A 115,343-nucleotide genomic window follows, 5' to 3' on the forward strand; every position below is an offset into this window, starting at 1 on the left:
CAGATTGCCCATTTGATTTGCCGGCAATTCATTTCCTTCATTATCAACAATTGAAGCTTCAACTCCTGGAATCGGTTTACCCATTGAACCCGGACGAATTTCCTGTGACGGCAGATTGACAATAAGCTGTGCACCTGTTTCTGTCATCCACCATGTGTCATGAATTCTCAGGTCGAATGCCTGCAAGCCCCAGGTGATGACTTCCGGATTGAGGGGTTCACCGACACTCATGATATGACGCAATGATGACATATCGTGTTTTTTAACGACATCTTCGCCCGCACTGACTAGCTTACGAAGTGCAGTAGGTGCTGTATACCATACACTGACATTATATTTATCAATCGTGCCATACCAAGCATCGGGGCTGAACCGGCCACCGCGCACTACATTTGTGACACCATGCAGCCACGGGGCAAAAATACCATAGCTTGTTCCGGTTACCCAGCCGGGGTCGGCGGTGCACCAATAAACATCATCTTCACGCAGGTCCAGTACCCACTCGGCAGTGGCATAATGTTGAATCATCGCATTATGCACATGGTAGACCCCTTTAGGCTTACCTGTGGACCCAGATGTATAGTGAATGAGCATGCCATCTTCAAGGTCAACCCACTCAATATCAAAATCTGTTGATGCTTCTTTCATTTCCTGCTGATAATCAATGTATTTGTCAGACGTTTCATTGTTTTCACCGACAAGAACGATTTTCTTAAGATCAGGCAAATCATCTTGCGGTACACGTTCAAGCAGATCCGGTGTGGTAATCAGCGTGCTCGCTTCACTGTCCTCCAGCCGGTCACGGACTGCCTGCTCCATAAATGCCTCAAACAACGGCCCAGCAATTGCCCCTGTTTTCAAAATACCGAAAAACGTTGCATAAAATTCCGGACTTCTCGGCAGAAACATAAAGATGCGATCGCCTTTTTCAACACCATTTTTTTTCAATACATTGGCAAACTGATTGCTCTGCTTTCTTAATTCATCAAATGTTACCTTTTCTTCACGATCGGGTGATGAAAACAACAACGCAGCCTTGACTTTTTTACTCGGGTCTTCCGCATGGCGATCAACAGCTTCATAAGCCATGTTGACTTTACCCGTATCATTCCAGCTGAAATGTTTTTTTACATTATCCCATGAAAACGTCTTGCGCATGTTTTCATAGTTTTGCAGATTGTACGTTCCGTCTTGTGCAGGTATACGCTGCATATCCATTCCTATCACCTCATCCAGTAAAATTTGTAATCGGTTGCAAAAACCGCCTACTTCAAAATACGTTATAATTGCATTAATTATACAATTATATAAAGAGTTTTATAAACATTTTGGGAACTATCTTTTATTTTAGAACATTTTATGACAATTTTAAAGTGTTTTAATTGGAATCCATTAAAATACACCTCCGCATCATCGTGCAAAGGTGTGGTAAGACTCATCACAAAACAGCTGACCGACGGGATTCAGTGCATATTGATCAGCAGCGGAGAAAACGTCAGATCCCTTCCTGTTGTAATTACTACCTGGTTCATGTTGAGATGGAAAGTATGCTGTATGATTAGTTGAGGTACGCCCCCGGCAGGAATCGAACCTGCGACACACGGCTTAGGAGGCCGTTGCTCTATCCCCTGAGCTACGGGGGCAATTATTGGTGCGTTTCGTCCAGTTAATCTAAGACATCATAAAGTGGGAAAAAGACACAATAAACATTATACAAAATTTCGAGCCAAATGAAAAGGCATACCTCAATTTTAAAATGGAAGTGGACTTTTTTCTGTGCTACAATAACAAAAGTGATATAGACTGATTGATTGGGGGGGAAGTTATGCCACAGGTCCCGTTCATTGCAATTGAAGGGCCGATCGGAATCGGAAAAACATCACTTGCAAAAAAACTTTCTGTCCATTTTGATTTCCATCTGTTAAAAGAAATCGTTGAGGAAAATCCGTTTCTCGGAAAATTTTATGATGATATTGAAGAATGGAGCTTTCAAACGGAAATGTTTTTCCTTTGCAATCGTTTCAAACAACTGGAAGATATTGAGCGGAAATATCTGAACCGAAACAAAGCGGTGATAGCCGATTACCATATATCCAAAAACATGATTTTTGCCAAACGAACATTGCAGCAGGACAAATTTACCAAATACGAACAAATTTACCATATATTAACAAAGGATATGCCTGTACCGAACATCATGATTTACTTGCATGCCGGTCTTGATACGATTTTAGAAAGAATTCGGCTTCGCGGCAGAGATATCGAACAAAACATCAAAGCATCCTACTTGTCACAGCTTGCACAGGATTATGAAAGCTACATGAATGAATTCGAGGTGCTTCATCCTGACATTCCGGTCATCCGCATAAACGGGGATGAAATGGATTTTGTTAAACACCAGGAAGATCTTAATAAAATTATTGATCTTGTGAAACGGCAAATGTGTCACCACAATACAGCATCCAAACAATAAAGGGGAACAAACATGAACTTACGTGATAAATACCAGATTCCGCATGATAGCATCATCACTGTTGCCGGTACTGTCGGTGTCGGCAAATCAACAATGACAAAAGCACTGGCCCATGCCCTGAACTTTAAAACCTCCTTTGAAAAGGTTGATAAAAACCCTTATCTCGAGAAATTCTATGATGATTTTGAACGCTGGAGCTTTCATCTGCAAATCTACTTTCTAGCTGAGCGTTTTAAGGAGCAAAAGAAAATTTTCGAATATGGCGGTGGCTTTATTCAGGACCGTTCCATCTATGAAGATACAGGCATTTTCGCTAAGATGCATTATGAAAACGGAACGATGTCCAAAACAGACTATGAAACCTACAAAAACCTCTTTGAGGCAATGGTAATGACGCCATATTTTCCTCATCCAGATTTACTGATTTATTTAGAAGGTTCTTTTGACCACGTAGTGCAGCGGATACATAACCGCGGACGGGAAATGGAAAAGAATACGCCAAACGCTTATTGGGAGGAACTGCATAACCGCTATGAAGAGTGGATCAACAATTTTAACGCATGCCCGATATTACGCGTCGACATTTCCGATTATGATCTGCTTAAACAGGAGAAATCCATGGAACCGATCCTGGAGAAAATCAGCCACTTCATTCAGCAGTCCCGCAAATGGAAAACACGAGAAATCATTAAATAAAAAGGACTCCTGAAAAATGGAGTACTTTTTTTATACTTCCTCAAGCGGGAAAACATTTTCAATTGTCTGCAACTCGTCTGTTGTCAATTTTATTTCCGCTGCTTTCAGATTGTTGATCACCTGTTTCGTATTGTGTCAATGAAGTTCAGGCCGTGATCGATTGCCGCTAAAACGATGTCACCGCCATATTCCGTACCAGCTTCTTTAATCTCATATCCAATTTTATTAGCAAAATATGTCAGGTTATCAAGAATCTTGGATTTCTGTCCCGGAGGAATTCTTCTATGGGATGATCGCAACCCTTCATGCTCAAGCATCTGCAACTGAATGCAAGGAACCCCGGCGCATAACCGGTTCCTTGCTTACTGCTTTTTCCCTAGTTCAATCGACCGTTCGCGTGCGCTTTCCACACATGACATCACCGTTTCCTGAAAGTTATGTTCAGCCAGTGATTCAAGTCCGGCCTGTGTTGTACCGCCGGGGCTTGTAATATTCTCACGGAGCCTGGACGGGTCCAGACCTGATGTTGTCAGCATTTCCCCCGCGCCAACAATCGTTTGTGTAATCAGATCATGTGCTGTATCATGATCCAATCCAGCTCTGACTGCCGCTAATTCCATAGCCTCGACCAGGTAATAAATATATGCCGGCCCACTTCCAGATATAGCGGTAACTGTATGCATATCCGTCTCGGCTACCTCAGTCGCGGTACCAATCGTATTAAACAGATCCAGTGCCGTTTGCAAATGTTCTGCCATAGCAAATTTCCCCCGGGTTACGGCTGTGGCAGACTGCCCTGCTGCCGATGAGGTATTCGGCATTGCCCGGACTACTGGAACTTCTTTGTTAATCAATTGTGAAATCGTATCGGTTGAGATACCCGCCACAACCGAAATAAGCAACTGACCCTTGTCCAGGTAATTCCGGATTGAAGTAAGGGCAGCCTCCACGTCATAAGGTTTAACGGCTATAATCACAATGTCAGCGCCATCAACTGTTTGTTGCGTATTATCCGTATTTTGGACCTCATATTGTTTTTCCAAAAATTCCAAGCGGTTTTTATCAGATTTATTCGTCACAAAAATTTTCTCTTTCGGGAAAAATTCACTGTTTAATATTCCTGTCAGGATTGATTCAGCCATTGACCCGGCGCCGATAAACGCCAATTTTTCGCTCATCTTCATCTCTCCTTTAACGTTAATCATCAACAATAAAAACACCCCAATCGATTCCTTTGAAAAGGACGGATTGGGGTGTCTTCCGTGGTACCACCTTCATTGGCATGCCATACATGCCCACTTTTGTTTAATAACGCAGCAAGACTGCGGCCAGGTTTTAATCTGACAACTCCAAGGCAGGTTTCACAAAGGCTTTGCCCCGCGGAATCTCTCAGCCGGTGAATTCCACTCTCTTACGGGAAGCGTTTTGCTACAGACCTCTTCTTCGTTTCAAGGTTATTTGTCTGTAAAATCACAGATTGTTTATATTATTATAGACGAATATGGCTGTATTTTTATGTACTATACCTGCTAATATGATGAATGTCAAGCATTTAAGAAAACTTAATCCCGACTCTTCTTCATTAAAACTTTTAAATATGACAGTAGTGAGAAAAAATTGGCTTTTGAGTCCTATAGGCTGGCGCATTTTAATTGCCTGACAATAAAAAACCGCTACATAATGTAACGGTTCGGCGGTTTTTAAATATCTCCAATTTTTGCGGTTAATATTCAATGGAGGAGGTAGAGGGATTCGAACCCCCGCGCGGTTTGACCCGCCTGTCGGTTTTCAAGACCGATCCCTTCAGCCAGACTTGGGTATACCTCCATATTGACGACAAGATTAAATTTAACATGTGTCGTACAAGTTGTCAATTATTTTTTTAGATTTTTTGTGCTAAAGGGAGACTTTTCTTGTGTTGTCATTTAAACTGCAGCACATTTATACGTGCTCACTTGTTCCCTTAAATGTCTGATTGGTTCAACTAACATTCAGTGGGGGAAAGCGCCCCACTGAATGAAGTTTAAGTTCACCCCTTTATAACATCCTTTCCGCCCATATATGGACGAAGTGCTTCAGGTATCACAACCGATCCGTCTTCCTGCTGGTAATTTTCTAGTATGGCGGCTACTGTACGTCCGACAGCAAGACCGGATCCGTTTAATGTATGAACATATTCCGGCTTTCCATCCGCCTCTCTGCGAAAACGGATGCCGGCACGTCTCGCCTGGAAGCCCTCAAAATTCGAACACGAGGATATTTCACGGTATGTTTCCTGGCTTGGGATCCATACTTCGATATCGTATTTTTTAGCGGCTGTAAAGCCCAAATCCCCCGTGCACATACTCATGACACGATATGGCAGATTTAAACGCTTTAATACCTTTTCTGCATCACCCGTCAGTGTTTCCAAAGTATCATAAGAATCTTCAGGTTTGGTGAAATGTACCAGTTCCACCTTATTGAATTGGTGCTGACGGATCAATCCGCGTGTATCACGACCGGCAGACCCTGCCTCAGATCGGAAGTTTGCACTGTATGCTGCATATTTTTTGGGCAGATCTTCTGCATTTAGAATCTCATCGCGGTGAAAATTCGTGACTGGTACCTCAGCTGTTGGAATCAGGAAATAATCCCATTCTTCAAGTTTAAACACATCTTCAGCAAATTTAGGCAGCTGTCCGGTTCCCGTCAGGCTTCTGCGGTTAACGATTTGCGGCGGCATCATTTCCGTGTAGCCATGTTCATCCGCATGCAAATCCATCATGAAGCTGATCAGCACCCGCTCCAAACGTGTTCCAATGCCTTTATAGAACACAAAGCGGCTACCGGTAACTTTAGCAGCGCGTTCAAAATCGAGTATATCCAAATCGACTGCCACATCCCAATGTGCTTTTTCATCAAAATTAAATGCCGGCAGATCTCCCCATTTACGGACCAGCACATTATCATCTTCATCCTCGCCGATCGGCACACTCTCATGAGGGATGTTCGGGATTGAAAGCATGATCTGCTGTAACGATTCTTCAATTTCCTTCAGCTCTGCATCAAATTCCTTTATTTTTGCACCGACCTCACGCATTTCTTTAATGGCCGGTTCCGCATCTTTCTTTTTCTTTTTCAGGGCAGAAATCTGCTTCGATGCCTCATTACGCTTCGCCTTCAGCGATTCGGTTTCGGAAATTAAAGTTCTGCGTCGTTCATCAAGCTCACCAAACCGCTCGAGCTCTGATAAATCTTCCCCGCGGTGAGCGAGCTTTTCCTGTACCTCCTGAAAATTATTCCGTAAAAATTTCATATCCAGCATCGTCATTTCCTCCTTTAAATAGCAACCGAACTTTTAGTGGGCTGCCCGCAAAAATTATCTGAACCTAAAATCAGATAAAGTAACATCCAAAAAAACTCCCGCCCCTGTTAAAACAGGGACGAGAGCATCTTTCCCGCGTTGCCACCCTTATTGAAGCGCGTCCGCTTCCGGCTCAAATGTGATAACGGCGTTTAGCCGGGTTTGCCTACTAAAAACTTCAGCAAACCAGTTCAAGGATGGATTCACAGGTGCTTTCATCGGTTTTCACCGGCCACCGACTCTCTGAAGAAAGTCAATCCTGTTACTGCTTCCTGTCACGACTGTTCCATATGTTAAGCTTTATCATATCGGATTCTAAATCAAGATGCAAGTGTCTGTTTTGATTGTTCCACCATTTGGGCAAAATATTCAATCAAACGGTTGTCATCAGTCAGTTCGGGATGAAAAGCCGTACACAGATAAAGCCCCTGTCTTGCTGCAACAGTTCTGTTCTGATAAGAAGCCAGCACTTCCACATCAGATCCCGCTTCCAATATATATGGTGCACGGATAAACACGGCATTAAATGCATCCCCAGCGTATTTCACATCCAAATTCGCTTCAAAGCTTGCCACTTGACGGCCGAATGCATTCCGGGCAACCTTCATGTCCATTAATCCTAAATGTGCCTGTTCTTGACCCTCAATAGCACTCGCCAATAAAATCATACCGGCACACGTCCCGAAAATTGGCTTGCCTTGTTTTCCAAACTCTTGGATGGCATCAAAAAAGCCGTAGCTATCAATCAGTCTGCGCATTGTCGTACTTTCCCCGCCAGGCAGAATTAAACCGTCAATTTCCTCCAGCTGGTCTTTCCGTTTTATTTCTATGGCTGCCGCACCTGTTTCCTCGATTGAGCGGACATGCTCACGCACAGCACCCTGTAATGCCAGTACACCGATAGTGTTCATAACGATTCCTTCTTTCTACTCGCTGCGGTCCTGCATACGATCATGGGCTTCCAAAGTGCCCATTTCAACACCCTTCATGGCAGTGCCAAGATCTTTGGAAAGCTCGCCGATCAATTGGTAATCCGTATAATGTGTAGTAGCTTCAACAATAGCTTTTGCAAATTTTTCAGGGTGGTTCGATTTAAAGATACCAGAGCCGACGAATACACCATCTGCTCCAAGTTGCATCATCAGTGCTGCATCAGCTGGTGTTGCCACGCCGCCTGCTGCAAAATTGACGACTGGAAGACGGCCTTCCTCTTTGACTTCCATCAGCAGTTCATACGGGGCACCGATTTCTTTTGCATAGGTCATCACTTCATCTGCCGACATGGAGGTCAGTTTTCTGATTTCCGACTGAACCTGGCGCATATGACGAACAGCCTCAACGATATTTCCTGTTCCCGGCTCACCTTTTGTACGCAACATGGATGCTCCCTCACCGATACGGCGTGCTGCTTCACCAAGGTTACGGCAACCGCACACAAATGGAACGGTATAATCGGATTTTTTCAGGTGATATTCTTCATCTGCAGGTGTCAGCACTTCACTTTCATCGATATAATCAACACCCATCGCTTCCAGCACACGGGCTTCCACAATGTGGCCAATGCGTGCCTTTGCCATGACCGGAATGGATACAGCATTCATAACCTCTTCTGTAATTTCCGGACTCGCCATCCGGGCAACACCACCGGCTGCGCGGATATCAGATGGTACCCGCTCCAATGCCATAACGGCAACTGCACCTGCCTGTTCTGCTATTTTAGCCTGTTCGGCATTGACAACATCCATAATGACGCCGCCTTTTTGCATCTCTGCCATGCCGCGTTTAACGCGTTCTGTCCCTGTGTTTGCCATGTTGTTCCCCTCCTATGTGATATGCTACCTAGAACCAGCCTGTCACGGTATCGACGACTGTGTTAAAAATATTTCCAAAGAAGCCGCCAACGGCACCCAATGTCAGCATGAACCAATTGTCTTTTTCAATACCTTTTTGCGCTACCACGTCAATTGTCTGCTGATCGGCATTCGGAAAAATGTAACCATAATCATTCTCGCCATTGTAGACAACTTTAGCTGTACCGACTTTTTCTCCTTTTTCAATTGGCGCGGCAAGTTTTCCTTCTTTATTCAGCTTATCTTCATCCAATTGATAGTCGATGCTATAGTTTTCAGCCTGTTCGCCTTTAACGGGAGCACTGAATGCTTGGTCAGTTGCGACTTGTACACTATCTTCCTTCCCTTTTGAGACAGGGATATCAGATTTACCTTCCAGCTGGTATCCGGCCGGGAAGAGTTCCTGCTTCTCAAATTGGTTAAAGCCATAATCCAACAATTTTGCCGTTTCCTCAAAACGCGCTCCCTTGCTGTCTGTTTTCATGACAACGGAGATATACCGTTTACCATATTTTTTGGCAGTGCCTGTAAAGCAATAGCCTGCCATATCGGTGAAACCGGTTTTCAGTCCGTCTACTCCTTCGTAATAAAATTGCTCGAAGTTAACAGAATCATGCGGAAGCATCCAGTTCAAATTTTCCACTGTATAGCCTTCAAACTCAGTTTTCTTCTGGCTGGATATTTCCAATGCTTTCGGGTGGTCATTCACCAAGTTATAGGCCAGTAATGCCGCTGACCTGGCCGACAACCGATTGGTACCGTTCGGATCAGTTCCTTCAGGTGCGTATTCGCCAAGTGAACTATTTGCCAACCCGGTTGAGTTAACAAAGTTATATTCAGGCAGTCCCATTTCTTCTGCCTTTTCATTCATCATCTTAACAAATTCCCCCTCAGAACCTGCAACAAGTTCTGCGAGCGCAATGGTCGCACCGTTATCTGAAAAAACAGCCATTGCATTATACAACTCTTCTACCGTATAATCCTTACCCTTAGTCAAACCGATACCTGAGAAAGTCGTATTATCTGATATATCAAATGCATAGTCACTAACCTGAGTTGTCGTATCCCAGCTGATATTTTCTTCGTTGATTGCTTCCTGGACCAGGTATTCGGTCATCATTTTGGTCATACTGGCTGGAGGCAGTGCCATATCAGGTTCTTTCGCATAAATAACCTTACCTGTTTCGGCATCAACCAGTATAGCTGACTCCGCATTTATATCAAGTGTTTCCGCCGCCTGTACGGAAAACGGCTGTACAGTAAAGGTTGTCAGCAAAACCAATGCTGCAAACAATAATGACAAACTTTTCTTAATGTTGTTTTTCACTTTCTCTACCCCCGCCATATTATGAAATGGTTCATTTTTTTTATATTAATTTTCATACTTTGATATTTTACCATAAAAGAAAGAGAAAAAATAGACAGGGAAAAGCCCTATCTATTAAAAATTTAATAGGTCATGTTAAGAATGAAGTTGCACTTTATTACGAATAATTCGGTGCTTCCTTTGTAATTTGCACATCATGCGGATGGCTCTCTCTTAGTCCGGCATTCGAAATCCGGATAAACCGGGCATCGCGACGTAATGCTTCAATCGATTCCGTTCCGCAATAGCCCATACCTGCACGCAAACCGCCCATCAACTGATGGACCGTGTCAGCAAGTGGCCCTTTATAAGCTGTTCTTCCTTCAATGCCTTCCGGAACCAGTTTTTTAGAGTCTTCAGCTTCCTGAAAATAGCGATCCTTGGAGCCGGCCTTCATGGCGCCTACCGATCCCATGCCGCGATAGACTTTATACTGTCTCCCCTGGAATATTTCGGTCTCCCCGGGACTTTCCGATACACCGGCAAACATACTGCCTAGCATAACAGCATGGGCGCCGGCTGCGAGTGCCTTGACGACATCACCGGAATACTTGATACCGCCATCAGCAATGACTGGAACACCATATTCGGAAGCTGCAACGGCACAATCATAAACGGCTGTTATTTGCGGAACACCGACCCCGGCCACAACTCTGGTCGTACAAATTGAACCTGGACCGATCCCAACTTTTACTGCCGATACGCCTGACTTAATTAACTGTACTGTCGCTTCAGCAGTCGCCACATTCCCCGCTATGATATGGAGGTCCGGATATGCCTCCCGAACAGCTCGCACCTTATCGAGTACCCCTGATGAATGGCCATGTGCCGTATCGATGATAATCACATCAACGCCTGCTTCAACCAGTTTTTCAATACGTGTCATGGCATCACCGGTTACACCGACAGCCGCTCCGGCTAAAAGTCTTCCCATGGAATCTTTCGCTGCATTCGGGAATTCAATCACTTTTTCAATATCTTTTATCGTGATTAAGCCTTTGAGTATGCCATTATCATCAGTTAAAGGCAGTTTCTCAATCCGATGCTGCTGAAGCAGATATTCGGCTTCTTCAAGCGTCGTCCCAACAGGAGCAGTCACTAGGTCTTCGTTTGTCATCACTTCTTTTATTGCTGTGGAATAATCCTGGATGAATCGCAGGTCACGATTCGTCAAAATGCCAGTTAATTTCTGATCGTCAATATTATTAACAATCGGAACCCCGGAAATCCGAAATTTTCCCATTAAATGTTCAGCATCATAAACCTGATGCTCCGGGGTGAGGAAAAATGGATTTGTGATTACACCGCTTTCTGACCGTTTGACACGATCTACCTGTTCTGCCTGATCTTCAATCGACATATTTTTGTGAATAACGCCCAATCCACCTTGCCGGGCCATGGCAATTGCCATATCTGCTTCGGTGACCGTATCCATGCCCGCGCTGATCAGCGGTGCGTATAGTCTGATTTTATCGGATAGTGCTGTACTCACATCGACATCTTTTGGCAGTACCTCGGATCTGTCCGGCATCAATAAAACATCATCAAAAGTCAGTCCTTCTTTAGCGAACTTGTCGTTACGCATCTTTCATCCTCCTATCCTTAGTGGTGTATGTGAATGATTATTATGTTGTCAATTGGTGAAACTAATGCATGTACATTAGTTAAATGCAATTCTATTGTTTTATAGAATACGCCAACCGGCACGCTTTTTCAATACAATAAGCAATATGTGATAAAAGAAATTTGATTCCGAAAATTTACATAGTCAAAGGTGGACAATATATGTCGAATCATGATTTGACAGAATTCTTAACATATCTTCAGTCACAGCAAACAGCCCGTGAGTATTTATACAACTGTTATAGCCGGTTGGGTGTTGTTGATGCATCTGTAAAAAGTTTTGAGAACTGCAATAAATTCATCCATTATCTTGATCATGGCCTCCGGTTTTATGAAAATGGCAGACAAATGGAAACCCTCATGCAACCGATACTGTTTTTTTATGGCATGGTCCATTTACTAAAAGCAGCTCTCTTAACAACAAGACCGGATTATCCCGAATCAACAGCAATACTGGCACATGGCGTATCAAGCCGAAAGCGCAAGAAGCGACATTATACATTTCTGGATGATGAAGTCAAAATCCAGCAAAACGGATTATTTCCCTATTTCTCTGAACACTTTTTTTCGATCAGAAGATCTCCATTTGAAAAAATAAAAATGGAGCAGCTGTTTTCGTTGATTCCTGAAATGTCGCCACTATTTAAATTGCATCAAACAGACAAGATGATAAAAATCGGGAATGTCGAAACAGCCTGCTTACAATTTCCGACCTTGTTATTGGATAACTTTCATTTAACAGCCAACACGTTTATCAAGCGTATCAAACCCTATTTGCCGCCAATCAAACACACGGAAACAAAAACTGACTTTCTTCGGGTTAATTTAGCAGCACCGTTCAGCCCGGCAAGCGCAAGTCCCTTTTTCACGGATATGCAAAACAGGATCATTTATTTTCCGCTGCATCGCGATCAGTTTTTGCCGACTGCAGAAATCATGATTCATTATTTGCTTCTTTATAATTTAAGCATGCTGTGCCGATATGAACCCGAATGGTGGGGAGAACTCCTGACCTCAAGGCCCGATGCGGACTATCCATTTATTAAACATTTCCTCTCAATAACGGCCGAAAAAATGCCGAAAGCACTGGGAGAACGTTTGCCCAGCATATAATGGGCAGTAAGCTACTGCCTCCCGGATATACAGAGAGGTTTAAGTGGCGGCTCAACTATCAAAAAAGTGACCCATAACGGATTGAGAAATAATCCATTGTGGGTCACTTGTTGAATCAGCTTGTCAGGATCACAATTCCTCATTCTTCTGATCGTCTGCTGACTCTGAATCCGTTACAGTATTATCTTCTTCTCCGGCATCTACTTCCGGTTCTTCTTCCTCTTTTTCCACCTTTGCAACAGTTGCGACCTCTTCATCTTCGTTCAGGCGAATCAATTTGACGCCTTGTGCATTTCGTCCGGTCTGGGAAATCCCTTCAACCGGAATACGAATCAGCACACCGGCAGCGGTAATGAGCATGATATCTTCTTCACCTGTAACGGCTTTAACCGCTACAACATGGTTGTCATCCGACAATTTACAAGTGAAAATACCTTTACCACCGCGATTTGTCCTGCGGTACTGATCTTCAGGAGTGCGTTTTCCGATACCTTTGTTGGTCACATGGAGTACTTGCAGGCCTTTATCTAGAATCTCCATGGAGACCACTTCATCATCATCCCGCAGTGATATACCGCGTACACCTGCTGCATTTCTGCCCATTGACCGAACCTGGTCTTCCGGAAAGCGGATCAGGTACCCATTTTTGGTTCCCATCATAATGTCTTTCGCTCCGTCTGTCAGCCTGACCGAAATCAGCTCATCTTCTTCACGCAGTCCAACGGCAATCAGCCCGCCTTTGCGTATATTGGCAAATTGCGATAATTTCGTTCGTTTGGATAATCCGTGTCTTGTTGTAAAGAAAAGGTAGTAGTCCTCACTATATTCGGAAACCGAGATGACCGCATTAATCCATTCACCTTTTTCAATCTGCAGCAGATTAATAATCGGTATGCCTTTTGCAGTCCGGCTGAATTCGGGAACTTCATAACCTTTGGCACGGTAGACCTTCCCTTTATTCGTAAAGAAAAGAATGGTGTCATGGGTGGAAGTGGAAACCAAATGTTCAACAAAATCATCATCATTAGTTCCCATGCCTTGGATTCCGCGGCCGCCGCGTTTTTGTGACCGGTACGTGGATGCTGGCAGACGCTTGACATATCCCTGATGGGTAAGCGTAATGACCACATTTTCCTCAGGGATCAGATCTTCATCCTCAATAAAATCTGCTCCACCGGCCACGATTTCCGTCCGGCGGGGATCGTTATATTTCTCTTTTATCTCCGCCAGTTCTTCCCGGATTATTTCCAGAACTTTTTCTTCATCGGCCAAAATGGCTTTCAGTTCATCAATCTGCTTAAGAAGCTCGTTGTATTCATTAACGATTTTTTCACGTTCTAGGCCTGTCAGGCGTTGCAAACGCATATCCAGAATTGCCTGGGCTTGCTTCTCACTCAGACCGTAATTCTCCATCAGGCCGTCACGGGCGATATCCGTTGTCTTTGAGTTGCGGATTAGCGAAATGACCTCGTCCAGGTGATCCAGTGCCACGCGCAAACCTTCCAGAATATGAGCGCGTGCTTCAGCCTTCCGCAATTCAAATGCAGTTCGGCGTTTAACAATTTCTTTCTGATGTTCCAGATAGTACTCAAGGCACTGCTTAATGGTTAATACTCTCGGCCGTCCATCAACTAGTGCCAGCGTGTTAATGCCAAACGTCGTCTGTAAAGCCGTGTATTTATATAAATTATTCAACACAATGTTAGGATTGGCATCACGGCGGAGTTCAATGACAACACGTAAGCCATTCCGGTCTGATTCATCACGCAAGTCTGTAATGCCATCAATCCGTTTATCACGCACAAGCTCGGCAATTTTTTCAATTAACCTCGCTTTATTGACCTGATAAGGCAATTCGGTTGCAATAATCGTTGATTTGCCATTTGGCTGTTCATCAATATGTACCTTTGCCCGTATGGTCACAGAACCTTTCCCTGTTTCAAACGCTTTGCGGATGCCGCTTCGGCCAAGTATTTCACCTGCTGTCGGAAAGTCAGGGCCATAGATATAGTTTTCCATCAACTCATTAATCGTGATTTCAGGATCCTTACTGACTGCCAATACCGCATCAATCGTTTCACCAAGGTTGTGAGGCGGAATGTTGGTCGCCATGCCTACAGCAATCCCAGCTGCACCATTAACAAGCAGATTCGGAAAACGTGCCGGAAAAACAACCGGCTCCCGTTCCGTTCCGTCATAGTTATCCGTATAATCAATGGTATCCTTGTTGATGTCACGCAATAATTCCATCGAAATTTTAGACATGCGTGCTTCTGTATAACGCATAGCTGCTGCCGAGTCTCCGTCAACTGAACCGAAATTGCCGTGACCGTCCACAAGCATATAGCGGTAGCTGAAATCCTGTGCCATGCGCACCATTGATTCATAGACAGCAGAATCCCCGTGCGGATGGTATTTACCGATCACTTCACCGACAATACGGGCAGATTTTTTATACGCTTTGTCTGCATGCATCCCAAGATCATTCATGGCATATAAAATTCTGCGATGGACAGGTTTCATGCCATCACGCACATCGGGAAGTGCCCGTGATACGATGACACTCATGGCATAATCAAGAAAAGATGTGCGCATTTCCTGATTGAGATTAATTTCCTGAACGTTCGGACGTTGTTCATCCGCCATTTACAAATACCTCCAAATCTTCCTTCGTGAGACTCCAGTCTATTTTCCTTTAGAATGATTCTCTAAATATCCAGGTTTTGGACATATTGAGCATTTTCTTCGATGAAATTCCGGCGTGGTTCCACTTTGTCACCCATCAGCATATCAAAGATATTATCAGCATCCATGGCATCGGAAAGGCCGACCTGAAGCAATGTGCGCGTTTCCGGATCCATGGTTGTTTCCCAAAGCTGTTCCGCATTCATTTCTCCAAGACCTTTATAGCGCTGCAGTCCTGGCTTCGGTGATTTCGGAAGTTCGTTCAGAATACGTTCCATCTCTTTGTCATCGTAGGCGTAATGGGCAGCCTTTCCCTGTTGGATTTTATACAATGGCGGCTGGGCAATATAAACATAGCCGTGTTCGATTAATGGACGCATATAGCGATAGAAAAAGGTTAACAATAATGTCCGGATATGCGCACCATCAACATCGGCGTCTGTCATGATAACAATTTTATGATAACGAGCCTTGGTAATATCAAAGTCTTCGCCGATCCCCGTTCCCAATGCCGTAATCATGGCTCGGACTTCCTTATTGGATAAGATTTTATCGAGACGTGCCTTTTCAACATTCAATATTTTACCGCGTAATGGCAGGATCGCCTGGAAGTGCCGGTCCCGGCCTTGCTTGGCTGAACCGCCGGCAGAGTCACCCTCAACAATATACAGTTCACCAATGCTTGCATCCCTCGATGAGCAATCGGCAAGTTTGCCAGGCAGGTTAGATACTTCAAGAGCGCTTTTTCGCCTCGTCAATTCACGGGCCTTTTTCGCTGCAAGGCGTGCACGTGATGCCATTAACCCTTTTTCAACAACAAGTTTTGCCACATCGGGATTTTCAAACAGGAATTTCGAAAAAGCTTCACTGAATGCCGAATCCGTTACCTTTTTCACTTCACTGTTGCCAAGCTTGGTCTTTGTCTGACCTTCAAACTGCGGATCGGGATGTTTAATGGAAACGATGGCTGTCAGACCTTCGCGGACATCATCACCGCTTAAATTCGGATCATTTTCTTTAAACATGCTATTTTTGCGTGCGTAATCATTAATTGCCCGTGTCAGGCCGGACTTGAAACCTGATTCGTGGGATCCGCCTTCATACGTGTGAATGTTGTTGGCAAACGAGTAAATATTGCTTGCAAAGCCATCGTTATATTGAATCGCCACTTCAACCATAATCTGGTCATCTTCAGTTTCTGAATAAAACGGCTCATGAAGCACTTCGCGGTTGCGGTTAATATATTTGACGTATGAACTGATGCCGCCTTCGTAATGATACTCAACCGGCTCTTGGTCAGTCCGCTTGTCCTCAAGCGAGATGGTAATCCCTTTATTCAGAAAAGCGAGCTCACGTACACGCTGTTCAAGCAACTCAAAGTTAAATTCCGTTGATTCGACAAAGATTTCCGGATCTGGTTTAAATTGCGTTTTGGTCCCTGTAATATCTGTTTCACCGATTGTTTCGATCTTTCCCTGGGGCACGCCTTTTTGGAAGCCAAGATAGTAAATGTTTCCATCACGGTGGACATAAACGTCAAGACTGCTTGACAGGGCGTTTACGACAGATGCCCCGACACCATGCAGCCCGCCGGACACTTTATAACTGTCATTACTGAACTTACCGCCGGCATGCAAGACTGTCATAATGACTTCAAGTGCGGGTTTGCCGGTCTTCTTCTGAATGTCAACCGGAATACCGCGCCCGTTATCAATCACCGTAATACTATTATCTTTTTCAATAACGAGCTGTATTTTGTCACAGAAACCGGCAAGTGCCTCGTCAATACTATTATCGACGATTTCCCATACGAGATGATGCAACCCTCTTTCACTGGTCGTGCCAATATACATTCCGGGTCTTTTCCGTACTGCTTCCAATCCTTCCAGCACTTGAATCTGATCAGCACCATAAGCTTGTTCATTTGAAATTTTTCTTTCTGCTGACATCTTTTCACCTACGTTTCCTGGAAAAACTTCTTTCTCGGCTCACTCAGACAGCGAGTACCAAAGTTTTCGCATACTTTAAATCCATGAAGTGATCTTCATGACTTACTCAATCTCATCTGAATAGTCATCCAGTTTGCTGATTGTTGACATCATACTGGCCCGTTTTTTCAGCGTTGAGACAGATAACGAGCTGTAATAAATATTCTCTCTCGTAACAACAACTGACTTTATCTCGTCAGTTGGACCAAAAAGTGTATGCTGTTTTGTGGCATTTTCCACCATCTTCTCCATTATCCCCGAAGATGTGACAACACTGTGATCAATAATGGAGATAACATCTTTCGACTGGATTACATTATCATTGCCAATATGAATAAACATCGAATTCCTCCACAATCATGTCTCAACAGTACCATCCTCAACACGAAACAATTGTGCTTCCTGCAATGTTTCATGATTGATCCCGTTAACATTTGTTGTCGATACAAAGGTTTGAACTTTGCCTTTGATTGTATTTAACAAGTGAGATTGCCTGTGGTCATCCAATTCACTTAATACATCATCAAGCAGTAAAACCGGGTATTCGCCGACTTCATTGCAGATAAGCTCGATTTCGGCCAGTTTCACCGATAATGCTGCTGTCCGCTGCTGCCCCTGTGATCCATACGTCTGGACATCTTTGTCATTGACATAAAAAACGATATCGTCCCGGTGCGGCCCGATCAACGTCGTACCGCGTTCTATTTCTTTTCTCTTTAGTTCATGGAATTTATTGGTATAGATACTTTCTATCTTTTCCTTATTTGCTGATTCTGATACTACTATCGTTGGCATATAGCTGATTTCAAGCTTTTCAGTGCCATGGCTGATCGAATGATGAACAGGGCTGGTCCATTTCCGAAGCAAATCAAGGAAAATAAATCGGCGTTCCAATAATAAGGCTGCATGCTGAATGAATTGATCCGTCAATACATCCAGCATTGTTTCATCCTGTATTTCCCGGCGCTGCAGCTGCTTTAATAAGTGATTCCGTTGTTTTAATATTTTCTGATACTGTCCAAGATGATAAATATATGTTGGCTGAATTTGCCCAAGCTCCATATCGATAAACCGTCTTCTTGTCTGCGGTGGCCCCTTAACGAGTGATAAATGCTCAGGTGCAAACATGACGACGTTAAATGCACCAATATAGTCGCTTAATTTCCGTTGCTCGATGTGGTTTAATTTTGCCTTTTTCCCTTTTGTCGACAGAACGATTTCAAGGGGGATTGTCTGGTTCCGCTTGGTGACCCTGCTTTCTATTTTAGCATACTCCTGCTCCCATTTGATAAGTTCCTTTTCTCTTGGTGTGCGGTGTGATTTTGAAAAGGCAAGCACATATATTGCCTCCATCAGGTTGGTTTTACCCTGGGCATTTTCACCAATAATCACATTTATCTTATTGTTAAAGGAAATATCCAGTTTTTCATAATTCCGATAGTTTTTTAGTTGCAATTGCTCAATGTTCATGCAAATTCCCCGTGATTAATCCCGTGTGACAACGTAAGATCCAATACCTTCCATTTCAATCACGTCACCCGGATAAACTTTTCTTCCTCTGCGGTGTTCGGGTTCGCTGTTAACAAGGACCCCCTCGTCTTGCAAAAAGGCTTTTACCATACCACCGGAATCCAGTACATTCAGTAACTTAATAAATTGTCCGAGCTGGATATAATCCGTCTCAATTTGTATTTTTTCAGGTTCATGCATGCTGATCACCAGACTTTTCACTTATTGATTGACGTTTATTGTACTTCTTATCTATTTTACTAAAGATTCGGTGCTATGGAAAGGAAAGATGCTCTAATTATTATAAAATCGGCGGAAGGCAGCAGATTTCCGGAGAATGAAAGGAGAAGAGGTCGGGACAAAAGTATCTTTTTCAAACAAAAATCCGAACAACTAGAATAAATGGTTAGTGCAAATAATCCGCTCCGGAAATATACTCCGCTTTCCGCGGTCGGCTGGTGAGCCTCCTCGTGCTTCGCACTGCGGGGTCTCACCTATGCCTCTGCTCCCGCAGGAGTCTACGTATATTTCCTTCGCTAAATCGTAGTATTGTTCGTCTTTAGAGTTGATAAAATTAGTTATGTCCCAACCTCATTTTCATTGGCAACTAGGCTTTCGCCATATAAAAGCTTGGCGATAAGCCAAATTTTCTAACTTAATAAGTCCTCACTGGTAGTATCAGTTGTAAAATCGAATCATCATCGACAGGTCGAATAATGAACGGACGCATGGCGCCGGTAAATTTAATGAGAACCTCATCACTCTCAATGGCTTTCAGGGCATCCAGCATATATTTTGAACTAAATGAGATTTTTAGATCTTCGCCTTCAAGTGATTCCACGGTGATCTCCTCGGCAACTTGACCGACTTCGGGTGAATTGCTGGTAATCTGTAAAATCTGACTATCCTGGGTAGTCAATTTGACGACATTATTCCGCTCTTCTCTGGCAAGTAAGGACGCCCGGTCAATGGTATTAATTAATTCTTTTGTTTTAATATGAAGCGTTGTCTGGCTCTGATCCGGAATTAGCCGGGATGTTTCCGGATAATTGCCGTCGAGTAATCTCGACAGAAAATTTAAATGTTTAGTGCGAAACATGATTTGATTATTTGTGACACTGATTTCGACTTTTTCGCCTTTATCATCCAGAATTTTATTCAGTTCATTCAAACTTTTTCCCGGCACGACAATATTTGGCATATTTAATGTGACGCCCTCCAGCGGGATGCTGCGCAATGCGAGCCGGTGACTGTCTGTAGCAGTAAAATACAACGTGTCATTATCAACTTTGATATTGACACCGGTTAGAATAGGTCTGGTTTCCATTGCTGACACAGCAAAAACGGTTTGTCTAATTAAGTTTCTCAGCAGGTCTGACTGGATTTCAAAACTGTTTTCCGTCTGCAGAACAGGGAGCTGTGGATATTCGCTGGCATCTTGTCCATTCAGGTTAAACTTAGCCTTGCCTGATTGAATAGTCACATTAAAACTTTCATCAGCTTCGATTTCAACAGTATTTTCTGGAAGTTTCCGGACAATATCCGGAAAATAACGTGCCTGCAGTACGACACTGCCAGCTTCAATCTGTTCAGCATTAACCATGCCGTCTTCTTCTGCAGGAATGAATGATTCGATTGAAATATCCGAATCACTTCCGGTTAACGTAATGCCATTTGCTGTTGCGTCTATTTTCATCCCAGTCAAAATAGGAATTGCCGTTCTGGATGAGATTGCTTTCATGACATTCTGGACACTTGAAATTAACTGTTGACGCTGAACGATAAATTTCATGAACTTTATTCTCCTTTTGGATGCATATATTAATTATTTTTTTATAAAAATATAGTAATAATAGTAATAATGTCTGTGATTATGTGGATATCTATAGAAACCCTGCCTATTAAGAGTTATTCACATGTGGATAGAATGTTTATAAGTGTGCAATTATTATTCACATAATTAACAGGTTTATAACTTAAAGAGGTTGTTATCCTCCTTTTTGAACACACACTTAGAATGATTTCATTTGTTCTTTTAATTCTTCGATGTCGCGGCTCAACAGTGTATCGTTTTCCATCATTTTCACGATTTTTTCATGGGCATGAATGACGGTTGTATGGTCCCTTCCGCCAAATTCCTCACCAATTTTAGGCAATGAAAAATCAGTCAGTTCACGCGATAGATACATCGCAATTTGTCGAGGGAACGCGATTGACTTTGTCCGTTTTTTCGCCGCAAAATCTTCCAATTTGACATTATATTTTTCACCGACGGCTTGCTGAATACCTTGAATGGTAATCGTGCGCGGTTTATTGCTTGGAATAATATCTTTCAGCGCATCTGCTGCAAGTGATGCATCAATATCCTGATTAACAAGGGAAGAATAGGCGACTACCCGGATCAATGCACCTTCCAGTTCACGAATGTTCGTATCGATCTGATTGGCGATATAAAGCATCACTTCATTTGGAATATCGAGACCGTCTGCTTTTGCTTTTTTTGACAAAATTGCAATCCGTGTTTCCAGATCTGGTGGGGTAATATCTGTAATCAGTCCCCACTCAAATCTCGAACGCAGCCGGTCTTCAAGCGTCGGAATTTCCTTAGGCGGCCGATCACTCGAAATGATGATTTGTTTATTTTCCTCATGAAGTGCGTTAAATGTATGGAAAAATTCTTCCTGTGTTGATTCTTTTCCAGCGATAAATTGAATATCATCGATTAATAGAATGTCAATATTGCGATACTTGTTCCGGAATTGAGTTGCCTTATTATCCATAATGGCATTGATGAATTCATTCGTAAATTTTTCAGATGTTATATAAACAACGTTTGCTTCCGGATTGTGATCCCGGACATAATGCCCGATGGCGTGCATCAAGTGTGTTTTGCCGAGACCGACACCACCATAAATGAATAACGGATTGTAGGCTTTGGCAGGGGCCTCAGCCACGGCAAGGGATGCAGCGTGCGCAAAGCGATTACCGGATCCGATTACGAAGGTGTCAAATGTATATTTGGAATTCAGCATCGTTTTTGTATGATTTGGTCCGCCATTATTATTGTCAATTGGAACTTTTTTGGGAGCAGGATCCACGTCATCAACTGAATCATTTGAATCCGGAACAATAAAGCGTGTTGCTAAACGTGCACCTGTTATTTCCAGCAGTATTTCATCTATTAATTTAGTATAGCGGCCTTCAAGCCAGTCGCGTGCAAATTCGTTAGGTGCCAGAACAATTAATGTATCCTCTTTTAATGATTGGGCTTTTGTATTTTTTAGCCAAGTATCAAAACTTGGTTTGCTAATCTTATCCTCAATCTTCTCAAGCGTCGCATTCCATAATTCATCGATGTTTTCCAACTCACCTCACCCCTTTCAATCTTGATAGATGATAGAAAAACCCTTTCGCGGTTCATATCCTGACAGGAAAGACGGAAAGGTTTTCTGTTAAAAATGTGTGCGTATTTTGTTGTGGATGTTTAAGTATGGTCACTGCAACATAATTTAAGAGTTATGTACGTTATCCACACTTTTGTTGATAGTTTGATAAACAGAGGTGTGTATATATATCCACACAATATCCACAAACTGTGGAAAAGTGAAATATGAAATGATTTTTTACACATGTTAAAACACAATTATAATACCAAAAAAAAGTGCATCATGCAACGCTTTTTCGACACTTATCCACAAAGTCCATCGGTTGTAGACAATATTTATCCACACTACTATATTTTGTTGGTAAATTGTCGATACGTGTTGTGAATAAAAATTCACGGCTAAAATAAATATCACAAAGATCTGTGGATAAAATTTAAACAATGAAACGTTGACAGGTAGAATTGTTTTTCATTATAATGTGTAAGACTGCCTTTAAAATTGTAGTGTTATGTTTGAATTCCTCAGGGAGGTGTATGATAAATGAAGAGAACATTTCAACCAAATAACCGTAAGCGGAAGAAAGTACACGGTTTCCGTAAGCGGATGAGTACAAAAGACGGACGTCAGGTATTGAAGCGCCGTCGTCGTAAAGGAAGAAAAGTATTGTCTGCATAGACCACTGACATTATCAGTGGTCTTTTTTCCACTATAGTGGGAAAGATGAATGATGAAGGTGATCGGATGAAAAAAATATACCGGATTAAAGATAATAAAGAATTCCAGCATGTGTTTAAACATGGAAAGTCATTTGCAAATCGGCAGCTTGTTGTATATTATTTAGAAAAACCAGGACAGAACCATTTCCGCATTGGGTTGTCTGTCGGTAAAAAAATAGGCAATGCTGTTATGAGGAATCGTATCAAACGATATCTGCGTCAGGCATTTCTTGAGCTGGAAGACTATGTCAGTCCGACAAAAGATGTCATTATCATTGCACGACACCCTACAAGGCAGATGAATTTTCATCAGGTGAAAAAAAGTTTGATTCATTTACTGACGAAAGAAAAATTGATGTTAAAAAAATAATCGCCTTTTTTGATTATATATGGAATCTCCTATTGTTTTAATGGTAAAATAGCAAATAGGTCTTATACATAGTGTTTTTTTGTTTGTTAGGAGGAAATAATTTGCGTAAAAAGGTTTGGCTGCTTATAACCTTAGTCGGGTTATTGGTGCTTCTCTCTGGATGTATGGATATAAATCAACCGATCAGTTCTGAGAGTGAAGGAATTTGGAATTCCTATTTTGTATGGCCGCTATCACAAGTGATTACTTATTTTGCAAATTTATTTAATGGAAGTTATGGATTATCGATTATCATCGTAACGGTCATTGTCCGTTTGATTCTTCTGCCATTAAACGTTAAACAGCTGAAAAGTTCAAAAGCAATGCAGGAGATCCAGCCGGAACTGAAAGAATTACAGCAAAAATATTCATCAAAAGATGCAAACACGCAGCAAAAACTGCAGCAGGAAACAATGCAGTTATTCCAGAAACACGGGGTAAACCCGCTTGCAGGCTGTTTGCCTATATTTGTGCAAATGCCGATTCTGATTGCGATGTATCATGCGATTATGCGGACGCCTGAATTGCAGGAGCATCCTTTTCTGTGGTTCCAGTTAGGGCAGCCGGATTACATTTTACCGCTGATTGCCGGTGCAGCGACATTTTACCAGCAAAAATTAATGATGGCGGGAAGTCCGGCAGCACAAAATCCGCAAATGATGGTCATGCTGTATGTTATGCCGATCATGATTACGGTCTTTGCGTTTTTCTTCCCGGCAGCGCTGGCTCTTTACTGGGTTGTAGGTAATGTGTTCATGGTTGCTCAGACGGTTTTCATTCGCAAACCAATGATGAATGATAATAATACTGGGGGAGACAAAAAGTGAGAGAAATAACTGCTAGTGGACAAACGGTTGAAGAAGCGGTCCAATCAGCATTAGAGCAGTTAGACACCATAAGGGACCATGTTGAGGTTGAAGTGATTGATGAAGGGAAAAAAGGGCTTCTGGGCGTTTTTGGTTCTAAGCGTGCCTTTGTAAAGGTGACGTTGGAAACAAGTCAGATCGAAGAAGCCGAAACTTTCCTGAAAGAGGTAACTGAAAAGATGAGTGTCGGTGCTGACGTGACAACAACGGTTTCAGAGAATCATGTCACGTTCGATCTGTCAGGTGATAAAATCGCTGTACTGATCGGAAAGCACGGACAGACACTGAACGCAATCCAATATTTAGTTCATCTTGTCCTGAATAAGGACGGGGATCAGTATTACACTGTTAGCGTTGATGCGGAAGGCTATCGCGGCAGAAGGAAAGAGACACTTGAATCCCTGGCGCATAAGATGGCAGATAAAGCGTTAAGAATGAATAAAACGGTAACACTCGAGGCAATGCCCGCATTTGAGCGGAAAATTATCCATGGTGCGTTGCAGACGAATGAGCAGGTCAAAACCAGCTCAGAAGGCGCTGAACCACACCGTCATATTGTGATAAAACCATAGTTAAATGAGAACCTCCGGAAATCGGGGGTTTTTTAATGATCCAAAAGTCCTCAATAAAAAAGATTTAAAGAGAATTCCTTATTCACATGTGGATAAAGGATTTTTTAGTTGGTTATAAATATTAACACTGTGGATAAGTTTATTTTTGATGGATTTTGTGATATTCTATTACATTAGTGACAGAAATAATAAATGCTTTAAATATATAAAGTGAAACTTCATTCAGTGGGGTGCTTTTCTCCATCTGAATGTTAGTTGAACGTATCGGGCCTTTATGGGCAGTAGAACCCTCAATTGTCTTTCTTGGTTTTCCCAAAGTTAAGAAGTGAGGTTCTTACTGTCCCGTTAAGACGGGATATAATTCAATGTATGGTGGAGGTGAGATGAATGGAGACAGATACGATTACAGCAATATCAACCCCCGTTGGTGAAGGGGCGATTTCGATTGTCCGTCTGAGCGGTTCGGCAGCAATCCCGGTTACGGCGAAATTGTTTGAGGGAAAAAATCTGCACGATGCTGATTCGCATACCATCCATTACGGCAAAATCATTGATCCCGAAACAAATGAGGTTGCTGAAGAAGTGATGGTCACGATCATGCGGGCACCAAAGACTTTTACACGCGAAGACGTGGTTGAAATTAATTGTCACGGCGGTATGGTAGCCGTGAACCGTGTGCTTGAAACTATTCTTGAACAAGGTGTGCGGATTGCAGAACCGGGCGAGTTTACCAAGCGTGCTTTTTTGCATGGTCGAATCGATTTGTCACAGGCAGAAGCGGTAATGGATTTGATCCGGTCAAAAACGGATAAAGCCATGTCAGTTGCGTTGAAGCAGATGGATGGACGGCTTTCACAACTGATCGGTCGGCTCAGACAGCAACTAATTGAAACAGTGGCACATGTTGAAGTGAATATCGATTATCCGGAATATGACGATGTTGAGGAAATGTCGCATGAGATGATGCGTACGAAATCAAAAGAAGTGCATGCCGAAATTGAACATTTGCTTGAAGTTGCCAAACAGGGGAAAATATTGCGTGAAGGACTGTCCACTGCGATCATCGGACGACCGAATGTGGGCAAATCTTCCTTAATGAACACACTGGTTCAGGAAAGTAAAGCGATTGTGACCGAAGTTCCCGGGACGACCCGTGATATCATTGAAGAGTATGTCAATGTCCGTGGTGTGCCGCTGAGGCTGGTAGATACCGCCGGAATTCGGGAGACAGAAGATATCGTTGAAAAAATTGGCGTTGATCGTTCACGGAAAGTGCTGGAAGAATCAGATCTTATTTTATTTGTTTTAAATTATAATGAAGAACTGACTGAAGAGGATAAGAAGCTTTTTGAAGCGGTCCAGGGATTGGACTATATTGTAATGATCAATAAAACGGATTTGGATCAGAAACTTGATTTGGAAAAAGTAAACGAGTTCGCCGAAAATAAGCCGGTCATAAACGCTTCCTTAATTAAGGAGGAAGGAATTGATGAATTGGAATCAGCCATTTCCGAAACATTCTTTGCCGGTGATATTGATACAGGTGACATGACGTATGTCTCCAATATCCGCCATATTCAATTGTTGAAACAGGCCAAGCAGGCATTGGAAGATGCTATGAGCAGCCTTGATATGGAAATGCCGCTTGATATTGTCCAGATTGATGTTACCCGCACATGGGAGTTTTTGGGTGAAATCATAGGCGATACGGCCAGTGACAGCTTAATTGATCAGTTATTTTCACAATTTTGCTTAGGAAAGTAAGAATGGTTTAGCGTCTTTTGCAGTTTTTAATAATAAAAGACTATTGTTTTCAAGGGAAGCGCAATTAACAGGTTTAGGCAAAACTGCAGTCTATCTTAAATTATTTGAAGACAATTTTAATGATATATCACAAAAACAGAAAGGGTGAAAACGATGGTATATGATGCCGGACGATATGATGTAATTGTTATTGGTGCGGGTCATGCTGGTGTGGAAGCAGGTATTGCGGCAGCAAAAATGGGCGCGAAAACATTAATGCTGACACTTAACTTGGATATGGTTGCTTTTATGCCGTGCAACCCGTCACTTGGTGGCCCTGCTAAGGGTATTGTTGTTCGTGAAGTCGACGCATTGGGTGGTGTGATGGCGAAGGTTATTGATAAAACGTACATCCAGATGCGTATGCTCAATACCCGGAAAGGTCCCGCTGTGCAGGCGCTGCGGGCACAGGCGGATAAACCGCTTTATATCAAAGAAATGAAACATGTTCTTGAAAATCAGGAAAATCTAACACTTAGGCAAGGCATGGTCAATGAATTGATCATGGAAGATGGAGAATGTAAAGGGGTCATTACTGAGACAAAAGCAGCTTACTATGCTGATAATGTCATTGTGACGACTGGTACATTCATGCGCGGTAAAGTGCTGATGGGAGATCTCGAATATGAAAGCGGCCCAAACAATCAGCGCGCATCCATCAAACTTTCGGAAAATCTTGAGGGGCTTGGCCTGGAGATCACGCGATTTAAAACAGGTACACCACCGCGCGTTAACAGTCATTCAATCGATTATTCCAAGACAGAAATCCAGCCGGGCGATGAAAAACCACAAAGTTTTTCATATGAAACGACAGAATATATTATGAATCAGATTCCATGCTGGCTCACGTATACGAATGAATTTACGCACCAGTTGATTAACGATAATTTGTCATCATCCGCGATGTATTCCGGTATGAAACGCGGAACGGGCCCGCGGTACTGCCCATCGATTGAAGATAAGATTGTACGATTTAATGATAAGCCGCGCCACCAGGTCTTTCTTGAGCCTGAGGGCAGAGATACTGAAGAGGTATATGTTCAGGGACTGTCAACATCACTCCCTGAAGATATTCAGCATGATATGGTCAAAACGGTGCCAGGATTGGAAAACGCTGAAATTATGCGTGGCGGATATGCTATCGAATATGATGCGATTGTTCCGACCCAACTATGGCCGACAATGGAAGTAAAAGATATTCCAGGGCTGTTTACGGCCGGGCAAATTAACGGCACATCAGGTTATGAAGAAGCAGCAGCACAAGGAATTATGGCCGGTATTAATGCCGGTGCAAAAGTTGTCGGCAAAGAGCCATTAATTCTTGACCGGTCCCGTGCGTATATTGGTGTTTTGATTGATGACCTTGTTACGAAAGGAACCAAAGAGCCATACCGCCTTCTGACATCGAGAGCCGAATATCGTCTGTTATTGCGCCATGACAATGCTGATCTGCGTTTAACTGAAATCGGCCATGACTATGGCTTGATTAACGAAGAACGTTATAATCAATTTGTTGAAAAGCAGCGACTTGTCGAACAGGAGAAAAAGCGTCTCAGCAAAATAACCGTAAAACCGGAAGAACCTGTTCAGGAGATGCTGAAAAATGCAAACGGCTCGCCACTAAAAGAAGCCGTTAAAGCTTATGATATGCTGAAACGGCCGGAAGTAACGTATGAAATGTTAGAAGGTGTCATCGAAAAAGATGATAATTTGCCGGCTATTGTCAAAGAACAGGTTGGAATACAGATCAAATACGAGGGCTATATTAAAAAGGCAAATGAACAAGTAGACCGTATGCTTAAAATGGAAAACAAGAAGATTCCGGATAACATTGATTACGATGATATTGACGGAATTGCCTTTGAAGCAAAAGAGAAACTCAAAAAAGTGCGTCCGCTGTCTGTTGGTCAGGCATCACGCATATCAGGGGTTAACCCGTCAGATGTGTCGATTCTGCTTGTTTATATCGAACAAGGCAAAGTTGCCCGTACAGCCAATTAGCCATTTAAGGAGCAAACGTTCATGAAACCAGAACAATTTGTGCATGCATTGTATGAACAGGGGATCGAATTGAATGAGAAACAAAAAGAGCAATTTGCTGATTATTTTCAGATTCTGGTGGAGTGGAATGAAAAAATAAATCTGACCGCTTTAACTGAGGAAGAAGATGTATATTTGAAACACTTTTATGATTCTATTTCTGCTGCGTTTTATCATGACTTCACGGGAAATTTGGTTATTTGTGATGTGGGTGCTGGGGCAGGGTTCCCCAGTATCCCACTTAAAATATGCTTTCCCGACATAAATGTAACGATTGTCGATTCATTACAAAAACGGATAAATTTCTTAAATCAATTGGCAGCATATCTGGGTCTTGAAAAAGTGGCGTTTTATCATGACCGGGCCGAAAATTTTGGAAAAGACAAGCAATTCAGGGAATCGTTTGATATTGTCATTTCCCGGGCTGTTGCCCGTATGTCTGTATTAAGCGAATTATGTTTGCCGCTTACAAAGAAAAATGGAATGTTTATTGCGATGAAGGGGTCGCAGGCTAACGATGAATTAAATGATGGTCAAAATGCTGTGGACGTATTAGGTGGTGAACTGGATGAAATCCATATATTTCAATTACCTGAGGAAGACAGTGAACGCTCTATTGTTTCTATACATAAAAAACGGAAGACACCAAAAAAGTATCCGAGAAAACCGGGCTTGCCAAACAAAAGTCCAATCACTTAACCTCTCCTGTATGTTAACCCAAAAGTTTATATGGTGATTTCATACTCATTCCGAAATATATATGATAAAATGAGGATAAGATTTGACGAATTAATAGATATTTTAAGAGATAAAGTGAAACTGCATTCAGTGTGCGCTTTATCCCCACTGAATGTTAGTTGAACCGAATCGGGCATTTACAGGCAGTTGAATCCCCCAGCTTATCCACTTTGGTTTCACCTCATCATTTTAAAGTGGGGATATTAAAGCTAGTTACATACAGGGTAAATTTTCCCTTATGAAATAATAGATTTTACTAATTGTTTCACGTGGAACAATTTTTAGTTACGTGGACATATTTCTTTCTGTGGATAGTTTATAGATTGCTATTTTAAAAGAAATTAAGCGAGTAGTGAGTAAAAGAACATGATTGCAAAGGTGGTGTTAGGTGGTGGTAAGGCCGTTAAACCGAATTTTTGGCATGGGCAATAAAAATGAATCCGAAGAGTCAGAGGAAGAAAACTACCATCCGGATGAGGTAACCGAGATTTCGATTGAAAAAATAGAGGCAAATAGGTACCAGCCGAGAGCTGTATTCAATGAAGAGAAAATAAGCGAGTTGGCGCAAACGATTCTGACCCACGGTATGATTCAGCCGATAGTGGTCCGAAAGCTGGAGGATGAAGATAAATATGAGCTAATTGCTGGTGAGCGCAGATGGCGCGCGGCACAGACATTAGAGTGGGGAAAAATCCCCGCAATCATTCGCACCATGACAGACACTGAAATTGCTTCTGTTGCTTTAATTGAGAATCTACAGCGCGAAGAATTAACAGTGATTGAAGAAGCGAGTGCCTATGCAAAACTGCTGGAACTGCACGATTTGACACAAGAAGCATTAGCACAGCGATTGGGGAAAAACCAGTCAACCATTGCCAACAAATTAAGGCTATTAAAGCTTCCTGAACAAGTACAAACCGCAGTATTGGATAAACAAATAACCGAAAGGCATGCGCGGGCATTAATCAAAATAAGCGATCCGGAAAAACAGGTAGAAATGCTTGAGAAAATCCTGGATAAAGATCTCAACGTAAAACAGACTGAAGAACAGATTGAGAAAATGAATCAACCTAATGAAAAACCGGCGAAAAAACGTCCTAAACGTAAAGGTGTCAATAAAGATATACGGATTGCTATGAATACAATCCGGCAATCGCTGGATATGGTTTCTGACACGGGGATCGACGTTGAGTCGGATGAAGAGGAACTTGATGATTTCTATCAAATAACGATTAAAATACCTAAAAAGCATTAATATCTTCCATTATATACACTAAAACACCATTCATCTTAGCAGAAATATAAGATGAGTGGTTTTTAAATCTATAATGTTGACTAAAGATAAACTCCTCTAAAACAGCTAATGTTTTAAATTAAATATCATTTTAATAGGCGCTTATCTGAAAAAAGTGATAGAATAATAACTATAGATGTTAGGTAGGTGACAGCATGGGAAAAATAATGGCCATTGCAAATCAAAAGGGTGGCGTTGGAAAAACTACATCAGCAGTAAACTTGAGTGCAGGTCTTGCACAGTTGAAACATAAAGTGCTCGTTGTCGATACCGATCCACAAGGGAATGCGACAAGTGGTTTAGGCATCAGTAAAGCTGATATGGATCAGTGTATTTATAATGTTCTGGTGGAAGATCTGCCTGCCGAAGAGGTTTGTGTACCGACACAAGTTGAAAATTTAGATATTATACCTGCCACTATTCAACTTTCAGGCGCTGAAATTGAACTTGTTTCTACTATTTCTCGTGAAATTCGACTGAAAAAGGCATTGGAAGACCTTAAAGAGCAATATGATTATATTATTATTGATTGCCCACCGTCTTTAGGGCTGCTTACTATTAATGCCCTCACATCATCGGATACCGTACTGATTCCTGTCCAATGTGAGTACTATGCATTGGAAGGGTTGAGCCAGTTATTAAATACGATCCGATTAGTGCAAAAACATTTGAATAAAACGTTGATGATTGAGGGCGTTTTGCTGACAATGCTTGATGCACGGACAAACCTAGGTATTCAGGTAATTGAAGAAGTGAAAAAATACTTTCAGGATAAAGTTTATCAGTCAGTCATCCCAAGAAATGTCCGCTTAGGAGAAGCACCAAGTCATGGGGAGCCGATTCTCAAATACGACCCTAAATCCAAAGGTGCTGAAGTATATCTTGAATTAGCAAAGGAAGTGGTCAGTAATGGCGAAAGGGTTGGGTAAAGGAATTAATGCGTTTTTCCCGCCTGAGCTTGAAGAGGAGACTGATGATGTCATTCAGGAAATTCCAGTAGATGAATGTCGTCCAAATCCTTATCAGCCTAGAAAGACCTTTCATGCAGATGCTATCGAGGAATTAAAGGATTCAATTCTGGAATATGGCATTATACAGCCGTTAATTGTGCGTAAAAGCATCAAAGGGTACGAAATCATTGTTGGTGAACGGCGTTTTCGCGCTGCTAAAGAAGCTGAATTAAGAACATTGCCTGCAGTTGTCAAAGATTTATCAGATGACAAAATGATGGAAGTTGCTCTGCTGGAAAACCTGCAGCGTGAGGACTTAACTGCGATCGAAGAAGCACACGCTTATCAAAACTTAATGGATGAACTTGGCATCACACAGGATGAATTGTCGAAGCGATTAGGCAAAAGTCGGTCACATATTGCCAATATTGTGCGCTTGCTGTCGCTGCCGGATCAAGTGGTAGCCTATATTAACAATGGTGAGCTGTCAATGGGGCATGGACGAGCACTGCTTGGCGTAAAAGATAAAGATAAAATCATTCCGCTGGTTAATAAAATAAGACATGAAAAACTAAATGTACGCCAGGTTGAACAGTTAATTGTGCACATGAATGAGAAACCGAAAAAGAAAAAGGAAAAACCGAAAAAAGATATTTTTCTGCAGGAACGTGAATCTGTATTACGTGATCGGTTAGGTACAGCGGTTTCCATTAATAAGGGAAAACGTAAAGGAAAAATCGAGATAGAATTTTATTCAAATGAAGACCTTGAACGGATATTGGAAACCTTTGACAAGTAATGGAAGGAAAGACTGACTCAGTAATAAGAAAGTCAGTCTTTTTCTTTACATATCGATACTCTGTTTTATAGAAGGAGGTTAAACATGATCTATTTAGATCAGGCGGCATCCTCCCACCCGAAACCGCCGGAAGTGGGGGAAGCGATGCTCTATGCATTGAATGAGATAGGTGCCAATCCTGGGAGAGGGAGTCATAAACTGGCTAATGAAGCATCAAGTATTATATCAAAGACAAGGGAAACAGCCTCCCGGATCTTCGGTTGTAGTGATCCTAAAAAGGTATTGTTCTATCAAAATGCAACAGCTGCCTTAAACCAGGCAATTAAAGGACTGTCATGGTACAAGGGAGACCATGTTATTGCAACAACCTTTGAGCATAATTCGATACGCAGGCCACTGGAAAGTATTAAAAAGCAATATGGTGTGAGTGTTACATATATATCTTGGAGCGGAGAGGAATCAGATTTTGTACATCGGCTTTGGCAATCGATTAGACCCGAGACGAAGTTAATTGCGATAACACATGCATCCAACGTAACCGGAGCTGTTATCCCTGTTGAAAAAATTGCATCAATTGGCAAACAACACGACACACCATTACTTGTCGATGCCTCACAGACAGCCGGGCATAAAACACTGCATATGAAGGAAATGGGGTTCGACATGATGGCTATGCCTGGACACAAAGGCTTATTGGGTCCTCAAGGGACAGGCTTACTAATAGTTGAGGGTGATATTGATTTGCATCCAATCAATCACGGTGGGACCGGGAGCTATTCCGAAAGTCCTGATCAGCCATCGCAGTGGCCGGAAAAATTGGAAAGCGGAACATTAAATACGCCGGGTATTGCAGGACTACTCGCCGCAATGCAATCATACGAAACGCGTTATATGGGGGATGTTCCACGTGAAACAATTTTGAGTCAGAAAGTATTAAAAGGGCTGAAGCAGATTGAAGGTGTTACATGCTATGGTCCTGAAGTACAGGCTGATCGCATGCCAATTGTGGCATTTAATGTTTTAGATGTTCCTTCACAGGAGATAGCGATGGTTCTTGATTCACATTATGATATAGCTGTCCGTTCAGGGCTTCATTGCAGCCCGCTGACACACGAAATGTTAAACACAGCTGATCAGGGCGTCGTCAGGGCAAGTCTTGGTCTCTATAATACGGAAGAGGAGACTGAACATTTCTTGCAGGCGGTACAAGAAATAGTAGATTCTTATCGTTCTCTGTAAGATAAGAAATTGGAGTTGGGTTAATGGTTTTATTCGGAACAATAGTTAATGGGATATGTATTATCGCAGGAAGTCTGCTTGGATTATTTTTTACGAATATACCGGAGCGATATAAAGAAACCGTCATGCATGGCATCGGGCTGGCGGTTATCTTAATCGGCCTACAAATGGCCCTGCAGACAGAAGCGATTATTGTTGTATTATTAAGTTTGTTGACGGGTGCTATTATAGGTGAACTTATACAACTTGAAGAGATGCTTAACCGGGTAGGAGATTGGATAGGAAGTAAATTTACAACAACAAATGATAATTTTAGTGTTGCCCAGGGGTTTATAACAGCATCACTCGTGTTCGTGATCGGTGCTCTGTCAGTTATCGGTGCATTGGATGGAGGCCTGCGCGGGGACCATGAAGTACTGATAACAAAAGGTGTGATCGATGGTTTTGTTGCACTTGTGTTGACAACAACTCTCGGCTTTGGTGTTATTTTGTCCGTTATTCCGGTTGTCCTATATCAGGGATCGATAGCCTTGCTTGCGACACAAATCAACCAATGGATACCTGAATCCGTTTTAAATGGGCTCATTGGTGAATTGACAGCAGTCGGCGGTTTATTAATTATGGCAATCGGCCTTAACTTGTTGAAAATTACTCAAATAAAAGTCGGTAATTTATTGCCAGCGATCATTACGGTCGGAATTGTCTATTTCGTCTATTTGTTGTTTTAATATTGAAGACTGTTTTCATAGAGATTATAGTTTTTGAATTAGCTTCGGCCAGCCAACAGGAGAAGCAGGTACGCCTCACGGTAACGTAAAACGGGACGATCCCTGTTGTTTTAGCAGCGGACTACAAGGCAACAGAAATATCCAACACGAATGGTTGAAAACCTCTGCCGTAACGGGCAGGGGTTTTTACATTTCTTCTCCCAAGGGCTGTTGTCTTTCGAGTAAAACGACTGCTGGAAATGATGTCGTGTAGGTTAATTGCTGATCGATAGTTTCCAGTAGAGCAGCAATACGCTTTGCCATATCGACGACAAGGGAAAGGCGTGTGTTCTGCAAAGTAGTGAATTCCATGAATCCGCTGATATTAACGACACCGGTCATATGAATATCTCCAATGGCAGGGAGATTTTTGTTTAGAGCTGCTCCTGGGTTTAATGAGCCGACATCAGCAATAATACTGCCAACTGATGTTGCTTTCCCCAGTGAAGCATCTACCGCAATTATAAAGCCATTTTGGTGCTGTTTATGAATATGCTGTATGTAATCCGGCATATTTGTGGCATGGACGGGTTCAGGTAAAGTGCCGTAAACATGTAAGTGCTTTGGTTTTAGCTCTGACAGATAAGACCCTGTTAAAGGTCCAAGGGCGTCCCCTGTCGACCGGTCTGTACCGACACATACCACAACATATTCTTTGGGCATTTCCGGAAGCCAGGAAATAATACGTTCATTCATTTTATCGAGCAGATCCGGGTTCATATAATTCAGCTGCAGTTTTTCTTTTTTTGTGATGAAACGGTTCATTAGATTCATAGCTTTTCCTCCACAAACATATTGGTATTAGTATACGGAAAAAATTATCAAACTATACATGATAAACCTAATGGAGGAGAAGCGATGTTGCGAGCAGGTCTGAAATGGATGTTTTTAATCATCGGGACAACAATTGGTGCCGGTTACGCCTCCGGAAGAGAACTATGGCAATTTTTCGGCTATGAAAGTGGACTGGCTATCCTGTTATTTGCCATATTTTTTTCAATATGCTGCTATGTCATTATGCATGTAAGCTATCAAAAAAATTCAAGTGACTACTTACCGGTACTTCGCGATATTGTGGGAGACAAGCTGACAAAAGTATATGATGTCATGATATTTTTGTATTTAACAACGACAACGGTTGTTATGATTGCAGGGAGCGGTGCCACTGGACAAGCATTTGATTTGTCCTACTGGTGGGGAGTATTTGTTATGACAGCCGGTTTAATAGCCTTATTTTTAAGGGACATTAATGGTTTTCTGGCTATGAATCAAATTGTACTGCCATTATTAATTGGCGGGCTGCTCTATATTTTATTGTTATTTATTAATGACCAGGGGCTGAATGTCTGGTCCCATCTGTATGAACAACGGAATTGGACGGCTGCTTTTCCGTTCACAGCGTTGAATATACTGCCGCTGATTGCTGTTCTGGGGGCGATTGGCAATAAAGTTAAATCGAAACAGGAAATATATGTCGCGGCAATTGGCAGTGGAGTAATATTAGGTACCATTTCATTTATTTATAACAACAGTCTCATTCAAATCGCTGATGAACTGTTATTATATGAAATTCCATTATTTGCCATTTTAAAGTACTATCCGGTTGAAATCCTTATTTTTATGTCCATCCTATTATGGTTTGCTATTTTCACAACAGCTGCATCGGGGGTACTGGGGATTGTTTCAAGAATCCAAAGCCGCTGGAATGCCCCTGTATGGGTGTTAGCTGTAGTAGTCATCATTCCGATGGTTCCCTTGACGACAGTTGGGTTTTCGGCACTGATCAACTATATCTATCCGATATACGGTATTTTAAATTTATATGTATTAACACGATTACTGCTTTATCCACTGTGGAATAGAAGAGAAAACAGGCATGTATGATATCACTTCTCTTTTCATAATGGGATGGATATTGTAAAATCTACTTATATATTGAGTTGTCGGAGGTATTATCGTGGACTTTGTAAGTGATTGGCTCGTTGATCTTTGGGCTGTTGTAACTGGCACGAGCCTTTGGATGGACATTGGTAAAGCATTATTAAAAGCAATTGCCATCCTGGTAATTGCCCTGGTTATCGTCCGGGTCGGAAACAAGGTCATTGGCCGGGTTTTTGAAAGCAGATCCCGGGGGCCATTACGTATTACGGAAAGACGTGAAGTTACGATCAAGAAGCTGATCCAAAATTCAATGAAATATACCGTCTATTTTATTGCATTTATCATGATTTTGGATGACGCATTCGGCTTTGATATTGGTGCTTTGCTGGCAGGTGCCGGTGTCGCAGGTCTCGCCATTGGTTTTGGTGCACAGAATCTGGTTCGGGATGTTATTTCAGGTTTCTTTATTATATTTGAGGACCAATTTTCGGTCGGTGATTACATTTTCACGGCAGGTGTGGAAGGGTTTGTTGAGGAGATTGGCATGCGTACCACCAAGATTGAAAGCTGGACAGGTGAGCAGCATGTCCTTCCGAATGGAAACGTGACCCAGGTGACCAATTATTCGATTCATAATGGACTTGCCATAGTTGATGTCAATGTTCCATATGAGAATGATGTTGCGGCTGCAGAAGAAATTATTGGGGACGTTATAAAGACACTTCCTGATCAATATGAAGAAATCGTTAAGGTGCCAGAGATTTTCGGTGTCGAAGTATTGGACACGTCCCACTTTGTTCTTCGGGTGATTGCGGAAACATTGCCTTCCTATCAATGGAAGGGTGCCAGAAATATCCGGAAAGAGATTAAAGAAGTCCTTTATAAAGAAGGTATTCAGATTCCTGCGCCACGTCTTATCATGTATTCACGAAATCAGGAGCCGGAATCACTGCAGATTGACCCAGAGCGGGAAATGTAAGGAAGGAGAAAGGATATGGCAGACAAGGCATTCGGTTTAAATGATATTGTTCAAATGAAAAAACCGCATCCATGCGGCGAAAACCGGTGGAAAATTATCCGCATGGGTATGGATATCCGGATCAAATGTATGGGATGCAATCATAGTGTGATGATTCCACGCAAAGAATTCGCAAAAAAAATGAAAAAGGTGCTTGAACGGTCGGAAGAAGTGTAAAGTTGAACAGAATTGGACATTTGCGGGCTGTTATCCTTCATTTTGAGGATGATTGCCCGTTATATGTGTTGTTAAAAATTGTCCGAAATTCTGTTTATCCTCCATAATTGTTTATTTTATTGGACGCGATGGATATAAATATAAATTTTAACGAAGTACCCGGTAAAAATAAGCATCTTTGAATGCTTATTTTTGCATTTCCATGACTTGTCATTTTAACGGCTTGTATCTATAATTGTTATGACTGACACGTTCATATGAATGGAATCCTTAAGGAGTGAAAGTTAAATGTCTTTGACAGCAGGAATTGTCGGACTTCCTAATGTTGGCAAATCAACACTGTTTAATGCTATCACACAAGCTGGTGCAGAGGCGGCGAACTATCCGTTTGCCACAATTGATCCGAATGTGGGGATAGTGGAAGTTCCTGATAACCGCTTAAATAAACTAAGTGAATTAGTTAAACCGAAAAAAACAGTTCCAACAACATTTGAATTTACAGATATAGCAGGGATTGTAAAAGGAGCGAGTAAAGGCGAGGGGCTGGGCAACCAGTTTTTATCCCATATTCGCCAGGTGGATGCCATTGTTCAGGTAGTCCGCTGTTTTCAGAATGATAACATCACGCATGTTTCGGGCAAAATTGACCCGGTCGATGATATCGAAACGATTAATCTTGAACTTATTCTGGCAGACCTCGAAACGGTTAATAAGCGTTTGCAGCGGGTCGAAAAAATGGCCAGACAGAAGGAAAAAGAAGCTGTAGCGGAATATAACCTGCTCGAAAAACTGAAAGAAGGGCTGGAAGCAGAACTGCCTGTCCGTGCTCTAGAATTTTCCGAAGATCAGTGGAAACTGGTGAAGGGTCTCCATCTGCTGACGAGCAAGCCGGCGTTATATGCTGCGAACGTAAGCGAAGATGATGTGGCAGATCCGGAGGCCAACGAAGCTGTGCAGCGGGTAAGAGAATATGCTGCTAATGAAAATGCTGAAGTGATTGTTGTCTGCGCTAAAATTGAAGAGGAAGTTGCTGAATTGGATGCGGAAGAGAAGGAAATGTTCCTCGATGATTTAGGAATAGCAGAAGCCGGTCTTGACCAGCTGATTAAAGCTTCGTACAACTTATTGGGGCTGGGAACTTATTTTACGGCGGGTGAACCCGAAGTACGCGCATGGACATTCCCTAAAGGCATTAAAGCACCTCAGGCAGCCGGTATCATCCACACGGACTTTGAACGCGGTTTTATTCGGGCGGAGACGGTTTCCTATGAAGATCTGATGGAAGCCGGAACCATGTCTAAAGCACGTGATAACGGCAGGGTTCGTCTGGAAGGTAAAGAATACATCGTACAAGATGGAGATGTCATCCATTTCCGGTTTAATGTTTAAACGATGGCTATGTTTCCTCAAAGAATTTAATGAACGAAGCAGCAGAAGTGTATGTCAACTGTGGCGACGTAAACGCATCAATGTATATATCTGAATCAGGATCTCTCGAATGCTTGTTTTTTTAGGTGTTTTTTGATATAATACACCATTGTGAGTAATGAAGTCTATATTACTCCTTGCTCTTTTCGGAGGGAAAAGGGCCGCTAAGACCAAAAGGAGGTGTAACGGATGAGAAAATACGAAATCATGTACATCATCCGCCCGGACATGGAGGAAGAAGCGCAGACAAGCTTAATTGAGCGTTTCACCAACGTGTTAAAAGATAACGGTGCGGAAATCGAAAAAGTTGATGAAATGGGCAAGCGACGCCTTGCATATGAAATCAACGACTATCGTGATGGCTATTATGTTGTCATTCACTTCAGCGGTGACGAAACTGCAATCAATGAGTTCGACCGTCAGGCAAAGTTCACTGATGATATAATCCGCAGTATGGCAGTTCGAGAAGATGATCAATAAAACAGGGAGTGGTTCTGATGTTAAATCGTGTCGTATTAGTTGGCAGATTAACGAAGGATCCTGATTTACGATATACACCGAATGGCGTTGCTGTAGCTAATTTTACATTGGCAGTCAACCGCCCTTTTTCAAACCAGCAAGGAAATCGGGATGCCGATTTCATTAACTGTGTTGTATGGCGGAGAGCCGCTGAAAACCTGGCAAGCTACATGAAAAAAGGCAGCATGGTTGGTGTCGACGGCCGGTTGCAGTCACGTACATTTGAAGGACGGGACGGAAACACCGTCTTTGTAACCGAAGTAGTAGCGGATAGCGTTCAGTTCTTGGAATCAAAAGGAGCTTCACAGAACAGAGATCAGCAGCCATCAGGATTCCCGCCAAACCAGAACCAAAATCAGAACCAGCCAAATCAAAATAGCGATAATCCATTTAAAGACAATGGAGAACCTATTGATATATCAGACGATGATTTACCATTCTAAAAGCTGTGTTATAAATTAACAGCGTTTAACATAAAAGGAGGGTTACGAAATGGCTCGTCGTGGTCGCTCAAGACGTCGTAAAGTGTGTTATTTCAAAGCGAACGGTATTACACACATCGATTACAAAGATGTTGATCTTTTGAGAAAGTTCATCTCCGAGCGTGGGAAAATCCTTCCTCGCCGTGTAACTGGAACATCTGCAAAATATCAGCGTAAACTGACAAAAGCAATCAAACGTGCCCGTCAAATGGCACTGTTGCCATACGTGGCTGAATAATTTAAAAACCCGATTCACGTCATCATTTGTGAATCGGGTTTTTAATAGCTTGATAAAGGGGTTTGTCTTAAAATTCCTTGTATACTCGACTTTTTAACGTGGGGGTCTTACTGCCCATTACAGGATAATTTTGCCTGGAGCGATTTTAAATAACACGTTTCCCGTTGTCTATCTTCAGTAGCTGATCACCAAGTTTTTCTGCCTCTTCTTTATCATGTGTAACAAGAATGATCGGTATATTCCATGATTCGTGGAGCTGTTGTAATTCATGCTGACATGCCAGCTTTGTATCATAATCCAGTGAGGAAAATGGCTCGTCCAGAAGCAGCGCCTCAGGCTTTGTCATTAAGGCACGTATTAGCGCGACACGCTGTTTTTCACCGCCGGATATTTGGTGGGGGTAGTTGTCAAGCAAATGGTCAATACCGATCATATTGACAAGGCGACTGAGTAATCGCTCATCTCTGCCGCCGTATCGTATATTTTTCTTCACTGTCATGTGCGGAAATAAAGCATAATCCTGAAACAAGTATCCGATTCGGCGTTTAGGTGTGGGCACATGTTTCGCTTTGCCATGATAAAGCTGTCGTCCATTCAGTGTGATTTGGCCGGCATCAGGCTGATTGAGGCCGGCAATGCAATTAAGAATGGTTGTTTTCCCGGCTCCTGATGGACCGAATAGAACAGCGATTTCACCGTCTATTTGCAATTGGACATCAAGCATGTATGATTTTAATTTTTTCTGTATATCAATTGAAAGCATGAAGAATCCCTGCCAGTCATTTATCACTTGTAAACCGCAAAATATTGCGTTCGCTCCACCAATTCAGCCATAAAATGGCACTAAGGCCGATAATCAGAATACTGATTACCCAAAATAATGCTGCCTCATTATTGCCGGATTCAGCTGCAAAATAGATGGCCAGGGGTATGGTTTCCGTCCTGTTCGGAATATAGCCGGCAATCATGAGTGTTGCCCCGAATTCCCCTAGCGCTCTGGCAAACGTTAAAACCAAACCCGCCAATAACCCCGGCCATGCAAGCGGAAACGAAATTGTCCAGAACACCCGCCATTTGGAGGCCCCCATTGTCAGTGCGGCATTTTCAATATTCCGGTTGTATCTTTGAAAAGAAGCGGCGGCGCTCTGGTACATAAGTGGAAAGGCTACGACTATGGCCGCTATAACAGCACCTGTCCACGTAAAAACAATTTGAACGCCAAACCATTCCGAAAGCCATTTTCCAATGATGCCGTTGTTTCCGAATAAATAAAGGAGTCCAAATCCGACAACAGTGGGCGGCAGTACTAACGGCAGCATCAATATTGATTCAAGCAGACGTTTACCCGGAAAGCGGCTCCGTGTAATGATCCTGGCGAGAAAGACACCTGTTACAAATACTATGAGCGTTGCAGTTCCGGCGGTTTTTAGTGATAATATTAACGGAGTCATGTTCATATGCCTACCCCTTTAGCCTTCAAATCCGTTCTCCTGTAAAATAGATTGGGCCTTATCTGACTTCAGAAACTGAATAAATTCCTGAGCATCTTCCTTTGCTGTGCTTGTTGCAGGAACTGCTGCCGGGTAATGAATTGGCTCATGAAGTGAACCATCAATCGCGAATACTTTCTTAACCAAATCAGACCGCTTGAAGTCACTGTTATAAACAATACCGAAATCTGTATTTCCTGATTCTACATATGTAAGTGTCTGCTGAGCATTGTTGGTATAAATTAACTTATTTTCAAATTCATCCCAAATGCCACTTTCGGTCAATGCCTGTTTAGCATAATTACCTGCCGGCACACTGTCGGGGTTGCCAATTGCTATTTGGCCCACTTCCAAGTCCGGTAAATCACTCAATTGACTGGCAGAGATGGATTTATTCCGGCTTGACACCAGGACAAGGGTATTTTGGGCAAAATTAGTTCGTGTATCAGCAGTAATCGCTTCCTTCTGAGCAAGTCTGTCCATCCATTGTTGACTGGCCGAAAGGAATACATCGACCGGGGCGCCTGACTGAATTTGCTGGGAAAGCTTGCCTGACGCGCCGTAATTTAGTGTTAATGTGATATTCTGATGCTCTGATTCAAAGGCATTTTTTAGTTCGGAAAGTGTTTCGGATAAGCTGGATGCGGCTGCTACCAGTAATTTAGTATCGTCGTCGGATTGTTCCCCACCTGAACAGCCTGCAAAAAATGTGATGCTGATAATGACAAAAGCAAACATGAATTTCCGCATAATAAGACTCCTATTTTTGTTTTCTCCGCTTTGGAAAAACAGTGATGATTTTGATCATGAATAGAAATGTATACAGGATAAATAAACCTGTCAGCACTTCATTAATCGGGATGAAGAATGCTAATATTGTATACAGCAACAATGGAATTGTCGTTGTATAAACAACGAGTTTCCATAAAGTTGGAAATTTAAGTTTCCGTTTTAGCAGTTTGGCAATACCCGCCCCAATATAGGCGATCAGCGAGACGAGCAAAAATATAACAATATTCAATGGCAGGTAATAAAATATAAAAAAGTAAATGGACAATAAAAGCCAATTAACCCCTGTACCGGCGCCTGTTGTCAGTTGCTCCATCAATGATGGAACGGAGGCAAGCAGCAGAAGGCCAAACAAGTACAGGACTGCTATGTCCATGCCGATCCGGTTTAGCGCAAATATTGCCTGCCTGTTGGGCAATTTAAGACTATTTATGAACGTACGCCAAAATTTCACACTTTTCATCTCCGGTTATGTTATCATAAAATGTCTGGTGATAGAGGAAGATTAACACCAAATCTACCTCAAATGTCATTACGTACCTATAATAAAAATACCATTAATAACATAAATTGACTATGAATATTCTCTGAATTCTAATCTTCGACATATTTCCCGAAATTATTTCCCGGGAAATATTGAGCTTGTCCCGTATGTAATGGGCAGTAACCGGCTAAGGAACGTCGGCTAACTGTCCATAAATGCCCGATTCTGTTTAACTAACAATCAGTGGAAAAAAGCGTTCCACTGATCGAAGTTTCACTTTATGTTATTTCTGATACCAAATGCTGCAGAAATCATGTTATCATATAACAATGAGGTGATAACCCTGCATGGGTAAGATTAAAATTAACGCAATCAATTTAGATGAATTAAGAGGGTGCAATCGATGAACCAATCAAGACAGCTGACAGACGGCGCACTACTAACAGCGATATTTATGATATTAATGCTGATTGCGACATTTGTTCCTATTATCACATTAATCGCTACGTTTTTGCTGCCCGTCCCTTTTATTTTATTTGCTTCCAGATATGACTGGAAACCATCGATTGTTATGCTGATAGCTACTTCTATTCTATCGGCATTGCTTACTTCCATTTTTTCCTTGCCTCTCCCGATATTAATGGGACTCGGCGGAATTATGATTGGGAGTGCTATTTATCATAGGCTTTCTGCATATGAAACATTGGCGCGCGGAACAATTGGATTTGTTATTGGCTTAGTGTTTATATTTATTTTTAGCCAATATGTATTTCAGGTCAATTTGGTAAATGAAATGAATAACATGATTGAACAATCGATTACAATGAGCCAGGACGTCATGAATCAAATAGGCATTGAAGAGCTATCTGAAGAGCAGATGGACATGTTAACCGAACAATTTGGTATGCTTACGGATCTTTTGCCTGTGCTCATAGCGATTGCGGGGTTGCTACTTGCATTTATCAGTCAATGGATAAGTTACAAGGTGATCAGCCGAATCGATAATAAACAGTTGCAATTTCCGCCGTTTCGAATGCTGCGTATGCCAGTTTCATTGATTTGGATTTACTTCTTTTCACTGATCATGACATTTTTTGGTCTTAACGAGGACGGCATGGTTTACCTCGCCGTTAATAATGTTTTGATGCTTGTTGGGATCTTAATGACATTACAAGGGTTTTCGTTTATCTTCTATTATGCCTATGTCAAACAGATGTCGAAAGCATTGCCGATTGCAAGTGTTGCACTGACGGTATTTTTGCCATTTTTCCTCCTTTACCTTGTGCGTCTATTGGGTATAATTGATATAGGCTTTTCCTTGAGAGATCGCATTTCCAATGATAAAAAGTGAGCGGGAGTTCAGGTAGGAGCTGATGATATGCAGGATTTTCAAAGAAAGCGACTATTAAGCAGTCACCTGTGGGTGGTTTATTCACTATCTGTCATACTGCTTGGCTTTATTTGGTTTTTTCACTGGACAATCGGTCTGGTTTTAACCCTTTTGCTTGGTGCATCATTGTACTTTAGCATTTATGCAGAAAAAAAAAGACGAAAGGATACAGAAAAGTATATTGCAACGCTCTCCCATCGCGTAAAACGTGTCGGTGAAGAAGCGCTGCTGGAAATGCCGATCGGGATTATATTATTTGATGAAGACTATAATATTGAATGGGCTAATCCTTATATGAACCATTTGACAGAAAATGAGACGCTCGTTGGGAAATCGCTCAATATGCTCTCGGATGATCTTGTATCCAAAGTTAAAGAGAACGATAATGAAATATGGCTTGATCTGGAAGGCTATCACTTTCAGATTTCCATCAAAAAAAACGAGCGCCTTTTGTATTTGTCAGACCGTACCGTACAATCCGACATTCAGTCACGTTACGTTAACGAGAAAGCCGTCATTGCCATCATATTTCTCGATAACTATGAAGAAATCACACAAAACATGGATGACACACTGAAGAGTCAATTAAACTCCAAAGTAACCTCTGTCCTGAATAGTTGGTCGAATGATTATGGCATTTATCTGAAACGTACGTCCCAAGATCGGTTTCTGGCAGTCTTAACAAAGGAAACGCTTGACCAGCTGGAAAAATCGAAATTCGACATTCTGGATGAAGTACGCGAGCTAAATGCCGAACAGAATATACCAATTACATTGAGTATTGGAATAGGGGTGGGGGACAGCACGCTGCCTGATCTTGGTGAAATGGCCCAGTCAAGCTTAGATTTAGGGCTTGGACGCGGTGGTGATCAGGTTGTCATTAAAGATGATGCTGGTAAAGTCCGATTCTACGGCGGGCGCACCAATCCGATGGAAAAACGCACACGGGTCAGGGCACGTGTTATTTCCCATGCCCTGAAGGATCTGGTTCAGGGAAGCGATAATGTCATTGTCATGGGACATAAGTCACCCGACATGGATTCAATTGGTGCGGCAATCGGTATCTTAAATATCGTTAAAGCCAATAATGTGGAAGGCTACATTGTCCTTGACCCGGATGATGTTGATACGGGTGTCTACAGGCTGGTTGAAGAACTGAAGGAAGAAGAAGAGCTGTGGCAGCACTTCATTGAACCGGAAGAATCGGAAGCCCTGGTCACCAGCAGAAGTCTCATTGTGGTTGTGGACACACATAAGCCAAGCATGGTTGCCAATGAGAGATTGTTAAACAGGGCAGAATATAAAGTCGTGATTGACCATCACCGCCGTGCAGAGGAATTCGTTGATGACCCAACCCTTGTTTATATGGAACCATATGCATCGTCGACGGCAGAATTGGTGACAGAACTGCTTGAATACCAGCCGAATAATTTAAAGCTGAAAATGCTGGAAGCAACAGCATTGCTGGCAGGGATCATTGTCGATACAAAAAGCTTTACACTGAGAACAGGATCGCGAACATTCGATGCTGCTTCTTATCTTCGCTCAAAAGGTGCAGATACAGTGCTGGTGCAGCGATTCATGAAGGAAGACCTGGATATTTATATTAAACGAAGCAAATTGATTGAACGAGCAGAAATATATCATGATACAGTTGCCATATCTAAAGGGCAGCCCGGTGAATCCTATGGTGGTGTACTGATCGCTCAGGCAGCGGACACCTTGCTGACGATGAGCGGTATTAATGCATCATTTGTCATTTCTGAGCGAAAAGATGGGCGAATCGGAATAAGTGCCCGATCACTTGGTGATGTGAATGTGCAGGTTATCATGGAAAAAATGAACGGAGGTGGCCACTTAACAAATGCCGCCACGCAAATTGAAGATACAACAATTGAAGATTCGGAAGCATTGCTGAAAGATATATTAGAGGAATATTTTACTGGAGGGGAAACCGAATGAAAGTCATATTCAAGCAAGATGTCAAAGGAAAAGGTAAAAAAGGTGATGTGAGAAATGTTTCAGATGGTTACGCCCGAAACTACCTGCTGAAAAATAACCTGGCTGTAGAAGCGACACAAGGTAATATGAAAGCTTTAGAAGCAAAGAAGAAAAAAGAGCAGCAGCAAGCGGATGAAGAGAAGAAAGAAGCGGAACTTCTGAAAAACGAACTCGCTGATGCGACAGTTGAGATTTCAGCAAAGTCAGGCGATAGCGGCCGGTTGTTCGGGTCCATCACATCAAAGCATATAGCAGATGTGCTGAAACAGGATTATGACTACAAAATCGACAAACGAAAAATCGAATTGGATAACCCGATCCGTACACTTGGCTACACGAATGTGCCTGTGAAGCTGCATCCGGAAGTTACTGGGACCATTAAAGTTCATGTTGTGGAGAAATAAAGGGCATGGCTTTTCCAATACCTTTGAAGAATCTCTCCATGAGGGGGGACGACAATGAGTGAACTTTGGAATGATCGCACACCACCGCATAATATCGAGGCCGAACAGGCTGTAATTGGTGCTATCTTTTTGGAGCCCGACTCACTTTCTTCTGCCGCAGAACGGTTAATGCCCGATGATTTTTACCGGGCCAGTCATCAGCGCATATTTGATACGATGCTGAAACTGGTGGATAAAGGCGAACCGATTGATCTGGTGACGGTGACAACATCACTGTCCAACGAGAAAAAACTGGACGAGGTCGGCGGGGTTGCATATTTATCGGATTTAGCCGGCAGCGTCCCAACAGCAGCAAATATTGCCTACTACAGTAAAATTGTTGAAGAAAAGGCAGTACTCCGACGGCTGATTAGGACAGCAACAGACATTGTGACGTCAGGCTTTTCCAATGAAGATAATGTGGAAGAAGTTTTAAATGAAGCGGAGAAGAATATTCTCGAAGTCTCAGGTCAAAAAAATACCGGAGCATTTAAGGCGATTAAAGACGTTTTGATTGATGTTTACGATAATATTGAACAGCTTCACCATCATGATGGCGATGTGACCGGAATACCAACTGGTTATCGTGATCTGGACCAAATTACGTCGGGGTTCCAGCGCAACGATTTAATTATTATTGCAGCACGCCCGTCGGTTGGTAAAACAGCTTTTGCCTTGAATATTGCTCAAAATGTTTCCATAAATACTGACGAAAACGTGGCGATTTTCAGTCTGGAAATGGGAGCTGATCAGCTGGTTTCGCGTATGCTCTGTGCGGAAGGCAATATTGATGCCCAGCGGTTGAGGACAGGAGAGCTTGAACCTGATGACTGGAGCAAATTGACAATGGCGATGGGCAGTCTGTCTAATGCGGGGATTTATATCGATGACTCCCCCGGTGTTCGTGTCAGTGAGATCCGGTCAAAGTGCCGGCGATTAAAACAGGAGCACGGTCTTGGCATGATTCTGATCGACTATTTGCAGCTTATCCAGGGAAGCGGCAATTCCCGGGAAAACAGACAGCAGGAAGTTTCAGAAATATCCCGGGCCCTTAAAGCTCTCGCACGTGAACTGAATGTGCCGCTGATCGCTTTGTCACAGCTGTCCCGTGGTGTTGAGGCAAGGCAGGATAAACGCCCGATGATGTCGGACTTGCGTGAGTCCGGAAGTATTGAGCAGGATGCTGATATTGTCGGATTCTTATATCGTGATGATTACTATGACCAGGAATCAGAAAAGCAAAATATTATTGAAATCATCATTTCCAAACAGCGTAATGGACCGGTAGGCAATGTCGAGCTGGCATTTGTAAAAGAATACAATAAATTTGTCGATCTGGATCATCGTTATTCGGACAGTGATGTACCGCCAGTGCCTGTTCAGGCTTAAGCAGCTTCAAAAGAGGAAGCTGCTTTTTTCTTTTTGGCTCTGTTGATGCTGGTTTTCAGATTTTAAAAGAATTTTATTATACCTCCGACACAGATTTAACTGCCAATAATACGAACATTATCGTGTGAATTTGGTCTATTATTCGCTTTTATTTTTGACACCAGCTGTATTTATTGATAAACTAACGCTGTTAATAAGGAAAAAGCAAATGTTAATATACATGGAGGTGCACTATCTATGTCCTCAGTGGTAGTGGTAGGAACGCAATGGGGCGATGAAGGCAAAGGGAAAATTACAGATTTTTTATCACAGAATGCTGAAGTTGTGGCACGTTATCAGGGCGGGAACAACGCAGGTCACACGATTAAATTTGATAATGCGACATATAAATTGCACTTAATCCCATCTGGTATTTTTTTCGGCGATAAAACGTGTGTACTTGGAAATGGTATGGTAATTGATCCAAAAGCATTTGCAGAGGAAATCAAATATTTGCATGACCGCAATATTTCAACTGACAATCTGCGTATCAGTAACCGGGCACATGTTATTTTGCCGTATCACTTAAAGCTGGATAAACTCCAGGAAGAAGATAAAGGCGACAACAAGCTCGGAACAACGAAAAAAGGAATCGGCCCTGCTTACATGGATAAAGCGGCCAGAAGCGGTATCCGGGTTGCGGATTTACTTGATAAAGAAACATTCCGCACGAAACTTGAACAAAATTTGCGGGAAAAGAACCGTTTATTTGAGAAAGTTTATGAAGTGGACCCGATTGAAATTGAGGATATTCTGGACGAGTATTATGAATACGGACAGCAAATGGCTGAATACGTGTGTGATACATCGGTTGTTTTAAATGAGGCGCTTGACGGCGGACGCCGGGTATTGTTTGAAGGCGCACAGGGCGTTATGCTCGATATTGACCAGGGGACATATCCATTCGTCACCTCCTCCAATCCAATCGCTGGCGGTGTCACCATCGGTTCGGGTGTCGGCCCGTCGAAAATCAATCACGTTGTGGGTGTATCAAAGGCTTATACAACACGTGTTGGAGACGGACCGTTCCCAACTGAGCTACATGATGAGGTCGGAGAACAGATCCGTGAAACCGGCAATGAGTATGGGACGACAACAGGTCGCCCGCGCCGTGTCGGCTGGTTTGACAGTGTCGTTGTCCGTCATGCCCAGCGGGTGAGCGGTATTACCGATTTGTCGATCAATTCACTGGACGTTTTAACCGGCATTGAAAGACTGAAAATTTGTGTGGCCTACAAGTATAAAGGTGAAATCATCCATGAATTCCCGGCAAACTTAAACAAGCTGGCAGAGTGCGAGCCCGTTTATGAGGAAATGCCCGGTTGGAATGACGATATAACGAACGTGACAAGCATCCATGAACTCCCGGAAAATGCCCGTCATTACCTTGAGCGGATTTCACAGCTAACTGAAATTGGTCTATCAATCTTTTCGGTTGGACCGGATCGCACACAGACAAATATTGTCAGAAGTGTATACAGCTAGACAACAAAGAGGCCCCTGCCAGGCTATAGGCGGGGGCTTTTACTTTGGCAGCTATTCATAAGCCAGTAGCCGTTAAAAGGCTTGTAACATAGATGTAAAAACAAAGGAAATTTGATAAATAAAATGTCAAAATAATGCAATCAATAGCCTGTTCCCCCCCATGAAAGGATAAAATTTCATGCGATTATACAATTGCATTACATCTGGTCGATCCCCGTTTTTTACCGAAAAAAACTATGGTAGATTGTTACGTGCAATCGAGAAAGATTAAATAGAGACATATGAGGTCATGAGGGGGGACAGTCTTGCATCAGGAACATATAAAAACGCCAGAAGGCCCTAAGAGACTGTCGGGTATACTGAGGAAAATCGGCCTGGCAGTATGCATTGGACTTTTGCTGACAGTAACCACAGCCTATGCAGATGATAATTTGAAAGAGGTTTATCATGTTTATGTCGATAACGAACATATCGGTAAAATAGATGATAAAGCTGTTGTTAAGAATGTGATAGATGCCAAAGTCACTGAAAAAGAAAAAGACCATGACGGGGTGTCCATGACAATTGGTGAAGAAGTCTCATTTATTTCGGAACGTGTCTTCAACCCGGGTTACAATAACCGCAACGTCAAAAAGCAGCTGAACGATACTCTGTCGGTAAAAGTGGAAGCGGTCGAACTGAAAATAGCCGGCAAATCCATTGGGTATTTTAAAGATAGGAAAGCTGCTGAAAATGTCTTGAAGAAGTATAAAGCAAAATACATAGATGAAGACGTGCTTAACGAGCTCTCAGCTAAAGAAATCAGCAATACATCGCTCGAAGTGGGTGACTCCCTTGTAACAGATGTCACGTTGTCGGAAGATGTGACGTTTTCCAGACAAGCAGTGGCTCCGTCGGATGTTATGACTAAAAAGCAGGGGTTAAAGAAGCTTGAAAAAGGAAAACTGGAAGATAAAGTGCACAAAGTCAGTGAAGGCGAAGTACTTATTGATATAGCTGATAAACACGATTTATCCGTTAACGACATACTTGATTTAAATGATAACCTGAAAAAAGATTCAGTCCTGCAAATCGGTCAGGAAGTCCATGTGAAGGACTACAAGCCATTTGTCGATGTTATTGTAAAGAAGAAAGAATTAAAAGAAGAAACAATTAACTATAAAACAAAAGTGACGACATCAGATGACCTGTACAAAGGTGACAAAGAAGTGAAGCAAGAAGGAGAGAAAGGTCAGAAAGAAGTCCGTTATAACCTTGAACTAAAAAATGGTACGATCACAAATAAAGAAACCGTGAATGAAAAAACCACCAAAAAACCAAGAAAGAAAATCGTCGTCAAAGGCACTAAAGTCATCCCGTCACGCGGCACAGGTGAACTGCACCGGCCAACCCTTGGCGGCCATGTAACCAGCGAAGCCGGTGAGCGTTGGGGATCGACACACAAGGGAATTGATATAGCAGGACCGAGCGACCGCTCTATATTGGCTGCGGATAATGGAACTGTCGTCTCAGCTGGCTATAATAACGGCGGTTATGGAAATAAAATAGTTATCAATCATAACAATGGGATGAGAACCGTTTATGCGCACCTGTCATCTATCAATGTCAGCTCCGGAGAAACGGTAGAGAAAGGCAGCAAAATCGGTGTGATGGGTTCTACTGGTAATTCAACCGGTGTTCACCTGCACTTTGAAGTTTATAAAAACGGAGCACTAAAAAACCCGCAGGACTATCTGAATTAAATATTACCGTAAGAGGTCGAAGCAAAAGTATTAAGGTAAAGAATAATCCGAACGATGATTCAAATTTCTTCTGATAGATTTCGAATCAGTTCGGATTTTTTATTGTAAAACGGTGTTCCATGTAAACCAGCGAATGCGAAAAGAGCTTTCAGTAAAGATTCGATCCTCTAATTTCCGTCTATAACAAAAGACATTTTAGTAAAAGTACGATAAAATGGACAAAGGAGTATGAAAAAGTGCGTGTTCGATTGAAACAATGCTAAAAAGGAAGTGATAGTAATGGCTCAAAAAATACTGGTAGTCGATGATGAACAACCGATAGCAGATATTTTAAAATTCAATCTTGAAAAAGAAGGCTATGACGTTATCTTGGCATATGATGGCGATGAGGCAATCAGACAAGCTAATGAAGAAATGCCGGACCTCATTTTACTTGATATCATGCTTCCAGGCAGAGACGGCAATGAAGTCTGCCGGGAAATCCGCAAGACCCAGTCCATGCCAATTATTATGCTGACAGCAAAAGATGCGGAAATTGATAAAGTACTGGGGCTTGAGCTTGGCGCAGATGATTATGTGACAAAACCGTTTAGTAACCGGGAAGTGATTGCCCGTGTGAAAGCAAATATCCGCAGACAGCAGCAAATTCCTGATGATGCTGTCCAGACAACAAAGAATATTGAAATTGGGCGCCTAGTGATTCATCCGGATGCGTATGCCGTAACACGTGACGGGGTGCAGTTGGAGCTGACCCACCGTGAGTTTGAACTGCTTCATTATCTTGCACGTCACATCGGTCAGGTGATGACCCGTGAGCATTTGCTTGAAACTGTGTGGGGCTATGATTACTTTGGTGATGTCCGGACCGTTGACGTCACAATCAGACGTCTCCGTGAAAAGATTGAGGAGAATCCAAGCAACCCGATGTGGATTGTAACGCGGAGGGGCGTTGGTTATTATTTGCGTAATCCTGAACAGGAGTAGGTCCATCTGATGCATAACGTTGGTTTTTTCCGCTCGATACAACTGAAATTTATCATTATGTTCATATTGCTGCTGCTCATAACGATTCAGGTAATCAGTGCTTATTTCGTTCGCGGACTGGAAGAGGAACTTGTGCAAAATTTTGAGGAGTCGATTGAAGCCAGTGTCGACATTTTGGAAGTGAACCTGCAGCAGGCCTTCAGTAAGGAACGATCAGAAAACAATGATGATCAGCTGTCGCTTCAGGAGGAAGTTCAGAATATCGTAAGGGTAAATGATACGGCGGATATCAATAATATACAGGTTGTGAATATGCAAAGCCGGATTATAGCCTCAAGTGACACATCGCGTGACAGTAATATCGACAAAAAGACGACAGACGATTTTATAAATGATGTTCTGCGGTTCGGAAATGAAAACAAAGGCAAGATGTACAACAGAGAAAGAAATCGGATCTACAGACGGACAGTCCCGATTTATAATAATGAACAGACACAAGAAGGCGCTCTTTACATTGAGGCATCGCTTGAAGGAGTCTATAATCAGCTGGATGACATTAACCGTGTTTTCCTGCAAGGCTCACTATTAGCAATCACCGTATCGGCGTTTCTGGGCATTCTGGTTGCCAGAACAATAACGAAGCCGATTAAGGAAATGCGCAGACAGGCACAGACAATGGCACGCGAGGACTTTTCTCAAAAGGTTAACGTTTATGGAAGAGATGAAATTGGTCAGCTTGCTGAATCGTTTAACGACTTAAATGCCAAATTGAAACACTCCAGGGCATTGACGGAAGAAGAAAGGCGAAAACTGAGTTCGGTCTTATCCAACATGTCGGACGGTGTTATAGCTACCGACCGCAACGGATTCATTACGCTGTTAAACGATGCCGCCGGACTTCTGATCAGCTATGACCCGGATGAAGCACAGGGGAAATTCCTGCTTGATGTATTACAATTGGATGAGAACTCGGTAGATCTCTCGGAATTGCCTGAGAGTGGTTCGATGATTATTGATTTCAGTGATGATTATGATATTTATCTGATCCGCGCGAACTTCTCAACCATTAAAGATGAAGATAACGATATTACCGGATTTATAACGGTTCTCAGTGATGTAACCGAACAGGAAAAAATTGAGCGTGAGCGCCGTGAGTTCGTCTCAAATGTATCACATGAGCTAAGAACGCCGCTGACAACGATGCGCAGTTATATTGAAGCGCTGACGGAAGGTGCATGGGCGGACAAGGATATTGCGCCAAAATTCCTCGATGTCACCCAGAATGAAACAGACCGCATGATTAGAATGGTCAATGATCTGCTGCAGCTTTCCAGGATGGATAACCAAAGTGAGTCATTGCAGCAGGAACGGGCAGATTTTATTGACTTCTTCCATCAGGTGATTGATCGTTTTGAGATGAATGTATCAGAAAAAATCGAGCTCCAGCGCGACTTGCCAAACGAAAAGATGTATGTCTGGCTCGACAAAGATAAGATGATTCAAGTGCTTGATAATATTATTTCCAATGCGATCAAGTATTCACCGGAAGGCGGTACAATCCGCTTTAAAGCGGCCAAACAGAAAGGCCAATTGCTGGTGACTTTTTCAGACCAGGGTCCGGGCATACCGTATGATAAGGTCGATAAAGTGTTTGATCGGTTCTACAGAGCTGATAAAGCCAGGTCACGTAAACTTGGCGGAACAGGTCTTGGACTTGCGATTGCCAAAGAAATCGTTGAATCTCATCATGGGAGCATTTGGGCAAAGAGTAAAGAAGGTAAAGGGACAACGATTCTCTTTACACTTCCGCTGGTGAATAAGAAGCGGAGGGGTAAATAATGCATCTTGAAACCTTAAAGTCATTTATATTATGGGTGCTGGTAGGCATCAGCCTCGTGCTTTCGTTTGCCCTGTGGAGCTTCACACCGGATACCAAACAGCTCCCGCAAAATGCCGTGGAAGAAGGTGTCAACCTTGGCGGGTCCGAGCAAACAATAAAAGACCTTATTGAGCCGTCATCAATTATTTTTGAAAATAACAATACTTACTATGGGTTTACTGATCCGAATGACCGCAAATCACTGTATCAGGACATCATAACGTCGTGGAGTTTGTATGAGTTCAGGACAAGCAGCGCAAGTGGTGCGCCGTCTGAGGAAAATCAGGTGGAAATTATCTTTCCGGACACCATCCCAATGGAATTGGCAAGCAGATTGTTTACGTTCAACGACGACGTTAACATGCCCGAGTGGGGATTTGAACGGCTGTTTATCACATTTAACCAGGACTCAAACACGATGGACGTTATTTTCTTGTCCGAAGACGGTGAACAGCAGGCAATGGCAACTGTCAATAGCTCTGAAAAGTATGCACAATTATGGGAATACCTCACGACATTCGAGGGTCTGCGTCAATTTATACGGGTTGAAGGCGCTGAGCGACCTATATATATACCAAATAATCTGGAGAACACCTCCACCAAGTCGATAACAATTGACGAAATCAGTGAGGACCTTATGGTCGACACCGTGTTCACTGACCCGCATACGGTCCAGGAGAATCAGGTCGATGAAAATGAAATTTACTTTACCGATAGTGCGAGCGGTATTATGCGTGTGTACACGAACAGAAGGACAGCTGAATTCCAAAACCCGCTCCAATCATCATATGAACAGATGGAACCGGCAGCGTTGATAAAACAGAGCAGAATGAATATCAATGATCACCGGGGCTGGACAAATGAATATAATCTGATGTCTGTTAATACTAACGCATCGACTAACAAAGTACGCTATCAGATGTATTATGAGGGGTACCCTATTTTTGGCAGCAATTATTCCTCGGTCATTGAACAGCGATACCGCCAAGCTGGACTGCATCAATACAACCGGCCATTATTCAGACTTGTCAACTATTTGGGCGAGGATGAGTCAGTAGAGCTGATGTCCGGCTCACGCGTGATCGACAAACTTTCAAACAGCAACACTTACAATATGGATAATGTGTATGATATCAAAGTCGGCTATGATTTGACCTATCAAAGCAACGTTGATGCGGTAACACTGGAACCGGCCTGGTTTATGGACTACAATGGGAGCTGGCAGAAAATCAGGTTTAATAATCTCAATCCGCAGCAGCAGGAAGGAGGAAACTGAGGATGCAATGGAAACAAATTAAAACCTTATTTATCCTCTGTTTTCTCATTTTGGATATTTATTTGCTGCTGATGCTTCTCGATAAACAAAACGATGCAGAATTTGCCATGCCGGATACATCCAGTTCGACGTTTGAGGAGCAATTGGAAGCTGAGGATATCACTATCAATGCTGATTTGCCCAGTGGTAATGTCAGTGCATCCTATTTGAGATTAAATCAGAAAACTTTTACGGACGAAGAACTGGCATTCTTTGAAAATAAGGATAACCAGCAGGCAGAAGTTATTAATGAAAACTTTATCTTATCCCGTTTTGAAAATCCTGTTTCGATACCTGAAAGTGCAGATAGCGATTTAATAAATGAGCTTGTAAAGAGCAATATTCCATTGTCTGATAATTATAGATTTGGCAGCTGGAATGAGGAAATGAATGTTCTTATGTTTTTTCAGCAAAAAAATGGGCTCCCCATCTATTACAATCAAAATGGAATTGTACTTGTTTATTTAAATGATGACAATGAAATGTTGTTTTATACACAGACAATGCTTGGTGATGATGAATCGCCTGATGAAGAGCAGTCGTTAATCGAACCAAGAACGGCTATTCGGGCGTTATTTGACGGCAACAGGCTGGAAAATGGTGATGAGATCACGGGTATAAACATGGGGCTGCATACAAGAAAAAATCCGCTTCAGAGCGGCAAACAGCCTTTATCACCGACGTGGACGGTTACGGTGAATGATGAGGAAAATTTTCATGTGAATGCGCTTGAAAATGAGATTGTATCCAGTAATGAACAAACGTTTTTACTGGGTGCCGTCACATTTACGATTGAAAAAATTCAAACCCTTAATGACGATAACGAGATAAAGGGTAATGTGTTATCGCATCTGAATGAAATATTGACAGCTAATCAGCAATCGGAGAGTGAGATTGAATGACACTACGTTTTAGTGTACTGGCATCGGGAAGTACCGGAAACGCTTTTTATATTGAGTCGGATAAACAAAAATTGTTAGTTGATGCCGGATTGAGCGGGAAGCAGATGGACAGGCTGTTCAGGGAAGTGGCAGTCGATCCGTCGAGCCTGAACGGTATCCTTGTAACCCATGAGCATAGCGACCATATTAAGGGGCTTGGAATAATCGCCCGTAAATATAATCTCCCAATCTATGCGAATGAAAAGACATGGAAGGCCATGGAGAATTCCATCGGTACGATTTCCCCTGATCAGAAGTTTGACTTTGGCATGGAAGCGGTCAAAACATTCGGGGATATTGATGTGGAATCGTTCGGCGTCTCCCATGATGCTGCTGAACCGATGTTTTTCACGTTTCGGAATGGTGGGAGAAAAGTGGCCCTTGTGACGGATTTGGGATATGTGTCAGAGCGGATTAAACGGACAGTGGAAGATGCAGATGCTTACATATTTGAAGCCAATCATGATGTAGGCATGCTACGGATGGGACGCTATCCCTGGAACGTTAAGCGCCGTATTTTAAGCGACTCCGGGCATGTGTCAAATGAGGACTCTGGACTTGCTTTGAGTGAATTGATTACGAATCGGACAAACCGGATTTACTTAGCGCATTTAAGCCAGGATAACAATATGAAGGACCTAGCGCGCATGTCGATTGAAAATATTTTAAAAGAACGTGGTATCACGCTTGATATTCGGGACACAGATCCAAAAAACCCAACAGAATTATATGAAGTCGGATAATATTTTTTCGATTGGTGTAATACTATAATGTGATGTAAGCTAAAATCCTTTATGGTAAAGGAGTTATTTAAATGGGCTACTTTGATGATGATGACCGGCAGGAGCGTCCTAAAAAGCGTCGCCGGATATGGCCTGTTCTTGCCGGCATTATAATTGGCATTGCTATTGCACTGATCGCATTACCCGGTGTGTTACAATCTGATATTCTACCCGAAGCATGGACAAATGATAAAGAGACTACAAAGGAGACGACAGACAGCGACAATGCACGTCCTGAATCAAGCGATTTTGTTTCGGTCAATGTATCCTCTCAAATAACAGAAGTGGTGGATGCGGTTACACCTGCTGTCGTCGGTGTCATCAATATTCAGCGGCAGGGTGACTTCTGGCAGCAGCAGGAAGGCCAGAAGCAGACCGAGGCCGGTTCAGGCTCCGGTGTCATTTATAAAAAAACAGACGGTCAAGCTTATGTAATTACCAACCATCATGTGATTGAGGGAGCGGATACCGTTGAGGTTGTGCTCTCGGATGATAAACGGGTTGAAGCTGAAATTCTCGGCAGCGATTTGTTTTCTGATTTGGCTGTACTGAGAATGAATGGTGATAAAGTTAAACAAACCATTGACATGGGAACATCGGAAAATATAAAGGTTGGTGAACCAGCCATCGCGATTGGCAATCCCCTTGGCATGTTTTTGGGTTCGGTGACACAGGGCGTTATCAGCGGGACACAGCGCACGATTCCACAGGATTTTAACCAGGATGGCCGAAGTGACTGGCAGGCTGAAGTCATTCAAACCGATGCGGCTATCAATCCCGGAAATAGCGGTGGCGCTCTGATTAACATTGACGGGAAGCTGATCGGGATTAATTCAATGAAGATTAATCAGGAAGCAGTTGAAGGAATTGGCTTTGCCATCCCGATAGATACAGCACGGCCAATCGTGAATGAGCTCGAAAAGACCGGGGAAGTGACACGGCCTTATATGGGTGTTGAAATATACTCGCTTGAAGAAGTGCCGCAAACGGAATGGGAAAATACATTGAATCTTCCAGGTGAGGTTGAAGGCGGTGTCTATGTCTGGACTGTTGAGTCTGGTTCGCCGGCAGATCAGGCAGGCATAAAAAGGCTTGATGTCATCACAGAGGTTGACGGCACACAAGTCATGAACATGATTGATCTGCGAAAGATTTTATATCAGGAAAAAGAAGTCGGTGATTCGATAACGGTAACCTACTACCGTGACGGCGAAAAGCAAGAAGCCACATTTGAATTGGTCGAGCAGCGGTAAACGAGATTGGGACAAAAGAAATTCCATAAATGAGAAATCCGAACAATGATTCAAACTTTTTCTGTTAGTTTTCGAATCACTGTTCGGATTTTTTAGTATCTAAACCAGCTAAGTATTTTTCTGCAGCGGTGATTAAGACTTATCCAACGTTATACGAATTCAATGTTGAACGTTTTAGTTTTACCCAAGCTCTTTTAATTTATTGAAAACGGTTGTAAAAGTTTAAGAAATATGGCAAATTAGTAGTAAGGTCATCTGATGACCTTACTACTAATTTGTAATCGCTTTATGCTTATGAGATCAACGTACACTAGGAGGATTGAGATGTATTTACTTATTGCCTTAAGTGCTATTATTTTTCCATTTCTTTTTTTGGTTATATTCAGAATGCCTGCGGCTAAAGGAATGTCTATTAGCGCAGTTATTGTGATTGTATTAGGTTTTACGGTTTGGGGGATGGGCGGAAATGTTATAACTTCCTCAACATTGCAAGGAGCCCATAAAGCATTAACCATACTTTGGATATTGTTTGGTGCATTGGTTCTATTAAATACCCTACGAAACACTGGCGCAGTTGATCGCATTAATCAGGGATTCCAAAATATTTCCGGAGATATGCGTGTTCAGGCAATTATTGTTGCATTTTTATTTGGATCTTTAATCGAGGGTGCAGCGGGTTTTGGGGCCCCTGCTATGGTTACCGGCCCATTACTGTTTGCATTAGGGTTCAGCCCTTTGGCAGCTGCAACTATTGCTCTAATAGCCGATAGCACAGCAGTTGCCTTTGGAGCTGTTGGTACACCCATTGCGATTGGTTTGAGTAATAACCCAAATGCGGGGGAAGAATTTTTTCAGGAAATTGCAGTTTCGGTTACAATGATGGATTTATTAGCAGGGACCTTCATTCCATTTATCGTAATTGCTGTATTAACCAGTTTCTTTGGTAGGGGGATAAAGGATGCAGTTGCCATGCTGCCATGGACTTTAGTGATTGGAATTGTCTATACAGGGTCTGCTCTATTGTACGCATCTTTATTCGGTTACGAATTTGTATCAATTCTTGCTGCGCTGACAGGTTTGATTGTTGCTACATATACCGCCAATAAAGGTTGGCTATTACCAACAGAAGAATGGAAGTTAGCTTTAAGAGAGGACTTTCAAGTTGCTAGTGAAAAATCAAACATAGGAATTATCACGGCATGGTCACCTTACATTATTGTCGTTATCCTGCTACTGCTTACACGTATTGTACCATGGCTTCAGGACTTCGCCACGTCAGCGATTGACCTCTCATGGTCGAATATTTTGGGAGTAGAAGGTGTTACATCAGATTGGGAGTTTCTGTATTCGCCTGGTACCGTCCTGACCCTTGCAGCCATAAGTGCTATATTAATTCAGCGCAAATCATTCAGCACATTTACAAGTGCATCTAAAAATTCATTATCATCAATGAAAATGACAGCCATATCCTTAGTTGCCACGTTGATTATGGTTCAAGTATTTGTTAACTCAGGAATGAATATGAATGATTTGGTAAGTATGCCGCAGCATATAGCTGAATCCTTAGCGAATTCTTTAGGTTCAATTTGGATATTTGTTGCACCATTTTTAGGAGAACTTGGTGCTTTTATTACAGGAAGTGCTACCGTTTCTACATTAACGTTCAGCCCAATACAGTACAATGTTGCAACGCAAGTAGGGTTTGATGTCAATACGGTATTAGCTGCACAGTTGATAGGTGCTGGTGCGGGAAATATGATTTGTGTTCATAATGTGGTCGCAGCAAGTGGTGCAGTCGGATTATCCGGTAAAGAAGGAGATATTATCCGAAAAACGTTAATTCCCGCTGTTATCTATGGTTTACTGGCTGGACTTTCCGGATTTATGATCATGCGTCTCTTATAGATCAGTTGCAACCGCTCACGCTTGAGAAGGGATTTTCCAAATTCATTCATTCCCTGTAAAATGGGAGCAAAAATATAGGAGCTGAGTAAGGGTATGGAATATAAAAGAATACAAACCAAGAAGATTTATGAAGAGGTAGCGGAATCCATTATAGATATGGTAAAAAATGAACAATTAAGGCCGGGCGAGAAATTACCATCTGTTGAGCAATTAGCGAAAAATTTTGATGTTGGTAAGTCGGCTATCCGGGAGGCACTAAGTGGGTTGCGTTCTATGGGTATTCTCGAGATGAAACAAGGGGAAGGGACATATGTAAAGTCTTTCGATCCTTCAAAGTTTTCGTTACCAGTAACCACAGCTTTTTTAATGAAAAAAGACGATGTAAAGGAGCTGTATGAACTTCGGAAAATACTGGAGGTTGGTACGGCCAGCCTAGCTGCTAAAGTTCATAAAGAAGAAGATCTGATACCGATAGAAAAGGCTCTGATTGTAATGGGAAATGCGAAAGGGAATGAGGAACTGGCAGCAAGCGCCGATACGGATTTCCACGTTGCAATAGCTGATGCAACACATAATCAGATGCTTATCAACCTGATAGCCAGTGTGTCGAATCTTATTTCTGAAACGATTCGTGAAACAAGGAGAGTACTGCTGTATTCTGAAAACCGGTCTGAAAAATTATATGTGGAACATGAGCAGATTTTTAAGGCTATCAGGAATAGAGAACCAGAACATGCGCATGAGCAAATGTACGAGCATTTAAATGAAGTAAATAAAGAGCTGTTTCAATATATCGACGAAACATTGGAATAGTCTCTTTGATCAGTTAGCACTATGGAGTTTTGGATGAGTTTAATCGGGGAGGATGACTATGAAAATATCATTATTCGTAACGTGTCTCGGTGAGTTATTCTATCAGGAGGCTGCAAAAGATATGGTCGAGGTGCTTGAACGGCTCGGCTGTGAGATTGATTTTCCGCAGGGACAGATTTGTTGCGGACAACCAGCATACAACAGTGGCTACAGGAAAGATGCGCAAAAAGCAGCGAAACAAATGGTTTCCACCTTTGAGTCATCAGAATATGTTGTAACACCCTCGGGTTCGTGCGCCGGTATGTTTAAAGAGTATCCCGGACTTTTCCGTGATGATGCGGTCTGGCAGGAAAGGGCTCAGAAAGTCGCTGATAAAACATATGAGTTTACCCAGTTTATTGTTAATGTCCTCGGCGTTGAGGATCTTGGAGCGGTTTACTCTGCAAAAGCCACCTATCACACGTCATGCCATATGATGCGCTTGCTTAAGGAAACGGAGTCCCCGTTCAAGCTGCTAGACAATGTGGAAGGGTTGGAGCTGCTTCCATTGGAAAATAGCTATGATTGCTGTGGTTTTGGCGGGACATTTGCCGTGAAGATGGTTCCGATTTCAGAGCAAATGGTTGATGAAAAAGTCCGTCATGTGGAAGACACAGGGGCAGATGTTCTGATAACAGCAGATGGCGGATGCTTGATGAACATAAAGGGACGTATTGACCGTGAAGGGAAACCGATAGAAGTTAAGCATATTGCGCAAATCTTAAACTCACGCTGATAAAGGAGGCGATGATTGTGGCTATGAAAATTGGTGATAAGCCATTTTTTGACAGAGTGGATGATGCTTTGGATGATAAGTTCATGCGTCAATCGATGGCCAATGCTCAGGACGGTTTAAGGGGCAGGAAAATTGCTGCCACAGAAGGTGATGAGGCGATTGGTGACTGGGAGACATGGCGCAGCGCCGGGGAGGAAATACGCAGGCATACGCTGGAAAATCTTGATTATTACCTTGAGCTCTTAAGTGAGAATTTCGCCAAACGCGGCGGACATGTGTTTTTTGCGGAAACGGCTGAAGAGGCGAATGCCTACATACAGCAGGTAGCCAAAGAGAAAAATGCAAAAAATGTAACCAAGGCAAAATCAATGGTGACTGAAGAGATTGGGTTGAATGAAGCATTGGGGGATATCGGCTGTCAGGTGTATGAGACCGATTTGGCAGAATATATTTTGCAGGCTGAAGAGGAAGATCGACCATCTCATATTGTGGTGCCGTCACTGCATAAAAACAAATCACAGATACGTGATACACTAAAGGAAAAAGCCGGTTACAGCGGTACTGATCAGCCGGAGGAATTGACGGCTTTTGCACGCAGCCAGCTGCGAGATGTGTTTATGAACGCTGATATTGGAATTACCGGGTGTAATTTTGGCGTTGCGGAATCGGGTTCTGTGTCTCTGGTCACCAATGAAGGTAACGCCAACATGGTGACCAGTTTTCCAGACACCCAAATCAGTGTCATGGGTATGGAACGACTTGTTCCGTCGTGGGAAGAACTGGATGTGATGGTGAACCTGTTAAGCAGAAGTGCCGTCGGTCAAAAAATTACCACGTATGTAACGAATGTGACTCCAGAAGTGGGGCCTGAAAGTGTCGACGGGCCGAAAGATTTTCATCTTGTAATCGTGGACGGCGGCCGCTCTAAAGCACTTGGGACGGAATTCCAGTCAGCGCTTCATTGTATTCGATGTGCTGCTTGTGTGAATGTTTGTCCGGTCTACCGGCAAGTCGGCGGCCATGCTTACGGCTCAATTTATCAGGGGCCGATTGGTGCTGTTCTTTCACCAATCCTTGGCGGTTACGAAGAATATGGTGAACTGCCTTATGCCTCTAGCCTTTGTGCAGCTTGTACGGAAGCCTGCCCGGTCAAAATCCCGTTACACGAGCAACTTATCCGGCATCGCGAAAATTACGTCGAGCAGGGTTATGCTGACAAAAGCGAACAGGCAGCCATGAAAGCCTTTGGTGTTGGTGCCAGTACGCCATCCTTGTTCAAAATTGCTACAAAAGGGGCGCCCACATTTGCCAAGCCGCTTGTCCATGAAGGTTCAATATCAAACGGCCCCGGCCCGATGAAACTTTGGACCAAAATACGGGAATTCCCGGCACCGGCCAACGGAAATTTCCGGAAGTGGTTCAAGGAACATTCGAAAGGAGGTAACCGAAATGAGTAAAGGTGCCATTCATAATCGGGATAAATTTCTAAGTCACATTGCTGACCGTCTTGGACGGGAGCGAAAAGTAGATGTGTCCCGGCCTGATTGGGAGCACCAGCCGCAATGGGCTGTCTATCAGGAAAAGACATCTGATGAGCTGTGTGCTCTTTTCAATGAAAATAGTGAAGAAAAAGGCACACATGTCGTGGAGACAACAATGGATCAGCTTAGTGAGACAGTCGAATATGTCATGAAAACCTATGATGGTGCACCAATGATTGCAACGAATGATGGGCGCTTTGCTGAATTTGGACTGTCAGATGTATTCGATAAAAATGATGTCCATTTGTGGGCTGCTGAATCAGGTGAAAGGAATATTGAAAGAGCGAGGCAGGCGAATATTGGTTTTCTGTTCAGTGACGTGAGTCTTGCCGAGTCGGGGACGATAACTCAGTTTAATGACCGGAATATCGCGCGATCCGTGAGTCTGTTGCCAACAACTTATGCAGCCATTGTTCCCAAGTCATCAATCGTACCCAGGATGACCCAGGCGACTGAACGGGTCCATAACCAAGTTAAAGATGGACAGACCATTTCCCCGTATATTAACTTCATCACGGGCCCGAGCAACAGTGCAGATATTGAAATGAACATGGTTGTTGGCGTACATGGACCAGTTAAAGCAGTCCATATTGTGGTATTAGATGCTTGACAGGAAAAGGGAGCCAGGGCTTTTTTAGATTACTCACAACAGAGTTATCCACAATATGTGAATAACATGTAGATAACACCCATATCTTGTAGAGAACATAATTTCCGCAACAAAATATTTGCGAACGTTTGTGCATATGTGGATAACTCTGTGGATATACATGTTAAAGCTGTTTAGCGGGCTTATGCTGCCAGAGCAATATCAATAAAATGAGCATTACAATATCAAGTCGCGCGTCAAAAGCAAATTGCAGGAAGCCCTGATTCATTAATATCGGCAGTTTCGTGAGGTAAAGCGCACCAAGGATAATGAGAATAAGCGGAGCGGCAGCGTGTCTCACATATAGTCGTGCCAATATAAATGCACTGCAGGCAATTTCCGTCAGAGCGACAAGAAGCAGCATGGTTTCCGGAGAGGGCAGTCCGAGATTCATGAATGTTGCCTTAAAGTCGCTAGACACGAGCTTGAGAGTACCTGATGCCAAAAAAACATAACCGACTGCATACGAAATCCACTTAGGCATATGCATTGTCTGCATCGGAGAACACCTCCATCGTTAGTGATATCTAATACATATGCAAGACTGTGGACAACTTTGACAACCTTCTTTCAAAAAAGCTCCGGATTGTTCTAAAATCCGGAGCTTTGCTATCTCTGATTTTTTATGAACAGGAAAAGCTTTGTAACCCAGAAAGCGATTAATGAAATCGCAATATCAATTATCGTCAAATAGAATAAATTCATGCCCTTGTGCATCCTGAGCAGATCAACTGATTCAGCAAAGTAGCCAAACCCAAACGCGAATATGGCACTGGATACAATCGCATAAAGATAATAGTTTTTACCGTTGTTGGTGCAATATTGGTACAACAGCATAAAAATAACTGGGAAAAGAACTGCTGTTACACTTACGCCTTCTGGAAGTATGTACGAGATGCTGTGTGGATGGTTGAAGTAATTATTGGCTGTTAAGACCATGTCCGTATTTAACCATAACAAGTGTGTGCTGTATCCGTAAAAGGCGACTTCAAACAATCTTTTCCTGTCCACCGTAAAATAAAGGATAATAAGCGGGGTGATAATGGTAACAAGATTAAACCAGAAGAACCATGTCCCCATGTTGGAGAATAACTGCCAATGTTCTTTAAGTAGATATTCCAGCTGTTCCTTTTGTTCGAAAATTTTATGGTATAATTCCTGTTCATTCATCAAGGACCCTCTCTTTCAAGGATAGTTTTAGTTGATAAGAGGAAATTATTCACCCATTTGTCCACAGAAATCTGTGGACAATTTGTGGATAATGTGTTGTTATGCTGTTTACAAAGTAAAAATTTGTTATACTATGGATAACAGCATGATACGAGAAATCAACTTAAAGGAGGAAAAAGCGAATGGAACGTTTGAGTGAAGAACAGATTGAAAAGGAATTGGATAGCCTGCCAGAATGGAAGCGAATTGATGAGAAGTGGATTGGCCGGCGCTATCGGTTTAAGGACTTTTTGAACGGTGTCCGTTTTGTCGATCAGGTTGCTGAGTACGCTGAAAGCAAACAGCACCATCCATTCATTTCGATTGATTATAAAATCGTTACGATGAAAATATCATCATGGCAGATGAAAGGGTTGACTGACCTGGACTTTGAAATGGTTAATCACTTTGACGAACTTTATGAAAAAGCAGAGAAGTAAAAGGGATAAGTATTAAACCACCGCTACGGAAAATACTTGGTGCTCGCCGTGATGAAGTCGCCTTACATTATAAAAATCCGAACAATGATTCGAAAACTAACAGGAAAAGTTCGAGTCATTGCTCGGATTTTTCTTTCATGGAAATTCTTTTGTCCCAACTTCTTTTTAACGTTCGCGATTTTTCCACTCATGTGCCAGCATGCCGTATACCACATGATCGGCATAATGATCATAAAGCCATTCTGCGTGGCGGATCTTACCTTCCTGCACAAAGCCGAGACGCTCCGGAATCGCCCGGCTTTTATGATTGGCATACGCAGCACGTATTTCGATCCGGTTCAGTTCCAGCGAATAAAAAGCATAATCAACCAGACCGCTGACAGCTCGTGTCATGATTCCTTTCCCTTCATAATCAGTGCCAAGCCAGTAGCCAATGTGTCCAATCCCATTTGTCCAGTCAAATAGATTGAAACCTGTCACGCCGGCGAGTTCGCCGTGGTAAAGAATCCCGGTGGATAGCCCTCTTCTGTCGGCAAACTGCTTTAATACGGATTCAATAAAGGCCTTGGAATCTTCGGGTGTTTTGGTGTAATCAACCCATGACAGCCATTGCCGCAATGTGTCCCTTGATTTATCCGTCAGCCGAAATAAAGGAGCCGCATCGGTGATTTCCAGGTGTTTCAAAGCAATTTCTTCATCAATTTCAAATAAAAACATAATATGCGCCTCCTTATTAAAGTTGAAGATAATTCTATCATATGTGCCGGGGTTTTCAAGTGGTATTTTTAATTTGCCCAGAGTTGTTCCATTAGCCTGTTTCCTGTCTGAATGTGCGCATACCGTTACTGTATCACCAATCTTTCATACAAATAATCGTGAAAGGTGGTGGTAGATTGTTCGGTTATTCAATGGTTCAAACGATACGTGCCAATGCCGGCAAAATGGATAAGGAACTCCGGGGCAGGATACTGAATTTATACAAACCATTCCAATGGACACCCTGTTTCCTGCACAAACTGCTTGAAGGCTCGTTTAGGTGGTTCAGGAAACTATCATTGATTATCGAATTTGAAAATGATTGCCATGAGGCGGGATGTTCAGAGGTCAGGCAAGTAACCGATGGCCGCTTTCGTCATAAATTTCGGCATGAGTTTCCACGTATATCGTGCTGCAGCGTGGAAGTGACCCCCAAGGGGCTTGAGGAGCTCTTGTCAAATTGCAGTGTTATAAGGCGGATTTATATGAACCGGGAAGTTCATGCACTTCTGGATGTGGCAACAGACGCCATCAATGCCCGGGATATCAGTCATGGTGGTACTGAATTATCGGGTGAAGGCGTATCAATAGCAGTGATTGATACAGGCATTCACCCGCACCAAGACCTGTCTGGAAGGATTAAAGCATTCGCTGATTTTGTCAATGACCGGACTGATCCGTATGATGATAATGGACATGGTACCCATTGTGCTGGCGATGCAGCTGGCGACGGGTCGTCCTCTTCGTCAAAATACCAAGCACCGGCACACCAGGCCGATCTGATTGGTGTAAAGGTTCTGAACAGAATAGGATCTGGATCACTTGAAACGATCATACGAGGGGTTGAATGGTGCATTCAATACAACGAAGATAACCCGGATGCCCCGATTGATATCATCAGCATGTCACTTGGCAGTGAAGCCGGTTCTTACAACATTGAAGATGATGATCCCATGGTCAAGGTTGTTGAAAAAGCCTGGAATGAAGGGATTACTATGTGTGTAGCCGCCGGCAATTCCGGGCCGGATCCGCAAACCATCTCCAGCCCGGGTGTCAGCGATCAGGTGATTACTGTTGGCGCACTGGATGATAAAAATACAGCAGACACACGAACCGATGATACGGTCGCTGAATTTTCCGGAAGAGGGCCGACGGTATATGGAGAGGTAAAGCCGGACATTTTGGCCCCAGGCGTCAATATTGTGTCGCTTCGTGCACCGAATTCTTACCTCGATAAATCACAAAAATCCGGTCGTGTCGGAAATGATTATTTCACATTATCAGGCACATCGATGGCGACCCCCATCTGCGCAGGCGCTGTCGCATTAATGAAGCAGGCTTTCCCGGACGCCTCCCCCGATCAACTCAAAACCCTTCTCAAAAATGGTGCTGATCTTTGGACTGACAAAGACCCGAATGTTTATGGCGCAGGTTATTTGAATGCAGCGAACACAATCAACGAATCATAGCAGGCAGGCTCTGACCTGCTTTTTTTTTATCTGATCTGATCCGTTCTTACTAAAGTCTATTTTATCTATAGGTTAAAAGCATGATTTTTCTAAAAATTAAACAAATTATTAGTACATTTTATTATAATTAAAATATTAAAAATAATAAAGGATGTGAAGATAACATGATGGTAAAAGATTACGCGAAGAAAATGTTTTTATTTTTCCTGTTGACAATGGTTGTCGTCATACCATTTGCTGACCAGGACCAATCTTTTGTATCAGCATCCAAAGATACTGCGGAAAAATCTGAGCAAACCGTGACAACCAAAACAATTGCTGAAGAGCAGGGTTTGGCGGACAAGCTTGATGCAATTCTGGAACATAACAGTCTAGACGGTACAAGTGTGAGTGTTAGTGTCCGGAACGCTGAGAGCGGCGAGATTCTGTATGATCACAATGGCGATTTGCGTCTTCATCCGGCTTCAAACATGAAGCTTCTGTCCGGTGCAGCCGCTATGGAAACATTAGGTCCGGATTATCAATTCACCACGGAAGTGCGCACGGACGGTCAGGTAAAAGGAAAAGTGCTTCATGGTGATTTATATTTAAAAGGAAAAGGTGATCCGACCTTAATGAAGGAGGATCTTGATGAGTTTGCAGCACAGTTGAAAGAAAAAGGGATTAGGAATATTAAAGGTGATTTGATTGGCGATGACAGCTGGTATGACGCTGTGCGTTTGTCGCAGGATCTGAACTGGTCAGATGAGCCGTATTATACAGGGGCACAGGTTTCGGCGTTGTCATTATCACCGAATGACGATTATGATGCGGGAACCGTAATTGTTGAAGCACGTCCGGCCGATGAAGCCGGAAATGAAGCGGAGGTCACGGTTACGCCAGAAACTGATTATGTCACGATCATCAACAATACGGAAACGGTCGCTGCCGGGGAAAGCAGAGACATCTCCATTCAGCGTCAGCACGGGACCAATGAAATTATCGTTGAGGGAACAATGCCAGCAGACGGCTCAAGGTCGAGATCGTGGGTGTCTGTTTGGGAGCCGACCGGGTATGCGCTTGATGTCTTCAAAAAGTCACTCGAGGAACATGGGCTTAAGTTTATCGGCGATAGTGATGTAAAAGCCGGTGTGACGCCTGATAATGCAACAGTTCTAGCCTCGAGGGACTCGATACCGCTTGAGGAACTGTACATCAGATTCATGAAACTGAGCAATAACGGCCACGGCGAGATTCTGACAAAAGAAATGGGTAAGGTGCTGAATGGGGAAGGAAGCTGGGATGAAGGGCTCGATGTCATTGAGAATGTGGCAGAGAACTATGGCATTGACAGTGACACTATTCTGCTTCGTGACGGCTCGGGCATGTCGCATAAAAACATGATCCCTTCAAATGAATTGTCGCAGTTTTTGACTTCCATAAAAGATGAAGAGTGGTTCCCGGCTTTTGAGAACTCCCTGCCTGTTGCAGGTGCGCAGGAGCGCTTTGTTGGCGGAACACTCAGATATCGGATGACTGAAGAACCGGCACAAGGGAATGTTGTCGCGAAGACGGGGTCATTGACCGGTGTTTCAGCGTTGTCCGGTTATGTAACATCACAGGACGGTGAGGAGCTGGTGTTTTCCATCATGTTCAATAATTATTTGGGCAGTTCGGATACAGCGCTTGAGGATTCGATTGCAACCACATTGGCCGGGCATGCTTTTGAGAATTCCGACTGATGCTTGTAGCTCTCTAGACCATAACATAAAACGAGTCTGGGACATAAAAAACCAACCTGCCTGACAGGTTGGTTTTAAGGGGGGAGACTACCGTTTAAGCTGGCTTTAATAACCAACTTCAATTGCAGCATTCACAATATACATCAAATCATTCTCATCTTCTTTTTCATCCAGCATAATCCCGCTTGATGTTGCCATGCCGCCATCTGTTATATCGATGGTGACCGAGCCGTACGGGATGGCATTTATCACTTGCTGAGTGTCCAGTTTATCACGGTCGAGCGGAACTGCCAGCCGAACATTCACCTGCATGTTGTTAAGGTTTCCATCTGGAAGACTTTTCTCGATTCCAGGCATCGAATTGGCATAAATTGCATTTTCCACAGCACGGACGGATGCTTTCGTAATGTTTTGACCATGAACGTCAATACCACTGCCTGTTTGGATGAAAAGAATTTGTTCCATGGATGATATGCTCCTTTGTATTTGAATACTCACTTACTGGACACTTCCCATATGGTCAAATCCTAAAACATAGAACAGACGGAAAGATTTGAAAAAGCTTGCGCTATAATCGAAAATAGAATTAAATCAGGAAAGGGTGAGACGATGAAGACCAAAATAAATAGAAACACACTTGAACTGATGACAGGTGATATTACGAAGCAGAAGACAGACGCAATTGTGAATGCTGCCAACGGAACGCTAATGGGAGGCGGTGGTGTCGATGGAGCAATCCACCGGGCAGCTGGCAAGGATCTGCTGGAAGAATGTAAACAGGTACGGCAGGAACAGCTTAATGGCGACAAACTCCAAACGGGAAACGCTGTTATTACGGCTGGCTATAACCTGCCGACAAAGCATGTGATTCACACGGTCGGACCGGTCTGGAACAAAGGCAATCAGAATCAGGAAGAATTGCTCACCAATTGTTACCGTCATTCTTTGGAGCTGGCAGCGGAAAATGATGTAGCCAGTATTGCGTTTCCATCGATTTCAACGGGCGTATACAGTTTTCCAATCGATCTTGCCGCGAAAACAGCTTTGCAAACGATCACTGATTTTTTAAAGAACCATGACTTTGGCAACGTTTGGATGGTGCTGTTTTCGGAAAAAGATTATGAAGCGTACGCAGCTGCTCTCAACGAAGTGACCGCATAATTACGAAATCACTCAAGCTCCCTTTAAAAAAGAAAACAATTCTGTGAAAAACTGAAAATAACGTGGCGCTTCTATCTGATAAATGGTAAAATTTAATAAGAAGGAATAATAAGGAGAAAATCACGATGAAGCTTTGGATGCGGAAAGTAGCAGTGGCACTGGTTGCGGTTGTCACATTAGGTTTATATATCCCCGAATTTGATGCGGATGTCGAAGCAGAGCAGAGTAAAGAAACGATGGATTCTGAAAAGGATTCGCATGATAAATCTGTTAGGGATACAAGTGATCCACCGACTCTGACGGCAGAACTGCCTGATGTGCATACGGATATTTCGGAACTCGACCCGATTGACGACTTGCGACAAAAGGCACGCGAACAAGCCATGATAAAGATGGGCCCGCGGATTACAGCAAAAGTCGAGGATGAGTTCCAAAGCGTTATTCTGCCCAACATGGAAGAAGCTCTTCATCGGATTATGGATGAAACCGGAGCGGATAATCTTCAATATTACAGCATCACTGAGCAGCCATCCGAGGGCTTTGGTGAACGGATTTTTAATATTTATGACGAACGGACGGGTCATGACATCGCCCGGTTCGATGTGAGACGTGAAAACCGCCCCATGGAAGGTTATTGGTTTAATTTTCACTACCATATAAAGTCTGATGGCTTTGAGGATCACCATGAGATTGGAGAAATTTACTGGGATAAAAATATTCCGCCGAAATGGATGGCATGATAAGGGGAGCCTGGTCTTGCACCGGGTTTTTTGTTTGTTTGTTTATTCCTAAATACCCGATTCTGTCCAATTAACACTCAGTGAGGGAAAAAGAAAACCCCTCTAAACTATGATAAAATAAGATGGTGCAGCGACGGAAGGCCCCGTTATCAACCAACAATAGGAGTTTACCATATGTCTGAAGAAAACATAACACGCATCCATTTGGATGATAAAGAATACATACTGATTGGGACAGCCCATGTTTCCAAAAGCAGTGCCGAACAAGTCAAAGAAGTGATTGAGGCGGAACAGCCGGATGCAGTCTGCATTGAACTGGATGAGCAGCGGTACAATTCAGTTACTGAAGGCAATAAATGGCGCGACATGGATATTTTTCAGGTTATTAAAGAGAAAAAGGCCACCCTCTTGCTGATGAATTTAGTCATTTCCTCATTCCAGAAACGCATGGCCAAACAATTCGGGATCAATGCCGGTCAGGAAATGATTCAGGGAATCGAATCAGCAAAAGAAACCAGTGCAGAACTGGTTCTGGCCGATCGCGATATTCAGATCACTTTTTCCCGTATTTGGGGCAACATTGGCTTCAAAGGAAAAGCCATGCTACTGATGCAAGTTTTTGGCAGCATTTTCAGCCGGGAAACGATTTCGGAAGAGGAACTGGAAAAACTCAAATCAAAGGATATGCTCGACAGTATGCTGGAAGAGTTTACTGAACATTTTCCACGGCTGAAGAAACCGCTGATTGATGAGAGGGATCAGTACCTTTCCGAAAAAATCAGGCGGGCACCGGGCAACAAGGTCGTCGCCGTCCTTGGAGCAGCACATGTGCCGGGGATCACGAAGGAAATCAAACAAGAGCACAATTTAGAACGGCTCAACGCCCGCCCGCCTAAGTCAAAGCTGCCGAAAATCATAGGTTGGGCGATACCGATATTGATCATTGCCATCATAGCTTACACGTTTTATACAAACCCGTCAGCTGGGTGGCAGCAAACGGTCAGCTGGATTTTATGGAACGGTGGTTTGTCAGCACTTGGAACAGCTATTGCGTTGGGACACCCTTTGACCATACTGACAGCGTTTCTCGCAGCTCCGATATCATCATTGAACCCGTTGATTGCAGCAGGCTGGTTTGCCGGCATTGCTCAGGCTTTTATCCGAAGACCGCACGTCAGCGATTTTGAACAGCTATCCGAAGATGTCTACAGTGTGAAAGGATTTTGGCATAATAAGGCAACCCGCATTCTCCTGATAGTGGTGCTCGCGAATATCGGCAGTTCGATCGGCACATTTATTGGCGGCGCGGACGTTATCAGGGTATTTCTGGAGAACCTTTAAATTGCGGGAGGGAAATTTTCCATGACATTGATTGCTGAACAGCCATACGTTAAGGTGGAGCACGAAATCGCCATCTCGGGCAAGTATTATGTTGAGGACCCCCGCACCTTGTATTTGTACAGTGACAAAATTGTAAGCCGTCATCATGAATTTCCTATTGAAAACGTCTGGGATATGTCTTATCGCCCTTTTGGCGAAAAGGGCGGCCTGCTGTATTTACACACGAGCAAAGGGGTTAGCGTTTATACTGTCAAACAGTCGCCGGAACGCTTTATTGAGGCTTTCAGGGAAAACATAAAAAATCAGCGGTAAGAGGCTGGACAAAACTTAAACTAAAGTCTAAGGAGAAAGACAATCGGCAGCTTTACTTTAATAACTCACACGCCTAAATAAATACCTAAGTTCTGATTCAAAATATCTCGTCATCACCGCAAGCAGCTGGCGGGATTTTTTATTAGAATTTTTATAAAGATTTAATATTAACTTTATATAATGAAAATAAAAATCATCTAAAATAGTAGGTGAACCAGATTCCGCATGCATGAAACAGCGGTCTCGTCATTCGAAAATCTTTAGGAGGTGTGGTGTTAATGTTAAACAGCAAGCAAAAAGAAAACTTGCTTCCCGTCACAGCCGATCGTGGGCGTATGGATGCAATGCTTTCAAAACTGAAGGACGATAAGAAAAATATAGTGGAGGATGAAAAGGCGTATTTTGATAAGGAAAAGGATGAAAGGGATAGGGAAGCTTTTTACAAGGGAATTGATTTTGAGCTTGGTGACGACGAAGTGATTGAGGCGATGAAGGACCTGCTTCGGGAAAGCCATACCAATCGGGTGAGATATGATCCGAGCGAGTATGTGTATCCGTGGGTGGATCTTCAGCCGGACGGTAATCTGGTTAGTATTTACAACGGAAAAAGCCGGCAGCCGGAAGAAGTAATAGAGGCGGATTATATGACTTCTTTAAAGCGGGAAAAAGAGATGGATAAGGTGTCCGATCCGGAGCGGTTTGCGCAAATTGCAGCAGATTTTAAATACAACTGTGAACATGCGGTCCCACAGTCTTGGTTCAATGAACAAGAGCCGATGCGCGGGGATATCCATCATTTGTTCACATGCGATCCTTCCTGTAATTCTTTTCGAAGCAATTATCCCTATCATGATTTCGCAGGATATACACCGGAAGTGCAAATGAGTCGGATTGACGAGAATTGCGGGAAAGCGGCGGAGGAATTATTTGAGCCGGAATATGGAAAAGGAACTGTCGCTAGGGCAATGCTGTACTTTTTGATCCGATATCCGAATCAGGTTGAAGTGGAATTTCTGGAACAGGTGGATACGGATCTTCTTCTGGAATGGCATGCGACATTCCCACCTGATTTGTATGAAAAACATCGTAACCAGGCGATTTATGAGATTCAGGGAAACCGCAATCCATTTATAGACTTTCCGCAGCGAATGCTGAAAGTAATGAAGTGAATCAGGAGAAGAGACTCCTGATTCTTTTCTTCAGGAAAGTAAAGGCCCTGACAAACAGATATTCCAGCTCTTCCGCTGATATTATTTCTCTTCGGTTGATATTTCTGTTTATCTGCTGATATTTCCTTTCTTCTGCGGATATTGACGTTTATCTGCTGATAAATTCCCTCTTCTGCTGATATTTCCCCTCTTCCGTCGATAACATTTTCCCTTGCTTAAGAAATGAAATAAGGCTTGAGGAGAACTGTCCTCAAGCCTTTTCATCGTGATGTTCCTTCAATTTTAGCCCGATAAATTTCGTTTCAGTCATGCCATCGACGGCGTATTTAACGCCTTCACGGCCGACACCGCTTTGTTTGACGCCGCCGTATGGGTGGTTGTCCTGGCGGTAAGTGGAGATTTCGTTAATCCAGACACCGCCCATCTCCAGCTGATCCGCTACTCGGAATGCCCGGTTGACATCCTTGGTAAACACACCTGCCTGCAGTCCGTAAATCGAATCATTCGAGTAGCCCACCACATCTTCTTCCGTATCAAATGGAATAACGGACACAATCGGTGCGAACACTTCATCCGCGATGATTTTCATGTTGCTTTCAACGTTGGTCATGATGGTCGGCTTAAGTATCGTTTCATCCCGTTCACCGCCTGTTGCTACTTTTGCACCGTTTTCGACCGCGTCGTCAATCCATTCTTTTGCACGTTTGGCTTCTTCTTCACTGATCATCGGTCCGATATCGGTTTCCTCTGATGCCGGATCCCCAATGGTCAAATCCTCTGTTGCTTTGATGTATTCTTTCAGAAATTGATCATAGATTGATTTTTGCACATAAATGCGCTGTGCTGAGATACATACCTGACCGGAAAAGGCAAAGGCGCCCTTGACGAGCTTATTGACGGCTTCATTGATGTTCCCGTCATCGAATATGATATTGGGCGAATTGGAGCCGAGTTCGAGCGTGACTTTTTTGAAGCCCGCTGATTCCTTGATCGAACGCCCGACAGGAAGGCTTCCGGTAAATGATATTTTGTGCACTTTATCATGCGTGACCAGCTTTTCGCCGATATCACCGGACCCCATCAGCAGGTTAAGCACACCGTCTGGGAGTCCGGCTTCATGAAATAATTTGGCTAATTTATACGCGGAGACGGGTGTGTTCTCCGCCGGTTTAAAAATGACGGTATTCCCTGCTGCAATGGCTGGTGCTATCTTGTGCAGTGACAGATTCAGCGGAAAATTGAACGGTGTGATGGCGGCCACGACCCCGAGCGGGATATGTTTGACCAGTCCGAGCCGGCCGTCGCCGTCAATCGCTGCATCCATCGGCACCACTTCACCGCTGATATGTTTGGCTTCTTCTGAGGCGAAACGGAGTACCTGAATCGCCCGCTGCACCTCCCCACGGCTGAAAGAGATCGGTTTGCCAGCTTCTTTCATGATGGTCTCGGCAAAATCGTCTGCACGTTCTTCCATTAAATCGGCTGTTTTGCGTAGGATATCTGATCGCTTATGTGCCGGCATGTCTTGCATTGTATGATGGAAAGTATCAAACGCACCCGTGACCGCACGTTCAAACGCATCATCCGATATCAGGGCAATCTCTTCTACTGTATCACCGTTATACGGGTTTTTCACCTTGATTGAATCATTGCTCGTATTGATTTCTTCACCGTTGATAATCGAGCCTATCACGATTTATTTCCTCCTTTCCAAACTTCAGCAAATAATGTCACCGAGTTTTTCGGTCAATTTCATATTTTCACTGTAATCCACCGGACAGTCGATGAAGGTTGGCTGGTTTGAAGCAGCGGCCTTTTCCAGCGCCGGTTTCAATTCGTCAGCTTTGGTAATGGTCATTACCTCAAATCCATATGAAGCGGCAAGCTGCTGGTAGTCTGGGTTACCAAATTTGATATAAGATGAACGGTCAAATTTCTTTAACTGGTGCCATTCGATTAGGCCATAGCCGTCATCGCGCCACATCAGGACAATAATCGGCAATTCAAGCCGTCTCGCTGTTTCCAGTTCTGCCCCGGTCATCTGAAATGAGCCATCGCCGCACACTGCGACAACATTACGATCAGGATGCACCATTTTTGCAGCAATCGCGCTTGGCACCGCAACCCCCATGGATGCAAGACCATTCGAGATGAGGCATGTATTCGGCTGATGGGTGTGATACATGCGGGCCATCCACATTTTATGGGCACCCACGTCCGAAATAGCGATAGCGTCTTCGTTTAAAACTTTACGCAAGTCAGAAATGATTTTCTGCGGTTTCACAGGGAAATGCGTATCTTCTTCAAAAGCCTCCAGTTCATTGAGCGCCTGCTTTCGGACATTGGAAACCCATGCGAAATCTGCGTTCGGGGATTCAATGTTTTCACCGAGCTGCTGCAGGTTTGCCGGAATGTCACCGAGAATATTAAGCCCCACCGGATAGTTAGCGTCGGTTTCGGCCTCTTCGGTATCAAGGTGAATAATCTGCGTATTGCTCCGGTTCCAATTTTTCGGCGGGTACTCCGCGATATCAAATCCGACCGTGATAATTAAATCGGACTCGTTAAAACCGCATGTAATATAATCGTTTCCGCCGATACCTGCTGTCAGTAGACTTAAATCATTCTCCCAGGAAATGGCACCTTTACCCATAAATGAATGAACAACAGGGATCTTTACTTTCCGCACAAACGCCCGGAATTCTTCGGTGGCCTGCTGGCGGCTGATGCCATTGCCGGCCAGGATGAGCGGATGCTCGGCTTTTTCAATCATGTTAACAGCTTGTTCGATAATGCTTTCGCTGGCTTTTGTATGGGGACGTTCATTCGGGTTTAGTGGTGTCGCCTTTTCGATATCCATTCCTGCGATGTCTTCCGGCAGATCGATATGGGTGGCTCCCCACTTTTCCTGTCCGGCCACCTGAAACGCCTTTCGGACAACTTCCGGCGTGATTTTGGCCGATTTGATCTGTGCATTCCACTTGGTCACCGGTTCGTACATATTAATCAGGTCATAATATTGGTGCGAAATTTTATGCTGGCGGTCAAGTCCTGCCTGGCCAGTAATAGCAACAAGCGGTGCATGATCCATATTGGCATTGGCAACCCCGGTCATCAGATTTGTGGCACCGGGTCCGAGCGTAGCCAGGCAGACGCCAGGTGTACCGGTCAGCCGGCCGTATGTTGCTGCCATAAAGGCAGCACTTGTTTCGTGCCGGGTGACGATAAACTCAATGTCAGAGTCGTAAAATGCATCCATCAGATCAACATTTTCCTCTCCAGGTACGCCAAAGACGTATTCAACGCCTTCCTGTTCAAGGCATTTGACAAGCAATTCTGCGACATTCATTGCAATCATCCTTTGTAAGATATGCTTGTTTTAGCTTTTACCAAAAGTCACGAATTATGAGTACAAAACCACTCATCTTAAGGAAAACCCCTGCATAGGCTATATAAAGTCTATTAGATGGAAGCTTATTGTCAGGTGAAGGCGGGAGAAAACCAGTTATGGAGGGAAATAAATGAATATACTCAACAAAGTTAAAGATCATCGTGAGGAAGAACAGCGCCTTAAGTGGGAAGGGACTTTTGCCGAGTACCTTGAGATTGTAAAAGAGAGACCGGAAGTTGCGCAAACAGCCCATTCGCGTGTTTATAATATGATAAAAAGTTCCGGCTTGACAGAAAAAGATGGCCGTAAGATGTATGATTTTTTTGGTGAGGAGATTTTTGGGCTGGAGGATGCGATTGAAAAGCTAGTGGAGGAATATTTTCATCCAGCGGCCAAACGGCTTGACGTCCGTAAGCGGATATTACTGCTGATGGGTCCTGTCAGCGGCGGTAAATCCACGATTGTGACGATGCTCAAACGCGGGCTTGAGCAATACTCACGAACAGATGAAGGTGCCGTTTATGCGATTAAAGGCTGCCCGATGCATGAGGATCCGCTGCACTTGATTCCGCAGCATTTACGCGATGATTTTTATGATCAATATGGAATTCGCATCGAAGGAAGCCTGTCACCGCTGAATGCGATGCGTCTGGAAAAGGACTATGACGGCCGAATTGAAGATGTAAAGGTGGAGCGTATCTTTTTGTCAGAAGATAGGCGTACCGGCATCGGCACGTTCAGTCCGTCAGATCCGAAATCACAGGATATTGCTGATTTGACCGGCAGTATCGACTTTTCCACGATTGCACGATATGGCTCGGAATCCGATCCGCGTGCTTACAGGTTTGATGGGGAGCTGAACAAGGCAAACCGCGGAATGATGGAATTTCAGGAGATGCTCAAGTGTGATGAGAAATTTCTTTGGCACCTCTTGTCACTCACCCAGGAAGGAAACTTCAAGGCTGGCAGGTTCGCCCTTATAAGTGCTGATGAACTAATTGTTGCTCATACCAACGAAGCGGAATACCGATCATTCATTTCCAATCAAAAGAATGAAGCACTGCAGTCGCGGATTATCGTCATGCCGATTCCGTACAATTTGAAAGTGACTCAGGAAGAACGCATTTATCAAAAAATGATTAATGAAAGTGACATGTCGCATGTGCATATTGCACCTCACGCCCTAAGGGTTGCTGCAATCTTTTCAATTTTGACCCGGCTTGAGGATTCGAAAAAACAAAGTGTGGATCTCGTTAAGAAAATGCGCCTTTATGATGGCGACAGTGTTGAAGGTTATAATCAGGTAGATGTCGATGAACTGCGGAAAGAATACCCTGATGAAGGTATGCGCGGGATTGATCCGCGTTACGTCATCAACCGGATTTCGTCAACGATTATCCGTAAAGAAGTGTCATCGATCAATGCCCTGGATGTTCTGCGTTCATTGAAGGATGGCCTTGAGCAGCATCCGTCGATTTCCGATGAAGACAAGGAACGTTATCTGAATTATATTGCTGTTGCCAGACGTGAGTATGATGAGATTGCGAAAAAAGAAGTGCAGAAGGCGTTCGTATACTCGTATGAAGAATCCGCGAAAACGCTTCTGGACAATTATCTGGATAACGTCGAAGCATATTGCAATAAAACGAAACTGCCTGACCCGCTGACAGGTGAGGAAATGAATCCGGATGAGAAGCTGATGCGTTCGATTGAAGAGCAGATCGGTATCTCGGAAAATGCGAAAAAAGCATTCAGAGAGGAAATTCTGATCCGCATTTCCGCCTATGCCCGCAAAGGAAAGCGCTTTGATTACAATTCCCATGAGCGCTTGCGGGAAGCAATCCAGAAAAAGCTGTTTGCTGATTTGAAAGATGTCGTTAAGATTACCACATCTTCACAGACGCCTGATGAATCACAGCTGAAGAAGATTAATGAAGTGATTGCCCGTCTGATTGATGAGTATGGCTATAACTCCGTTTCGGCAAATGAGCTGCTGCGGTATGTCGGCAGCCTTTTGAACCGGTAGATAAAGCCGGTTTTGTTCAACTAACATTCAGTGGAATAAACCGTTCCACTGAATGTTTTTTCACCAAGATGATTTCTGTAAGCTTACAGATGGCTTTGATAATGATTCTGCGGGGGAGCAAGCCCGGAAGACAGCGGAGAGCACCATCATAATAAGGCCCGTGATGAACCCGCAGAAAGCAATGGTGCACTGGTATATCAGCCGTGGTGCTGATTAATCATTTTACAAGGAAGCTTACGAATCAATAACTTGTTTGATGGACATTGCATAGACTGAATAAAAGCATGAGGAGGGGAATACGTGCAGGAAGAAAATAAAAGTTTCACTGTCTCGAAGGAAGATTGGTCCCTCCACCGCAAAGGCTACCAGGATCAGAAGCGTCACATGGATAAAGTGAAAGACGCGATCCGAAACAATTTACCTGATCTCATCAGTGAAGAGAATATTATCATGTCAAATGGCCGGGATGTTATCAAAATCCCAATCCGTTCACTGGATGAATACAAAATCCGTTATAACTATGACAAATCCAAACATGTCGGGCAGGGCGACGGTGACAGCGAAGTCGGCGATGTCATCGCACGCGACCCAAACGGTGGAGACAAAGGAAAAAGCGGATCCGGCAATGGGAAGAAGGCAGGCGATGCACCGGGAAATGATTATTATGAAGCAGAAGTGTCGATGGCAGAATTAGAAGAGGCTTTGTTCAAGGAGCTTGAGCTGCCAGATTTGAAGCAGAAGGAAGAAGCGGAAGTCACCACCGAAAAAGTCGAATTCAATGATGTACGCAAAAAAGGACTGATGGGCAACGTCGATAAGAAACGGACGATTTTGACCGCGCTGAAGCGCAATGCAATTGAAGGCGAACCGCAAATCTCGCCGATTTATAATGACGACCTGCGTTTCAAGACGTGGAACGACGTCGTGAATCCGGAATCAAAAGCTGTCATACTTGCCATGATGGACACCAGTGCATCAATGGGAACCTTTGAAAAGTATCTGGCCAGAAGTTTCTTTTTTTGGATGATGCGATTTTTGCGTTCAAAATATGAGCATGTTGAAATTGCCTTTATTGCCCATCATACCGAAGCAAAAGTTGTCTCTGAAGAAGCATTCTTTTCAAGAGGCGAAAGCGGCGGAACGATCTGTTCATCTGCCTATAACAAAGCATTGGAACTGATTTCAGATGAATACCCTCCGTCCCGTTACAACATTTATCCGTTCCACTTCTCCGACGGGGAAAACATCACATCCGATAATCCAAGATGTCTCAATCTTGTGAATGAAATTATGGATGTTTCCAATATGTTCGGTTACGCCGAGGTGAACATGTATAATCGTCAGTCAACGCTGATGCGCGCCTATCGCGAATTTGAAAACCCGAAATTTCGTCATTATATCTTAAAAGGCAAGGAAGACGTTTATCATGCATTAAGATCGTTTTTCAGAAAGCAAACAGCCTCTGTCTGAAGCCTCCGCCCCCGCGGGGGTTTCGTTTTTTGTTATCTGACCAGCTATAGCAATAACCAGCGAATTTGCGGCGATTTCGACTAAAACTATAGCGGTTTCACGTGAAACAATAGCGATAGGAACACTATCTATAGCGGTCCGCTGGGAACCTACAGCGCCCCCTGCCAAATCTTTAGCACGATCACCCTTTTATTTCCATTAGTCACCGCTTCACTCTTTTTCAATCTTATACACACCGCGGGAGGTGCTCAGCAAAAACTGCTTACCGTCAAACTCATACAATGTATTGTCTTCGAGCGGTATTTCGTAAACAGATGACGGCAGCGACTGGACATTGCTCGCATCGGTTTCAACCGTGCCTGTCCCGTTAAGCTGTAGCGCATGCATTGGTTCATAATCATCAAGTCGTCGTGTGTTACGTTCATAAGAAATACCCTGAAGCGTCATCAGTGTCTCATCCAAATCATCGAGTTCATGTTTGGAAATTTTGATGGTTTTACCGTTCCATTGCTGCAGTAAGTCATTGAAAGCTTCCACTGTTAAAAATTGTGCCTCCATAATCATCCCTCCTGCTTATAGATTGAGCGCAAATAGGATAATCATGCAGGCTAAAAGCGTGGTAATTTTTACAGTATCAGCCATTAAAAAAACTGCCTCATTTCTGAGACAGTTTTCTTGATGGGTTATTTTACTGGACTTTTTGAATAACCATTTAAATAACGCCCTGTGCTTTCATAGCGTCGGCAACCTTAAGGAAGCCTGCGATATTAGCACCGACGACGAGATTGCCCGGTGAGCCATAATCTGAGGCGGCTTGCATGCTGTTTTGGTAAATATTCTTCATAATTCCCTTCAACTTTTCATCGACCTCGTCAAATGTCCACATAAGCTTACTGCCGTTTTGGGCCATTTCCAATGCCGAAACGGCGACACCACCGGCATTTGCTGCTTTTGCCGGACCATAGAGAACATTGTTTTCGACGAATAAATTGAGGGCTTCCTGTGTCGATGGCATGTTCGCCCCTTCACCAACCGCTTTAACACCATTATCCAGCAATGTTTTGGCGGTTTCTTCGTCGATTTCATTCTGGGTTGCACACGGCAATGCAATATCACACGGAATCGACCAGATATTTGAGCAATCCTCCAGATACTGGGCGTTTGGATGCTTGTCGATATACGAGCTGATGCGCTCATCACCGGTTTCCTTCAATTCTTTCACGGTATCCAGGTCAATGCCATTTTCATCATAAATACAACCGTCTGAATCACTGCACGCTACAACCTTTGCACCGTATTCTGCTGCTTTTTCCATCGCATAGATGGAGACGTTGCCGGAACCGGATACGATCACCGTATGGCCTTTAAAGTCGAGGCCTTTATCCTTGAGCATTTCACGGACAAAATATACCAGGCCATACCCGGTCGCTTCTGTGCGAGCTAGACTACCGCCGTATTCGAGGCCTTTACCGGTCAGAACGCCGGCTTCAAAGGCGCCGCGCAGCTTTTTATATTGGCCGAACATATAGCCGATTTCTTTGGCGCTAACGCCGACATCACCAGCTGGAACGTCGGTCTCCGGTCCTATATGTTTATACAATTCTGTCATGAAACTTTGGCAAAACCGCATCATTTCCATATCCGATTTGCCTTTCGGGTTAAAGTCTGATCCGCCTTTCCCCCCGCCAATCGGCTGTCCGGTCAGGGAGTTTTTGAAGATTTGCTCGAACCCTAAAAATTTCACAATGCTCTGATTGACGGTCGGATGGAAACGCAACCCGCCTTTATACGGACCAAGTGCACTGTTGAATTGAACACGATACCCGCGGTTTACCTGTATCTCTCCCTGATCATCCACCCAGGGAACTCGGAATGATATGACCTTTTCCGGTTCCAGAAGTCTTTCAAGTATACCGGATTCCATGTATTGGGGGTGATGGGCCAGTACTGGGGCAAGAGAGTCGACTATTTCATTAACAGCCTGCAGAAACTCAGGTTCATGAGGATTGCGTTGTTCAGTGGCGTTATAAACTTTTTCTAGATATTGGTTGGCTATTTTCTGATTGTCTGTTTTTAAAGTTGCTTCTATTGTACTCATTGGTCATCCCCTTTTTAGTAAATATTGTAAAATTCACTGAATAAAAGTGACGTAATGATATTATTCTACATGAAAAAGCCCAAAAACACAAGATTTTACTGAATATTTCTAAAGGATTGACTATTTGTAAGCGCTTTAAAACCTGCTGTGCTCACGGTTTGGTCGTTGTGACTGATCTTGAATTCTTAAATGTGTCAATTAATTTGTACCTTCTTCTTCGTATACTGGTCAAAATTTCAATCCCCGGCTCATACACTATAAAAAGACTACTTGGAAGGATGATCATTTTGACGGAGACACAGATGCTGAATCGGGCAATTGATGAAATCACGGAAATAGCGACCGGCTTCGGACTCGACTTTTACCCGATGCGGTATGAAATATGTCCTGCTGATATTATTTATACATTTGGTGCATATGGTATGCCGACACGATTTTCCCACTGGAGCTTCGGCAAGCAGTTCCATAAAATGAAATTGCATTATGACCTTGGGCTGAGCCAGATTTATGAACTTGTCATCAATTCCAATCCCTGCTATGCCTTTCTGCTTGATACCAATAGTCTTATTCAAAATAAGCTGATTATTGCACATGTGCTCGCACACTGTGATTTTTTCAAAAACAATATGCGGTTTGGTAATACGCGGCGCGATATGGTGGAGAGCATGACGGCAACGGCCGAGCGGATTGAAAGCTACGAGATGATTTATGGACGTGAAGAGGTAGAACGTTTTCTCGATGCGGTTCTGTCGATTCAGGAGCATATCGATCCGTCGCTTATCCGGCCGAAATTGCCTGATTACGCGGAGGATGAAGAGGCACTAGAGCAGGAACAGCCTGCTGTGAAGACACCGTATGATGATTTGTGGAATTTGGATCAGTTAAAGCACAACAATAAGCCAAAGCTCGTCAAAAAGAGCCAGAAGAAGTTTCCGCCGAAACCGGAAAAGGACCTGCTGCTGTTTATTGAGGAACACAGCCGTGAGCTGGAGAACTGGCAGCGGGATATCCTAACGATGATGCGTGAGGAAATGCTTTATTTCTGGCCGCAATTGGAAACGAAAATCATGAATGAAGGCTGGGCATCATATTGGCATCAACGGATTCTGAGGGAATTGGATCTGACGCCTGAAGAAGCAATCGAGTTCGCATCACTAAATGCGAGTGTTGTGCAGCCTTCAAAGCAGCAGATCAATCCGTATTATCTTGGTTTGAAAATTTTCGAGGATATTGAAGAACGCTATAACAACCCGACCGAACACATGCGAGAACTGGGAGTTCAACCAAACTCAGGCAGGGAGAAAATGTTTGAAGTTCGGGAAATAGAATCAGATCAGTCGTTCATTCGGAATTATTTAACCAAAGAATTGGTGAACCGGGAAGATATGTATTTGTTTGAGAAGCAGGGCAGCGATTATACGATTACGGATAAAGATTATGAAAATGTGCGTGATCAGCTTGTTTCGCAGCGTGTGAATGGTGGATTTCCTCATATTACCGTGGAAGACGGCGACTATCTGCGTAACGGCGAATTGTATCTCATGCACGGCTATGAAGGCATTGAGCTAGACCTGCACTACCTGGAAAATGTCCTGCCGTATGTATATCAATTGTGGGGGCATAATGTCTATCTGGAGACAGTCGTGGAAGATAAGCGGGTATTATTCACATATAATGGTAAAAGTGTGCAGCGGAAGTTGTTGTGAGGGGTAGTCGATTGTCCCGCATCCATCCGCAATTGCATAGGCTATTATCAACATGCAATTAAGGGAAGTGATGATATGGGGCTGTTTATTAACCATAACGAACATCCCAAAGTCTTTAAAAATGACAGCAAAATCCTTGAACCGAATCAGGGATACTTTCACAAAGATAATTTCGCTGACATGCTCAATGAGCAGAAAGAAATTAATCAATCCCTAACGAATGCGTTTCACGAAATCAAAACACTGCATTATCGCCAGCAGCATGCCAACGCAAGTAAGTGGAAAAACATCGGTGATCAGCTGCAGGCGCTGAATGATCGCGAACACGAGCATCAGACGTTCGAGCACCAGGCGATGGAATGGCTGGCAACGCTGGATAAGAACAATCAAAAGCTGCAGCACATTCTCGAGAATGAAGATACGATGAGAAAGGAAGTTGCCGGACAGGTTGAAACGCTGAATGAATTCAGCCGAGACATCGTAGAGCGGCTGGCAGCATATGAAGTGGTCAATCAGGAGACGGCGCAGCAAATGAATGAGCTCGCCGCCATGAATAGAGAAATGGCCGATCGGGTCGCCGGACAGGATAAGGCACAGGAGGAAATGGTCGACCGGCTGGAAAGTCAGGAAGCCCTGATGGAAAAAGTCCAGCGACAAATCAGTGAATTTCGGTCCATCCTGTTTGAGCGGAGCAGCTATCTCGCTGAAAAGATTGAGGACAGCTATAACCTCACATCCTCCTACTTTTATAAGCTGGTAAGCGGATCCGACCAACCACTGACACTTTACATGGATCAGCGGAAAACCGGGAGCGAGCAGCAGCGTGATTGAGATGAATGGCGATACTTAAAGGGGTATCGTCATTCTTCTGTTATACTGGGAAAAATGAAACGAAAAAAGGATGAAAGTAAATGAACATCTCCATAATTGCCGTTGGAAAACTAAAGGAAAAATACTTGAAGCAGGGCATCGACGAGTACTTAAAGCGGCTCGGGCCTTATGCGAAAGTCCAAATTAAAGAAGTCGCTGATGAGAAGGCTCCGGAAAACATGAGTGACGCCGACATGCAGGAAGTGAAGCGGAAAGAAGGTGAGCGAATACTGTCCCACATCAGCCAGGACACCTATGTCATTACCCTGGATATCAATGGGAAAATGCTGACCTCAGAAAAATTCGCGGCCGAACTGGATAAACTCGCGACGTATGGCAAAAGTAAAATCGCCTTTGTCATCGGTGGCTCGGTCGGTATAAGCGAGGAGGTTCAGAAACGGAGCGATCTGGCACTGTCATTTTCCAAGCTGACATTCCCGCACCAGATGATGCGGATGATTTTGCTTGAACAGGTTTACCGAGCTTTTCGGATTATGAGGGGTGAACCGTATCATAAATAACCAGAAGATTTCCGTATTTCCAATTTCGTCCGCAAATTTAACGCTTTTATCTCCACTTTCTGCTTCCTATTCCATAATAAAAGCCGGGTTAGCCCTCTGAGGATGCGGGCAAACAGTAATTAAACATTTTATTCTAAAGCTAATAATGATACACTGTAATGTGGATATATTAGTCAGAAAAGATGGGCGACTGGATGCGTCCCTTTTTGACAGTTAAGAAAGTATTGATTCTTTCTTACTGCATAAGTGCAACTAAGGCTTTCGCCATTAATGTTTGGCGATAAGGCAAGTTTTCTAATGTGTGACGCCGGATTAAGAGCGCATCCTTTCTGCAAAACTCAACGGGTAAAGGATGAAAAAAATGAGTAATAGACAAATGTCATCAGATGTTATCCTGATCGGCGCGGGTATTATGAGTGCGACATTGGGATCACTTTTAAAAGAACTGGCACCAGAATGGAACATCACCGTTTTTGAGAAGCTCCAAAGCGCCGGTGCGGAAAGCTCGAACGTATGGAATAATGCCGGAACGGGCCATTCTGCATTGTGCGAGCTTAATTACACGCCCGAAAAACCGGACGGATCGATTGATATCAGTAAAGCCCTAAAGATAAATGAAAAATTTCAAGAATCAAGACAATTCTGGTCCCACCTGATTAATAGCGGCCATATTGATAACCCAGGGGAGTTCATCAGACCGTTGCCGCATATGAGCTTCGTTCATGGGGAAGATAATGTGGAATTTCTGAAGAAACGGTATGAAGCGCTTACTGAGAGTCCGCTGTTTGAAGGAATGGCGTTTTCCGACGACCCGGAAAAATTAGAAGAGTGGATTCCGCTGGTTATGAAAGACCGGAACGTCGATGAACCGATTGGGGCAACGAAAATCGACACGGGGACCGATATCAATTTCGGTGTACTCACCAGTAAATTACTGGACCACTTGGAAGAACAGAACGTAAATATTCAATACAATCATACAGTGGAAGACATCGAGCGCACTGATGACGGCTCATGGGAAGTGAAAGTGCGCAACTATGAGGATGATACCCTCGAATGCCATACGGCGAAATTCGTCTTTATCGGCGGTGGTGGCGGCGCATTGCCATTGCTTCAGAAAACGAATATTCCGGAAAGCAAACATGTCGGCGGCTTCCCTGTAAGCGGCCTGTTTATGGTGTGCAATAATCCGGATGTAGTGGCGCAGCATGATGCCAAAGTATATGGCAAGGCTGAGGTCGGTGCACCGCCGATGTCCCTGCCGCATTTGGATACCCGCTACATTAACGGCGAAAGAACATTGCTATTTGGCCCGTATGCTGGCTTTTCGCCGAAATTCCTGAAAACCGGATCAAACATGGATCTACTGGGCTCAGTCAAGCCGAATAATGCCTTCACCATGCTGGCGGCCGGTGCGAAAAACATGCAGCTTACCAGGTTCCTGGTCCGCCAGCTGATGTTATCGAAAGAACAGCGCATGGAAGAAGTACGTAAGTTCATCCCGGATGCCAAGAGCGAGGACTGGGATCTTGTGACGGCAGGTCAGCGTGTACAGGTGATTAAAGATACCGAAGAAGGCGGCAAAGGTACGCTTCAATTCGGTACGGAAGTCGTCAATTCAGAAGATGGTACGATTGCTGCACTGCTCGGTGCATCACCAGGTGCGTCAACCGCCGCTTCAATCATGCTCGAAGTGATCGAAAAATGCTTCCCGGATCGTTTAGACGAGTGGGAGCCAAAAATCAAAGAGATTATCCCGTCTTATGGCGTGTCATTAAGGGAACATCCAGATCTCATCCGTGACGTTCATGCGTCCACCGCAAAAGCGCTGGAATTGACAGATGAAAGTGAAGCAAAACCTGTGTAAATAGAGGATAAAGGAAGCATGTGACAAAGCAAGCGCATGCTTCCTTTTTGTTTCGGTAAAATTATTGTTCCTGCCATAAATAGATCAGGTCACGATTTTGCCCCCTAGCGAAAAGATCGATGCCTGGTTCAACCTCTTTATGTGTGATGTGTGATGTCACCCTTGCGTGACGACCCACTCTTGTTGTAGTACGGCGGATGGTAAGCGCCGGATTTATTGATGGCATTCAACATTTGGTACTTATAAAACACCTCCAATCATATTCTTATAAAGGAAAACGATAAGAAGGAGGTCAAGTTGTTGAATAGAGTTAAAGTTAGCTTACGGCCATTAGTAAGCAATTTAAATTTACCCACTGTTATGAAATCAACTGTACTTCCAGGTGACGCAATGGAAAGGTTATTTATCGCAACCCAGGTCGGAGAAATCTTTTGCATAGGGAACTCAGGAATTAAATCTTTTTTGGATATTCGAAGGCGGATCCTGGAACTGGGTACTTCTGGTGGTGGCTATGATGAGCGAGGTTTGCTGGGGCTGGCGTTTCATCCGGGATTTTATTATAATGGTTTATTTTATCTTCATTATTCAGTAGCTGGAACACAAGGCCCGGGCGCCCTTACTCAATCGTTTACTCCCGACCCGTGCGATTCTCAAACATTGAACCTAAGGTGGACAAATCGAGATACACAATATGATCATATTGATACGGTTGAAGAATGGGTTTTACAATCGAATGGTCAACCTCAAATGCGACGGACATTACTTAACTTAAGAAGACCGTTTTCGAACCATAATGGTGTTGATAGTTTAAACTTTTCACCTGAAACAGGAAAACTTGTTTTAACAATCGGAGATGGTGGGTCAGGCTATGATCCATTTAATTTAAGCCAGGACGATATGGAAATAGCAGGTAAAATAATTGAAATAGATGTAACTAAGAACACATCTGTTACGCATCCTCCCATCGTTACGCGTTTTCATGAACTGCCCACCCCTATTCAAGAGACACTTACGGTAATTGCCAAGGGGGTTCGCAATGTACCGGGGATTTCATTTCAAAGGTATTATAATCAGTATATAAAATATGTGGGTAATGTCGGACAGGAATTGGCAGAATCGATTTTTTCATTCATACCTTATCAACCAATACCGGTTCCTCAGCTTGTCCAAGCCTCTTTAAGAAATGCTGAACCTGAACGGGAAAGATTGATTAACCTTGGCTGGCGCGGATGGGAAGGAGCTTTGCCTACTTCAATTTTAAGGGACTGTACTGATCATCCGGATATGGATGAGAAAATAATTGCATATTACGATGAAACCATTAAAATTTCAGTGCATCGGGTTCATCCGTTAACCAGTTACTACCATCAGGATCCTCGTCCCGATAAGTTTCAGGGAACCGCACTTACGGGAGTTCACCCATATATGGGCAGAGACATCCCCACTTTAGCGGGAAGCGTTGTGTTTACTGATATTTTTCGAGCGAATGACTCCCAAACGCCTGCCAGAGGGGTTTTAGCTTATACCAGCGAAAGGCTGAATTGTAAACTGAATGATTTTAGTGTTATCGAAACCGATTATGATTTTGGGTCCGGGTCGGCCTATTTTGTTAGTTTGGGAGCGAACCCGGATCAAACCAGGTTATATTTAGGCGTTTATGGCTCTATGAACGTGACTGATTTTAACCAGGGCACTGTTTTTGAAATAGTGCCATGAATCAATCACTAAATCATAATCCTTTTTAATCGTTTAAAAAGGATTAAAGCAAATTCGACCCATAACCAGCTATAAAGGAAAGTAAATATAAAAATACCTCCAACTGCCGGAAATGAAAAGGAGTCTGAGGCGACTGGACCTAAAATAGAAAAGCCAAAAATAAACAACAGGCTCATAATGCCCGACATTAAAAGAAATGCACCAGTAGCAATAATACTTATTCTCTTCTTGAAAAAGGAAAAAGATGCGCCAATGCCAAGTCCTAACAATCCCGTTGTAAAAGGAAATATAATGAGTTCAGTCGGCTGTAAGATGAATAGCAACATAATCGTCAGGAAATAGGATACTATGCCATATGGAATAGAAAACATGGTACATAACAGAATAGCTGCAGTGGCAAGCGGGCTTAAAAAATATCCTATCCCCGGCAAATAGCCGCCGGCAGCCTGAAAAACAGCAGCAAGACAAGCAAAAATTGATACTAAAATGAGCTTCATCGTTCTGTTATAGTTAATGAATTTGTGTTGAAATACACGAACCTCATCAGAAACAGGTCTAAAAAAATACACCCTTCCACCCCCAATAAATGATTGATGCGTTACCATTATATGTATCACTTTTGGAGGGTGAACTTATTAAAATATATCAAAAGCACCGCAAAGGACTGCCTCAGCCCCTTTTTGCGATGCTTTTCGTTTATCATAGTCCTATTCTTATCTTTTACGAGCATACTGTTCTGAGTCAGTAATACTACCCAACTCAAAATCCTGTTCAGGGTTAGGCAGATAATGTAAAAATCAGGAATTTAGTAAGATTCATTAGTTTTATACGTAAGAATATGGAGTTCATTATACAACTTTTGAAATTGATCAATTGAAGTTATAGTTCTGATGGAAATATCAAGTACGAAGGAAAACTTCATTTTTACTTTCACTGGCATAAATCCAATATTTTCACTACCATAGGAAACAAAGGGTACCGTCAAGAAGTTTGTGTAAATAAATAGGATACTCCTCAGAATAGGTGGTGTTGGTATTTTCAGATATTATCCCGGGTACCCGGGATAATATCTGAAAATTCGATCGCTTGTGATCCGCTGTGCTTGCCGTATCTCGTTTCAAACATTTCCTGTAACGCTTGATAAGCACTTGCGAAACCTCTGAGCTTCCGCTCTGACCATCTTTGGTTATATTCGGTTGATTGAAGGTATACCACCTTTTCTGCTGCCTTTTCACTGGGAAGGCTGTTCATCGTTTTTTGTACGCTTCTTGATTTCCTTCATCGTCCGCTCAATGATATTCGTAGTATAAATCATGCGCTGGATTGATAAGGGATATTTCAAGAATGTCAGAAGCACATTTAAGTCCTCTTCCCATGATTTGACGACTTTTGGATGCTTGCCTTGCCAGTTCTCTTGAAAAGTTTTAAATTGACTCATGGCTTCTTCACTCGTGCTGGCCTCATAAATAGCCTTTAAATCCTCGGCTACAGCTGTTTGATCCTTTTTACGAACGGCGTTGATGGCATTACGAACTTTATGTACCACACAGCGCTGGACGTCAGCCTTTGGATAAATTTCTTTCATCGCTGCTTCAAGTCCGGGCAGGCCATCAAAAACACCAAGCAACACTTCCTCAACACCCCGATTGTAAAGATCGCGGAGAATTTCTTTCCAGCCGAGTGAGCTTTCCTGGCCACCGACATAGAAACCGAGAATCTCGCGGTAACCGTCTTCAGACACACCGATGACCAAGTACACGACTTCATTGGCGACATCATCGCGGCGCAGCTTCAGGTAAGTCCCGTCAAGATAAAGGATTGAATAACGTTTCTTTAGTGGGCGCTGCTGCCATGTTTCGATATTTTCGAGTGTAACGTCTGTGATGTTACTAACCGTTGTTGCCGAATAAGCAGAGCCCAGCATGTGCTCAATCATTTGCCCGATTTCACGCGTGCTGACACCTTTCTGATACATTCTCGTTACCGTTTCGCCAACCCATTGATCACGGCGTTGGTAAGGTGAGAACAATTCCGTTTGAAATTCACCATGGCGGTCGCGGGGCACAGCAAGATCATCAATATGGCCGTGCTTGGTATCAAGCGTTCGTTTGTAGTAACCATTTTTTACTTGCTTCAATTCAGGATGTTCTTCGTTGAAAAACTGTTCCCTTTCCTCTACCAAAATCGTTTCGAGCTGGTCTTTGACAAAATCACGTACAAGACTATCCAGTTGATTCATAAAGCCATCATTCGTTATACTTTGAGTCATGGTAGGGTTTCTCCTCTCTCTATTTATAGCCAATTCCGAGGGTACCCTACCTCTTTTTTTGTCTCAAAGAATTTACACAAACTATTTTACGTCATCAAACAAAGCATGAAAATGTTACTGCAAAGGGGAGATTCACATGGCACGCGTTAATAACCAAATCATTCTTGCTGAACGGCCGCAGGGGTTGCCGGATGACAATACGTTTGAATTTGTGAAAAAGGCTGTTGAGGACGTCAAGGAAGACCAGATTCTGATCAAGACGCTGTATGTTTCCGTCGATCCGTATATGCGGGGCAGAATGGAGAACGCGGAATCATACATTGAACCATTTAAACTTAATGAAGTGATTGAAGGTAGTTCGATTGGCGAGGTAATCGAATCCAAATCGGATCAATTCAAAACAGGTGATGTTGTAACAGGCATGTTCGGCTGGCAGGAGTATTATGTCGCCGGTGAAAATGAGGTGCGGCAAATCGACCCGTCCATTGCACCCATCACTACTAATCTGCACATATTGGGTATGACCGGTTTAACTTCCTATTTCGGCCTCTTGGATATTGGCAAGCCAAAAGAAGGCGAAACTGTCGTTATTTCAGGTGCAGCCGGTTCGGTCGGCTCCACCGTTGGGCAAATCGCTAAAATCAAAGGCGCACGTGTCGTTGGCATCGCTGGATCAGATGAAAAAATCAGCTTTTTGAAAGACGAACTGAACTTCGATGGAGGCATCAATTACCGTGCAACGGACAATATAAAAGACGATTTGCAGCGCATCTGCCCTGATGGCGTTGATGTGTACTTCGATAATGTCGGCGGGGAAATATCAGATGCTGTCATGACACAATTGAATCGCTATGCACGCATCCCGGTCTGTGGCGCGATTTCCTCCTACAACAAGGAAGAACAAGACTTGGGACCACGTGTACAGCAGACGCTGATTAAGAAAAGCGCCCTCATGCAAGGCTTCACTGTCGGGAATTATTCCGATCGCTTCAAGGAAGGCGCCAAGCAGCTTGGTCAATGGCTGCAGGAAGGAAAACTCACTTATCGTGAAACAATTCGAGAAGGTTTTGAAAACATTCCGGGTGCTTTCTTGGATCTGTTTAGAGGGAAGAATATTGGGAAGTTGTTGGTGAAGGTTGGAGAGCGGGAGTATGTATAAAACACACCATTAAAAAATAAGTCCTGTTCTTCCAATTTGGTAATTTCTATGCACAACATTACAGTGCTTTATACAAGAGGAGCCCCAGCGTTCTTACTTAACAATGGGGCTCCTCGTATTTTTATCAAAACGGAAATTCCCTTGCTTTCTTCTACACCGAAATCCATTTGCCCTCCGTAAACGCCTCAATAATATACGGGATGACGAAACGGCCGATGCTACTTTGACGCATGCCGCCGAATAGGCGGTCGGCTTGTCCTGGACCGGCTAATCGTTATAGATACTATTTAACGAGTCGTTTCTCAGTCTGTTTTACCTAGTTTTGGGCGTTTGAAACATTGCGATAAAGTACATGTCGGCTGGATAGACCTCTTCATCCTATAATCGAATTGAAACGTAAAAAAGGGGCATGGTTTCAAGAAAAAAATAATATTTTTCCTGATCATGCCCCGTTTTCTGGACTTACTTCGATTATAGGGTATAAAGAGATGTTCGCATTAAAAGACTAGTTAATTTTCCAAAATACGTGTTACCTCGGTTGGAGGCATTGCCTTCAGCTACTATTTAAAAAACGAATGAATGGGTGTGATAGCAATTATACCAATAAAGGAAAATCCGCCCAATTACGGAAAGTATTTTAAAGGATTGATTTAATAAAAGTTAGAAAACTTTCTTTAAATTCCATAACTGAATTGTTAAAATATGATTCATTAAATTTTTCATAGGAGTTTTAGATATGTCACAGATGCTAGCACTACTCGTTGTTATTTTCATTCTATTCATTGGTGATTTTGTCACTGTAAGGACAAAAGCGTGGGTACCATCAATATTCATTTGCGCAATTCTCTTTTTATTGGGGTATTGGACTTTTTTTCCGAAAGAAATCGTTGCTCAGGCAGGGATCCCGTCCGTTGTAGCAACAGCCTTGATGTATCTGCTAATTGTAAATATGGGTACATTGCTTTCTATAGAGGAACTAAAGAAGCAATGGAAAACTGTCCTTATTGCATTATCGGGTATCTTGGGCGCCATAGCCCTTTTGTTAAGCATTGGAACACTGTTATTTGGTATTAAAACTGTGATTGTGGCGATTCCCCCGTTAGTAGGCGGACTGGTCTCTGCACTTATTATGTCAGAAGGTGCTACACAAGCGGGGCTTATGAGCTTATCAGTATTCGCTATTGTTGTTTATGTGATGCAAGGTTTCGTAGGTTATCCGTTAACATCAATAATGTTGAAGAAGGAAGGAAAGCGTCTGCTTAAACTTAATAGAAATGGACAACTCGCCAAGAAGGAAGCAGCTGCAACAGTCGAACATCAAAATACGGGTGTAAAACTTTTTGAGAGAATCCCGGAAAAATATAATACGAATTACTTTAAATTCCTCAAATTAGCTGTTGTTGGTTACCTGGCTTATCTTGTCTCAACTGTCTTGGATCCCATTGTGTCAATCAGTCCTTATGTGCTTTGTTTGTTGTTCGGGGTTATTGCGACACATGTTGGTTTCCTCGAGAGACGTGCCCTGGAAAAGGCCAATGGATTCGGATTTGCTATGCTTGGACTCATGCTATATATACTTGATGGGTTGAAAAATGCTACACCTGATATGATGATGGATATATTATCAATTCTCATTGGCAGCATTGCATTGGGTGTAATCGGTATGTATATATTTTCGCTTATTGCCGGGATTTTCCTTAAGTTTAGTAAAAAAATGTCCTTTGCTGTAGCGCTGACTGCCCTGTATGGTTTTCCGGCTGATTATATTATTACGAATGAAGTGATTGAATCGTTAACAGATGATGAAGAGGAAAGAGAAGTTCTGACAAGTCATATGCTGCCGCCGATGTTGGTTGGAGGATTTGTTACCGTGACAATTGTTTCTGTTGTATTGGCAGGTGTACTTGTCGGATTTCTGTAAAGCCGTATTTGCAAGAAGAGGGATATGGTATAATCATTTATAGTCAAGTAATATGGAAGGGGAATTACATGAAAGCCAATAACGAGCGGATTCAAAAAAGTGTTGAGGAATTGAGTGAATTTACGAAAACACCTGGAAATGGCGTCACAAGACTCTCTTACAGCAAAGAAGATCTAAAGGCGCGTAAGTATATAAAAGAAAAAATGAAAGAATACGGGTTAGCTGTCAAAGAAGATGGGCTCGGGAATATGTTTGGTAAGTTAGAAGGAAAAATGAAAGATGCCCCAAGTGTTATCGTGGGATCGCATTTTGATAGTGTACCGAACGGTGGCGCCTATGATGGTGCAGCAGGTGTTATAGCTGGCCTGGAAGTTGCAGCGCTATTTCAGCAGAATAAATTGACTCCAAATTATCCTTTGGAAGTCATTGCGATGATTGAAGAGGAAGGTTCCCGTTTCCGTGGTCTTATGGGATCCAGTGGTATCACAGGTTCTATTAAAGAATCAGATTTTAAAGATGTTCGGGACTTTGATGGCGTTTCGGCAACCGAAGCCATGTCGAATGCCGGGTTGGATAAGTCGTTGCCAACGTATCGAGATCCGCAAACGATAAAGGCCTTTTTGGAAATGCATATTGAACAAGGACCAATTTTAGAGGAAAATGACATACCAATAGGCGTTGTGCAGTCGATTGTCGGGTTAACACAGCTTAACGTTACAATAACCGGTCGAGCCGGCCATGCTGGAACAACCCCGATGGATAAACGGTCTGATGCGGTAATGGCCGCAACCAACATCATTTCGAAATTACCACAGTTGGCAATCAATGAAGGGAACAATACTGTTCTAACTGTCGGACGTCTTCAGGTATCGCCAAATGCGGCAAACGTTATTCCCGATGACGTTAATTTTACGATTGATATCCGATCCGGAAAAGAAGAGCACATCTTAAATGTTCTCAAAAATGTCAGGGAGATCATTCGTTCATACAACAGCAGTGGCATAAAAACGTCAGTGGAACAGAGATTATATATTAAGCCAAAAGCGTTAAGTGAAGATATTCATTCCATACTGTCGGGGGCGTGTGCTAATCTGAACATCTCCCATTGCACTATGAACAGTGGAGCCGGTCATGATGCTATGGTCTTTTCAGATGTAACAGATGTCGGTCTGATTTTTGTACCTAGTAAAAATGGTCTCAGCCACTGTCCGGAAGAATTCACGCATGAAGACGACTTAGCCCGTGGAGCAAATGTTTTATACGAAACAGCGAAAAAATTAACAGAAGGCTAACTTGAAAAGCGATATTTGCAAAATAAACTTACAAAGCCCCAGCCCTTACACTTTAGTAGAAATTGTATATGAGAATTGAATATGATAATAGTTACTGGCATGATAGTGTAGCTTTCAAAAGTTACACTATCTTTTTGGCACCCCTCGCATAAAACAGCCGCTCTGTCGGTATAGTTGGTACTGCAGCGTTCACGCGAGAACCGCACGGAATCGCGCGACCAGACCTAATTTCGCGCGAGCATCCCTCGATTTCGCGCAATCCCCGCAGCAACCCTTACGCCACTTCGTCACTCCCTAAACCTGAAACTGTTGATCAGCTCGGCTATTTGTTTCGGGGACTTGTCCATATCGTTTGCCAGCCAATGCTTGATGACGTAGATGCTGCCGCTGATGACAAAGGTGCCAGCATATTCGGATATATCCGGGTCGACTTCATTGTTGTTGATCCAGCTTTTGATCAGGAATGTCCGAGTGACGTCCATGACACGCCGCTCAAAGGATTGGTCGCCGCTTCCGCTGAGGAGTGTCTGGCAGATATCACGCTTGGAGATGACGTATTCCAGCAGCTTCTCGGTCATCTTCAATGCTTCTGCTTCCTGCTCGAAATTATATTGATCTAAATAGGTGTTTAAATCCGCAATCAGCTCTTCCTCAATCTGCTCGAGTAAGTCAAACTGGTCATGATAATGGCTGTAAAAGGTCGAACGGTTGATATCAGCCTCTCCGCAGATTTCTTTAACAGTAATCGCTGAAATCTGTTTCGTTTTCAATAATGTGATTAAACTATCCTTTAAGACCATGCGGGTGTATTTCTTCCGGCGGTCAAGTTTTTCATTCATAAAATCGTCACACTTTCTTTTGAGCGATTAGCAACATATTGTTTCGAAATGTTGTTTTTTGTACGCATAGTATAAAACTGTTTGTTGTAAATCCAACACGGTGTCGTATATAATATTATCGTGTTCGAATGGATGATGCAAGAGAGGATGAACACCGATTGATATGACAGCACGCATTTTAAAACATAAAAAATCGATTGTGATCACATTTCTGTTGCTGACGATCATCAGCGCGGCGGCGCAGTTTGGTGTACCAGTCAATCACGATATGGTTGACTTTCTGCCGGATGATACGCCGTCCATCGAAGCGACGGAGATTATGAATGAGGAATTTGACGGGGCTGTTGCCAACACCCGTGTCATGATGAAGGACTTGAGCATATCGGAGGCATTAGCATTCAAGGAAGAACTCCAAGCAGTTGATGGCGTCTCTGAAGTGATGTGGCTCGATGATGCGATTGATATTAAAAAACCGATTGAAATGGCGGATACTGATACCGTTGAGTCATACTATGAGAATGGCAATGCGCTGTATTCTTTCCATATTGAAGAAGGCAAAGAAGTGGAAACGACTGACGCCATTTATGAATTAATCGGTGAGGAGAACGCGATGTCAGGTGATGCCCTGGATACGGCAATATCACAGGAAAGCACCGGCCAGGAGTCGATGAATGCCGCGTTCATCCTTGTGCCAATTATTATTTTGATCCTGCTGTTGTCAACGCGGTCGTGGATTGAACCGGTATTTTTCCTGACAGCGATCGGGGTGTCGGTCCTGATCAATCTTGGAACGAATATTTTTATCGGTGAGATTTCGTTTATAACACAAGCGGTGGCACCGATTCTGCAGTTGGCTGTATCGCTTGATTATGCGATATTTTTGCTACACAGTTTTGACGATTACCGAAAAGAGACGGAAGATCCGACCGAAGCGATGAAACGTGCGATGAAGCGGTCCTTCCCGGCCATTGCAGCGAGTGCGTCAACAACGGTTTTTGGATTTACGGCCCTGATGTTTATGGAATTTGGGCTTGGCGCTGATCTGGGTCTGAACTTGGTGAAAGGGATACTGCTCAGCTTTATCAGTGTAATGGTTTTCCTTCCGGCATTAACGCTGATGTTTTACAAATGGATTGATAAAACACAGCACCGGCCATTTATGCCGAGTGTTTACCGCGTTGGGAAACATGTCATGAAATTGCGCATCCCTGTACTTTTAATGATACTGATTCTGATTGTGCCGGCGTTTCTAGCCCAGAGTCAGACCAACTTCCTTTATGGAACTGGCGGACACCCGGAAAATACACGGGCGGGCAGTGATGCCGCTGCAATTGAAGAGTCGTTCGGCAAATTTACGCCGATGGTGCTGCTGGTGCCAAAAGGCGATCTTGCCCGGGAAGAAGAGCTCGTTCAGGAGCTTGATAATCTCGATCATGTGAAAAGCACTGTCTCTTATGTTGATACCGTCGGGGCGGGCATACCGCCGGAGTACCTCGATGAATCACAGACAGAACAGTTCTTTTCGGAGAATTACAGCCGGATTACGATAAATACAACGACCAATAATGAGGGTGATGAAGCCTTTAACCTCGTGGAAAATGTGAGGGACACGGCAGCGGATTACTATGGTGATGATTTTCATGCCTTGGGACAGAGTGTCACCTTGTATGACATGAAGGACATCGTTGAACAGGATAATACGGTTGTGAACCTATTGACCATCATAACGATTGCCATTGTTTTGCTCGTCACATTCCGTTCGATTTCTATTCCGGTTATCTTGCTACTGACGATTCAGTCCGCTGTGTGGCTAAATTTATCGGTGCCGTACTTCACCAACTCATCACTCGTTTATATCGGGTATCTGATTGTCAGTACGGTACAGCTTGCCGCGACCGTTGATTACGCGATTTTATTCACGGAAAATTATACGCATAATCGCAAAGAGATGGGCGCAATGGCAGCGATTAAGAAAACCATAAATGAAAAAATCTTCTCGATTGGCGTGTCCGCATCGATTTTGTCCAGTGTCGGCTTTATCCTATGGGCGACATCAAGCGATCCAATCGTCGGCTCCATTGGGCTCTTGCTCGGACGGGGTGCGTTACTGGCGTTTCTGCTGGTTGTGTTCTTACTGCCGGCATTGTTGCTTATAAGTGACCGGATTATTGAAAAAACAACATGGAAACCAAACTTTTTTAAGGGGAAGTGATGCTATGCGGCTCAAAAAATTAATGATTCTATTGATGAGTGCCGTTCTGGTATTTGGCTCGACGCCTTTAGCCGCTTTAGCTGAAGATAACGGCGGAGATAAGCCGGATGCGGAGAATACATCCGGCAAGTATTCCGCCAAGGACGAAGCGATTTATGGCAATCTGGATGCCGGCGGCGCATTGCAGGATATGTATGTGGTCAACACGTTTCACGTCACCGAGCCCGGTGCAATCGTGGACCACGGAAATTATACCGATGTGCGTAATTTGAGCAATTTAAACGAAATCGAACAGACTGGTGATAATAAAGTCCGCTTCCAGGCAGAGGGCGAGGAATTTTATTATCAGGGCGACTTGGATAACCGTCCGCTCCCATGGAATATCGACATCACATATTTATTGGACGGGGAAGAAGTGGCGCCTGATGAACTGGCCGGTAAAAGCGGCTCACTCGAAATTCAGATCGCCACATCTGCCAATGAAAATGTCGATCCCGTGTTTTTCAAAAACTATTTGCTGCAGATCTCGCTGACACTTGATCCAACGAAAGCCGATGACATCCAGGCGCCGGACGGCACGAAGGCGACTTCTGGAAAAAACACCCAACTGTCATTCACTGTCATGCCTGAGAAAGAAGAGGAATTCGTCGTTTCCGCTAACGTGACGGATTTTGAGATGGATCCAATTGATATATCGGCAGCCCCGTATTCAATGTCGATTGAGGACCCGGATCTTGGCGGCATGAAAAGTAATATGCAGTCCTTGTCTGATGCCATCAGTGAGATCAATCAGGGTGTCGGCGATTTGAATAGCGGCATTTCCGATTTGAGTTCCGGTGCCTCGGATTTGAGCAGCGGTTCGAGCGATTATCTAAGCGGCATCAATGAGCTTGATCAATCTTCGGGTCAGCTGGTCAATGGGTCTGCCAGTATTCGAGATGCTTTAAATCAAGTGAATGAGGCAGTGCAGGGCGGCGTACCTGATGCACCGGACCTGAGTGAGCTTGAAGCACTGCCGGGCGGAATTCGTGACCTAGCAAGCCGCTTGCGTGAATCTGCTGATGGGCTAGATAAGCTGAAAGAGAATTACAATAATGCGAATGGCAGTTTGAAAGACGCGATAAACAGTATTCCGGACTATCAAATCGATCAAGAGACAATTAATGCCATCAAGGATCAGCTTAGAGAACAAGGCGGAAATGGTGCTAATCAGGATCAAACAAAAGAACAGAGCGAAAATGGTGCTAATCAGGGCCAAACGAAAGAACAAAGCGAAAATAGCGCTAAACAGGAAAAGGTCCTGGATCAGCTCTTCGAAACCTATCAGGCTGCGCAGAATGCTAAAGGAACGTACCAGGAGGTTAAGAAAGCTTTCGGCTCTGTGGAGGGAACATTGAGTGATGTTTCCAGCGGTATCAGAGAAATGGCTGATAAAGCAGAATCAACAGCCTCTAAGGTCGAAAAAGGTCTGCAAAGCATGGATCAGATGGGGGCACTGAAGGATCTGCAGAATGGACTGTCCTCGCTCGCTTCCGAGTACCAGTCATTCCATAGTGGTCTCGTGGAGTATACAGACGGTGTCAGCAGCCTGGCATCTTCCTATGAGGACCTTGATGCCGGCATACAGGAGCTTGCCAATGGCACTTCATCGCTGAACAGCGGAGCAAGCGAATTGAAAAACGGTACAGAAGAACTTCAGGACAAGACGAATGATTTGCCGGGTGACATGCAGTCAGAAGTCGATAAGATGATGGACGAATACGATGCCTCTGATTTTGAACCGCAATCGTTTGTCTCGGATAAAAACAAAAAGGTCGACGTTGTGCAATTCGTCCTGCAGACAGAATCAATTGAAGTGGAAGAACCGGAAACAACGGAAGACACCAGCAACGAAGAGGAAAAAGGCTTCTGGGGCCGGCTGATGGACTTGTTTCGGTGAGGCTATAGCAGTTCAATTTACATAAATTGGACTGCTTTTTTATGTTTAAGAAACAAAAGATTCCGGGAGTTTTGTGGTCCTTTGGAGGACGAAGGGTGTTGAATTCCGCGCGAAGTTGGCCCAAAATCGCGCGACAGGCTCAAGATATCGCGCGACACTCATGAAATTTCGCGCGAGGTGGCATAAAATCGCGCGGCGCGATAAAAGAGTCGGTACACCCCGCTAATGTAGATTTTCGGCAGCTGCCGAAAATCACCATACTGAAATATTCCCCGACCTTTGGTAATGTGCTATATATTAACCACCAAAGATGCTGGCAGCTCCTAATGATTAAGTCGGATAAGCATTGGGGAAATATAAAGGGTAAGCGTGTACTATAGAAGGGAGCTTTACATGATGAGAGATGAATTAATGAAATTGCTGGAGGATCGGGAAGATGAGATGATTGAACTCCGGCGTTATTTGCATGAGCATCCGGAGCTGTCTTTTGAAGAAGAAAAAACAGCAGAATATATTGCCGATTTTTACAGCGGAAAAGATGTTGAAGTTGAAACGGACATAGGAAATGGACATGGCATCATTGTCACAATCAAAGGCGCTTCTGGGGGTAAAACAATCGGGCTTCGCGCAGATTTTGATGCACTGCCAATCAAAGAAGAGGCGGATGTTCCATTTAAATCGCAGAGTGAAGGTGTGATGCATGCGTGTGGGCATGACGCCCATACAGCCTATTTGTTAATTTTGGCGGACTGTCTCATCCAATTAAAGGATCAGCTTAAAGGTACCATTAAAATTATTCACCAGCATGCTGAGGAACAGCCCCCTGGTGGTGCCAAAAGCATCGTGGATTCAGGCAAACTGGATGATTTGGAAGCGATATTCGGCATTCACATTCTGCCAATGGCACCGGCAGGAACGGTCGGTTACCATAGTGGCTATTCCTTTAATGGCCGGACCTATTTTAAATTGAAGATTAAGGGAATTGGCGGGCATGGCTCATCGCCTCACAAAGCCAATGATGCCATCGTTGCAGGCGCCCACTTTGTAACAGCTGTTCAGACCGTTGTCAGCCGCCGTGTGGATCCAATGCATTCAGGGGTCATAACAATTGGTTCATTTGACGGTAAGGGAAGTTTTAATGTGATTAAAGACAGTATTGAACTTGAGGGGGATATACGCTATTCGGATGATGAAACACAGAAAGTTATTGATGACGAATTTCATCGGATTGTGGAAGGATTAGAAGGGTTATTCGGCGTAACGTGCGAACTGACGTATACACCTGACTATCCGCCATTATATAATAATCCTGAATTGACTGCATTTGTCGCAGATACCTTAAATAGCATCCAAGATAAAGAATTTAATGAGGTAAAGGAATTTCCTAAATTGGCGCCATCAGATGACTTTGCCTACTACCTGGAAAAAATCCCCGGCTCTTATTTCTACATTGGTTGTACGCCTAAAGGGGTGAACGAGCCTTACTTTAATCATCATCCTAAATTCGATATCGACGAGGATGCCATTCTTGTGGCAGCCAAATCAGTGGGACATGTTGCCTGGAGCTATTTAAATGAATAATGTGGAGTGTTGTAAGAGGCGCAGCCATTATGACTGCGCCTGCTCGATTCTATCCTGCAGATTTGTCTTTTCAATATAAAGACGTATTTCTAATTTGGCTGTGTTTGACTTGTATTCTTTTGCTGCTTTTGATGCGCACGATCATGTGCACGATAACGATCGTCTTCCACCTCATTTGATTTTTTCTGTCCTTGTGGAACGATTGTTGCAGAAATCTCTTCCAGGCCGTTTTGGTCTTTCTTATAAATATAAGATGCTCTTGTGGAAATAGCCGCTCCTGGTTTGGTCACATATGGAAGGACACGGTAGTCAGTCTTCCATTGTGTGGGTGTGACCTGACAGCGCACATAACCCCGGTAGTCATTGAAAAATTTGATATGCTCATTCTGTTCAAGAATCCGGTCTGTGTCCGCACGTTCATCCGCACCGTTTCCGCCTGATGTAATTGATGTTCCGACAAATTCAGCCCCAAGGATACGTGATTGGAGATCCTTAAAATCTGCCATCAGATTGGATGCCCAGCTGGCATGGACATCGCCGGTCAGGACAATCAGGTTATCCATTTTTTTATTCGCTGCAAAGTCAGTAATCCGTTGGCGGGCAGGCGTATAACCGTCCCATGCATCCATGCTGTATAATGGATCGTTCGGACTTTCCCCATAGTTTCGCTCTGAGAAGAATATTTGCTGTGCCAGGACATTCCAGTCGGATTGTGAGTTGTCAAGCTCATCAAGCAGCCATCCTTCTTGTTTGTCGCCCAGCAGGGTACGAGAAGGATCCAGCGATTCCTCAGTCTGCGGTGAACTATTATCTCCGTTTGCCTGATCGGAGCGGTATTGACGCGTATCAAGCACATAGAAATTTGCCAGATTGCCATAAGAGAAATTGCGGTATAACTGCATATCCGTTCCATGTGGCATAGACGATTTTCGAAGCGGCATATGTTCATAATATGCCTGATAGGCAGCGATGCGCCGCTGCACAAATTCTTCAACAGACTGCCCTTTTTCCGGAGTGGTATCCGCGTAGTTGTTTTCCACTTCATGATCATCCCAGGTTACGACCCAAGGGAATGCAGCATGGGCAGCTTGCAGATCTTCATCAGTTCGATATTGCGCATGCCTGTTGCGGTAATCGCCCAGTGTCATAATTTCCGGTCCTTTGTGCGTTCTCACATTTCCGCTGCCAGATACATATTCATTTGGGCCGTATTCATAAATGTAATCTCCAAGATGGAAGACAAGGTCGAGGTCTTCATTAGCCATATGCTTGTATGCTGTATAGTAGCCGTGTTCATATTGCTGACAGGAGGCAAATGCAAACGTCAGACTGGACACACTTGCATTGTGGGCTGGAACTGTTTTCGTTCGTCCCACTTGACTGTATTCGTCTCCTGCTTTAAAACGATAGTAATAGACTGTGTCAGGCTGCAAGCGTTCTACTTCCACATGTACGGAATGAGCCAATTCGGGTCTTGCTATGGTTGTTCCACGCTGTACAATATTGTGAAAGCCTTCATCGCTTGCCAGTTCCCAATGCACGGGTATATTGCGTGAAGGTGCGCCCCCGCCTTCGAGAGGCTTTGGTGCTAATCGCGTCCACAGCACGATACTGTCAGGAAGCGGGTCCCCTGAAGCAACCCCAAGCGAAAATGGATAATCACTGAATGTTGCTTCCGCATCAACTTTAGCCCCGGTCATAGATTGTGCTATGACCATACCCAGTGAGATACCGGCAATTTTTCCGGCACCTTGGATAAATCCGCGTCTGTCAACATGATTGTGCAAGGTCTCCTCATTTAATTGCTGGATCATGTCATCCAGCGATCTTTCCTTAGACATACGATCTGCCCCTTTCTTTGTTCTATTTTCAAATCGATTTCTATTATAAAAGGTGATTATTAAGTGGCTGTTAAAAATTGTTAAGCGGGAAAATATGCTCTAGTGGAATAGGGGGCCGTATTTAATAGGATAAAAGAACAGGTTAAACGAGATGTGCTATATTTATAGCGGAAAAAGGTTTGTATTTATGAAAGATTCATTCTTTATTCCTGCTTTTTCGTTCCCATGTTTTTTTACATAGAATTTATGAAAAATTAAATGTTCTTAAGTTGATTGGTATTTTCTAATTTACGAAAATCGTCGAAAAATTTCATGTAATATATTGCATTTCGCAATGGAAGATAGTATGATAGATATCATCGATATATTGCATATGAGTTAAACATCATAGGAGGAACTTATCATGAAAGGGAAACTGTCTTTTTCTTCTTACGCAGCAGTTGGCGCCATGTTGTTTGCACTATTTTTTGGAGCTGGAAATCTGATTTTTCCCGCACAGCTTGGTCAAAATGCCGGGACAAACCTCTTGCCGGCAGTTATAGGATTTTTAATTACAGGAGTGGGTCTGCCGCTGCTTGGAATTATAGCGATGAGTTTTTCGGGAAGTCGTAATTTGCAGGAACTTTCAAGCCGTGTTCACCCGGTTTATGCCGTGTTTTTTACGTCGCTGCTTTATTTGACGATCGGCCCATTTTTTGCATCCCCTCGTACAGGCACGGTTGCATTTGAGATTGGTATATCGCCTTTTATTAGTGAATCGTCGCAGCAAATCGGGCTATTTATTTTTACATTACTGTTTTTCGCTGTGGTACTCTGGTTTTCATTGAAACCTGGAAAGCTTGTTGATAATGTCGGAAAGCTTTTGGCACCCGGGCTGGTTGTTCTGCTTGCGGTTCTTCTCATTACGGCGGTTATCAATCCGATGGGAGCGATCGAAGCCCCCCAGGAAGCGTATGCAAGTGGAGCATTTATAACCGGTTTCCTTGAAGGGTATAATACAATGGATGCACTTGCATCGTTGGTATTTGGTATTATCGTCATTAATGCTATTCGGGCAATGGGTGTAACATCCAATAAAGATATTCTCAAAACAACTATAAAGGCAGGCAGTATTGCCATATTACTGCTTGGAATGATCTATGCCGGTATCGCGTATTTGGGTGCAACGAGCACACAGGTTTTCGGAATCTTTGAAACTGGCGGACCGGTTTTAAGTAGCGCTGCATCCCATTATTTTGGCACGTTTGGATCCATTCTGCTTGCCATCACCATTATACTAGCATGTTTGACGACGGCGATCGGTCTGACAACAGCCAATGCGGAATATTTCCACTCGCTTTTTCCGCAGTTCAGTTATAAAACACTGGTCGTTTTCTTTGCAACGTTAACCTTTATCATTGCAAACTTTGGATTGGCGAACATTATCACCTATTCTGTACCAGTCTTGATGTTCTTATATCCGCTGGCGATTGTGCTAATGCTTTTGACGTTCTTGTCTCCGTTGTTTAACCATGCACGGGTGGTTTACGGTTCAACCATCGCGGTTACGTTTTTGATCAGTATCTTTGATGGTCTCAAGTCGCTCTGTGAATCATTGGGAATCGAGTATTTCAGCTGGATGCAGCCTATTGTCGCTTTTTATGAACAATCGTTGCCTCTATATAGTCAGGGACTCGGATGGTTGCTGCCGGCTGTTGTTGTGATTGCAGTCACCGGCACCATCAGCCGTTTTCAAAATACCGCTGCTGTTCATGCATCATAATCTATAAAAAATCCGGCTTCCTCTTTCACGAGGGCCGGATTTTTAGTTGTTTCCTATTAAAATTCCTGTAATGTACGGAGCCAGTTTTCTTTCATGACGGCTGTGGCTTTCTCTTTGTCGCTATGTTTCATGGCGGTGATAATGGCCTTGTGTTCATCAATCGATTGTTCGGTTAAGACAATAGAATTATGGAAAAAATGCCTGCGAACATGTGCCTGCAATGACTCTACAACTCCCTGGATATAAGTGTTTTTCGTTATATCAACGATCAACTGGTGAAATTCTTCATCGACTTTTAACGCGGCATAACTGTTACCGGAATAGATTGATGTTGCAAAGCGTTCGTTGATACTTCCGAGTTGCGTGAGCTGATCCTCGGTCACATGGTCAATGGCCAGTTCGGCGGATAAGGATTGCAGCGCTGCCAATGGCGGGAGAAGGTCTTTAATGGCTTCTCTTTCAATCTCAGTAACTTGTGTCGCCTTCCCCGGGAACATCTTAACAAACCCTCGTACTTCCAGGAGCTGCAAGGATTCACGGATCGGCGTTCTGCTGATTCCCAGTGCATCGGCAAGTTCGGTATCATTTAATTTTTCACCGGGAAGCAGCGTTCCATCAATAATCCACTGTTGGAGCTGGTTGAATGCGTTCTCCTTTGCAGATTGACGAACGGGTCTTGAATGATTTGCAGGTATTGGCATGGGCAATCCGCCTTTCTGGATGTTCATTCCTTATAGCTATAGTATACATGAAAATATACAGTAATGAAATATGCAATATATCACAAGGCGAGCAACTTACCTGTTTTGTTGTCCTTATTTTGTTCTCAAGTTGTGATGAAGCCCTTTTACCGCTATACTATCTCCTGCTCCATAAACTCCTCATGTTTTTGCAGGTTCTTACGATGAACCATCCCGGACAAGTGGATACTGATTTCGTAGAGTATGATCAATGGGATGGCTATCAGAAGCGGCAGGACCAAATCGGGCGGTGTAAGCATTGCACTGAGAACGATTAAAATAAAATAGGCATATTTCCTTGTTCTTCGCATGAATGCTGGAGTGATTATGCCAAGCGACGTTAGAAACATCGCTATTATCGGCAGTTCAAAGAGAATGGCAAAAGGTACAACGGTACGAAACAAAAATTTAAAATACCTGTCAACTGTAAGCATCACGTCGAACATGCCATCATTTAAACTGAGCAAAAAAGGAAATAAGAATTTGATGAATATCAAATAACCAAACACAAGGCCGGCCATAAACAATAAGAATATGAAAGGAATATAAGCTAGCGATACTCTTCTTTCATTTGGAGCCAGACCCGGTTTAATAAATGCCCAAATTTGATAGGCTAATATAGGAAGGATTCCGGTAATTGCAACAATCCCGGCCATGGAAAAATAAACCCATATAATTTCCCCTGGACTTATAACCACCAATTCAATATTGATAGCGTTAATAAAAAAGGCATAAATATCTCGTACATATAAAAAGCCGGCAGTAAAAAATAAACTGAAAAATAGTAGCGTTACGATGATTCTATTCCGAAGTTCAGACAAATGCCCGACGATATTCATTTCTTTTTTGTTTGTCCATTGCTTGGCTTCATCCATGCTTACCACTCCCTTAGGTGTTCATCAGTTATAATAAAATGATAAGATCCCCGCATCACTTTAATGAAATGGGGGACCGTGTCTTTAATTGCTTTGCTTCTCGGCCATATGTTTTTCGCCATCCTGCTCTTCCTTATTCTCATCCCTAGTTAAATCGCTAGCGGAATTTTTAAATTCCTTTAATGTTTGTCCAGTGGCCTTCCCAATTTCGGGAAGCTTTTTTGGTCCAAATATAACCAGTGCGATAATCAAAATTAATATCAATCCCGGTATACCGATACTGGATAACATAATACATCTCCTTTTTTAAAAGTTTTAATAGAATCTTCTTCTCTATTTTCAAGTTTATCCTAACATGAATTGATTGCTGATAGAGCCAGAATTAGCAGAATTAACAATAAATTTACACGATTTAAATAGTGAGTTAATACTGTACTGTTACTCTGCTAATAGACCCCGTTAAAAAAAGGTTGTCTAAATTCAAAGGAGGAATCTTTAATGAGTGGCGAGTCGAATATGGACAGACGGAAATTTCTAAAGATGAGTGGCATGAGCACAGCAGCTATCGCGCTGGGAACATCAGGTTTTCTTTCCCTAACCGGAAATAGTGCATTAGCGGCACCGGGAAGGTCGAAGGGTTCATTTGGCGGGTATGGACCGCTGGCAAAAGACCAGGGCGGTGTGTTGAACCTTCCGAGGGGTTTTCAATATCGTATTTTGTCTGAAGAGGGTGGTAAACTTTCAGATGGACGCCCGATACCAGCGATGCATGATGGCATGGCTGCCTTCCAGGGAAAGAACAACTCTACTATTCTCGTACGCAATCATGAACTATCCCAGGAGTCGGACTACCCGGTAATTGGTAAAAACCCGTATCATAAGGATAACATAGGCGGAACGACCACATTGGTTGTCGGCCCCGACCGTAAATTGCTAAGTGACTATGTTTCATCTGCAGGTACTTATCGGAACTGTGCAGGCGGGGGGACACCATGGGGAACGTGGATCACATGTGAGGAAACACTGGTAGAAGGCCACGGCTATGTTTTCGAAGTGGATCCAAATGACCCGGAAAACAATTTGTCCAAAACGCCAATCCGGGAGATGGGGCTTTTCTCACATGAGGCGGTGGACGTTGACCCTGCAACGGGGATTGTCTATATGACAGAAGATGCTTCTCCCAGCTATTTTTATCGTTATCTGCCGGTAGACCGCAGTCAAACGATTGGATCACTGCAAAAAGGCGGCACATTACAGGCTGCTGCGATTGAAGAACTGCCGCGGAATGAAGCAAGCAATTATAATTCAGGCAAGAAATATGGCATCGTCTGGAAAGATGTTGATCCGGAAAAGCCAAGCATGGAAGCCGGGCAAAAGGGCTGTATACAATTCAGCAGATTAGAAGGCTGCCATTTTGTGGAGGGTGTATTCTGGTTCTCTGATACGGATGCCGGCAGCAAAGACCTTGGACGCATTTACCGCTACATACCGTCCACCAATACGCTGGAACTTTTCTATGAATCAACTGCAGCCAATGATCTGGAAGCTCCGGATAACATTAATGTCACGCCATGGGGGGACCTATGGATTGTGGAAGATGGAGGGGGATCCGACCGCATTATCGGGCTGACACCTGAAGGCGATACGTATGTGTTTGCGGAAAATGCTTTGAATGATTCAGAACTGGCAGGCATTACATTTTCGCCGGATGGAAAAACGGCATTCGTGAATATTCAAACGCCCGGGATTACCTTTGCGATATGGGGGCCATTTGGACGCAGAAATCGCGGCCGCGGGCGTATGATGGGACATGCAGCACCACCGAAAAATTATGGACCGAAAATCGGGGACAACCTTGCTGCCTTTGCTGAAATACAGGGAATGTCTGATTTGGAGGCTGCAGCATTCCAGCGAAACGGTATCCCGATTGTGTAATGAAAAAACAGTTATTCATTCAGCATCTATTGGCTAGGCATTATGTTTATGATCAACAGTTGCCAAACAGACTCTGGCATCTTAAAAAGTTATAGGAGGTCTATTTTAATGGGGATCAAAAAGAAACTGGGAATGGGTATTGCATCCGCAGCATTGGGAATTTCTTTGGTGAGCGGCGGCACCTTTGCGTATTTTAGCGATACGGCGGAAGCTGACAATACGTTTGCTGCAGGTACGCTGGATCTTTCGGTTGATCCGGAGGTCATTATTAATGTGGATAATTTAAGGCCTGGTGATTACGAATTCCGCACATTCTATTTGGAGAATAACGGTTCGTTGGATATATCAGAGGTTTTATTAAATACAAGTTATGAGGTAACAGATGCAGAAGGGAACAATACAGATGATTTTGGCAAACATATCCGCGTGAATTTCCTTGAGAACTATGATAAGTCGGAGGGCGACAAATATAATGATATCATTTATTCGACAACGCTGTATGAATTGCAGAACATGGCTCCGGATGCGGTCGCCAAAAATGTCCTGGGATTTGAAAATGAACCAGGCGGTTTACCAACAGGAAGCAGCGATACCATGTATGTCCAATTCGAATTTGTGGATAACGGGGAAAGTCAAAATCAATTCCAAGGTGACGAGCTAAAACTTAATTGGTCGTTCGAGGCCAGATAAACGTCTGGCTTTGACACCTGATAGAAACCACTTCATTACTTTACAGCTGCCAGAGGAGAGGCTGAAATGAGCATAAAAACAGTATCGTCCTGGCTGGGATCGGTATAAGTCTGATCACCGGTGGAACAAGCGCCTATTTTACGGATGCTGCTTCCACCGATAATACGATTACAACTGGATCATTGGATCTTGGGTTAAATAAAGAACCAATTTTTCAAGTTGAGGGTCTCATGCCTGGGGGTACACAGGAAACTCAATTTAAACTTATCAATGAAGGTAGTATGAATATAGAAAGTATTACCTTAAACACGTCCTATGACATTGTTGATAAGGGTGAACCCAACAATAGGTAAAAGGGATAGTGGAGAAGCTGGTAAATCTGCAGAAAAGGAGACGTGGAGCGGCAATGGAGAGGACTGCCCGGAGGAACCCAAAAGGAACAGTCAGTAAAAGAAAATGCTGACGCAGATAAGAGTCCAAATAAAGACAATAAGCCATTGCAAGAAGGTGAAACGTGTTGATGAAAACGATGGTGTTAAAGTGGACCAACCGGATAGTGACAGCTGTATTAATTATTTTATTAATAAGTTTAGCGGCATTGGTTATTTCCATCAAATTAGCGGGGGGAGAGCCTGAAGTATTCGGCTATCAATTGAAATCTGTCTTATCGGGATCCATGGAACCTGGTATACAGACAGGATCCCTCATTGCTGTAAAATCGGTAGATGAAGGAGAGAAATCAAATTTTCAGGAAGGCGACGTAATTACATTTGTCAGTGAAGAAGATAATTTAATCACCCACCGAATTACAGAAGTTGCAGAAACAGACAGCGGTGTGGTTTATACCACCAAAGGGGATAATAATAATGCGCCGGACTCATCCCCGGTTTTAGCTGAAGATGTCGTAGGGCTGTACACTGGATTTACCATCCCATATGCAGGTTATGTCGCTAATTTTGCCCAATCCCCAAATGGAAGCATTTTATTTATGATCATACCTGGTATTCTATTGATCGGGTACGCCTCGTTCACTATTTGGCGTACACTAAGGAAACTGGATGATAGCGTTAAAAGCAGTGAGAAAAGAGCGGAATAAAGGATGCAAAGTAAACCATGTGAAAAGAAAGTCTGATTAGCATCACTTCAAAAAGTGGTGCTTTTTTCGTTTTATACGTCCCTGTAAGGGATACATACAAACTATCAAGCGAATAAAGGGCATCCGATTCACCATGATAGTATCGCACCTTCACTTACGGAAGCACCAAAGGATGATGAATTAGAGGTGATGAAATGAAGCATCGGAATAAACTGCAAAATAAAATTAAGAAATATAGAAACATGTCTAAAAGAGAGAAATGGCACCAGATCTACTCTAACCTTTGGGGCACCCCTATTATCTATGCAGTTATGTCTCTGCTGCTTTTTGCTGTAACAGTATGGGGGGACCTGAAAATGGAATTTGGCAACATGATGCCTTCTATAATTACTGCTGAGTTTCAATTAACCAACACGATTTTAAGTACCCTGACAGGGGGGCTTTTATCCTTAACTTCTTTTACTTTTTATGGGGTTTTAACGGCGTTAACCACCTTTTCCATTCAATTCTCCCCAAGAATCCTCAAGAATTTTATGATGACAAATGGGACACAGCGAACCTTGGGGATTTTTACGGGTAGTTTCCTGTATGTATTGCTTTGTTTACTATTTCTTGACGGGGGATCAGCCACTCAATATTGCTTGATCCCTGTAACGGCAACAGTACTTGCTGCTTTATCATTAGGCGCTTTTGTTTATTTTATTAACCATATCGTTACTTGGCTTCAAGTAACGAACATGGGCGATGAAATGAAAAGGGAGTCCATCAATGCTATTGAGCATTCTTTGCTTCGAGATCTTGAGCCGTACAGAGTAGGGGATCATGATACGATAAAAGGCCAACTCCCGAAAGATCAGGGGCGTCAAATCGGCATTGATTTTTCTGGTTATTTACAAACTGTTGACTTCGTCTCATTAATTGACGAAGCTATTAAGGATGATCTTATTATTCGGTTGGAATTCAAAGTTGGAAATTTTATCTTTGACTCGACACCTTTGTTGACCTACTGGAAGAAAGATAAAGCAACAACAATCGATGAATTTAAATATAAAGAAATGTTTCATATTGGAAAAGATCAGACAGAAATTCAGGATATTGAATTCAGCATTGATAAATTTGTTGAAATTGCAGTTCGCGCTTTAGGCAATGATGATATCAAAACAGCAACAGGTTTCATTTATCAGATCGGGGACCTGCTTATAAACATTTCCCGGAAGGCAAACTTTACTCCCTATTTAACAGATAAGGATGATAAATTACGTGTTATTTTACAAAACCTCAATTTTGAGGACTATTTATATATTAGCTTCGCCTCCATTCGTCATTATGCAAGGGATAATGTAGTCATAACTGTGGAACTCCTAAAAGTCTTGGACGCCATAGCCCAAGGAGTCAATGAGCGCGATTATAAAGCCGTCTGGGAATTTGCCGTTTATACGGCTAGAGGTTTCGAATACGAGTATATGCATGACTTAGATAAAAGGAAATATTACAATGCGCTTTTAAACATTGCGGAGACAACAGGGAATAAGCAAAATTACAAAACCCTTATTGAGGAGATATCACACAGGCCAGAAAGTTAAGTGTTTGCCAATATAATGATAAATTGTTTTAATTTTAGAGCATTCCTTTGAAATAAGAATGCTCTTTATTTGTGTTCGAAATAAACAATAAAGTCATGATATAATTCGGCAATTATTTATTGTTATTCGATAAAAATTGTGTTAATATCAAATGACAATCATGAAGTGAGGTGCTTTTGATGAAAAAGGGATCAACATTCTTTTTAAAAATAGCTGTTATCTTTATTGGAATCCCGGTTCTTGCTTTGTGCATATTCTTGTTGCCTCAGATAGCGAATGAAGCTACTCTGCAAGCAGGAAGGGACTCAGAGTTGGCTTATGTGGTATTTGGCATGTTAATCATTATGTATGCTGCAACGATACCGTTTTACTTTGCACTGTACCAAGCGTTAAGACTCTTAAGTTATATTGACAAGAACCAAGCTTTCTCCCACATCTCTGTCAGAGCTCTAAAAAATATAAAAAACTGTGCAATCACAATCAGTGGCTTGTATGTGGTGGCACTGCCACTTGTCTATATTATAGCGGAGTGGGATGACGCGCCAGGACTCATATTAATCGGAATGGTCATTATTGGTGCTTCAATAGTGATCGCAGTCTTTGCTGCTGTTCTTCAGAAGCTTTTACAAGAAGCGATTGACATCAAATCGGAAAATGACTTAACGGTCTGAGGTGAATAAGATGGCAATTATAATCAATATTGATGTGATGCTGGCTAAACGGAAAATGAGTGTAACAGAACTTTCAGAGAGGGTTGGCATTACGATGGCGAATCTTTCTATATTAAAAAATGGCAAGGCGAAAGCGATTCGAGTATCAACTTTAGATGCAATTTGTAAGGCGTTAGATTGCCAACCCGGGGATATTTTGGAATACCGAAATGATGAAGATACCCAGGTCTAAGGCGAAAGGGGGCTAAGCATGAATGTAACCATTCAAGATGATTTTCAGAAAAAAACGTTGAAGGCACAATTCATGAGGGCACTGAAGCAGCTTATTCGTTTTGGTTGGGCTCAGGCCCTTTCATGTTTGTTTCCTGTCGTTATTTTCGCATCGTTGGCGGTCACACAAATTATACCGCTTCCCTTCCTCCCCCGGTATGACTGGCTACTGGTTATCTTCCTTTTGATGCAGTGGTGGATGTTGCGTTCCGGACTGGAAACACGTGATGAACTAAAAGTTATTTCATTGTTCCATTTTATTGGCCTTATGCTTGAAATCTTCAAGGTACATATGGGCTCCTGGTCTTATCCGGAGGAAGGGCATTTTAAGATTCTTGGCGTTCCTTTGTATAGCGGATTCATGTACGCAAGTGTAGCGAGTTATCTTTGTCAGGCTTGGAGGAGATTGAATCTTGAACTGGTGAAGTGGCCGCCGTTTTGGACAGTTGTACCCCTTGCAGCTGCTATATACTTTAATTTTTTCACCCACCACTACTGGATTGACATTCGTTGGTGGTTAGCCGGACTTGTGATGATCGTCTTTTGGCAATCATGGGTCACATATGAGATAGATGGGACACGTTACCGTATGCCGCTCGCGCTTTCTTTTGTGCTCATCGGATTT

104 protein-coding genes, 2 tRNA genes, 1 pseudogene and 1 other annotated feature (2 of these 108 cut by a window edge) are annotated in these 115,343 nt (G+C 43.2%); of the genes and pseudogenes, 70 read left to right on the forward strand and 37 right to left on the reverse strand.

The window, feature by feature from the left end; translation table 11 throughout:
• Both acsA and ON01_RS11795 read right to left on the reverse strand, forming a co-directional pair.
• Nucleotides 1–1,218: the 5' portion of an acetate--CoA ligase gene (gene acsA, locus ON01_RS11790; protein WP_010531251.1), read on the reverse strand. It extends 498 nt beyond the left edge of the window; 1,218 of the gene's 1,716 nt are visible here — the first part of the coding sequence; it begins with the start codon at nucleotides 1,216–1,218; the stop codon falls past the left edge of the window.
• A gap of 352 nt (nucleotides 1,219–1,570) precedes the next feature.
• Nucleotides 1,571–1,643, reverse strand: a tRNA-Arg gene (locus ON01_RS11795).
• 182 nt (nucleotides 1,644–1,825) lie between these two features.
• On the opposite strand from ON01_RS11795, the gene ON01_RS11800 reads away from it, so the two are divergent.
• Together ON01_RS11800 and ON01_RS11805 are read left to right on the forward strand one after the other, a co-directional pair.
• Nucleotides 1,826–2,473: a deoxynucleoside kinase gene (locus ON01_RS11800; RefSeq protein ID WP_010531252.1), complete on the forward strand. Its 648-nt coding sequence runs from the start codon at nucleotides 1,826–1,828 to the stop codon at nucleotides 2,471–2,473.
• A gap of 12 nt (nucleotides 2,474–2,485) precedes the next feature.
• Nucleotides 2,486–3,169, forward strand: a complete 684-nt coding sequence (locus ON01_RS11805) for a deoxynucleoside kinase (protein WP_010531253.1) — start codon at nucleotides 2,486–2,488, stop codon at nucleotides 3,167–3,169.
• A gap of 116 nt (nucleotides 3,170–3,285) precedes the next feature.
• Here ON01_RS11805 and ON01_RS11810 read toward each other — a convergent pair whose 3' ends face one another.
• The 8 genes from ON01_RS11810 to guaB all read right to left on the reverse strand — a co-directional run bounded on the left by ON01_RS11810 (nucleotide 3,286) and on the right by guaB (nucleotide 11,316).
• Complete coding sequence (locus ON01_RS11810) at nucleotides 3,286–3,468, reverse strand: hypothetical protein (protein ID WP_138919780.1); 183 nt, start codon at nucleotides 3,466–3,468, stop codon at nucleotides 3,286–3,288.
• Between the two features lie 63 nt (nucleotides 3,469–3,531).
• Nucleotides 3,532–4,347 (reverse strand): pyrroline-5-carboxylate reductase, encoded by an 816-nt coding sequence (gene proC, locus ON01_RS11815; RefSeq protein ID WP_010531255.1) that lies wholly within the window; start codon nucleotides 4,345–4,347, stop codon nucleotides 3,532–3,534.
• 556 nt (nucleotides 4,348–4,903) lie between these two features.
• Nucleotides 4,904–4,996, reverse strand: a tRNA-Ser gene (locus tag ON01_RS11825).
• 202 nt (nucleotides 4,997–5,198) lie between these two features.
• Nucleotides 5,199–6,476, reverse strand: coding sequence for a serine--tRNA ligase (gene serS / locus ON01_RS11830; RefSeq protein ID WP_010531256.1), 1,278 nt, complete (start codon nucleotides 6,474–6,476; stop codon nucleotides 5,199–5,201).
• A gap of 111 nt (nucleotides 6,477–6,587) precedes the next feature.
• Nucleotides 6,588–6,803: a binding site (T-box leader), on the reverse strand.
• 32 nt (nucleotides 6,804–6,835) lie between these two features.
• Nucleotides 6,836–7,426 (reverse strand): pyridoxal 5'-phosphate synthase glutaminase subunit PdxT, encoded by a 591-nt coding sequence (gene pdxT, locus ON01_RS11835; protein ID WP_010531257.1) that lies wholly within the window; start codon nucleotides 7,424–7,426, stop codon nucleotides 6,836–6,838.
• 15 nt (nucleotides 7,427–7,441) lie between these two features.
• Nucleotides 7,442–8,326: a pyridoxal 5'-phosphate synthase lyase subunit PdxS gene (gene pdxS, locus ON01_RS11840; protein ID WP_010531258.1), complete on the reverse strand. Its 885-nt coding sequence runs from the start codon at nucleotides 8,324–8,326 to the stop codon at nucleotides 7,442–7,444.
• Nucleotides 8,327–8,354: 28 nt separating this feature from the next.
• Nucleotides 8,355–9,692, reverse strand: a complete 1,338-nt coding sequence (locus ON01_RS11845) for a D-alanyl-D-alanine carboxypeptidase family protein (protein ID WP_010531259.1) — start codon at nucleotides 9,690–9,692, stop codon at nucleotides 8,355–8,357.
• 157 nt (nucleotides 9,693–9,849) lie between these two features.
• Nucleotides 9,850–11,316: an IMP dehydrogenase gene (gene guaB, locus ON01_RS11850; RefSeq protein ID WP_010531260.1), complete on the reverse strand. Its 1,467-nt coding sequence runs from the start codon at nucleotides 11,314–11,316 to the stop codon at nucleotides 9,850–9,852.
• A gap of 200 nt (nucleotides 11,317–11,516) precedes the next feature.
• Here guaB and ON01_RS11855 point away from each other — a divergent pair, with 200 nt between their 5' ends.
• Nucleotides 11,517–12,467, forward strand: a complete 951-nt coding sequence (locus tag ON01_RS11855) for a YaaC family protein (protein WP_010531261.1) — start codon at nucleotides 11,517–11,519, stop codon at nucleotides 12,465–12,467.
• Between the two features lie 129 nt (nucleotides 12,468–12,596).
• On the opposite strand, the gene gyrA is transcribed toward ON01_RS11855, so the two are convergent.
• From gyrA to dnaA, 7 genes are all read right to left on the reverse strand, one after another.
• Nucleotides 12,597–15,113, reverse strand: coding sequence for a DNA gyrase subunit A (gene gyrA / locus ON01_RS11860; RefSeq protein ID WP_010531262.1), 2,517 nt, complete (start codon nucleotides 15,111–15,113; stop codon nucleotides 12,597–12,599).
• Nucleotides 15,114–15,175: 62 nt separating this feature from the next.
• Nucleotides 15,176–17,101 (reverse strand): DNA topoisomerase (ATP-hydrolyzing) subunit B, encoded by a 1,926-nt coding sequence (gene gyrB, locus ON01_RS11865; RefSeq protein WP_010531263.1) that lies wholly within the window; start codon nucleotides 17,099–17,101, stop codon nucleotides 15,176–15,178.
• Nucleotides 17,102–17,203: 102 nt separating this feature from the next.
• Nucleotides 17,204–17,482, reverse strand: a complete 279-nt coding sequence (remB, locus tag ON01_RS11870; protein WP_010531264.1) for an extracellular matrix regulator RemB — start codon at nucleotides 17,480–17,482, stop codon at nucleotides 17,204–17,206.
• Between the two features lie 15 nt (nucleotides 17,483–17,497).
• Nucleotides 17,498–18,610, reverse strand: coding sequence for a DNA replication/repair protein RecF (gene recF / locus ON01_RS11875; RefSeq protein ID WP_010531265.1), 1,113 nt, complete (start codon nucleotides 18,608–18,610; stop codon nucleotides 17,498–17,500).
• A 15-nt stretch (nucleotides 18,611–18,625) separates the two neighbouring features.
• Nucleotides 18,626–18,850: a S4 domain-containing protein YaaA gene (yaaA, locus tag ON01_RS11880; RefSeq protein ID WP_029329103.1), complete on the reverse strand. Its 225-nt coding sequence runs from the start codon at nucleotides 18,848–18,850 to the stop codon at nucleotides 18,626–18,628.
• Nucleotides 18,851–19,304: 454 nt separating this feature from the next.
• The gene (dnaN, locus tag ON01_RS11885; protein WP_010531267.1) at nucleotides 19,305–20,441 is read right to left on the reverse strand and encodes a DNA polymerase III subunit beta; all 1,137 of its coding nucleotides are present in this window, start codon (nucleotides 20,439–20,441) and stop codon (nucleotides 19,305–19,307) included.
• Between the two features lie 220 nt (nucleotides 20,442–20,661).
• Nucleotides 20,662–22,014: a chromosomal replication initiator protein DnaA gene (gene dnaA, locus ON01_RS11890; RefSeq protein ID WP_010531268.1), complete on the reverse strand. Its 1,353-nt coding sequence runs from the start codon at nucleotides 22,012–22,014 to the stop codon at nucleotides 20,662–20,664.
• Between the two features lie 561 nt (nucleotides 22,015–22,575).
• Between dnaA and rpmH the strand changes: the two genes are divergently transcribed.
• The 12 genes from rpmH (at nucleotide 22,576) to ON01_RS11950 (ending at nucleotide 34,189) form a co-directional block, all read left to right on the forward strand.
• Nucleotides 22,576–22,710 (forward strand): 50S ribosomal protein L34, encoded by a 135-nt coding sequence (gene rpmH, locus ON01_RS11895; protein ID WP_010531269.1) that lies wholly within the window; start codon nucleotides 22,576–22,578, stop codon nucleotides 22,708–22,710.
• Nucleotides 22,711–22,776: 66 nt separating this feature from the next.
• Nucleotides 22,777–23,121 (forward strand): ribonuclease P protein component, encoded by a 345-nt coding sequence (gene rnpA / locus ON01_RS11900; RefSeq protein WP_029329104.1) that lies wholly within the window; start codon nucleotides 22,777–22,779, stop codon nucleotides 23,119–23,121.
• Between the two features lie 101 nt (nucleotides 23,122–23,222).
• Nucleotides 23,223–23,987, forward strand: coding sequence for a YidC family membrane integrase SpoIIIJ (gene spoIIIJ / locus ON01_RS11905; protein WP_010531271.1), 765 nt, complete (start codon nucleotides 23,223–23,225; stop codon nucleotides 23,985–23,987).
• Nucleotides 23,984–24,598 carry an RNA-binding cell elongation regulator Jag/EloR gene (gene jag / locus ON01_RS11910; RefSeq protein ID WP_010531272.1) on the forward strand — a complete coding sequence of 205 codons (615 nt, stop codon included), beginning with the start codon at nucleotides 23,984–23,986 and terminating at the stop codon, nucleotides 24,596–24,598. The genes spoIIIJ and jag overlap by 4 nt, the downstream gene beginning before the upstream one ends.
• A gap of 387 nt (nucleotides 24,599–24,985) precedes the next feature.
• Entirely contained in the window at nucleotides 24,986–26,362 is a 1,377-nt protein-coding gene (gene mnmE, locus ON01_RS11915) for a tRNA uridine-5-carboxymethylaminomethyl(34) synthesis GTPase MnmE (RefSeq protein WP_010531273.1), read from the forward strand.
• A gap of 153 nt (nucleotides 26,363–26,515) precedes the next feature.
• Nucleotides 26,516–28,402 (forward strand): tRNA uridine-5-carboxymethylaminomethyl(34) synthesis enzyme MnmG, encoded by a 1,887-nt coding sequence (mnmG, locus tag ON01_RS11920; RefSeq protein WP_010531274.1) that lies wholly within the window; start codon nucleotides 26,516–26,518, stop codon nucleotides 28,400–28,402.
• 21 nt (nucleotides 28,403–28,423) lie between these two features.
• The gene (gene rsmG, locus ON01_RS11925) at nucleotides 28,424–29,140 is read left to right on the forward strand and encodes a 16S rRNA (guanine(527)-N(7))-methyltransferase RsmG (protein WP_010531275.1); all 717 of its coding nucleotides are present in this window, start codon (nucleotides 28,424–28,426) and stop codon (nucleotides 29,138–29,140) included.
• 430 nt (nucleotides 29,141–29,570) lie between these two features.
• The gene (gene noc, locus ON01_RS11930) at nucleotides 29,571–30,434 is read left to right on the forward strand and encodes a nucleoid occlusion protein (protein WP_010531276.1); all 864 of its coding nucleotides are present in this window, start codon (nucleotides 29,571–29,573) and stop codon (nucleotides 30,432–30,434) included.
• Nucleotides 30,435–30,628: 194 nt separating this feature from the next.
• Nucleotides 30,629–31,402 carry a ParA family protein gene (locus tag ON01_RS11935; protein ID WP_010531277.1) on the forward strand — a complete coding sequence of 258 codons (774 nt, stop codon included), beginning with the start codon at nucleotides 30,629–30,631 and terminating at the stop codon, nucleotides 31,400–31,402.
• Complete coding sequence (locus tag ON01_RS11940; RefSeq protein ID WP_010531278.1) at nucleotides 31,383–32,222, forward strand: ParB/RepB/Spo0J family partition protein; 840 nt, start codon at nucleotides 31,383–31,385, stop codon at nucleotides 32,220–32,222. The genes ON01_RS11935 and ON01_RS11940 overlap by 20 nt, the downstream gene beginning before the upstream one ends.
• An 84-nt stretch (nucleotides 32,223–32,306) precedes the next feature.
• A complete protein-coding gene (locus ON01_RS11945; protein WP_010531279.1) occupies nucleotides 32,307–33,461 on the forward strand; it encodes an aminotransferase class V-fold PLP-dependent enzyme in 1,155 nt (384 codons plus the stop codon).
• 23 nt (nucleotides 33,462–33,484) lie between these two features.
• Nucleotides 33,485–34,189 carry a DUF554 domain-containing protein gene (locus ON01_RS11950; protein ID WP_010531280.1) on the forward strand — a complete coding sequence of 235 codons (705 nt, stop codon included), beginning with the start codon at nucleotides 33,485–33,487 and terminating at the stop codon, nucleotides 34,187–34,189.
• A 186-nt stretch (nucleotides 34,190–34,375) separates the two neighbouring features.
• Here the strand turns inward: ON01_RS11950 and yyaC are convergent, their stop codons facing one another.
• Nucleotides 34,376–35,002: a spore protease YyaC gene (yyaC, locus tag ON01_RS11955; RefSeq protein WP_010531281.1), complete on the reverse strand. Its 627-nt coding sequence runs from the start codon at nucleotides 35,000–35,002 to the stop codon at nucleotides 34,376–34,378.
• Nucleotides 35,003–35,086: 84 nt separating this feature from the next.
• Here yyaC and ON01_RS11960 point away from each other — a divergent pair, with 84 nt between their 5' ends.
• From ON01_RS11960 to rpsR, 7 genes are all read left to right on the forward strand, one after another.
• On the forward strand, nucleotides 35,087–36,112 hold the full coding sequence (locus ON01_RS11960) for a YkvI family membrane protein (protein WP_010531282.1): 1,026 nt from the start codon (nucleotides 35,087–35,089) through the stop codon (nucleotides 36,110–36,112).
• Between the two features lie 73 nt (nucleotides 36,113–36,185).
• Nucleotides 36,186–37,088, forward strand: coding sequence for a mechanosensitive ion channel family protein (locus ON01_RS11965; protein ID WP_010531283.1), 903 nt, complete (start codon nucleotides 36,186–36,188; stop codon nucleotides 37,086–37,088).
• 15 nt (nucleotides 37,089–37,103) lie between these two features.
• Nucleotides 37,104–37,304 (forward strand): DUF951 domain-containing protein, encoded by a 201-nt coding sequence (locus ON01_RS11970; RefSeq protein WP_010531284.1) that lies wholly within the window; start codon nucleotides 37,104–37,106, stop codon nucleotides 37,302–37,304.
• Nucleotides 37,305–37,592: 288 nt separating this feature from the next.
• Entirely contained in the window at nucleotides 37,593–38,693 is a 1,101-nt protein-coding gene (gene ychF, locus ON01_RS11975) for a redox-regulated ATPase YchF (protein WP_010531285.1), read from the forward strand.
• Between the two features lie 228 nt (nucleotides 38,694–38,921).
• Complete coding sequence (gene rpsF / locus ON01_RS11980) at nucleotides 38,922–39,212, forward strand: 30S ribosomal protein S6 (protein ID WP_010531286.1); 291 nt, start codon at nucleotides 38,922–38,924, stop codon at nucleotides 39,210–39,212.
• 17 nt (nucleotides 39,213–39,229) lie between these two features.
• On the forward strand, nucleotides 39,230–39,694 hold the full coding sequence (gene ssb / locus ON01_RS11985; RefSeq protein WP_010531287.1) for a single-stranded DNA-binding protein: 465 nt from the start codon (nucleotides 39,230–39,232) through the stop codon (nucleotides 39,692–39,694).
• 49 nt (nucleotides 39,695–39,743) lie between these two features.
• Nucleotides 39,744–39,971 carry a 30S ribosomal protein S18 gene (gene rpsR / locus ON01_RS11990; protein WP_010531288.1) on the forward strand — a complete coding sequence of 76 codons (228 nt, stop codon included), beginning with the start codon at nucleotides 39,744–39,746 and terminating at the stop codon, nucleotides 39,969–39,971.
• A 145-nt stretch (nucleotides 39,972–40,116) separates the two neighbouring features.
• Here the strand turns inward: rpsR and ON01_RS11995 are convergent, their stop codons facing one another.
• The 4 genes from ON01_RS11995 to ON01_RS12010 are packed head-to-tail and all read right to left on the reverse strand — an operon-like array spanning nucleotide 40,117 to nucleotide 42,704.
• A complete protein-coding gene (locus ON01_RS11995) occupies nucleotides 40,117–40,734 on the reverse strand; it encodes an ATP-binding cassette domain-containing protein (RefSeq protein WP_010531289.1) in 618 nt (205 codons plus the stop codon).
• Nucleotides 40,735–40,750: 16 nt separating this feature from the next.
• Entirely contained in the window at nucleotides 40,751–41,428 is a 678-nt protein-coding gene (modB, locus tag ON01_RS12000) for a molybdate ABC transporter permease subunit (protein ID WP_010531290.1), read from the reverse strand.
• Nucleotides 41,429–41,440: 12 nt separating this feature from the next.
• Complete coding sequence (modA, locus tag ON01_RS12005) at nucleotides 41,441–42,211, reverse strand: molybdate ABC transporter substrate-binding protein (RefSeq protein ID WP_010531291.1); 771 nt, start codon at nucleotides 42,209–42,211, stop codon at nucleotides 41,441–41,443.
• A 10-nt stretch (nucleotides 42,212–42,221) separates the two neighbouring features.
• Nucleotides 42,222–42,704 carry a DUF1189 family protein gene (locus ON01_RS12010; RefSeq protein ID WP_010531292.1) on the reverse strand — a complete coding sequence of 161 codons (483 nt, stop codon included), beginning with the start codon at nucleotides 42,702–42,704 and terminating at the stop codon, nucleotides 42,222–42,224.
• A gap of 433 nt (nucleotides 42,705–43,137) precedes the next feature.
• Between ON01_RS12010 and ON01_RS12015 the strand changes: the two genes are divergently transcribed.
• The 17 genes from ON01_RS12015 (at nucleotide 43,138) to ON01_RS12095 (ending at nucleotide 64,021) form a co-directional block, all read left to right on the forward strand.
• Nucleotides 43,138–44,085, forward strand: coding sequence for a YybS family protein (locus tag ON01_RS12015; protein ID WP_010531293.1), 948 nt, complete (start codon nucleotides 43,138–43,140; stop codon nucleotides 44,083–44,085).
• A 27-nt stretch (nucleotides 44,086–44,112) separates the two neighbouring features.
• Nucleotides 44,113–46,086, forward strand: a complete 1,974-nt coding sequence (locus ON01_RS12020; RefSeq protein WP_010531294.1) for a DHH family phosphoesterase — start codon at nucleotides 44,113–44,115, stop codon at nucleotides 46,084–46,086.
• Nucleotides 46,083–46,529 carry a 50S ribosomal protein L9 gene (gene rplI / locus ON01_RS12025; RefSeq protein ID WP_010531295.1) on the forward strand — a complete coding sequence of 149 codons (447 nt, stop codon included), beginning with the start codon at nucleotides 46,083–46,085 and terminating at the stop codon, nucleotides 46,527–46,529. The genes ON01_RS12020 and rplI overlap by 4 nt, the downstream gene beginning before the upstream one ends.
• Nucleotides 46,530–46,583: 54 nt before the next feature.
• On the forward strand, nucleotides 46,584–47,957 hold the full coding sequence (dnaB, locus tag ON01_RS12030) for a replicative DNA helicase (RefSeq protein ID WP_010531296.1): 1,374 nt from the start codon (nucleotides 46,584–46,586) through the stop codon (nucleotides 47,955–47,957).
• Between the two features lie 237 nt (nucleotides 47,958–48,194).
• Complete coding sequence (locus ON01_RS12035; protein WP_010531297.1) at nucleotides 48,195–49,481, forward strand: adenylosuccinate synthase; 1,287 nt, start codon at nucleotides 48,195–48,197, stop codon at nucleotides 49,479–49,481.
• Between the two features lie 305 nt (nucleotides 49,482–49,786).
• On the forward strand, nucleotides 49,787–51,223 hold the full coding sequence (locus tag ON01_RS12040) for a M23 family metallopeptidase (RefSeq protein ID WP_010531298.1): 1,437 nt from the start codon (nucleotides 49,787–49,789) through the stop codon (nucleotides 51,221–51,223).
• Between the two features lie 279 nt (nucleotides 51,224–51,502).
• Nucleotides 51,503–52,207, forward strand: a complete 705-nt coding sequence (yycF, locus tag ON01_RS12045; RefSeq protein WP_010531299.1) for a response regulator YycF — start codon at nucleotides 51,503–51,505, stop codon at nucleotides 52,205–52,207.
• Between the two features lie 9 nt (nucleotides 52,208–52,216).
• Nucleotides 52,217–54,046: a cell wall metabolism sensor histidine kinase WalK gene (gene walK / locus ON01_RS12050; protein WP_010531300.1), complete on the forward strand. Its 1,830-nt coding sequence runs from the start codon at nucleotides 52,217–52,219 to the stop codon at nucleotides 54,044–54,046.
• On the forward strand, nucleotides 54,046–55,362 hold the full coding sequence (locus ON01_RS12055) for a YycH family regulatory protein (protein WP_010531301.1): 1,317 nt from the start codon (nucleotides 54,046–54,048) through the stop codon (nucleotides 55,360–55,362). The genes walK and ON01_RS12055 overlap by 1 nt, the downstream gene beginning before the upstream one ends.
• A gap of 2 nt (nucleotides 55,363–55,364) precedes the next feature.
• Nucleotides 55,365–56,303: a two-component system regulatory protein YycI gene (locus ON01_RS12060; protein ID WP_010531302.1), complete on the forward strand. Its 939-nt coding sequence runs from the start codon at nucleotides 55,365–55,367 to the stop codon at nucleotides 56,301–56,303.
• Entirely contained in the window at nucleotides 56,300–57,085 is a 786-nt protein-coding gene (locus tag ON01_RS12065) for an MBL fold metallo-hydrolase (RefSeq protein ID WP_010531303.1), read from the forward strand. The genes ON01_RS12060 and ON01_RS12065 overlap by 4 nt, the downstream gene beginning before the upstream one ends.
• A 71-nt stretch (nucleotides 57,086–57,156) precedes the next feature.
• Nucleotides 57,157–58,377, forward strand: a complete 1,221-nt coding sequence (locus ON01_RS12070; protein WP_010531304.1) for a S1C family serine protease — start codon at nucleotides 57,157–57,159, stop codon at nucleotides 58,375–58,377.
• Nucleotides 58,378–58,701: 324 nt separating this feature from the next.
• Nucleotides 58,702–60,282: an L-lactate permease gene (locus tag ON01_RS12075; protein WP_010531305.1), complete on the forward strand. Its 1,581-nt coding sequence runs from the start codon at nucleotides 58,702–58,704 to the stop codon at nucleotides 60,280–60,282.
• Nucleotides 60,283–60,375: 93 nt separating this feature from the next.
• Nucleotides 60,376–61,095: a FadR/GntR family transcriptional regulator gene (locus ON01_RS12080; RefSeq protein ID WP_010531306.1), complete on the forward strand. Its 720-nt coding sequence runs from the start codon at nucleotides 60,376–60,378 to the stop codon at nucleotides 61,093–61,095.
• Nucleotides 61,096–61,153: 58 nt separating this feature from the next.
• Nucleotides 61,154–61,870: a (Fe-S)-binding protein gene (locus ON01_RS12085; RefSeq protein ID WP_010531307.1), complete on the forward strand. Its 717-nt coding sequence runs from the start codon at nucleotides 61,154–61,156 to the stop codon at nucleotides 61,868–61,870.
• A 17-nt stretch (nucleotides 61,871–61,887) separates the two neighbouring features.
• The gene (locus tag ON01_RS12090; RefSeq protein ID WP_010531308.1) at nucleotides 61,888–63,327 is read left to right on the forward strand and encodes a LutB/LldF family L-lactate oxidation iron-sulfur protein; all 1,440 of its coding nucleotides are present in this window, start codon (nucleotides 61,888–61,890) and stop codon (nucleotides 63,325–63,327) included.
• Nucleotides 63,320–64,021: a LutC/YkgG family protein gene (locus ON01_RS12095; protein ID WP_010531309.1), complete on the forward strand. Its 702-nt coding sequence runs from the start codon at nucleotides 63,320–63,322 to the stop codon at nucleotides 64,019–64,021. Before ON01_RS12090 ends, ON01_RS12095 begins: the two co-directional genes overlap by 8 nt.
• A gap of 163 nt (nucleotides 64,022–64,184) precedes the next feature.
• Here the strand turns inward: ON01_RS12095 and ON01_RS12100 are convergent, their stop codons facing one another.
• Both ON01_RS12100 and ON01_RS12105 read right to left on the reverse strand, forming a co-directional pair.
• Nucleotides 64,185–64,559, reverse strand: a complete 375-nt coding sequence (locus tag ON01_RS12100) for a DoxX family protein (RefSeq protein ID WP_010531310.1) — start codon at nucleotides 64,557–64,559, stop codon at nucleotides 64,185–64,187.
• A 110-nt stretch (nucleotides 64,560–64,669) separates the two neighbouring features.
• On the reverse strand, nucleotides 64,670–65,230 hold the full coding sequence (locus ON01_RS12105) for a hypothetical protein (protein ID WP_010531311.1): 561 nt from the start codon (nucleotides 65,228–65,230) through the stop codon (nucleotides 64,670–64,672).
• A 182-nt stretch (nucleotides 65,231–65,412) separates the two neighbouring features.
• Between ON01_RS12105 and ON01_RS12110 the strand changes: the two genes are divergently transcribed.
• Complete coding sequence (locus ON01_RS12110) at nucleotides 65,413–65,709, forward strand: 4a-hydroxytetrahydrobiopterin dehydratase (RefSeq protein WP_010531312.1); 297 nt, start codon at nucleotides 65,413–65,415, stop codon at nucleotides 65,707–65,709.
• 165 nt (nucleotides 65,710–65,874) lie between these two features.
• Here the strand turns inward: ON01_RS12110 and ON01_RS12115 are convergent, their stop codons facing one another.
• Complete coding sequence (locus ON01_RS12115) at nucleotides 65,875–66,426, reverse strand: GNAT family N-acetyltransferase (RefSeq protein ID WP_010531313.1); 552 nt, start codon at nucleotides 66,424–66,426, stop codon at nucleotides 65,875–65,877.
• A 176-nt stretch (nucleotides 66,427–66,602) separates the two neighbouring features.
• Between ON01_RS12115 and ON01_RS12120 the strand changes: the two genes are divergently transcribed.
• A complete protein-coding gene (locus tag ON01_RS12120) occupies nucleotides 66,603–67,934 on the forward strand; it encodes a S8 family peptidase (RefSeq protein ID WP_010531314.1) in 1,332 nt (443 codons plus the stop codon).
• A 164-nt stretch (nucleotides 67,935–68,098) separates the two neighbouring features.
• The gene (gene dacB / locus ON01_RS12125; protein ID WP_010531315.1) at nucleotides 68,099–69,655 is read left to right on the forward strand and encodes a D-alanyl-D-alanine carboxypeptidase/D-alanyl-D-alanine endopeptidase; all 1,557 of its coding nucleotides are present in this window, start codon (nucleotides 68,099–68,101) and stop codon (nucleotides 69,653–69,655) included.
• Between the two features lie 105 nt (nucleotides 69,656–69,760).
• Here the strand turns inward: dacB and ON01_RS12130 are convergent, their stop codons facing one another.
• Nucleotides 69,761–70,120 (reverse strand): Lin0512 family protein, encoded by a 360-nt coding sequence (locus tag ON01_RS12130; protein ID WP_010531316.1) that lies wholly within the window; start codon nucleotides 70,118–70,120, stop codon nucleotides 69,761–69,763.
• 144 nt (nucleotides 70,121–70,264) lie between these two features.
• Between ON01_RS12130 and ON01_RS12135 the strand changes: the two genes are divergently transcribed.
• From ON01_RS12135 to ON01_RS12155, 5 genes are all read left to right on the forward strand, one after another.
• Nucleotides 70,265–70,816 carry an O-acetyl-ADP-ribose deacetylase gene (locus ON01_RS12135; protein WP_010531317.1) on the forward strand — a complete coding sequence of 184 codons (552 nt, stop codon included), beginning with the start codon at nucleotides 70,265–70,267 and terminating at the stop codon, nucleotides 70,814–70,816.
• Nucleotides 70,817–70,941: 125 nt separating this feature from the next.
• On the forward strand, nucleotides 70,942–71,556 hold the full coding sequence (locus ON01_RS12140; RefSeq protein WP_010531318.1) for a YpjP family protein: 615 nt from the start codon (nucleotides 70,942–70,944) through the stop codon (nucleotides 71,554–71,556).
• 174 nt (nucleotides 71,557–71,730) lie between these two features.
• Entirely contained in the window at nucleotides 71,731–72,897 is a 1,167-nt protein-coding gene (locus ON01_RS12145; RefSeq protein WP_010531319.1) for a TraB/GumN family protein, read from the forward strand.
• 21 nt (nucleotides 72,898–72,918) lie between these two features.
• A complete protein-coding gene (locus tag ON01_RS12150; protein ID WP_010531320.1) occupies nucleotides 72,919–73,209 on the forward strand; it encodes a hypothetical protein in 291 nt (96 codons plus the stop codon).
• Between the two features lie 278 nt (nucleotides 73,210–73,487).
• A complete protein-coding gene (locus tag ON01_RS12155) occupies nucleotides 73,488–74,378 on the forward strand; it encodes an endonuclease I family protein (protein ID WP_010531321.1) in 891 nt (296 codons plus the stop codon).
• Between the two features lie 250 nt (nucleotides 74,379–74,628).
• On the opposite strand, the gene ON01_RS12160 is transcribed toward ON01_RS12155, so the two are convergent.
• Together ON01_RS12160 and ON01_RS12165 are read right to left on the reverse strand one after the other, a co-directional pair.
• Nucleotides 74,629–76,071 carry an aldehyde dehydrogenase family protein gene (locus ON01_RS12160; protein ID WP_010531322.1) on the reverse strand — a complete coding sequence of 481 codons (1,443 nt, stop codon included), beginning with the start codon at nucleotides 76,069–76,071 and terminating at the stop codon, nucleotides 74,629–74,631.
• A gap of 24 nt (nucleotides 76,072–76,095) precedes the next feature.
• On the reverse strand, nucleotides 76,096–77,727 hold the full coding sequence (locus ON01_RS12165) for an acetolactate synthase large subunit (RefSeq protein WP_010531323.1): 1,632 nt from the start codon (nucleotides 77,725–77,727) through the stop codon (nucleotides 76,096–76,098).
• Between the two features lie 172 nt (nucleotides 77,728–77,899).
• Here ON01_RS12165 and ON01_RS12170 point away from each other — a divergent pair, with 172 nt between their 5' ends.
• Entirely contained in the window at nucleotides 77,900–79,795 is a 1,896-nt protein-coding gene (locus tag ON01_RS12170) for a PrkA family serine protein kinase (RefSeq protein WP_010531324.1), read from the forward strand.
• Between the two features lie 300 nt (nucleotides 79,796–80,095).
• The gene (gene yhbH / locus ON01_RS12175) at nucleotides 80,096–81,265 is read left to right on the forward strand and encodes a sporulation protein YhbH (RefSeq protein WP_010531325.1); all 1,170 of its coding nucleotides are present in this window, start codon (nucleotides 80,096–80,098) and stop codon (nucleotides 81,263–81,265) included.
• Between the two features lie 210 nt (nucleotides 81,266–81,475).
• Here yhbH and ymzB read toward each other — a convergent pair whose 3' ends face one another.
• Nucleotides 81,476–81,823, reverse strand: a complete 348-nt coding sequence (gene ymzB, locus ON01_RS12180; RefSeq protein WP_010531326.1) for a protein YmzB — start codon at nucleotides 81,821–81,823, stop codon at nucleotides 81,476–81,478.
• A gap of 154 nt (nucleotides 81,824–81,977) precedes the next feature.
• Nucleotides 81,978–83,363: an NADP-specific glutamate dehydrogenase gene (gene gdhA / locus ON01_RS12185; RefSeq protein WP_010531327.1), complete on the reverse strand. Its 1,386-nt coding sequence runs from the start codon at nucleotides 83,361–83,363 to the stop codon at nucleotides 81,978–81,980.
• Nucleotides 83,364–83,665: 302 nt separating this feature from the next.
• Between gdhA and ON01_RS12190 the strand changes: the two genes are divergently transcribed.
• The 5 genes from ON01_RS12190 (at nucleotide 83,666) to ON01_RS12210 (ending at nucleotide 90,043) form a co-directional block, all read left to right on the forward strand.
• Nucleotides 83,666–85,069: a SpoVR family protein gene (locus ON01_RS12190; protein WP_138919788.1), complete on the forward strand. Its 1,404-nt coding sequence runs from the start codon at nucleotides 83,666–83,668 to the stop codon at nucleotides 85,067–85,069.
• Nucleotides 85,070–85,144: 75 nt separating this feature from the next.
• Nucleotides 85,145–85,900: an RNA polymerase-associated RTF1 family protein gene (locus ON01_RS12195; protein ID WP_010531329.1), complete on the forward strand. Its 756-nt coding sequence runs from the start codon at nucleotides 85,145–85,147 to the stop codon at nucleotides 85,898–85,900.
• Between the two features lie 80 nt (nucleotides 85,901–85,980).
• On the forward strand, nucleotides 85,981–86,460 hold the full coding sequence (rlmH, locus tag ON01_RS12200; protein WP_010531330.1) for a 23S rRNA (pseudouridine(1915)-N(3))-methyltransferase RlmH: 480 nt from the start codon (nucleotides 85,981–85,983) through the stop codon (nucleotides 86,458–86,460).
• A 361-nt stretch (nucleotides 86,461–86,821) separates the two neighbouring features.
• A complete protein-coding gene (gene mqo, locus ON01_RS12205; protein WP_029329107.1) occupies nucleotides 86,822–88,327 on the forward strand; it encodes a malate dehydrogenase (quinone) in 1,506 nt (501 codons plus the stop codon).
• Nucleotides 88,328–88,627: 300 nt separating this feature from the next.
• Nucleotides 88,628–90,043 carry a PQQ-dependent sugar dehydrogenase gene (locus ON01_RS12210; protein ID WP_010531332.1) on the forward strand — a complete coding sequence of 472 codons (1,416 nt, stop codon included), beginning with the start codon at nucleotides 88,628–88,630 and terminating at the stop codon, nucleotides 90,041–90,043.
• An 8-nt stretch (nucleotides 90,044–90,051) separates the two neighbouring features.
• Here ON01_RS12210 and ON01_RS12215 read toward each other — a convergent pair whose 3' ends face one another.
• Together ON01_RS12215 and ON01_RS12220 are read right to left on the reverse strand one after the other, a co-directional pair.
• A complete protein-coding gene (locus ON01_RS12215; protein WP_010531333.1) occupies nucleotides 90,052–90,612 on the reverse strand; it encodes a hypothetical protein in 561 nt (186 codons plus the stop codon).
• A 469-nt stretch (nucleotides 90,613–91,081) separates the two neighbouring features.
• Nucleotides 91,082–92,312, reverse strand: a pseudogene (locus tag ON01_RS12220) (IS256 family transposase).
• Between the two features lie 136 nt (nucleotides 92,313–92,448).
• Between ON01_RS12220 and ON01_RS12225 the strand changes: the two are divergent.
• The 3 genes from ON01_RS12225 to ON01_RS12235 all read left to right on the forward strand — a co-directional run bounded on the left by ON01_RS12225 (nucleotide 92,449) and on the right by ON01_RS12235 (nucleotide 96,684).
• Nucleotides 92,449–93,471, forward strand: a complete 1,023-nt coding sequence (locus ON01_RS12225; RefSeq protein ID WP_010531334.1) for an NADP-dependent oxidoreductase — start codon at nucleotides 92,449–92,451, stop codon at nucleotides 93,469–93,471.
• A gap of 736 nt (nucleotides 93,472–94,207) precedes the next feature.
• A complete protein-coding gene (locus ON01_RS12230; RefSeq protein ID WP_010531335.1) occupies nucleotides 94,208–95,392 on the forward strand; it encodes a hypothetical protein in 1,185 nt (394 codons plus the stop codon).
• A gap of 68 nt (nucleotides 95,393–95,460) precedes the next feature.
• Nucleotides 95,461–96,684: a Zn-dependent hydrolase gene (locus ON01_RS12235; protein ID WP_010531336.1), complete on the forward strand. Its 1,224-nt coding sequence runs from the start codon at nucleotides 95,461–95,463 to the stop codon at nucleotides 96,682–96,684.
• Between the two features lie 287 nt (nucleotides 96,685–96,971).
• Here the strand turns inward: ON01_RS12235 and ON01_RS12240 are convergent, their stop codons facing one another.
• Complete coding sequence (locus ON01_RS12240; protein WP_010531337.1) at nucleotides 96,972–97,523, reverse strand: TetR/AcrR family transcriptional regulator; 552 nt, start codon at nucleotides 97,521–97,523, stop codon at nucleotides 96,972–96,974.
• A gap of 163 nt (nucleotides 97,524–97,686) precedes the next feature.
• Here ON01_RS12240 and ON01_RS12245 point away from each other — a divergent pair, with 163 nt between their 5' ends.
• The 3 genes from ON01_RS12245 to ON01_RS12255 all read left to right on the forward strand — a co-directional run bounded on the left by ON01_RS12245 (nucleotide 97,687) and on the right by ON01_RS12255 (nucleotide 103,255).
• Nucleotides 97,687–99,735 carry an efflux RND transporter permease subunit gene (locus tag ON01_RS12245; RefSeq protein WP_010531338.1) on the forward strand — a complete coding sequence of 683 codons (2,049 nt, stop codon included), beginning with the start codon at nucleotides 97,687–97,689 and terminating at the stop codon, nucleotides 99,733–99,735.
• 4 nt (nucleotides 99,736–99,739) lie between these two features.
• Complete coding sequence (locus ON01_RS12250; protein WP_010531339.1) at nucleotides 99,740–101,674, forward strand: YhgE/Pip domain-containing protein; 1,935 nt, start codon at nucleotides 99,740–99,742, stop codon at nucleotides 101,672–101,674.
• A gap of 396 nt (nucleotides 101,675–102,070) precedes the next feature.
• Nucleotides 102,071–103,255, forward strand: coding sequence for an amidohydrolase (locus ON01_RS12255; RefSeq protein ID WP_029329108.1), 1,185 nt, complete (start codon nucleotides 102,071–102,073; stop codon nucleotides 103,253–103,255).
• A gap of 89 nt (nucleotides 103,256–103,344) precedes the next feature.
• On the opposite strand, the gene ON01_RS12260 is transcribed toward ON01_RS12255, so the two are convergent.
• Nucleotides 103,345–105,096, reverse strand: a complete 1,752-nt coding sequence (locus tag ON01_RS12260) for an alkaline phosphatase D family protein (protein ID WP_010531341.1) — start codon at nucleotides 105,094–105,096, stop codon at nucleotides 103,345–103,347.
• Nucleotides 105,097–105,499: 403 nt separating this feature from the next.
• On the opposite strand from ON01_RS12260, the gene brnQ reads away from it, so the two are divergent.
• Nucleotides 105,500–106,858, forward strand: coding sequence for a branched-chain amino acid transport system II carrier protein (gene brnQ / locus ON01_RS12265; protein ID WP_010531342.1), 1,359 nt, complete (start codon nucleotides 105,500–105,502; stop codon nucleotides 106,856–106,858).
• Nucleotides 106,859–106,914: 56 nt separating this feature from the next.
• Here brnQ and ON01_RS12270 read toward each other — a convergent pair whose 3' ends face one another.
• The 3 genes from ON01_RS12270 to tatA all read right to left on the reverse strand — a co-directional run bounded on the left by ON01_RS12270 (nucleotide 106,915) and on the right by tatA (nucleotide 108,764).
• Nucleotides 106,915–107,559, reverse strand: coding sequence for a GntR family transcriptional regulator (locus ON01_RS12270; RefSeq protein WP_010531343.1), 645 nt, complete (start codon nucleotides 107,557–107,559; stop codon nucleotides 106,915–106,917).
• A gap of 152 nt (nucleotides 107,560–107,711) precedes the next feature.
• Nucleotides 107,712–108,473: a twin-arginine translocase subunit TatC gene (gene tatC / locus ON01_RS12275; protein ID WP_010531344.1), complete on the reverse strand. Its 762-nt coding sequence runs from the start codon at nucleotides 108,471–108,473 to the stop codon at nucleotides 107,712–107,714.
• A gap of 84 nt (nucleotides 108,474–108,557) precedes the next feature.
• Nucleotides 108,558–108,764, reverse strand: coding sequence for a twin-arginine translocase TatA/TatE family subunit (tatA, locus tag ON01_RS12280; protein ID WP_010531345.1), 207 nt, complete (start codon nucleotides 108,762–108,764; stop codon nucleotides 108,558–108,560).
• 207 nt (nucleotides 108,765–108,971) lie between these two features.
• Here tatA and ON01_RS12285 point away from each other — a divergent pair, with 207 nt between their 5' ends.
• The 9 genes from ON01_RS12285 to ON01_RS12315 form a co-directional block, all read left to right on the forward strand.
• Nucleotides 108,972–110,408 (forward strand): alkaline phosphatase PhoX, encoded by a 1,437-nt coding sequence (locus tag ON01_RS12285; RefSeq protein WP_010531346.1) that lies wholly within the window; start codon nucleotides 108,972–108,974, stop codon nucleotides 110,406–110,408.
• Between the two features lie 108 nt (nucleotides 110,409–110,516).
• Complete coding sequence (locus ON01_RS12290) at nucleotides 110,517–111,098, forward strand: TasA family protein (RefSeq protein ID WP_010531347.1); 582 nt, start codon at nucleotides 110,517–110,519, stop codon at nucleotides 111,096–111,098.
• An 89-nt stretch (nucleotides 111,099–111,187) separates the two neighbouring features.
• Nucleotides 111,188–111,451, forward strand: a complete 264-nt coding sequence (locus tag ON01_RS20240) for a TasA family protein (protein ID WP_425357508.1) — start codon at nucleotides 111,188–111,190, stop codon at nucleotides 111,449–111,451.
• Between the two features lie 42 nt (nucleotides 111,452–111,493).
• Nucleotides 111,494–111,619 carry a hypothetical protein gene (locus tag ON01_RS20085; RefSeq protein ID WP_280990986.1) on the forward strand — a complete coding sequence of 42 codons (126 nt, stop codon included), beginning with the start codon at nucleotides 111,494–111,496 and terminating at the stop codon, nucleotides 111,617–111,619.
• Nucleotides 111,619–112,194 carry a signal peptidase I SipW gene (sipW, locus tag ON01_RS12295; protein WP_010531349.1) on the forward strand — a complete coding sequence of 192 codons (576 nt, stop codon included), beginning with the start codon at nucleotides 111,619–111,621 and terminating at the stop codon, nucleotides 112,192–112,194. The genes ON01_RS20085 and sipW overlap by 1 nt, the downstream gene beginning before the upstream one ends.
• 242 nt (nucleotides 112,195–112,436) lie before the next feature.
• On the forward strand, nucleotides 112,437–113,777 hold the full coding sequence (locus ON01_RS12300) for a DUF2254 domain-containing protein (protein ID WP_280990987.1): 1,341 nt from the start codon (nucleotides 112,437–112,439) through the stop codon (nucleotides 113,775–113,777).
• A gap of 179 nt (nucleotides 113,778–113,956) precedes the next feature.
• Complete coding sequence (locus ON01_RS12305) at nucleotides 113,957–114,448, forward strand: DUF2975 domain-containing protein (protein WP_010531351.1); 492 nt, start codon at nucleotides 113,957–113,959, stop codon at nucleotides 114,446–114,448.
• Nucleotides 114,449–114,458: 10 nt separating this feature from the next.
• A complete protein-coding gene (locus tag ON01_RS12310; protein WP_010531352.1) occupies nucleotides 114,459–114,680 on the forward strand; it encodes a helix-turn-helix domain-containing protein in 222 nt (73 codons plus the stop codon).
• Between the two features lie 72 nt (nucleotides 114,681–114,752).
• Nucleotides 114,753–115,343: the 5' portion of a DUF817 domain-containing protein gene (locus ON01_RS12315; RefSeq protein ID WP_010531353.1), read on the forward strand. Its footprint extends 174 nt past the window's final position; the window shows 591 of its 765 coding nt (coding positions 1–591); its start codon is at nucleotides 114,753–114,755; its stop codon lies beyond the right edge, outside the window.

The sequence above is a fragment of the Lentibacillus jeotgali genome, from assembly GCF_000224785.1.
Taxonomy (GTDB): domain Bacteria; phylum Bacillota; class Bacilli; order Bacillales; family Amphibacillaceae; genus Lentibacillus; species Lentibacillus jeotgali.

Coding starts and splice junctions, on each gene's coding strand:
- ON01_RS11800 (WP_010531252.1), top strand. CDS start 1,826: ATGCCACAGGTCCCGTTCATTGCAATTGAAGGGCCGATCGGAATCGGA.
- ON01_RS11805 (WP_010531253.1), top strand. CDS start 2,486: ATGAACTTACGTGATAAATACCAGATTCCGCATGATAGCATCATCACT.
- proC (WP_010531255.1), bottom strand. CDS start 4,347: ATGAGCGAAAAATTGGCGTTTATCGGCGCCGGGTCAATGGCTGAATCA.
- serS (WP_010531256.1), bottom strand. CDS start 6,476: ATGCTGGATATGAAATTTTTACGGAATAATTTTCAGGAGGTACAGGAA.
- pdxT (WP_010531257.1), bottom strand. CDS start 7,426: ATGAACACTATCGGTGTACTGGCATTACAGGGTGCTGTGCGTGAGCAT.
- pdxS (WP_010531258.1), bottom strand. CDS start 8,326: ATGGCAAACACAGGGACAGAACGCGTTAAACGCGGCATGGCAGAGATG.
- guaB (WP_010531260.1), bottom strand. CDS start 11,316: ATGCGTAACGACAAGTTCGCTAAAGAAGGACTGACTTTTGATGATGTT.
- ON01_RS11855 (WP_010531261.1), top strand. CDS start 11,517: ATGTCGAATCATGATTTGACAGAATTCTTAACATATCTTCAGTCACAG.
- gyrA (WP_010531262.1), bottom strand. CDS start 15,113: ATGGCGGATGAACAACGTCCGAACGTTCAGGAAATTAATCTCAATCAG.
- gyrB (WP_010531263.1), bottom strand. CDS start 17,101: ATGTCAGCAGAAAGAAAAATTTCAAATGAACAAGCTTATGGTGCTGAT.
- remB (WP_010531264.1), bottom strand. CDS start 17,482: ATGTTTATTCATATTGGCAATGATAATGTAATCCAGTCGAAAGATGTT.
- recF (WP_010531265.1), bottom strand. CDS start 18,610: ATGAACATTGAGCAATTGCAACTAAAAAACTATCGGAATTATGAAAAA.
- yaaA (WP_029329103.1), bottom strand. CDS start 18,850: ATGCATGAACCTGAAAAAATACAAATTGAGACGGATTATATCCAGCTC.
- dnaN (WP_010531267.1), bottom strand. CDS start 20,441: ATGAAATTTATCGTTCAGCGTCAACAGTTAATTTCAAGTGTCCAGAAT.
- rpmH (WP_010531269.1), top strand. CDS start 22,576: ATGAAGAGAACATTTCAACCAAATAACCGTAAGCGGAAGAAAGTACAC.
- rnpA (WP_029329104.1), top strand. CDS start 22,777: ATGAAAAAAATATACCGGATTAAAGATAATAAAGAATTCCAGCATGTG.
- mnmE (WP_010531273.1), top strand. CDS start 24,986: ATGGAGACAGATACGATTACAGCAATATCAACCCCCGTTGGTGAAGGG.
- mnmG (WP_010531274.1), top strand. CDS start 26,516: ATGGTATATGATGCCGGACGATATGATGTAATTGTTATTGGTGCGGGT.
- rsmG (WP_010531275.1), top strand. CDS start 28,424: ATGAAACCAGAACAATTTGTGCATGCATTGTATGAACAGGGGATCGAA.
- ON01_RS11935 (WP_010531277.1), top strand. CDS start 30,629: ATGGGAAAAATAATGGCCATTGCAAATCAAAAGGGTGGCGTTGGAAAA.
- ON01_RS11940 (WP_010531278.1), top strand. CDS start 31,383: ATGGCGAAAGGGTTGGGTAAAGGAATTAATGCGTTTTTCCCGCCTGAG.
- ON01_RS11945 (WP_010531279.1), top strand. CDS start 32,307: ATGATCTATTTAGATCAGGCGGCATCCTCCCACCCGAAACCGCCGGAA.
- ON01_RS11950 (WP_010531280.1), top strand. CDS start 33,485: ATGGTTTTATTCGGAACAATAGTTAATGGGATATGTATTATCGCAGGA.
- yyaC (WP_010531281.1), bottom strand. CDS start 35,002: ATGAATCTAATGAACCGTTTCATCACAAAAAAAGAAAAACTGCAGCTG.
- ON01_RS11960 (WP_010531282.1), top strand. CDS start 35,087: ATGTTGCGAGCAGGTCTGAAATGGATGTTTTTAATCATCGGGACAACA.
- ON01_RS11970 (WP_010531284.1), top strand. CDS start 37,104: ATGGCAGACAAGGCATTCGGTTTAAATGATATTGTTCAAATGAAAAAA.
- ychF (WP_010531285.1), top strand. CDS start 37,593: ATGTCTTTGACAGCAGGAATTGTCGGACTTCCTAATGTTGGCAAATCA.
- rpsF (WP_010531286.1), top strand. CDS start 38,922: ATGAGAAAATACGAAATCATGTACATCATCCGCCCGGACATGGAGGAA.
- ssb (WP_010531287.1), top strand. CDS start 39,230: ATGTTAAATCGTGTCGTATTAGTTGGCAGATTAACGAAGGATCCTGAT.
- rpsR (WP_010531288.1), top strand. CDS start 39,744: ATGGCTCGTCGTGGTCGCTCAAGACGTCGTAAAGTGTGTTATTTCAAA.
- ON01_RS11995 (WP_010531289.1), bottom strand. CDS start 40,734: ATGCTTTCAATTGATATACAGAAAAAATTAAAATCATACATGCTTGAT.
- modB (WP_010531290.1), bottom strand. CDS start 41,428: ATGAACATGACTCCGTTAATATTATCACTAAAAACCGCCGGAACTGCA.
- modA (WP_010531291.1), bottom strand. CDS start 42,211: ATGCGGAAATTCATGTTTGCTTTTGTCATTATCAGCATCACATTTTTT.
- ON01_RS12015 (WP_010531293.1), top strand. CDS start 43,138: ATGAACCAATCAAGACAGCTGACAGACGGCGCACTACTAACAGCGATA.
- ON01_RS12020 (WP_010531294.1), top strand. CDS start 44,113: ATGCAGGATTTTCAAAGAAAGCGACTATTAAGCAGTCACCTGTGGGTG.
- rplI (WP_010531295.1), top strand. CDS start 46,083: ATGAAAGTCATATTCAAGCAAGATGTCAAAGGAAAAGGTAAAAAAGGT.
- dnaB (WP_010531296.1), top strand. CDS start 46,584: ATGAGTGAACTTTGGAATGATCGCACACCACCGCATAATATCGAGGCC.
- ON01_RS12035 (WP_010531297.1), top strand. CDS start 48,195: ATGTCCTCAGTGGTAGTGGTAGGAACGCAATGGGGCGATGAAGGCAAA.
- yycF (WP_010531299.1), top strand. CDS start 51,503: ATGGCTCAAAAAATACTGGTAGTCGATGATGAACAACCGATAGCAGAT.
- walK (WP_010531300.1), top strand. CDS start 52,217: ATGCATAACGTTGGTTTTTTCCGCTCGATACAACTGAAATTTATCATT.
- ON01_RS12055 (WP_010531301.1), top strand. CDS start 54,046: ATGCATCTTGAAACCTTAAAGTCATTTATATTATGGGTGCTGGTAGGC.
- ON01_RS12060 (WP_010531302.1), top strand. CDS start 55,365: ATGCAATGGAAACAAATTAAAACCTTATTTATCCTCTGTTTTCTCATT.
- ON01_RS12065 (WP_010531303.1), top strand. CDS start 56,300: ATGACACTACGTTTTAGTGTACTGGCATCGGGAAGTACCGGAAACGCT.
- ON01_RS12070 (WP_010531304.1), top strand. CDS start 57,157: ATGGGCTACTTTGATGATGATGACCGGCAGGAGCGTCCTAAAAAGCGT.
- ON01_RS12075 (WP_010531305.1), top strand. CDS start 58,702: ATGTATTTACTTATTGCCTTAAGTGCTATTATTTTTCCATTTCTTTTT.
- ON01_RS12080 (WP_010531306.1), top strand. CDS start 60,376: ATGGAATATAAAAGAATACAAACCAAGAAGATTTATGAAGAGGTAGCG.
- ON01_RS12085 (WP_010531307.1), top strand. CDS start 61,154: ATGAAAATATCATTATTCGTAACGTGTCTCGGTGAGTTATTCTATCAG.
- ON01_RS12095 (WP_010531309.1), top strand. CDS start 63,320: ATGAGTAAAGGTGCCATTCATAATCGGGATAAATTTCTAAGTCACATT.
- ON01_RS12100 (WP_010531310.1), bottom strand. CDS start 64,559: ATGCAGACAATGCATATGCCTAAGTGGATTTCGTATGCAGTCGGTTAT.
- ON01_RS12105 (WP_010531311.1), bottom strand. CDS start 65,230: ATGAATGAACAGGAATTATACCATAAAATTTTCGAACAAAAGGAACAG.
- ON01_RS12110 (WP_010531312.1), top strand. CDS start 65,413: ATGGAACGTTTGAGTGAAGAACAGATTGAAAAGGAATTGGATAGCCTG.
- ON01_RS12115 (WP_010531313.1), bottom strand. CDS start 66,426: ATGTTTTTATTTGAAATTGATGAAGAAATTGCTTTGAAACACCTGGAA.
- dacB (WP_010531315.1), top strand. CDS start 68,099: ATGATGGTAAAAGATTACGCGAAGAAAATGTTTTTATTTTTCCTGTTG.
- ON01_RS12130 (WP_010531316.1), bottom strand. CDS start 70,120: ATGGAACAAATTCTTTTCATCCAAACAGGCAGTGGTATTGACGTTCAT.
- ON01_RS12135 (WP_010531317.1), top strand. CDS start 70,265: ATGAAGACCAAAATAAATAGAAACACACTTGAACTGATGACAGGTGAT.
- ON01_RS12140 (WP_010531318.1), top strand. CDS start 70,942: ATGAAGCTTTGGATGCGGAAAGTAGCAGTGGCACTGGTTGCGGTTGTC.
- ON01_RS12145 (WP_010531319.1), top strand. CDS start 71,731: ATGTCTGAAGAAAACATAACACGCATCCATTTGGATGATAAAGAATAC.
- ON01_RS12150 (WP_010531320.1), top strand. CDS start 72,919: ATGACATTGATTGCTGAACAGCCATACGTTAAGGTGGAGCACGAAATC.
- ON01_RS12155 (WP_010531321.1), top strand. CDS start 73,488: ATGTTAAACAGCAAGCAAAAAGAAAACTTGCTTCCCGTCACAGCCGAT.
- ON01_RS12165 (WP_010531323.1), bottom strand. CDS start 77,727: ATGAATGTCGCAGAATTGCTTGTCAAATGCCTTGAACAGGAAGGCGTT.
- ON01_RS12170 (WP_010531324.1), top strand. CDS start 77,900: ATGAATATACTCAACAAAGTTAAAGATCATCGTGAGGAAGAACAGCGC.
- ymzB (WP_010531326.1), bottom strand. CDS start 81,823: ATGGAGGCACAATTTTTAACAGTGGAAGCTTTCAATGACTTACTGCAG.
- gdhA (WP_010531327.1), bottom strand. CDS start 83,363: ATGAGTACAATAGAAGCAACTTTAAAAACAGACAATCAGAAAATAGCC.
- ON01_RS12190 (WP_138919788.1), top strand. CDS start 83,666: ATGCTGAATCGGGCAATTGATGAAATCACGGAAATAGCGACCGGCTTC.
- ON01_RS12195 (WP_010531329.1), top strand. CDS start 85,145: ATGGGGCTGTTTATTAACCATAACGAACATCCCAAAGTCTTTAAAAAT.
- rlmH (WP_010531330.1), top strand. CDS start 85,981: ATGAACATCTCCATAATTGCCGTTGGAAAACTAAAGGAAAAATACTTG.
- mqo (WP_029329107.1), top strand. CDS start 86,822: ATGAGTAATAGACAAATGTCATCAGATGTTATCCTGATCGGCGCGGGT.
- ON01_RS12225 (WP_010531334.1), top strand. CDS start 92,449: ATGGCACGCGTTAATAACCAAATCATTCTTGCTGAACGGCCGCAGGGG.
- ON01_RS12230 (WP_010531335.1), top strand. CDS start 94,208: ATGTCACAGATGCTAGCACTACTCGTTGTTATTTTCATTCTATTCATT.
- ON01_RS12235 (WP_010531336.1), top strand. CDS start 95,461: ATGAAAGCCAATAACGAGCGGATTCAAAAAAGTGTTGAGGAATTGAGT.
- ON01_RS12240 (WP_010531337.1), bottom strand. CDS start 97,523: ATGAATGAAAAACTTGACCGCCGGAAGAAATACACCCGCATGGTCTTA.
- ON01_RS12245 (WP_010531338.1), top strand. CDS start 97,687: ATGACAGCACGCATTTTAAAACATAAAAAATCGATTGTGATCACATTT.
- ON01_RS12250 (WP_010531339.1), top strand. CDS start 99,740: ATGCGGCTCAAAAAATTAATGATTCTATTGATGAGTGCCGTTCTGGTA.
- ON01_RS12255 (WP_029329108.1), top strand. CDS start 102,071: ATGAGAGATGAATTAATGAAATTGCTGGAGGATCGGGAAGATGAGATG.
- ON01_RS12260 (WP_010531341.1), bottom strand. CDS start 105,096: ATGTCTAAGGAAAGATCGCTGGATGACATGATCCAGCAATTAAATGAG.
- brnQ (WP_010531342.1), top strand. CDS start 105,500: ATGAAAGGGAAACTGTCTTTTTCTTCTTACGCAGCAGTTGGCGCCATG.
- ON01_RS12270 (WP_010531343.1), bottom strand. CDS start 107,559: ATGCCAATACCTGCAAATCATTCAAGACCCGTTCGTCAATCTGCAAAG.
- tatC (WP_010531344.1), bottom strand. CDS start 108,473: ATGGATGAAGCCAAGCAATGGACAAACAAAAAAGAAATGAATATCGTC.
- tatA (WP_010531345.1), bottom strand. CDS start 108,764: ATGTTATCCAGTATCGGTATACCGGGATTGATATTAATTTTGATTATC.
- ON01_RS12285 (WP_010531346.1), top strand. CDS start 108,972: ATGAGTGGCGAGTCGAATATGGACAGACGGAAATTTCTAAAGATGAGT.
- ON01_RS12290 (WP_010531347.1), top strand. CDS start 110,517: ATGGGGATCAAAAAGAAACTGGGAATGGGTATTGCATCCGCAGCATTG.
- sipW (WP_010531349.1), top strand. CDS start 111,619: ATGAAAACGATGGTGTTAAAGTGGACCAACCGGATAGTGACAGCTGTA.
- ON01_RS12300 (WP_280990987.1), top strand. CDS start 112,437: ATGTCTAAAAGAGAGAAATGGCACCAGATCTACTCTAACCTTTGGGGC.
- ON01_RS12305 (WP_010531351.1), top strand. CDS start 113,957: ATGAAAAAGGGATCAACATTCTTTTTAAAAATAGCTGTTATCTTTATT.
- ON01_RS12310 (WP_010531352.1), top strand. CDS start 114,459: ATGGCAATTATAATCAATATTGATGTGATGCTGGCTAAACGGAAAATG.